The sequence below is a fragment of the Actinoplanes flavus genome (assembly GCF_017592555.1).
GTDB classification, from domain to species: Bacteria; Actinomycetota; Actinomycetes; order Mycobacteriales; family Micromonosporaceae; genus Actinoplanes; species Actinoplanes flavus.
The window spans coordinates 114,484-200,002 of the sequence record NZ_JAGFNS010000019.1 but is presented as its reverse complement, the minus strand read 5'-3'; the positions used below and the strand labels follow the sequence as shown (position 1 = coordinate 200,002).

At 72.7% G+C, this 85,519-nt stretch carries 77 protein-coding genes, 2 pseudogenes and 1 riboswitch; of the genes and pseudogenes, 55 read left to right on the top strand and 24 right to left on the bottom strand.

Going from position 1 to position 85,519, the window contains the following annotated elements; genetic code table 11:
* Positions 1–102 (top strand): annotated as a pseudogene (locus J5X75_RS44685) (IS982 family transposase); the annotation flags it as partial.
* Positions 103–123: 21 nt separating this feature from the next.
* Here J5X75_RS44685 and J5X75_RS27600 read toward each other — a convergent pair.
* Positions 124–822 carry a hypothetical protein gene (locus J5X75_RS27600; RefSeq protein ID WP_208470414.1) on the bottom strand — a complete coding sequence of 233 codons (699 nt, stop codon included), beginning with the start codon at positions 820–822 and terminating at the stop codon, positions 124–126.
* A 53-nt stretch (positions 823–875) separates the two neighbouring features.
* Between J5X75_RS27600 and J5X75_RS27595 the strand changes: the two genes are divergently transcribed.
* The 15 genes and pseudogenes from J5X75_RS27595 to J5X75_RS27520 all read left to right on the top strand — a co-directional run bounded on the left by J5X75_RS27595 (position 876) and on the right by J5X75_RS27520 (position 16,391).
* Positions 876–1,346, top strand: coding sequence for a MaoC family dehydratase (locus J5X75_RS27595; RefSeq protein ID WP_208470413.1), 471 nt, complete (start codon positions 876–878; stop codon positions 1,344–1,346).
* Positions 1,347–2,495 (top strand): LLM class flavin-dependent oxidoreductase, encoded by a 1,149-nt coding sequence (locus J5X75_RS27590; RefSeq protein ID WP_208470412.1) that lies wholly within the window; start codon positions 1,347–1,349, stop codon positions 2,493–2,495. It abuts the gene before it with no gap.
* Positions 2,492–4,120 carry a CaiB/BaiF CoA transferase family protein gene (locus J5X75_RS44680; protein ID WP_238489455.1) on the top strand — a complete coding sequence of 543 codons (1,629 nt, stop codon included), beginning with the start codon at positions 2,492–2,494 and terminating at the stop codon, positions 4,118–4,120. Before J5X75_RS27590 ends, J5X75_RS44680 begins: the two co-directional genes overlap by 4 nt.
* Entirely contained in the window at positions 4,117–5,841 is a 1,725-nt protein-coding gene (locus J5X75_RS27575) for an MmgE/PrpD family protein (RefSeq protein ID WP_307798289.1), read from the top strand. Before J5X75_RS44680 ends, J5X75_RS27575 begins: the two co-directional genes overlap by 4 nt.
* Entirely contained in the window at positions 5,838–6,803 is a 966-nt protein-coding gene (locus tag J5X75_RS46105; RefSeq protein ID WP_208470411.1) for a RidA family protein, read from the top strand. The genes J5X75_RS27575 and J5X75_RS46105 overlap by 4 nt, the downstream gene beginning before the upstream one ends.
* Positions 6,800–7,258, top strand: coding sequence for an FAS1-like dehydratase domain-containing protein (locus J5X75_RS27565; protein ID WP_208470410.1), 459 nt, complete (start codon positions 6,800–6,802; stop codon positions 7,256–7,258). The genes J5X75_RS46105 and J5X75_RS27565 overlap by 4 nt, the downstream gene beginning before the upstream one ends.
* Positions 7,245–7,619, top strand: a complete 375-nt coding sequence (locus J5X75_RS27560; RefSeq protein ID WP_208470409.1) for a MaoC/PaaZ C-terminal domain-containing protein — start codon at positions 7,245–7,247, stop codon at positions 7,617–7,619. The genes J5X75_RS27565 and J5X75_RS27560 overlap by 14 nt, the downstream gene beginning before the upstream one ends.
* A complete protein-coding gene (locus J5X75_RS27555) occupies positions 7,616–8,731 on the top strand; it encodes a thiolase C-terminal domain-containing protein (RefSeq protein WP_208470408.1) in 1,116 nt (371 codons plus the stop codon). The genes J5X75_RS27560 and J5X75_RS27555 overlap by 4 nt, the downstream gene beginning before the upstream one ends.
* Positions 8,728–9,132, top strand: a complete 405-nt coding sequence (locus J5X75_RS27550; protein ID WP_208470428.1) for a Zn-ribbon domain-containing OB-fold protein — start codon at positions 8,728–8,730, stop codon at positions 9,130–9,132. The genes J5X75_RS27555 and J5X75_RS27550 overlap by 4 nt, the downstream gene beginning before the upstream one ends.
* Positions 9,122–10,285 (top strand): acyl-CoA dehydrogenase family protein, encoded by a 1,164-nt coding sequence (locus J5X75_RS27545; protein WP_238489447.1) that lies wholly within the window; start codon positions 9,122–9,124, stop codon positions 10,283–10,285. Before J5X75_RS27550 ends, J5X75_RS27545 begins: the two co-directional genes overlap by 11 nt.
* A pseudogene (locus J5X75_RS45605) lies at positions 10,282–10,473 on the top strand (aldolase/citrate lyase family protein); the annotation flags it as partial. The gene J5X75_RS27545 and the pseudogene J5X75_RS45605, both read left to right, overlap by 4 nt.
* Positions 10,425–11,360 carry an HpcH/HpaI aldolase/citrate lyase family protein gene (locus J5X75_RS46450; protein WP_208470406.1) on the top strand — a complete coding sequence of 312 codons (936 nt, stop codon included), beginning with the start codon at positions 10,425–10,427 and terminating at the stop codon, positions 11,358–11,360. The pseudogene J5X75_RS45605 and the gene J5X75_RS46450, both read left to right, overlap by 49 nt.
* 737 nt (positions 11,361–12,097) lie before the next feature.
* Positions 12,098–14,623, top strand: a complete 2,526-nt coding sequence (locus J5X75_RS27530; RefSeq protein ID WP_208470405.1) for a M14 family zinc carboxypeptidase — start codon at positions 12,098–12,100, stop codon at positions 14,621–14,623.
* A gap of 97 nt (positions 14,624–14,720) precedes the next feature.
* A complete protein-coding gene (locus J5X75_RS27525) occupies positions 14,721–15,611 on the top strand; it encodes a serine hydrolase domain-containing protein (protein WP_208470404.1) in 891 nt (296 codons plus the stop codon).
* Between the two features lie 99 nt (positions 15,612–15,710).
* The gene (locus tag J5X75_RS27520; protein ID WP_208470403.1) at positions 15,711–16,391 is read left to right on the top strand and encodes a cellulose binding domain-containing protein; all 681 of its coding nucleotides are present in this window, start codon (positions 15,711–15,713) and stop codon (positions 16,389–16,391) included.
* 28 nt (positions 16,392–16,419) lie between these two features.
* On the opposite strand, the gene J5X75_RS27515 is transcribed toward J5X75_RS27520, so the two are convergent.
* Both J5X75_RS27515 and J5X75_RS27510 read right to left on the bottom strand, forming a co-directional pair.
* Positions 16,420–18,402 (bottom strand): ABC transporter ATP-binding protein, encoded by a 1,983-nt coding sequence (locus J5X75_RS27515; RefSeq protein ID WP_208470402.1) that lies wholly within the window; start codon positions 18,400–18,402, stop codon positions 16,420–16,422.
* Entirely contained in the window at positions 18,399–20,174 is a 1,776-nt protein-coding gene (locus tag J5X75_RS27510) for an ABC transporter ATP-binding protein (protein WP_208470401.1), read from the bottom strand. The genes J5X75_RS27515 and J5X75_RS27510 overlap by 4 nt, the downstream gene beginning before the upstream one ends.
* A gap of 82 nt (positions 20,175–20,256) precedes the next feature.
* Here J5X75_RS27510 and J5X75_RS27505 point away from each other — a divergent pair, with 82 nt between their 5' ends.
* A complete protein-coding gene (locus J5X75_RS27505; RefSeq protein WP_208470400.1) occupies positions 20,257–21,195 on the top strand; it encodes a lamin tail domain-containing protein in 939 nt (312 codons plus the stop codon).
* A gap of 9 nt (positions 21,196–21,204) precedes the next feature.
* Here J5X75_RS27505 and J5X75_RS27500 read toward each other — a convergent pair whose 3' ends face one another.
* The 5 genes from J5X75_RS27500 to J5X75_RS27480 form a co-directional block, all read right to left on the bottom strand.
* The gene (locus J5X75_RS27500; protein ID WP_208470399.1) at positions 21,205–21,882 is read right to left on the bottom strand and encodes a PASTA domain-containing protein; all 678 of its coding nucleotides are present in this window, start codon (positions 21,880–21,882) and stop codon (positions 21,205–21,207) included.
* Between the two features lie 97 nt (positions 21,883–21,979).
* Complete coding sequence (locus tag J5X75_RS27495) at positions 21,980–22,627, bottom strand: thymidine kinase (RefSeq protein ID WP_307798287.1); 648 nt, start codon at positions 22,625–22,627, stop codon at positions 21,980–21,982.
* A 67-nt stretch (positions 22,628–22,694) separates the two neighbouring features.
* Positions 22,695–24,047, bottom strand: a complete 1,353-nt coding sequence (locus tag J5X75_RS27490; RefSeq protein ID WP_208470398.1) for an NAD(P)/FAD-dependent oxidoreductase — start codon at positions 24,045–24,047, stop codon at positions 22,695–22,697.
* 69 nt (positions 24,048–24,116) lie between these two features.
* Entirely contained in the window at positions 24,117–24,530 is a 414-nt protein-coding gene (locus tag J5X75_RS27485) for a MarR family winged helix-turn-helix transcriptional regulator (RefSeq protein WP_208470397.1), read from the bottom strand.
* A complete protein-coding gene (locus tag J5X75_RS27480) occupies positions 24,530–25,384 on the bottom strand; it encodes an alpha/beta hydrolase family protein (protein WP_208470396.1) in 855 nt (284 codons plus the stop codon). Before J5X75_RS27480 ends, J5X75_RS27485 begins: the two co-directional genes overlap by 1 nt.
* 49 nt (positions 25,385–25,433) lie before the next feature.
* On the opposite strand from J5X75_RS27480, the gene J5X75_RS27475 reads away from it, so the two are divergent.
* Together J5X75_RS27475 and J5X75_RS27470 are read left to right on the top strand one after the other, a co-directional pair.
* A complete protein-coding gene (locus J5X75_RS27475; protein WP_208470395.1) occupies positions 25,434–25,808 on the top strand; it encodes a hypothetical protein in 375 nt (124 codons plus the stop codon).
* A gap of 33 nt (positions 25,809–25,841) precedes the next feature.
* Positions 25,842–26,180 (top strand): L-rhamnose mutarotase, encoded by a 339-nt coding sequence (locus J5X75_RS27470; protein WP_208470394.1) that lies wholly within the window; start codon positions 25,842–25,844, stop codon positions 26,178–26,180.
* Here the strand turns inward: J5X75_RS27470 and J5X75_RS27465 are convergent, their stop codons facing one another.
* Positions 26,181–26,972 (bottom strand): class I SAM-dependent methyltransferase, encoded by a 792-nt coding sequence (locus J5X75_RS27465; RefSeq protein WP_208470393.1) that lies wholly within the window; start codon positions 26,970–26,972, stop codon positions 26,181–26,183. It lies immediately after the preceding gene.
* Between the two features lie 197 nt (positions 26,973–27,169).
* On the opposite strand from J5X75_RS27465, the gene J5X75_RS27460 reads away from it, so the two are divergent.
* From J5X75_RS27460 to J5X75_RS27440, 5 genes are all read left to right on the top strand, one after another.
* Complete coding sequence (locus J5X75_RS27460; RefSeq protein ID WP_208470392.1) at positions 27,170–27,934, top strand: glycosyltransferase; 765 nt, start codon at positions 27,170–27,172, stop codon at positions 27,932–27,934.
* A gap of 98 nt (positions 27,935–28,032) precedes the next feature.
* Positions 28,033–28,269 carry a hypothetical protein gene (locus J5X75_RS27455; protein ID WP_183219840.1) on the top strand — a complete coding sequence of 79 codons (237 nt, stop codon included), beginning with the start codon at positions 28,033–28,035 and terminating at the stop codon, positions 28,267–28,269.
* A gap of 4 nt (positions 28,270–28,273) precedes the next feature.
* Entirely contained in the window at positions 28,274–29,845 is a 1,572-nt protein-coding gene (locus J5X75_RS27450) for an ABC transporter permease (protein WP_208470391.1), read from the top strand.
* Between the two features lie 44 nt (positions 29,846–29,889).
* On the top strand, positions 29,890–31,536 hold the full coding sequence (locus J5X75_RS27445) for a sensor histidine kinase (protein WP_307798286.1): 1,647 nt from the start codon (positions 29,890–29,892) through the stop codon (positions 31,534–31,536).
* A gap of 12 nt (positions 31,537–31,548) precedes the next feature.
* Complete coding sequence (locus tag J5X75_RS27440; protein ID WP_307798285.1) at positions 31,549–33,204, top strand: sensor histidine kinase; 1,656 nt, start codon at positions 31,549–31,551, stop codon at positions 33,202–33,204.
* Here J5X75_RS27440 and J5X75_RS27435 read toward each other — a convergent pair.
* Complete coding sequence (locus J5X75_RS27435; RefSeq protein ID WP_307798284.1) at positions 33,190–34,725, bottom strand: glycoside hydrolase domain-containing protein; 1,536 nt, start codon at positions 34,723–34,725, stop codon at positions 33,190–33,192. The two genes, J5X75_RS27440 and J5X75_RS27435, sit on opposite strands and share 15 nt — an antisense overlap.
* Before the next feature lie 300 nt (positions 34,726–35,025).
* Between J5X75_RS27435 and J5X75_RS27430 the strand changes: the two genes are divergently transcribed.
* Entirely contained in the window at positions 35,026–35,346 is a 321-nt protein-coding gene (locus J5X75_RS27430; protein WP_208470389.1) for an STAS domain-containing protein, read from the top strand.
* A gap of 65 nt (positions 35,347–35,411) precedes the next feature.
* The gene (locus J5X75_RS27425) at positions 35,412–35,966 is read left to right on the top strand and encodes an HD domain-containing protein (protein ID WP_208470388.1); all 555 of its coding nucleotides are present in this window, start codon (positions 35,412–35,414) and stop codon (positions 35,964–35,966) included.
* On the opposite strand, the gene J5X75_RS27420 is transcribed toward J5X75_RS27425, so the two are convergent.
* Positions 35,955–37,019, bottom strand: a complete 1,065-nt coding sequence (locus J5X75_RS27420; RefSeq protein WP_208470387.1) for a M20 family metallopeptidase — start codon at positions 37,017–37,019, stop codon at positions 35,955–35,957. The two genes, J5X75_RS27425 and J5X75_RS27420, sit on opposite strands and share 12 nt — an antisense overlap.
* Before the next feature lie 9 nt (positions 37,020–37,028).
* The gene (locus tag J5X75_RS27415) at positions 37,029–37,808 is read right to left on the bottom strand and encodes a DUF1684 domain-containing protein (protein ID WP_208470386.1); all 780 of its coding nucleotides are present in this window, start codon (positions 37,806–37,808) and stop codon (positions 37,029–37,031) included.
* A gap of 74 nt (positions 37,809–37,882) precedes the next feature.
* A riboswitch (SAM riboswitch) is annotated at positions 37,883–37,997 on the top strand.
* A gap of 16 nt (positions 37,998–38,013) precedes the next feature.
* Here J5X75_RS27415 and J5X75_RS27410 point away from each other — a divergent pair.
* From J5X75_RS27410 to J5X75_RS27395, 4 genes are read left to right on the top strand one after another with little or no spacing between them, the layout of a single operon-like run.
* The gene (locus J5X75_RS27410; protein ID WP_208470385.1) at positions 38,014–39,240 is read left to right on the top strand and encodes an aminotransferase class V-fold PLP-dependent enzyme; all 1,227 of its coding nucleotides are present in this window, start codon (positions 38,014–38,016) and stop codon (positions 39,238–39,240) included.
* Between the two features lie 55 nt (positions 39,241–39,295).
* A complete protein-coding gene (locus tag J5X75_RS27405; RefSeq protein WP_307798283.1) occupies positions 39,296–41,587 on the top strand; it encodes a putative bifunctional diguanylate cyclase/phosphodiesterase in 2,292 nt (763 codons plus the stop codon).
* Between the two features lie 9 nt (positions 41,588–41,596).
* Positions 41,597–43,831 (top strand): glycoside hydrolase domain-containing protein, encoded by a 2,235-nt coding sequence (locus J5X75_RS27400; RefSeq protein ID WP_307798292.1) that lies wholly within the window; start codon positions 41,597–41,599, stop codon positions 43,829–43,831.
* Complete coding sequence (locus J5X75_RS27395; RefSeq protein WP_208470383.1) at positions 43,828–45,087, top strand: glycosyltransferase; 1,260 nt, start codon at positions 43,828–43,830, stop codon at positions 45,085–45,087. Before J5X75_RS27400 ends, J5X75_RS27395 begins: the two co-directional genes overlap by 4 nt.
* Positions 45,088–45,141: 54 nt before the next feature.
* Here the strand turns inward: J5X75_RS27395 and J5X75_RS27390 are convergent, their stop codons facing one another.
* Entirely contained in the window at positions 45,142–45,624 is a 483-nt protein-coding gene (locus tag J5X75_RS27390; protein WP_208470382.1) for an SRPBCC family protein, read from the bottom strand.
* Positions 45,621–45,974 (bottom strand): ArsR/SmtB family transcription factor, encoded by a 354-nt coding sequence (locus tag J5X75_RS27385; RefSeq protein WP_208470381.1) that lies wholly within the window; start codon positions 45,972–45,974, stop codon positions 45,621–45,623. Before J5X75_RS27385 ends, J5X75_RS27390 begins: the two co-directional genes overlap by 4 nt.
* Positions 45,975–46,259: 285 nt before the next feature.
* Between J5X75_RS27385 and J5X75_RS27380 the strand changes: the two genes are divergently transcribed.
* Positions 46,260–46,472: a hypothetical protein gene (locus tag J5X75_RS27380; protein ID WP_208470380.1), complete on the top strand. Its 213-nt coding sequence runs from the start codon at positions 46,260–46,262 to the stop codon at positions 46,470–46,472.
* Between the two features lie 127 nt (positions 46,473–46,599).
* On the opposite strand, the gene J5X75_RS27375 is transcribed toward J5X75_RS27380, so the two are convergent.
* Positions 46,600–47,694: a glutamate-cysteine ligase family protein gene (locus J5X75_RS27375; protein ID WP_238489442.1), complete on the bottom strand. Its 1,095-nt coding sequence runs from the start codon at positions 47,692–47,694 to the stop codon at positions 46,600–46,602.
* A gap of 681 nt (positions 47,695–48,375) precedes the next feature.
* Here J5X75_RS27375 and J5X75_RS27370 point away from each other — a divergent pair.
* Positions 48,376–48,936, top strand: a complete 561-nt coding sequence (locus J5X75_RS27370) for a hypothetical protein (RefSeq protein ID WP_208470378.1) — start codon at positions 48,376–48,378, stop codon at positions 48,934–48,936.
* Positions 48,937–49,423: 487 nt separating this feature from the next.
* Complete coding sequence (locus tag J5X75_RS27365; RefSeq protein ID WP_238489519.1) at positions 49,424–50,257, top strand: ATP-grasp domain-containing protein; 834 nt, start codon at positions 49,424–49,426, stop codon at positions 50,255–50,257.
* A 62-nt stretch (positions 50,258–50,319) separates the two neighbouring features.
* On the opposite strand, the gene J5X75_RS27360 is transcribed toward J5X75_RS27365, so the two are convergent.
* Positions 50,320–50,790, bottom strand: coding sequence for a PH domain-containing protein (locus tag J5X75_RS27360; protein ID WP_208470376.1), 471 nt, complete (start codon positions 50,788–50,790; stop codon positions 50,320–50,322).
* Between the two features lie 56 nt (positions 50,791–50,846).
* Here J5X75_RS27360 and J5X75_RS27355 point away from each other — a divergent pair, with 56 nt between their 5' ends.
* Positions 50,847–51,503: a spermine/spermidine synthase domain-containing protein gene (locus J5X75_RS27355; protein ID WP_208470375.1), complete on the top strand. Its 657-nt coding sequence runs from the start codon at positions 50,847–50,849 to the stop codon at positions 51,501–51,503.
* Positions 51,478–52,422 (top strand): DUF2332 family protein, encoded by a 945-nt coding sequence (locus J5X75_RS27350; protein WP_307798282.1) that lies wholly within the window; start codon positions 51,478–51,480, stop codon positions 52,420–52,422. Before J5X75_RS27355 ends, J5X75_RS27350 begins: the two co-directional genes overlap by 26 nt.
* On the opposite strand, the gene J5X75_RS27345 is transcribed toward J5X75_RS27350, so the two are convergent.
* A complete protein-coding gene (locus J5X75_RS27345; protein WP_208470373.1) occupies positions 52,397–53,653 on the bottom strand; it encodes an MFS transporter in 1,257 nt (418 codons plus the stop codon). The genes J5X75_RS27350 and J5X75_RS27345 overlap by 26 nt on opposite strands.
* A 59-nt stretch (positions 53,654–53,712) precedes the next feature.
* Between J5X75_RS27345 and J5X75_RS27340 the strand changes: the two genes are divergently transcribed.
* On the top strand, positions 53,713–54,768 hold the full coding sequence (locus J5X75_RS27340) for a hypothetical protein (protein WP_208470372.1): 1,056 nt from the start codon (positions 53,713–53,715) through the stop codon (positions 54,766–54,768).
* A 44-nt stretch (positions 54,769–54,812) separates the two neighbouring features.
* Here J5X75_RS27340 and J5X75_RS27335 read toward each other — a convergent pair whose 3' ends face one another.
* Positions 54,813–55,118 carry a hypothetical protein gene (locus tag J5X75_RS27335; RefSeq protein ID WP_208470371.1) on the bottom strand — a complete coding sequence of 102 codons (306 nt, stop codon included), beginning with the start codon at positions 55,116–55,118 and terminating at the stop codon, positions 54,813–54,815.
* Positions 55,119–55,799: 681 nt separating this feature from the next.
* Between J5X75_RS27335 and J5X75_RS27330 the strand changes: the two genes are divergently transcribed.
* From J5X75_RS27330 to J5X75_RS27315, 4 genes are read left to right on the top strand one after another with little or no spacing between them, the layout of a single operon-like run.
* Positions 55,800–56,840, top strand: coding sequence for a LacI family DNA-binding transcriptional regulator (locus J5X75_RS27330; protein ID WP_208470370.1), 1,041 nt, complete (start codon positions 55,800–55,802; stop codon positions 56,838–56,840).
* On the top strand, positions 56,840–57,466 hold the full coding sequence (bluB, locus tag J5X75_RS27325; RefSeq protein WP_372450974.1) for a 5,6-dimethylbenzimidazole synthase: 627 nt from the start codon (positions 56,840–56,842) through the stop codon (positions 57,464–57,466). The genes J5X75_RS27330 and bluB overlap by 1 nt, the downstream gene beginning before the upstream one ends.
* Positions 57,463–58,281 (top strand): DUF72 domain-containing protein, encoded by an 819-nt coding sequence (locus tag J5X75_RS27320; protein WP_208470368.1) that lies wholly within the window; start codon positions 57,463–57,465, stop codon positions 58,279–58,281. Before bluB ends, J5X75_RS27320 begins: the two co-directional genes overlap by 4 nt.
* Positions 58,282–58,304: 23 nt before the next feature.
* Positions 58,305–58,736 carry a hypothetical protein gene (locus J5X75_RS27315; RefSeq protein ID WP_208470367.1) on the top strand — a complete coding sequence of 144 codons (432 nt, stop codon included), beginning with the start codon at positions 58,305–58,307 and terminating at the stop codon, positions 58,734–58,736.
* Between the two features lie 47 nt (positions 58,737–58,783).
* Here J5X75_RS27315 and J5X75_RS27310 read toward each other — a convergent pair whose 3' ends face one another.
* Positions 58,784–59,665, bottom strand: coding sequence for a poly(ethylene terephthalate) hydrolase family protein (locus tag J5X75_RS27310; protein ID WP_208470366.1), 882 nt, complete (start codon positions 59,663–59,665; stop codon positions 58,784–58,786).
* A 252-nt stretch (positions 59,666–59,917) separates the two neighbouring features.
* On the opposite strand from J5X75_RS27310, the gene J5X75_RS27305 reads away from it, so the two are divergent.
* The 4 genes from J5X75_RS27305 to J5X75_RS27290 all read left to right on the top strand — a co-directional run bounded on the left by J5X75_RS27305 (position 59,918) and on the right by J5X75_RS27290 (position 63,242).
* On the top strand, positions 59,918–61,024 hold the full coding sequence (locus J5X75_RS27305) for an RNA ligase RtcB family protein (protein WP_208470365.1): 1,107 nt from the start codon (positions 59,918–59,920) through the stop codon (positions 61,022–61,024).
* Positions 61,021–61,818, top strand: a complete 798-nt coding sequence (locus J5X75_RS27300) for a hypothetical protein (RefSeq protein WP_208470364.1) — start codon at positions 61,021–61,023, stop codon at positions 61,816–61,818. The genes J5X75_RS27305 and J5X75_RS27300 overlap by 4 nt, the downstream gene beginning before the upstream one ends.
* A complete protein-coding gene (prfH, locus tag J5X75_RS27295) occupies positions 61,815–62,504 on the top strand; it encodes a peptide chain release factor H (protein WP_208470363.1) in 690 nt (229 codons plus the stop codon). The genes J5X75_RS27300 and prfH overlap by 4 nt, the downstream gene beginning before the upstream one ends.
* Before the next feature lie 66 nt (positions 62,505–62,570).
* Entirely contained in the window at positions 62,571–63,242 is a 672-nt protein-coding gene (locus tag J5X75_RS27290; protein ID WP_208470362.1) for an SDR family NAD(P)-dependent oxidoreductase, read from the top strand.
* Between the two features lie 436 nt (positions 63,243–63,678).
* Here J5X75_RS27290 and J5X75_RS44655 read toward each other — a convergent pair whose 3' ends face one another.
* Positions 63,679–64,821, bottom strand: a complete 1,143-nt coding sequence (locus J5X75_RS44655) for an Lrp/AsnC family transcriptional regulator (RefSeq protein ID WP_238489440.1) — start codon at positions 64,819–64,821, stop codon at positions 63,679–63,681.
* Between the two features lie 86 nt (positions 64,822–64,907).
* On the opposite strand from J5X75_RS44655, the gene J5X75_RS27280 reads away from it, so the two are divergent.
* The 4 genes from J5X75_RS27280 to J5X75_RS27265 all read left to right on the top strand — a co-directional run bounded on the left by J5X75_RS27280 (position 64,908) and on the right by J5X75_RS27265 (position 70,691).
* Positions 64,908–66,269, top strand: a complete 1,362-nt coding sequence (locus J5X75_RS27280) for an MFS transporter (protein WP_208470361.1) — start codon at positions 64,908–64,910, stop codon at positions 66,267–66,269.
* Between the two features lie 36 nt (positions 66,270–66,305).
* Positions 66,306–67,964, top strand: a complete 1,659-nt coding sequence (locus tag J5X75_RS27275) for an ABC transporter ATP-binding protein (RefSeq protein ID WP_307798291.1) — start codon at positions 66,306–66,308, stop codon at positions 67,962–67,964.
* Positions 67,961–69,682, top strand: a complete 1,722-nt coding sequence (locus J5X75_RS27270) for an ABC transporter ATP-binding protein (protein ID WP_208470360.1) — start codon at positions 67,961–67,963, stop codon at positions 69,680–69,682. The genes J5X75_RS27275 and J5X75_RS27270 overlap by 4 nt, the downstream gene beginning before the upstream one ends.
* Positions 69,683–69,821: 139 nt before the next feature.
* Entirely contained in the window at positions 69,822–70,691 is an 870-nt protein-coding gene (locus tag J5X75_RS27265) for a hypothetical protein (RefSeq protein WP_208470359.1), read from the top strand.
* On the opposite strand, the gene J5X75_RS27260 is transcribed toward J5X75_RS27265, so the two are convergent.
* Entirely contained in the window at positions 70,676–71,191 is a 516-nt protein-coding gene (locus J5X75_RS27260; RefSeq protein ID WP_208470358.1) for a GNAT family N-acetyltransferase, read from the bottom strand. The two genes, J5X75_RS27265 and J5X75_RS27260, sit on opposite strands and share 16 nt — an antisense overlap.
* Positions 71,192–71,298: 107 nt before the next feature.
* Here J5X75_RS27260 and J5X75_RS27255 point away from each other — a divergent pair, with 107 nt between their 5' ends.
* The 6 genes from J5X75_RS27255 to J5X75_RS27230 all read left to right on the top strand — a co-directional run bounded on the left by J5X75_RS27255 (position 71,299) and on the right by J5X75_RS27230 (position 81,221).
* A complete protein-coding gene (locus J5X75_RS27255) occupies positions 71,299–74,934 on the top strand; it encodes a tetratricopeptide repeat protein (RefSeq protein WP_208470357.1) in 3,636 nt (1,211 codons plus the stop codon).
* A 72-nt stretch (positions 74,935–75,006) separates the two neighbouring features.
* Positions 75,007–77,037, top strand: coding sequence for a bifunctional aldolase/short-chain dehydrogenase (locus J5X75_RS27250; RefSeq protein WP_208470356.1), 2,031 nt, complete (start codon positions 75,007–75,009; stop codon positions 77,035–77,037).
* On the top strand, positions 77,034–78,413 hold the full coding sequence (locus J5X75_RS27245; protein ID WP_208470355.1) for a rhamnulokinase: 1,380 nt from the start codon (positions 77,034–77,036) through the stop codon (positions 78,411–78,413). The genes J5X75_RS27250 and J5X75_RS27245 overlap by 4 nt, the downstream gene beginning before the upstream one ends.
* Positions 78,414–78,416: 3 nt before the next feature.
* Positions 78,417–79,151 (top strand): (Fe-S)-binding protein, encoded by a 735-nt coding sequence (locus J5X75_RS27240; protein ID WP_208470354.1) that lies wholly within the window; start codon positions 78,417–78,419, stop codon positions 79,149–79,151.
* Positions 79,148–80,575: a LutB/LldF family L-lactate oxidation iron-sulfur protein gene (locus J5X75_RS27235; RefSeq protein WP_208470353.1), complete on the top strand. Its 1,428-nt coding sequence runs from the start codon at positions 79,148–79,150 to the stop codon at positions 80,573–80,575. Before J5X75_RS27240 ends, J5X75_RS27235 begins: the two co-directional genes overlap by 4 nt.
* A gap of 43 nt (positions 80,576–80,618) precedes the next feature.
* Positions 80,619–81,221 (top strand): LutC/YkgG family protein, encoded by a 603-nt coding sequence (locus J5X75_RS27230; protein WP_208470352.1) that lies wholly within the window; start codon positions 80,619–80,621, stop codon positions 81,219–81,221.
* A gap of 18 nt (positions 81,222–81,239) precedes the next feature.
* On the opposite strand, the gene J5X75_RS27225 is transcribed toward J5X75_RS27230, so the two are convergent.
* Both J5X75_RS27225 and J5X75_RS27220 read right to left on the bottom strand, forming a co-directional pair.
* Entirely contained in the window at positions 81,240–81,923 is a 684-nt protein-coding gene (locus J5X75_RS27225; RefSeq protein WP_208470351.1) for a DUF998 domain-containing protein, read from the bottom strand.
* A gap of 80 nt (positions 81,924–82,003) precedes the next feature.
* Complete coding sequence (locus J5X75_RS27220) at positions 82,004–82,531, bottom strand: response regulator (RefSeq protein ID WP_208470350.1); 528 nt, start codon at positions 82,529–82,531, stop codon at positions 82,004–82,006.
* A 35-nt stretch (positions 82,532–82,566) separates the two neighbouring features.
* Between J5X75_RS27220 and J5X75_RS27215 the strand changes: the two genes are divergently transcribed.
* Complete coding sequence (locus tag J5X75_RS27215; RefSeq protein ID WP_307798281.1) at positions 82,567–84,261, top strand: ATP-binding protein; 1,695 nt, start codon at positions 82,567–82,569, stop codon at positions 84,259–84,261.
* Here J5X75_RS27215 and J5X75_RS27210 read toward each other — a convergent pair.
* Positions 84,251–85,462 carry an MFS transporter gene (locus J5X75_RS27210; protein ID WP_208470349.1) on the bottom strand — a complete coding sequence of 404 codons (1,212 nt, stop codon included), beginning with the start codon at positions 85,460–85,462 and terminating at the stop codon, positions 84,251–84,253. The genes J5X75_RS27215 and J5X75_RS27210 overlap by 11 nt on opposite strands.
* Positions 85,463–85,519 lie beyond the last annotated feature (57 nt).

The window sequence follows — 85,519 nt, the reverse complement described above, 5'->3', positions numbered from 1 at the left end:
GCCCGCATCGCCCAACGCCTGCTCGCCATGACCGCCGCGATCTGGCACAACCGAACCACCGGACAGCCCCTGACCAGGTCCTTAATCGCGTACGACCACTGACCTCAGTTAGGACTTACTCGTCTAGAGGGCCGCCAGCGGCTTGGCCACGCCGAGAAGGCCGGCCAGCAGGACCGAACCCCAGATCACCCAGACGTACGGGAGGCAGCCGTTGACACTCCTCGTGACGGTTGCCTCGTCGTCGTCCCCGGCCGTGCCCGCCATCACCGTGCCGAAGAACGCCGGGCCGAACGGCCTGAGCCGCCGCCGGATGCCCAGCCCCGCCGCGATCGCGAGGGCGTAGAGGATGACCTTGCCGCCCAGCCACTTCGGGTTCGTGGTGACCCCGAACGGCTCGGCGGCGACCAGGGTGAAGACGCCCATGCCGGCCATCCCGGTCACCACGGCGACCCGGATCGCCGCGTCGACCCGCTTCACGGTGGGGTGCTTCCCCGGCTCGTGGTGGTCGGTCCACATCAGCCACACCCAGACGAACGATCCGATCCAGACCGGTACGAGCAGCCACCACGGCAGCAACCGCACGCCCCACAGCTCGCCACCGTGCGCGTCCAGCGAGATCAGGGTCAGGCCGCTGGGCAGGAAGAGGATGAGGCAGATCTTCGGCCCGAGGTCCAGCCCCAGCATGATCTTCAAAGCGGTGAGCCGCGCGGCCGGGGTCAGCGAGGAGTCGATCACGTACCGGCTGGAGTAGAAGACTCCCAGGTCCCCGCCGAGCCAGAAGACCATGAGCACGATGTGCAGGTAGAGAAACGCTTCGAGCATGGCGTCGATGGAAACACCTTTCCACTGTGCGAAACAAGTGCTAGCTTCGCCGCATGCTCGGCCGCTATTACGAAGACTTCACCGTCGGCGACACGTACCGCCACCCGTTCGGCCGCACCATCTCCGAAGCCGACAACACGTGGTTCACCCTCCTGACGCTGAACACCAACCAGAGCCACTTCAACGCCGACTACGCAGCGCGTACGCCGTACCGGAAACTGCTGGTCAACTCCACCCTCACGGTCGCCATCGTGACCGGCCTGTCGGTGCCGGACGTCAGCCAGCACGCCTTCGCCAACCTCGGCTGGGAGCGGATCGACATGCCCCACCCGGTCTTCGTCGGCGACACCATCTACGCCACATCCACGGTCCTCGACCTGCGTGAATCCCGATCGCGGCCGTACGCGGGCATCGTCAAAGTCTTCACCACCGGCTTCAACCAGGACGGCGCCGACGTCATCACCTGGACCCGCACCATGCTCACCTACAAACGCGGCCACGGCCCCACGTCCGAGGCCACGTAGATGCGACTCGACGTGCAGCCCTGGGGCGAGACGATGGCCGAACTGGCCGGCGCCGCCCGGGCCGCCGAGAACGCCGGCGCCGGCGTCGTCTGGGCCCCCGAGCTGCACCGCAGCGCCTTCGTGACAGCCTCCGCACTCGCCGCCGCCACCGGCAGGCACGCGGGTGGTCACTCTCGCATCGGCATCGGTACGGGCATCGCGCTCGCCTTCGCCCGCAGCGCCATGCTGACCGCCCTCGCCGCCGCCGACCTCGACGAACTGTCCGAAGGCCGGTTCCGGCTCGGCCTCGGCACCGGCGTGGCCCGGCTCAACCAGGACTGGCACGGCGTCTCCTTCGACCGCCCGCTGCCCCGGCTGCGTGACACGGTCGCCATCGTCCGCGCGATCCTCGCCGGCGGCGACCCGATCGTCCACCAAGGACTCCGCTCGATCCGGGTGCGCGGCTGGCGGCGGCCCTATCCACCGGTCCGCCCGCACCTACCGATCTACCTCGCCGGGGTCGGGCCGGCCATGGTCGCGCTCGCCGGTGAGGTCGCCGACGGCTGGATCGCCCACGAGCTGTGCCCGCCCGCGGAGCTGCGTTCACACATCTGGCCGGCGCTGCGATCCGGCCTCGCCCGCTCGTCCGTCCCTGGTGTGGGCCCCTCTTCGGCGGGTGATCTCGTGTCGGGCTCTTCTTCCGCGGGTGGTCTGGTGTCGGGCTCCTCTTTCGCGGGTGGTCTTGTGTCGGGCTCTTCTTCCGGGGGTGGTCTTGTGCCGGGCTTCGACGTGGTCGCCGCCGCCTGCTGTTCGGTCGACAGCGACGCGGCCGCCGCCCGCCGCCGCGCCGCCAACGTGGTCGGCTTCTACGCCTCGGTCCGCTCCTACGCCGACATGTTCGGCGCCGCCGGATTCGCCGACGTCTGCGTGACCGCCTCCGGGGCCCTGCGCTCCGGCCGCCCCGCCGACACCCTCGGCGACCTGATCCCCGACGCGATGGTCGACGCCTTCACCATCGCCGGAACCCCCGCACACTGCGCCGCCCGGATCCTCGAATACGACGGCCTGGCCGACGCGATCAAACTCTCCCCGCCGTCCTACGGCCTGCCCGCCGACGAGGTACGGCACGCCCAGAACCGCCTGCTGGAACTCGTCGGGAGCATGTGTTGAGGCCACTCGAGGACATCCGCATCGTCGCCGTCGAACAGTACGGCGCCGGCCCGTTCGGCTCGGTCCACCTCGCCGACCTGGGCGCCGACGTCATCAAGATCGAAGAACCGGGGACCGGCGGCGATGTCGGCCGCTACGTGCCGCCCTACCAGCACGGCGAGGACTCGCTGTTCTTCGAGACGTTCAACCGCGGCAAACGCTCCCTCTCCCTCGACCTGGCGTCCCCCGCCGGCCGCGAGGTCTTCGAAGACCTGGTACGCCACTCCGACGCCGTCTACTCCAACCTCCGCGGCGACGTGCCCGCGAAGATCGGCATCACCTACGACCAGCTCAGACACATCAACCCGAGCATCGTCTGCTGCTCGCTGACCGGCTTCGGCATGACCGGCCCGCGCGCCGCCCAGCCCGGCTACGACTACATCCTCCAGGGCCTGGCCGGCTGGATGGACCTGACCGGCGAACCGGGCGGCCCACCCACCAAGTCCGGCCTGTCCATCGTCGACTACTCCGGCGGTTACGTCGCCGCCATCGCCCTGCTCGCCGGAGTCCACGCGGCCCGCCGCGACGGCCACGGCATGGACTGCGACCTGAGCCTCTTCGATACCGCCGTCGGCATGCTCACCTACCCGGCGACCTGGCACCTGAACGCCGGCTTCGAACCCGCCCGGACCCGCCACTCCGCCCACCCGTCCCTGGTCCCGTTCCAGCTGTTCCCGTCGGCCGACGGCTGGGTCGTGGTGGGTTGCGCCAAAGAGAAGTTCTGGCACCGCTTGGTCGCCGTCCTCGAAACCCTCCCACCCTCAAACGCTCTCGCTTCGAACGCTTTCGCTTCGAACGCCGCCATTCAGGGTGCGCCTGGTTCGAGTGTCGCTGCTCAGGGTGGGGCTGGTTCGAGTGTTGCTGCTCAGGGTGGGGCTGGTCTGAGTGTTGCTGCTCAGGGTGGGGCTGGTTCGAGTGTTGCTGCTCAGGGTGGGGCTGGTCTGAGTGTTGCTGCTCAGGGTGGGGCTGGTCTGAGTGTTGCTGCTCAGGGTGGGGCCGGTCTTAATGCCCCCAGCCAGGGCGCGGCTGGTTCGAGTGTCGCTGCTCAGGGTGGGGCTGGTCTGAGTGCCGCCGCTCAGGGTGGGGCTGGTCTGAACGCCGCCGCTCAGGGCGCGGCTGGTCCGAGTGCCGCCGCTCGGGGCGCGGTCGGTCCGGGCGCCGCCGCTGGCGGCGAGGGTGGGACGGCGCTGAGCGATCCTCGGTTCGCCACTTTCGCGGATCGGCGCATGCACGCTGAGGTGCTGCTCCCGCTGCTGGAGAACATCTTCGCGACCCGGACGACCGCCGAGTGGCTGGCCCTGCTTGAACCGGCCGGCATTCCGTGCGGTCCGGTCAATGATGTGGCAGCTGCGCTGCGTGACCCGCACACGCTCGCGCGCGGGCTCGTCGTGGAGACCGAGCATCCGCATTACGGCACCGTGCGCCAGGTCGCGTCACCGGTCCGGGTGGGCGACGCGCCGCCGGCCTACCGCCGCGCTCCGCGCCGGGGAGAAGACCTGGGGTACGTCGCCGAACTCCTCGGCTACTCCGACACCCGCCTGACCGAACTACGGTCCTCCGGCGCTTTCGGCAAGGACCCCGAGTGACCAGCGCCCGCGATCCCGACCTGTCCACCGTCAACCCGCATCGTGTCGACGCCCCTCCCATCGACGGCGCACGCGTTGATGCCGCCCGCGTTGATGGGTCTCGCATAGACGGCGCGTGTGTTGATGCCGTTCGTGTTGATGAGTCTCGCGTCGATGGCGCACGCGTTGAGGGGTCTCGCATTGACGGCGCGTGTGTTGGTGCCGTTCGTGTTGATGAGTCTCGCGTCGATGGCGCACGCGTTGACGGGTCTCGCGTTGATGGGTCTCGCGTTGATGGCGCGTGTGTTGATGCTGTTCGTGTCGACACCCCACCCATTGACGGCGTGTGTGTTGATGCTGTTCGTGTTGATGGGCCTCGCATTGATGGCGTCGATGTTGAGTTGGTCAATGTGGACGCCGTCGATGTGGAGGTGGCTGATGGTGATTCGGGTGGAGTTGATTGCTGTGGGGGTGAGCCGGCGGCGGTCGTACTGGCTCGATGGGTTGCCGGGCTCGACTTCACCTTGCTGCCGAACACGGTTGTCGAGGCGGCCCGGGAGCATCTGATCGACGCTGTCGGCTGTGCGGTCGCCGGCATCGGACGCGGCGCCGCCGAACCCGCGCTCACCGTCGCGCGCGGGCTCGGCGGCCCGCCCGAGGCACGGCTGTTCAGCGGGGCGCGGGTCGGCGCGGTGGCGGCCGCGTTCGGGAACGCCGTCGCCGTACACGCGCTCGATTTCGACGACACCCACGCCGGCGGATTGGTGCACGCGAGCGCGGTGACCGTACCGGTGGCTCTTGCCGTGGGAGAACAGACCGGGGCGCGCGGCAGTGAGATGATCACCGCGCTGGTCGCGGGCCTCGAAGTCGTCTGCCGTCTCGGCGCGTCGGCGCCGCACGGATTCCACGCGCGCGGGCTGCACGCGACCTCGATGTGCGGGGTCGTCGGCGCGGCCGTCACCGCCGGAAAGCTGATCGGCCTGGACGAGACGCGGCTGGCACACGCGATCGGGATCGCGGCGAGCGGGGCCAGCGGGCTGCTGGAGTTCCTGCACAGCCCGGCCAGCACCAAGCAGCTGCACCCGGGCACCGCCGCCGCGAACGGCATCCTCGCCGCCCGCCTCGCCGCCGCCGGCGCGACCGGTCCGGCCGGGGCGCTCGACGGCGAGTACGGCCTCTTCCGGACCATGACCACCCGCGAGCCCGACCGCGACCTGCTGCTGGGCGAACTCGGTGAACGGTGGGAGACGACCCGGATCGGGATCAAGCCGTACCCGGCCTGCCAGCTCACGCATGCCTCGATCGACGCGGCCGGCGAGTTCACCGGCAGCACACCGTCGGCGCTGATCGTGACATTGCACCCGGACGCCGTACCGATCGTCGGTGGTCTGGAGAAACGGCGGCCGCGCAGCGCCTACCAGGCCAGGTTCAGCGTCTACTGGTGTGTCGCCGCGATGGTCGTCGACGGCCGGGTGGACCTGGACACGTTCGAGGACCTGGACCGGCCGGAGATCCTGGATCTGGCCGCCCGGACCACCGTGCGGGCCGGCGCCGCCGACGTGGTCGCCGCGGACGCACCCGGCATCGTCGAGGGCGACGGCCGGACCGCCCGGGTGGAGCGGCCCACCGGCGGGAGAGCGCGCACCAAGGCCGCCGCGAACCTCGGACCCGGCGCGGAGGCGGTCTTCGCGGCCGTCGACCCGGTGTCTCTGCTGGATGCGATCGAAGGGTGCCTTTCGTGACCGTGTATCGGCCGGCCGTGCCCGGCTACGACCAGCTCGACGTGCCGATCGGAGACGTGGTCCACGTGACCGAATACGTCACGGCCGCCGCCCTGGCCGACCCGGCGGCCCTCGACGCCGGGAGGAAGGCGGTGTTCGGGGAGCATCGCGCGCCGGTGTCGCGGGTGCCGGTCGAGCAGATCGTCGGCTCCGGCGCGCCCTACGCCGTCGCGGTCATCACCCACCCGGGCGGCGGAACGCTGCACATCGACGGCGACGACGTGATCCGGGTGGCGGACGGTGTCACCTACCTGCCGAGCGTGCACACCACCGCGGGCGACTTCCGTGACCAGTACCGCTGGTGCCTGGAACGGATCGCCGCGCTGCTGGCGGTGGCCGGATCGGGCACCGGCGCGCTGGTCCGGACAGTCGACTACACGGCGACCGCGACCCGCGCCGACTATCCCCGGTGTGGACGGCCACGCCGGGAGATCCTCGGCGTCGGGCCGGTGCATCCGGGCGCCGCCGGCATCCTGGTCGACGTCCCGGTGGCGCCGGGCGCCCAGGTGTCGCTGGACGCGCTCGCCGCGTCCGGGCGGCTCGAGGCGCTCAATCCCGGCTGGGCCCGCTACGACACGCTCACCTACAAACCGGCCGTACGGGCGGCGAACCGCGTCTACCTGGCCGGGTTCGGCGCGCTGGACCCGGTCAGCCAGCAGGCGATCCACGCCGGGGATCTGGTCGCCCAGGCCGGGTACGTCTACCAGAGCATCCAGACCGTCCTGGCCGAAACCGGCGCCACCGGCGAGAACGTCGTCCACCTGGTGGAATACCTGACCCCGGACGCGGTCGCCGACTATCCGCGCACGGCCGTCCTGCGGGAGACGCGTTTCCCGAACGCGGTCGTCACCGCGGTGGTCTGCTCGGCCCTGCTGCGCCCGGAGTTCCTCCTGGAGACGGTGCCGACGGCGGTGCTGTCGTGACGCTGCTGACCGCGGAGCTGGCCGCGCGGATCGGAGAGGAACGGGTCTACACCGCGCCGGAACCGCTGGGCCGGGCCGCGATCCGCTACTTCGCGCTGGCCACCGGCGACACCGACCCGGCGCACCTGGCCGGCGACGTGGCCCCGCCGACGCTGATCTGCGAGACCAACCAGTACGCCAACCTGCCCCGGGACGCCGACGGCTACGCCGGGCACGGGTGGCATCTGGACGTACCGGGCACCCGGCTGATCCGTGGTGGAAACGCCTATCGTTTCGAACGCCCGGTCGGCCCGGACGACGTGATCACCGCCCGCTGGAAGCTGGCCGACATGACCGAGCGGGTCACCGGGAGTGGCAAGACGATGCTGGTCGTCACCTCGATCGCCACCTACACCGACCAGGCCGGCCGCCTCCTGGCCGTCAACGAGGAGACGCTGATCTATGTCGCTCGTTAGGGAACAGCGGATTGAACTGCCCGACATGATCGCGTACGCCGGCGCGACCTGGGACTGGCACAAACTCCACTACGACGCCGACTACCTGCGCGAACGCGGCCTCGGCAAGCCGGTCGTCGACGGCCAGGTGTTCGGCGCGTACCTCGCCGTCGCCCTGCGCGAGTGGTTCGGCCCGGACGCGGTCGTCACCGCCCTGTCGTTCCGCTTCAAGAGCCTGGTCTTCGCCGGCGAGACGATCCGCTGCGTCGGCACGGCCGTCCGCCAGGAGGCCGGCACGGTCGAGGTCGACCTGCGCGTCGAAGTCGTCGAGGATGGCCGGATCGCGGTGGCCCCCGCCGCGGCGACACTGACCCTGCCATGACCGGCGTCGCCATCGCCGGCGCCGCCGAATGCGACCTCGGCGCCACCGGGAAGACGATCCTGGAGTTGCAGACCCAGGCGGTCACCCGGGCGCTCGACGACGCCGGGCTGACGCTGTCCCAGGTGGACGGCATCGCCACCAACGGCATCTCCCGCTTCTCGGCCACCCAGCTCGCCGACTGGCTGGGCGTGCGGCCGGCGTGGTGCGACTCGACGTTCGCCGGGGGCGCGGTCTTCGAGATGTACGTGGCCCGCGCCGCCCAGGCCATCGCCGCCGGCCAGTGTTCGACGGTCGTCATCTCTTTCGCCAGCAACCAGCGCTCCGCCCGCAGCCGTTCACTGACCGCGGTCCACGAGGACGGCACGCCGGAGGCCGCATGGGAGGCGCCCTACCGTCCGCTCTACCCGATCTCCTACTACGCCATGGTCGCCCAGCGCTACCTGCACGTTCACGGCCTGACCCGCGCGGACCTCGCGTCGGTCGCCGTCGCCGCGCGGGCGCGGGCTCAGATCAACCCCCAGGCATGGACGTACGGGAGAGGCCCGCTCACCGTCGACGACGTCCTGGCCGCGCCGCAGATCTCCAGCCCGCTCGGCACGCTGGACTGCTGCCTGGTCACCGACGGCGGTGGCGCGATCGTCCTGACCTCCCTGGAACGCGCCAGGGACCTGCCGAGACGGCCGGTCGAGGTGCTCGGCTACGGGGAGGCGCTGACCCACACCGGCATGGCGAGCGAACCGGACCTGCTGCGGACCGGGGCCATCGACTCCGGCCGGCGCGCCTTCGCCCGGGCCGGGCTGACCCCGGCCGACATCGACGTGGTGCAGCTCTACGACGCGTTCACCGTCTCGGTGCCGCTCGGCCTGGAAGCGCTCGGTTTCGCCGCGCCCGGCGAAGGGCTCGCCGTCACCACACCGCACAACACCACCGGTGGTGGGCTGGCCTACTGCCATCCCGGCCAGTTCGGGGTGCTGCTGCTGGTCGAGGCGGTGCGGCAGCTGCGCGGCGAATGCGGCGACCGGCAGGTGGCGGGCGCGTCGACGGCCCTCGCGCACGGCACCGGCGGCATCTTCTCCAGCCACGCCACCGTGATCCTGGGGGTGGACCGGTGAGGATCCAGCACTGTACGAGCTGCAGGTCCTACCAGCACTATCCGCGCCCGATCTGTGTCACGTGCGGCGACGGCCGGCCGGACGAGGTGGAGGCGGCCGGCACCGGGACCGTGGACAGCTTCACCGTCGTCCACCGCGCCGGGGAGCCCTTCGTGCTCGCGCGGGTCCGTCTCACCGAGGGCCCGATCGTGCTCACCCACCTCACCGGTGTCGCCGACCCCCGCTGCGACCAGCCCGTCCGCCTCGTCGAGGGCTCCGACCCCCCGGTCTTCACCGGGAGCGACGTCATCGGGAGCGACGTCACCGGGGATGACGTCATCGGGAGTGACGTCATCGGGAGTGCTTTCACCGAGAGTGACTTCACCGGGAGTGCTTTCACAGGGAGTGACGATGGACTTTGACCTGAACGACGAGCAGCGGATGTTCCGCGACGTGCTCCGGAACTTCGTGGACCGCGAGATCCGGCCGGTCGCGCAGGAGTGGGAGGCGTCCGGCCGATACCCCACCGAGATCGTCGAAACCATGCGTGAACTGGGCCTTTTCGGTCTCACGGTGCCCGAGGAGTACGGCGGGCTGGGCGTCGACATGGTCAGTTTCGCGCTCACCTTCGAGGAGATCGCCAAGGGCTGGATGGGCATCGCCGGCATCCTCGGCAGCCACTCGCTGTCCTGCTGGCTGATCGCCCGGCACGGTACCGATGACCAGAAGTCGAGATATCTGCCTGATCTGGCCAGCGGCAAGCGGCGTACCGGAATCGCTCTGACCGAACCGGACGCCGGAACCGACCTGCAGGGCATCGCCACCGTGGCCGTCCGCGACGGCGACCACTACGTGATCAACGGCCGCAAGACCTGGATCACCAACGCCCGGTACGCCGACCCGCTGCCCGTCCTCTGCAAGACCGACCCGGCCGCGACCCCCGCGCACAAGGGCATGTCGGTGATCCTCGTCGAGGCCGGCACCCCCGGCTTCACCGTCGAACGTGACCTGCCGAAACTCGGCTACAAGGGCACCGAGTCGTGCGAGGTCCTGCTGGAGGACGTCCGCGTCCCGGCGGCCCAGCTGCTCGGCGGCGTCGAGGGCCGCGGCATGCAGCAGGTGCTCTCCGGCCTGGAGACCGGCCGGATCAACGTGGCCGCCCGCGCCCTCGGCATCGCCCAGGCCGCCTACGACGAGGCCCTCGCATACGCCGGACAGCGCAAGGCGTTCGGAAAACCGATCGGCGATTTCCAGGCGGTCCAGCTGAAAATCGCCGAGATGGCCGCCCAGGTGCAGGCCGCCCGGCTGCTCGTCTACTGGGCCGCGTCCCGTTCCGACGGGGGCCACCGCGTCGACATGGAGGCCGGCATGGCCAAGGCCTTCGCGTCCGAGGCCGCCGTGTTCTGTGCACTCAACTCGATGCAGGTGCACGGCGGTTACGGATACTCCAAGGAGTTCGTGGTGGAGCGCCTCTACCGGGACGCCCCGCTCATGATGATCGGCGAGGGCACCAACGACATCCAGCGCGTGGTCATCGCCCGCGCGCTGCTGTCCGGGGCGGCGACGATCGGATGAGATCCTTCCTGTACGTCCCCGGCAACCAGCCGACGATGCTGGCCTCCGCCCTGACCCGGGGCGCCGACGCGCTCATCGCCGACCTGGAGGACGCGGTCCCGCCTGGCGAGAAGCAGGCGGCCCGCCGCACGGTCGCCACATGGCTGCGGTCGCTGCCGGCCGACGCGCCGGTCTGGGTGCGAATCAACTCCGGCCCAGACGGCCTCGACGACGCCCGTGCCGTCATCGCGCCGAACAACTTCGGGCCGGACGGGCTCGACGATGCGCGTGCGGTCATCGGGCCGAGCAACTTTGGTCCGGACGGGCTCGACGATGCGCGTGCGGTCATCGGGCCGAGCAACTTTGGTCCGGCGGGCTCGACGATGCGCGTGCGGTCATCGGGCCGAGCAACTTTGGTCCGGACGGGCTCGACGACGCGCGTGCGGTCCTCGCGCCGAACAACTTTGGTCCGGACGGTCTCGACGACGCGCGTGCGGTCATCGCGCCCGCACTGCGCGGCCTGGTCGTGGCGAAGGCTTCCCTGGACCGGCTCACCGACCTGGCTCGGTTGCTGGACGAGCACGATCCGGCGGGTGTGGTCGGCCTCGTACCCCTTTTGGAGACCCCGCAGGCGATCCTCGCGGCAGCGGCCATCGCGTCGGCGCCTCGCGTCACCCGGTTGCAGATCGGCGAGGCCGATCTCAGCGCCGAGCTGGGCATAACCCCCGGAGACCAAGATCAAGAGCTCCTTTTCGTACGATCAAGCGTCGTCCTCGCCTCTGCGGCCGCCGGAATCGAGCCACCCGCAGCCGCGGTCACCACCGACTTCCGTGACCTGGAGGCGCTGCGCCGTTCGACGCAGGCCCTGAAACGTCTCGGCTTCCGCGGCCGCGCCTGCATCCACCCGGCCCAGATCCCGGTGGTCCACGACGCGTTCACCCCGAGCAGCGAGGAGATCGCCACCGCCCGCGACCTGATCACCCGCTTCGAGGCCGCCGGCGGCGGAGTCTGTCTGGACGCCCGCGGCCGCATGGTCGACCTGGCCGTAATCCGGGACGCCCGCCGAACTCTCGCCCTGGCGCCCCACAGCCAGTAACGCCCCTGCCACCCAGCCCTCTCCACCGCGTTCCCGTTCCCGCTCGTCCCCGTCCCCGTTCCGGTGCGGGTGCCCGCGCCGTTCCCGTTTCCTCCGGTTCCCGTTTCCTCCGGTTCCTGGTTCGGTTCCTGGTTCGGTTCCTGGTTCCGGTTCCGTTTCCCGTGCCGGTCCCCGCGGTCCGGTAGCACACTGAGCGTCCCGCACCCACCAGGCCACGCGATCTTGGCCGCTTTCTCACCGTCCGCGGTGGTCTGTCGTCCAAGATCTGTGAGGCCGCGAGGCCGCGAGGCCGCGAGGCCGCGAGGCCGCAAGACTGCGAGGCCGCAAGACTGCGAGGCCGCGAGGCTGCGAGGCCGCGAGGCTGCGAGGCCGCAAGGTGACGGGGCTGTGGGCGGCGGGGAGGCGGGGAGGTGGGTGGCGCGCTTGGCGCGGTGCGGGCCGGCGTGTCGAGGGCTTGGCGATCTTGGGCGTCCTGCCACCGAGAGCGGTGGCGAAACGTCCAAGATCGATGTGCTGGCGCGCCGTCGTGAGCCTGACCGGGGGAGCGGAACAGCGGGGGTGAGCGTCGACCTCCGAGGGCGCGAACCGGACGATGACATGAACGCCTGTCGATGGGGATGGGCGTCGAATAGCAGGTGCGGGGGATGACCCTAACGGTATGGTGAATCTGCCTGATAGATCATTGCGCATGCCTCAGCGCTCCGGAGAGGGTCGGGGAATCCCAACGGAGGTGCTTTGTGGACTTGTCACGAACCCTGACCGGATTCGGTGCCGCGTTGCTCGCCACCGCCCTGCTCGCCAACCCGGCGACGGGCGCACCAGGCGACACCCCGTCGACCCGCGACTTCGGCAACGGGCCGGAACGCAACGAGATCGCCGCCGTCGACGCGGCCGCCGCACTCTCGGCTCGGACGCTGCTCGCGGAGGAGCCCGCGTCCGCGTGGAGCCTGAAGAGCCGCAACGGCTACCCACGGCAGAACACGCTGCCGGTGTGGCCGGACAATCCCGAGGACCGGTCGATCAAGCTGGGCCTCATCCCGTACCACGACATAGCCCCGAAGCTGAACGCCCTGCAGCGGGCCTCGGACCGGGTGTCCGCGGAGATCGTCGGGAAGTCGGCCGGAGGCCGCGACCTCTATCTGGTGACGGTGACCGCCCCGGAGCGGGCGGGCGAGACGGCCCGGCAGGACCGCTGGCGTGAGCTGATCGAGGAGAATCCGGCCGCCGCAAAGCGGGATCGCGCTCTCCGGGCCGGTTACAAGACGCCGGTCTGGATCAACGCGAACATCCACGGCAACGAGTGGGAGGGCACCGACGGCGCGCTGCGCGTCATCGAGCGCCTGGCCACCGCCACCGACGCCGCGACGAAGGGCTTCCTCGAGCGCAGCCGGGTGTACGTGACCGTCACCAACAACCCGGACGGCCGCATCGCCGGGACCAGGGCGAACAGCGCCGGCTTCGACATCAACCGGGACCACGCGACCGGTTCGCAGCCGGAGTCCCGGGCGGTACGCGACGTGGTCATCGGCACGCAGCCGTTCGTCATGCTGGACGAGCACGGCTACACCGGCACCACGCTGATCGAGCCGGCCACCCCGCCGCACGGGCAGAACTACGAGTACGACCTCTACATCAAGCACGCGCTGCCCAACGCGCTCGGCATGGAAAGCGCGATCCAGCGGCTCGGCTACCCGGAAACGGCCGCCGCCGACATCCCGTTCCGGGACTACGTTCCCGGTGACTGGGACGACTGGCCGCCGATCTTCACCCCGATGTACGCGATCTACCACGGCGCGATCGGCCACACCGTCGAGATCCCGCTGCGGGTCAACAACGCCGACTACACCAACCTGCCGGTCGAGGAGCTGCGGCGCCGCGCCCGGATCAACACCGACGTGGCGGCCGCGACCATCGAGGCGGCGCTCAGCTACGCCGACACCAACCGGGTCACCCTGCTCGCCGACCAGATCGAGCAGTTCCGCCGCGGCTGGGCGGGAGAGGCGTCACCGCGGATCCCGGACGGTTTCGTGCCCGGCTTCGGCCCCGAGGACCGGTACTCGACGACGTTCCCGCGCGCCTATCTCATCCCGGCGGGCACGCCCGCGGCCGCCCGGCTCGTCGACCATCTGATCGCCAACGACGTCCGGGTCGTCCGCGCCCGCCACGACTTCACCGTGAACGGGAATCGTTACCGGGACGGCACCTACATCGTCGACATGCACCAGCCGAAGCGCGGCCTCGCGAACGTGCTCCTCGAAGCCGGCCGCGACATCTCCGACCTGGTGCCGCAGATGTACGACATCTCCGGCTGGAGCCACGGCCTGCTCTGGGGCGCAGGCGTCGACGCCAGCCTCCGCACCCTGCCGCGCGTCCACACGTCACCGGTCACCAGAGCCGCGCCCACCGGCTCGGTCGACGCGCCGCGCGGGCGTGACCTCAGCCTGTCGCTGCGCGACGGCAACGATGTGCGCGCGGTCAACGAGCTGCTCACGCGGGGGATCAAACTGCGGCGTACGGACGCGGGCGCCGTCGTGGTCCCGGCCGACGCGCGATCCGAGGCCACCGCGCTCGCCAAGACCTTGGGCGTACGATTCAGCGCCGCCCCTCGCGGCGTCAAGGGTGAGGTGTTCGACCAGCCGGTGATCGCCGCCGCCGTCTCCGCGGACGAACTGTTCGCCCTCAAGGAGATGGGCTTCCCGGTCCAGACCGTGTCGACGGCGGTGTTGAACGCCGGTTTCGACCTGTCCACTGTTGACACGTTGATCGTCTCGTCCGGTCTGTCGTACACCGCCTTGAACGCCACGGCCCGCGCCGCCGTCGACGCCTTCCTGGCCCGTGGCGGCGGCGTGCTCACCCGGGGCGCCACCGGAGCCGCCTTCAACGCCGCCGCGAAGGTGCTGCCGGCGACCGCGGTGGCCGGCCGCGGCGACGCCAACGGCGTGGTCACCGTGACGAACGAGGGCCCGATCGTGGGCGCCGGCTCCCCGCCGCACGCGTTCGTCTACTCGCCGCTCTGGTTCACCGGCACCGGCTTCACCGTGGAGCAGCGCTACGGCGCGGACCCGCTGGTCGCCGGCCACTGGCTGCCCGCCGGCACCGGAACCAACGGCCCGGCCCAGGCCGCCGGTCAGGCCGCCGTCGTCTCCGGCGTCACGCCCGGCGGCGGCAACGCGGTCCTGTTCGGCACCGAGCCGCTGTTCCGGGCCCACCCGAAGGGCCTGTACGCCGGCTACGCCCGGGCCCTGTTCTGGACCGCGGGCTAGGAGCTCCCGCCGAACGGCGCGATCGTTGACGTTTCGCCACCGTCTTCGGTGGTGAAACGTCCACGACCGTCGGCGGGCTCTGCCGTAGCCTGCGGGGATGCTGGAGGACTTCGTCCGGGCGGATCGGGAGCGGGGCCTCGGCGCCTACGGGATCCATGTGCACGTCGACGGGCGGCCGCCGGTGGAGCATCGCTTCCGGCCGGATGAGCGGGTCAATCTGTACTCGGTGGCGAAGACGTTCACGGCCGTCGCGCTCGGGATGGCCGAGGCCGAGGGGCGGCTCGGGCTGGACGACCGGCTGCTGGACCACCTGCCGGAGCTGCGCGGGCTCGCGGCGGACGGGTTCGAGGCGGTCACGCTGCGGCACCTGACGACGATGACCAGCGGGACCGGGCATCAGTGGTTCGCCCACCAGCGGATCGACGCCCACGACCTGCTGACCGAGATCGCCGCCGCGACGATGGAGGCGGCCCCGGGGACGCGGTTCCGGTACACCGGCTCGGGCCCGTACGCGATCGGCCGGGTCATCGCCCGGGTGTCCGGCGCCGACCTGCGGGAGTTCCTGCTGCCGCGCCTGTTCCGGCCGCTCGGCCTGCACGATCCGGTCTGGCGCGCCTGCCCGCTGGGATTCCCGTTCGGCGAGAGCGAGCTCTACCTCACCACCGCGGAGCTGGCCCGGTTCGCCCGGCTGCTGCTCGACGACGGCGAGTGGGCGGGCCGCCGGATCCTGCCCGAGGGCTGGGTGCGGCGGATGACCGGGGAGCGCGTCGACACCGGCGGGATCGGGTTCGGACCCGCCTACGAGCACGGGTACGGGCTGGGCGTCTGGCTGGCGCACGACGGCGCCTACCGGATGGACGGCGCCTACGGCCAGTACGCGATCGTCGACCCGCGGCGGCGGGCGGCGGTCACCGTGACCGCCCATTCCGAACGGGACGGCGATCTGCTGGCCGCGGTGCACGATCTGGTGTTCTCCCGGCTCGGCTGATCAGTTTCGGCCACAGAGATCGCTGTTGATTCGTGATGGGGTGCCGGGCATAGTGTGTGCTCGTTCACACAATCGTGCTGTGATGGGGGCGTTCGGTAGATGAGAAAGACGGCGTTCCGGGAGGGCGGATTCCGGGAAGGCCTGGCGGAGTCGCTGCCCTGGCTGCCGATCGTCATTGCCGTCGGCCTGCTGCTGTTCATGGTCGTGCTGACCGGTTTCCGGTTGCTGTCGCCGGACCGTGAGGACGTCACCGTCGGGGCGGCACCGGGACGCACCCTCCCCGCCCCACTGCGGCCCGCCGCGGTCACCTCGTCGGCGCCGACACCGGCACCGTCGGCGCCGGGCGCCCGGTCGCCCGTGGTGCGGCCGTCCTACACCCGGCTCCCGGTGCGGACGCCGTCGACCCGGCCGTCGACCAGGCCTCCGGCCGTCGCGCGCCCGTCGAGTCCCGCGCCCACGGTCACCGGCGCGTACCGGGTGATGGCCCCCTACGACCGGGAGTTCATCGGCGAGGTCCTGGTGACCAACGCGGGAGCGGCACCCGCCGACTGGGTGGTCGAGCTGGTGTTCCCGGACGAGGTGGGCGAACTGCGCACGTCCTGGGTCGAGTCCGCGCCACAGCCCACGCTGAGCCGGTCGGGCGACCGCTACATCTGGCGCTCCGGCGCACCGGTCGCCGCCGGGTCGAGTGCCCCGCTGCGTTTCCAGTACGCCCACACGGGCACGGACGGCCGCCCCTCCTCCTGCACCGTCAACGGATCCCCCTGCTCCTACAGCTGATGTCGCACCCCGGCCCCGCCGGACGGGGTCAACCGTGGCCGGGGGCGGCGACGTCCGTACCGGAGATGGTGTGTGACTCCCAGGTCGAGTACATGGCCGCGTAGCGGCCCCCGGCCCTGAGCAGCTCGTCGTGCGCGCCCGATTCCACGATGCCGCCGTCGTCGACGACGATCACCCGGTCGGCGCGCCGCGCCGTGGAGAGCCGGTGGGCCACCAGGATCGCGGTCCGGCCGTCGAGGAGCCGCTGGATCGCCGCCTCCACCCGCAGCTCGGACCGCAGGTCGAGGCTGGAGGTGGCCTCGTCGAGCACGACCACCCGGGGTTCGGCCACGAAGACCCGGGCCAGCGCGATCAGCTGACGTTCACCGGACGACACCGACTGGCCGCGCTCGTGCAGAACCGTGTGCAGGCCGCCGGGGGAGCGGTCGACCAGGTCCCGCAGCCCGACCGCGTCGACCGCCGCCCACACCACCTCGTCGGGCACCGACGGGCGGGCGAAGGCGATGTTGTCGCGCAGCGTGCCGGCGAACAGGAACGGCTCCTGCGGGACCACGCCGACCTGCCGGTGCAGCGAGTCGAGGGTGACGTCGCGCAGGTCGTGGCCGTCGATCAGGACGAGGCCTTCGTCCGGATCGTAGAGCCGGGCCACCAGTTTGGCCAGAGTGGACTTGCCGGCCCCGGTCGGGCCGACGCACGCGATCGTCTCGCCGGGGGCGATCCGCAGGCTGACGTCGCGCAGCACCGGGCGTTCCGGGTCGTAGCCGAAGGTGACGCCGCGCAGTTCGATGGCGCCGTCGGCCGGGGGCAACGGGATCGCGCCAGGCGCCTCGCGGACGGCCGGTGCCGTCCCGAGCAGCCCGCGGAGCTTGCCGAGCGCGGCGCGGGCCTGCTGGTAGTTGGTGTAGAGCTGGACGAGCTGCTGGACCGGCTGGAAGAACGCGTTCAGGTAGAGCACGAACGCGGTCAGCTCGCCGATGGTGAGGGTGCCGTCGAGCACCATGTGGCCGCCGATCAGCAGCAGCGCGGCCAGCCCGAGCAGGCCGATCACCGAGGTGCCGGGGCCGTAGACGGCGCTGATCCGTCCGGTGTGGTCGTTCGCGTCACGGTAGTCGCCGACCACCTCGCGGTGCCCGGTGACGCTGCGGTCCTGCTGGTTGTGGGCGGTGATGACGCGTACGCCGTACAGGCTCTCGGAGAGGTGGGTGAAGAGGGCCGCGATGGTGTCGCGCTGCCGCTGGTAGCCGACGTCGGCGGCCCCGCGGAACCAGAGTGTGAGCAGCAGCAGCGGCGGCACCACCAGGACCAGGGTGATCGCCGCCAGCAACGCGTCGTAGTGCACCAGGATCGTGGTGACGACGACCATGGTGAGCCCGTGGATGAGGAACTGGGCGAACCCCTCGGACAGCAGGTGCTGCAACGCCTCGACGTCCGAGGTCATCCGGGTGAGCGTGACCCCGGCCTTCTCGCTGGTGTAGTGGTCGAGGCTCAGCCGCTGCAACTGGGCGAAGACGCGGACCCGCAAGTCACGGGTGGCGTAGGCGGCGAGCCGGCCGCTCTGCCGGATCCGGACGGACGAGGCCAGCGCGGTGAGGGCGACCGAGGCGAGGAACGCCACGGCCGCCAGGATCAGGACCGGTACGTCGCGGGCCACGATGCCGTGGTCGATGCCGACCTGGACCAGGTACGGCCCGGATTGCAGCAGCAGCGCCTCCACCAGCACCGCGACGGCCGCCGCCACGAGCAGTGCCGGCCGGCCGGACAGCAGCGACCAGAGGCTGAGCCGGCCGCCGTCCGGTGCCTGTGTGAACGGCTCGTCCGGCGCCGGGTGCACGGGTTCGCGGGCCTCCAGCGCGGCCACCCCGGCGGCGAGTTCCGGTGGGATCCCGGCGAACGCGCCAGGGCCGCCCTGCCGCCGGTCGCGGCCGCCGGCGCCGGTACCGCTGAGGCCGCCGACCGGTCCGGAGCCGGGCCCGCCACCTGGCCCGCCGAATCCCCCGCCGAACATGCTCATGCCGTCACCTCCGCGACGCTGGTGGCGAGAACGCGGCGGTAGCGGGGCTCGTTCGCCAGCAGTTCCGCGTGGGTGCCGGACGCGACCGCGCGACCGTTCTCGATCAGGACGACCCGGTCTGCCAGCCCGATCGTGGCGAGCCGGTGGGCGACCACGATCGTGGTGCGGTCGTGCATCAGGTCGCGCAGCGCCTCGTGGATCTCGTGCTCGACACGGACGTCGATCGCGCTCGTGGCGTCGTCCAGGATCAGCACCGGCGGATTGACCAGCAGCGCGCGGGCGATCGCGACCCGCTGCCGCTGCCCGCCGGAGAGGGTGTAGCCGCGTTCGCCGACGACCGTGTCGTACCCCTGGGGGAGATTTTCGATGAACGCGTGCGCGCCCGCGGCGACGGCGGCGGTCACCACCTGCTCGCGTGTCGCGCCTGGATGTCCGAAAGCGATGTTGTCGTGCAGCGACACGGAGAACAGGAACGGCTCGTCCGGCACGATCCCGACCCGGTCGCGCAGCGTGTCGAGGGGATAGTCGCGGACGTCGGCGCCGTCGATCAGCACCCGCCCCGCCGTCACGTCGTAGAAACGCGCGGCGAGCCGCGCCACCGTCGACTTGCCGCTGCCGGTCGCGCCGACCAGGGCCACCGTCTCACCCGGCCGGACGTGCAGGTCCAGGCCGTCCAGAGCCACGGTCCCATCGGGGTACGCGAACCGCGCGCCCTCGAACCGAACGTCCCCGCGGGGTTCCGGCACCACCGGGGTCACCGGGTCGACGACCTCGGCGGGGGTGTCCAGGATCTCGTAGATGCGCTGGGCCGACGCGGCCGCCCGCTGCCCCATCATGATGATCATGCCGAGCATCCGGAACGGCGGCTGGAGCATCAGCACGTAGGAGTTGAACGCCACGATCGTGCCGACGGTCGCGTTCCCGTCGAGCACCATCAAACCGCCGATCAGCAGGACCATGGCCAGGCCGAGCCGGGGCAGGTTGTCCATCACCGGGAGCCAGCGGCCGCGGATCCGCGAGTCGGTGGTGTAGGCCCAGCGGACCCGGTCGGCGGCCCGGGCCAGCGTGTCGACCTGCTGCTGCTCGGCCGCGAACGCCTTGACGATCCGCACGCCCTGCACGTTCTCGTCGACCACGGTGGCGACGCCGGCCAGCCGGGACTGGATCAGCCAGGAGACCGGGAAGATCGCCTTGCGCATGCGGACGCCGAGGACCGCGATCACCGGCATGGTCACCATCGCCACCACGGCCAGCGGGGCGTTGATGGACAGCATCAGGGCGAAGGCGACGCCCGCGATCGTGCACTGGACCAGGATCGACGGGCCGAACGCCAGGTACATCTGCACGGCCCGGATGTCGCTGGTGGCCCGGGACAGCAGTTCGCCGGACTGGGCGCGGTCGTAGAAGGCGTACGACATCCGCATCAGGTGGGTGAAGACGATGTTGCGCAGGTCGTACTCCATCTCGTACGCCGTACGCAGCAGATAGAGCCGGGCCAGGAAGTTGATCACGCCTTGGGTGACGGCCAGCGCGGCGATCAGGCCGACATACACGGTCAGGTCGCCGGTGCGGTCCACCAGTGCCTCGTCGATGCCGGCCCGGACCAGGTCGGGGATCCACACCTGGACGACGAGGCCGGCGAACGAGCACGTCAGTGACGTGGCGAGCAGGGCGCGGTGGGCGCGGACGATCGGCCAGGCGCGCCGTAGCCAGCTCTTCGAAGGATCCGGGTGGATACCGCCTTTGGGAGCACGGCGCGGTACGGACGGCATGTTGCTTAGCCTAGCTAACGATCTGGCCGGAGAAGAAGCCCCGAATCCTCAACCACCGTCGACCGGGACCGATAGAGGCGTCATGTTTCGACGCCTGGGCGCCCTGGCCACCGCCGCCACGCTCTCCCTGACCGGTCTCGCCGCCCCGGCCGAAGCCGCGACCACAGCCTGCCGGGCGGTCGCCGGCAGCCCCCGCTGCCAGGTGTGGACCGGCACGGTCGACTGGGCGCCCGACGGCGACACCATCCGGGTCGACCTGGCCGGCGACGGCACCAAGAACCTCGTCTCGGTGCGGATCCTCGGCATCCAGGCGATGGAGCAGACGAAGTATTCCCCCAAGCCGGAACGCCGCAGGGGAGACTGTCACGCGCTGGCCGCCACCACCCGCCTCGAGAAGATCCTGCGGTCCGGTGGCAACAAGGTGCGGCTCACCTCGCTCAAGAGCTCCAGCAAGAGCGGTGACCGGCTACTGCGCTCGGTCGCCGTCAAGGTCGGCGGCAGGTGGCAGGACGTCGGCCAGCAGATGATCCGCAGCGGCCACGCGCTCTGGCTGCCCTTCCCCGGCGAGTGGGCCTGGGACGACGCCTACCGGGTGGCCGGCGTGCAGGCCGCCGCCGAGCACCGCGAGCTCTACGACACCGACAGCTGCGGCGCCGGCCCGGCCCAGAACAGCGGCCTCACCCTGACCGTCAACCCGGACCCGGACGGCGCCGACGAGCAGAACCTCAACGGCGAGTGGTTCCAGGTGCACAACCCCTCCACCACCGCCGTGCCGATCGCCGGCTGGTGGGTGCGCGACTCCGGCCTGCGCCGCTACACCTTCCCGGCCGGCACGGTCGTGCCCGCCGGCGGCGACGTCTGGGTGCACGTCGGCAAGGGCGAGAACACCGCCGACCACAAGTACTGGGGGCTCACCAAGCCGATCCTCTCCAACGCCGACCCGGCCCGGCACAGCGTCGGTGACGGCGGCTACCTGTTCGACCCGCAGGGGGACCTGCGCGGCTGGATGATCTACCCGTGACCCGGACCGTCACGTGTGCGGCGTCGGGCCCGGGCCGCCGCTGACGATCAGCGTGCCGCCGTACCGCTGACGCAGGGCCGCGACGACCGGCGGCGCGATGTCGCCGGTCAGCCGGACCGCGCACGCCGTGGCCTCCAGATCCACCGTGTAGCCGGTGGCGTGCAGCGACGCGGTGGCGCTCACCTCGGCCCGGATCCGTTCCAGGTCGGCGTGTGTCACCGGGCAGACGACGGTACGGAACCGCCGGTTCAGCAGGGTAGGGCCGAGGGCCGCCACGGCCGCGGCCCGGTCGGCGCCGGCCGCCACGGCGATCACCAGCGTGCCGTCCGGGTCGGTGCCGAGGCCGACGAAGTGCTCCCGGTCCGCGGTGATCCGCTCGTCCAGCGAGGCCCCCGGCGCGCCGGCCACCTCGATCGTGATGCTGGTGCCGCGCTCGACGGTGGTGCCCGGCGCCGGGGCCACCGCGATCACCGTGCGCGGGGCGGCCGTCGAGTCCCACCGGTAGCGCAGGATCGGCTTCACCCCGGCCTGGGCGCTCTGCTCGCCGATCGCGTCGGCGTCCGCGCCGATCAGGTCCGGAACGGTGACCCGGGCGGCGCCCACGGCGGCCGGGCCGCTCGCGCAGGAGGCCGGTAACAGGGCGCCCACCAGCATGGTGAGCAGCGGCCCGAGGCCCGCGCGAGGCATGACAACCCTCCACGTTGGATGATCAAAAGCGGGGCACACCCTAGAGGAATGCCCCGCCGTCGACCTCCCGGCGTATCGAGAATGTCGGGACTTGGCGCTAGAAGTTCGTTTCCACGGTCACCGAATCCGGCCCGGCCACCCCGTCGCGCCAATGCCGCCGGCACAGCACCCGGTACGTCACCTCGGCCGCGTCGGACGTGTCACCGACCGCCACCTGCGCGCCCGAGCGGGCCACCCGGCCGTCCTCGATCCGCGCGTTCTGCCGGCCCGGGCGCCCGCACCAGCAGGTCACCTCCACCTGGAGCGACACGATGTTGTCGGCCAGCTCCAGCAGCCGCCGCGCGCCCGGGAACAACCGGGACATGAAGTCGGTGGAGATGGCGTAGGCGTCCACGTCCACACACAGCTCGTCGACCGCCCAGGCCAGCTGCTCCACCTGCTCCGGCCGCAGGAACTGCGCCTCGTCGACGATCACGAAGCCGCCGGCCGGCACCTCGTCGGCGATCAGCGCGGTCAGCTCGGTGCCGTCGGTCACCTCGATGGCGTCCGCCGCCACCCCCAGCCGCGACGACATCACCCCGGCGCCGGCCCGGTCCATGCTGGTGAGCAGGATCCCGGGCCGGCCCGCCTGCCGCCGGTTGTACGCGTTCTGCAGCGCCAGCGTCGACTTGCCGGCGCCCATGCTCCCGTGGAACAGGGTCAGCTCGTGAAAGACCGGCGCCAGGGTCCGGACTCGCGACACCACGGGCGTTGACACTGTGACCGGGACCAATGGTGAGCCTTCCTCATGACTTTCTGCGGGCCGCTACACGCTACCCGACCTCGGCCTCCGCCCCGGAGGCCCGGCGGAACGGATCACCGTAGGCCCGGATCGCCTGGCGCGCGAACGCCTGCTGCTGAGTGGCCACCCGCTCCGACCGGCCCCGGCCCAGGAAACTGACGAACCAGTGCAGCACCGCGGTCACCCGGTTCTTGAAGCCGACCAGGTAGAACAGGTGCACCGCCACCCACACCACCCAGGCCGGGAAGCCGGACAACCGCAACTTCCAGATGCTCGCCACCGCCGAGAAGCGGGAGATCGTCGCCAGGCTGCCCTTGTCGAAATAGCGGAACGGCTGACCGCTCTCCTTGCCGGCGAGCCGCCGTTTGATCTGGTCGGCCGCGTGCCGGCCGCTCTGGATGGCCACCTGCGCCACCCCGGGCAGCGGCCGCCCGTCCTCGCCGGCCAGGCTCATCATGTCGCCGAGCACGAAGATCTCCGGGTGCGCGGGCAGGGTGGTGTCCGGCTCGACCAGGATCCGGCCGGCCCGGTCGGTCTTCGCCCCGGTCTCCGCGGCCAGCCGGGCGGCCAGCGGCGGGGCCGCCACCCCGGCCGCCCACACCTTCGTCATCGCCGGGATCCGCTCGCGGCGCCCGCCGGACTCCACCTCGATGCCGGTCGCGTCGACCGCCACCACCCGGGTGTCCGTCCGCACCTCCACGCCCAGCTTCGCCAGCTGCCGCTCGGCCTTGCCGGCGAGCTGGTCGCCGAACGTGCTGAGCACCGAGCCGACCGCGTCGACCAGCAGGATCCGCGCCTTGCGCGAGTCGATGTGCCGGAACTGGCCGCGCAGGTTGCGGTGCGCCAGTTCGGCGATCTGGCCGGCCATCTCGGTGCCGGTCGGGCCCGCCCCGACCACCACGAACGTCAGCCACCGCTCGATCGTCTCCGGGTCGGTGTGCAGGTCGGCCACCTCGAACGCGCCGAAGATCCGGGCCCGCAGCTCCAGGGCGTCGTCGACGCTCTTCATGCCCGGCGCGTGGTCGGCGAACTCGTCGTTGCCGAAATACGACTGGGAGGCGCCGGCCGCCACGATCAGCGTGTCGTACTCCACCGTGTAGTCGATGCCCGGCCCGGCCACCGAGACCACCTTGGCCTCGACGTCCACGTCCCGCACCCAGCCGAGGCGGACGTCCACGTTCTTCTGCCGGCGCAGCACCTCCCGGATCGGCGGCGCCACCTCGCCCTCGGACAGGATGCCGGTGGCCACCTGGTAGAGCAGCGGCTGGAAGAGGTGGTACGCCGTACCGTTGACCAGGGTGATGTCGACGTCCGCGTGGCGGAGCGCCTTGATCGCGAAGAGGCCGCCGAAGCCGGCCCCCACGACTACCACTCGATGACGCATCAGCACTCCCTCAGCTCAGGGCACCCACTCATCACCTTGGTATGCCCCGGGCGTCAGCGGAAGTACCGCTCAACTCAGGCGCTGTGTCGTTCGTCCCAGCCAGCGGGCGACCACGTCGAGTTCGGCGGCCGTGAATCCGTCGGTCAGCTCCGCGTTCAGCTCGGCCACCACCTCGCGGGCCGCCCCCACCGCCTGCCGGCCCAGCGGGGTCAGGGTCAGCCGCACCGCGCGGGCGTCGCCGGCGTCCGGCGCCTTGGCCACGAAGCCGCCCTTCTCCAGCCGGCTGACCAGACCGCTCACCCCGGACGGCGACGCGCCCAGGGCGGCGCCCACGTCGCCGATCAGCGCGTCACCGTGGGCGGCCAGATGGAACAGCACCCCGGCCCCGGCCGCCCCGATGCCGCTGTCGCCGGACCGGGCGTCGATCCAGCGACGGACCGAGCGCTCGGCCGTCAACAGGTCGAACACCAGCCGGTGTGCCATCAGGCCACGTCCGCCATCCGCTTCTGGAACCACGTCAGCAGGTCGGGCCAGAGAGTGTCACGAACGGTGCGCCGCATGAACCCATGGTGACCGACGTGCGGGACGCCCGCGTCGGCCGGGGTCCAGGTGCGGCGCTCCACCCGGGCGCCGGTCAGCCGGGCGGCGAGCGCGTCGACCTGCTCCGGCGTCGCCCACGGGTCGTCGCTGAGCCCGATCATCAGCACCGGCTGCGTCACCGCGGCGGCCCGCTCCGCCGCCCGCATCGCCGGATCGTCGAACAGATAGCCCGGCAGGCGGCCCCAGCCGCCCCACTGCCGGACCGCGGCCACCGGGATGTCCTCGCCCAGACCCATCCGGCGGGCCGGGACATAGCCGAGCACGGCGCCGAGCGCCGGACCGAGAAGATTCAACACCAGGCGTACGCGCATCCGCTCGACCCGGCCCGGAATCGCCCGGATGGTCGCCACATGCGCGGCGACCAGCGCGAACGCGGTCAGCTCCGGTCCGCCGTGCCCGAGCGCCAGGGCGTGCCCGCCGATGCTGTGCCCGACGGCGAGCTGCGGCAGCCCCGGGAACCGCTCCCGCGCCCAGGCGGTCACCGCCGGCACGTCGTGCTCGATCCAGTCGCGCATACCCAGACCCGGGTGCTCGCGCGGCGACCCGGAGCGCCCGGTGCCCCGGTAGTCGTAGGTGACCACGGCGATCCGGTTCTCCACCAGGAACTCCGCGAACGCCCGGTAGAACCCGGCCGGCGTCGCCGTCGCCGGGTGCACCACCAGCACCGCCGTGGGTTCCTCGTCCGGCTCCCACCACGTACCGGTGATCTCCCCGATCCTGACGTCTTTATTTCGCATGCGAAATAAAGTAGCAGGCTATCGTCGGCCGGTGAGTCGAGGAGGAGCGATGGCGGAATCGCCGCGGATCACGTCGGTGTCGTGGGGCGAGATGACGGTCGAGGGCCTGCCGCCCGGCAAGGACTTCAAACTCTGGCCCGGCGGCGGCCGGCCCTGGGACTGGACCGAGACCGGCACCCGGCACAGCCCCGGCATCCAGCCCGCCGACGTCGAGGAGCTGCTGGAGCACGGCGCCACCACGGTGGTGCTGTCCCGTGGCATGGACCTGGTGCTCCAGATCGATCCGGCCACCCTGCGGGCGCTACGGGACCGGGCGTCACCGTGCACGAGGCGGAGACCACCGAGGCGGTCCGGATCTACAACGAGCTGGCCGGGACGCGGCCGGTGGGAGGTCTGTTCCACTCCACCTGCTGAGCGGTCATGATGGCGGGCGAGCCATGATCCGAAGGAGCCCCCGATGACGCACGTCTGCTTCACCCTCCAGGTCGACCCGGCGAGGCTCGACGAGTACCGCGCGGTCCACGCCGCCGTCTGGCCGGAGATGCTGCGGGCGCTGGCCGCCACCGGCTGGCGCGACTACCGCCTCTTCCTGCGCCCCGACGGCCTGCTCGTCGGCACCCTCCAGACCGACGACTTCGCCGCCGCCCAGGAGGCGATGGCCCGCACCGAGGTCAACGCCCGCTGGCAGGCCGCCATGGCCACATTCTTTCCCGCCCTCGGCGACGCCCGCCCGGACGAGGGCATGCTCGTCCTCGACCAGGTCTTCCACCTCGAGGAACAGCTGGACCGCCTCTAGTCACCGGACGACCGACACGGTCAGCAGGTGGGAGCTGATGCCGAACAGGCTGGGTTCCTGTTCGACGGAGCGGAGGGCGTCCAGCAACGCGGCCGTGCGCTCGTCGCCCTCGAGCCAGCCGTCCCGGTCGGCGAACAGCCAGGCTCCGCCCTCCAGCGCGTACCTCGACGCCCGGGTCAGCCCGGCCTCGGCGAACTCGTCCACGATCTCGTCGGGGTGATGGAAATAGGCGAGGGTGAAAAGATCCTGGTCGAAGGGGTGGTGCACGCCGGTGACGACCTCCTCGTCGGTGATCCGGCGGACCTCCGGCTCGATGTAGCGGCCCCGGACCAGGGTGTCGTAGAGCCCGGCATACCGGCTGATCGTCGCCGCGGCGACGATGCCACCGGGCGCCGTGACCCGGGCCGCCTCGCGCAGCGCCGTCACCCGGTCCCGGCGGTCGGGCAGGTGATAGAGCGGCCCGAGCAGCAGCGTGGCCTGGTAGGCGGCGTCCGGCTCGGCGAGGCGGCGGGCGTCGCCGAGGACGGCGTCGACTCCGTCGATCGCGCCGGCGTGCTGGACGTGCAACGGCATCGGATCCACCAGCCGCACCTGATGCCCGTCGGCGGCCAGCCAGCGGGCGTGGGCTCCGGCGCCGCCGCCGACGTCGAGCACGCGTGCCGGGGCGGGCGGCAGCAGCCTCCTCAAAACCTCCTGGGTACGCAGGAACTCCAGCCGGCCGCGGCCGGCCCGCAGCCGGCCCACCTCCCCGCCCCGCTCGTAGTAGTCACTGATCGCCGCGATGGTCTCCATCGGCTGATGGTCGATCACGCCCCCGGCCGCGGCAACCGGATTCGCCGCGGCCCGCAGGGTACGAGCGGAACCGCCGGAACGACAGGCCCCGCCCCGCCGTCCTCGCCGGACCGGCGGAACCGGCGCCACGACTGAGGTACCGTCGGCCGGGCGCGGATACCCGGGCCGTCCGGTGAATCGTGCGGGAAGGGTACCCCATGCCGTTGATCTCCGTCCTCACTCCCGTTCACGCGCAGCGGGCGGAGTTCCTCGCCGAGGCGGGGGAGAGCCTCGCCGGGCAGGACCTGCCGGCCGGGTGGGAGGTGGAGTGGCTGGTCCAGGAGGACGGCGCCACGTCCGCCCCGGCCGAGGTGACACGGCGGTTCCCGTTCTCCCGTTTCCAGGCCAACGGCGAGTCGCTGGGGGTCAACATCACGCGGAACATGGCCCTGTCCCGCGCGAGTGGCTCGCTGGTGCACGTGCTGGACTCCGACGACCTGCTGCTGCCGGACGCGCTGCGCACGGCCATCGAGGCGTTCGGCGCCCATCCGCGCGTCCACTGGGTCACCGGGCAGGCTCACGACCTGCTGCCGGACTCGTCCCGCCAGTCGTTTCCCGCACCGCTGGCACCCGGCGTGATCGAGCCGGGCGTGCTGACCCAGCTGATCATCGACAGCGGCCGGCCGGCCGCGCCGTGCGCCGGGCTCACCGCGCGCATCGCGACCGTCCGCGCGTTCGGTGGCTGGGTGGCCACGGCGCGCGGCGGGGATCTGGCGCTGTTGGTGGCGCTGGCCGAGACGACGCCGGGCTTCCTGCCGCCGGAGGTCACCTGGCTGTACCGGCGGCACGCCGGCCAGATCACCGGCCAGGACGGCTGGTCCCGGTTGCAGGCCGAGTCGACGGCGCTGATCCGGCAGCGCATCGCGGCGCTGCGCGAGCTCGGCGTACGCGTCGCGAGTGAACCGGCCGCCGCCACCACCTGACTGACAGGAAACGCACAGCTCAGCGCTGGAACGGGCCGCCTACCCTGGTGGCACAGGCCCGGCGGAGCGCGGGCCCGGCAGGCAGAGGAGACGGTGCGGTGAGCGGCTTCATCAAGCGGTTCGTGCTCTCGATGGTCGCGTCGAAGCTTCAGCGGATGTCCCACGGCCGGCACAACCCGGCGGTCGACGGGCTGCTGCGCGAGGTCAACCACCGGATCCAGCGCAGCCAGGGATATGGCTACCACCACCCGGGCGCCTACGGACACCACGGCCACTACCGGCATCACGGGCACTACCGCCACCACGGCCACTACCGGCGCCGGCGCTGGTTCTGAGCCGATGTCCGCCGCGCTGCTCGCTCACGGCCTGCGCCGGGAGCGGGCCGCACTGCCCTGGTGGATCGGCGGCACCGGGGCGCTGTTCCTGGTCCAGTCGACCCAGAGCCAGGAGCTGTACGGCGACCCCGCCGCCCTGGCCAGGCTGCGCGAGACGGTCGGCGCCAACACCGCGGTGATCGCCATGAGCGGCCCGCCCGAGCTGCTGACCTCGATCGGCGGCGAGATCGTCTTCGAGATCTTCGGGTTCGCGGCCGTCGTCGTCGCGCTGATGAACATGTTCCTGATCGGCCGGCACACCCGCGGCGACGAGGAGACCGGCCGGGCCGAGCTGCTGCGGTCCACCCCGATCACCCGCCGTACCCCGGTCTTCGCCGCGCTGCGGCTGGCCGTGCTCGCCGACCTGGTCATCGGGGCCGTGGTGTTCGCGGCGCTCGCCGGGACCGGGCTGCCGCCGGGCGGATCACTGCTGGTGGCGGCCGCGACCGCGGCGCTGGGCCTGTTCTTCGCGGCGCTGACCGTGCTGGCCGCGCAGGTCTTCGAGCACACCCGCGCCGTCTACGCGGCGGTCGGTTCGATGATCGGCGCGGCGTGGGCGCTGCGGGCGGTCGGTGACACCGGTGCGGGCGCCGTGGCGTGGTTGTCGCCGATCGGGTGGGGCCAGCGCACCTGGGCGTACGGGGCGGACCGCTGGTGGCCGCTGGCGATCACCCTGGGCGCGGCCGCGGTCCTGGTCCTGGCGGCGCTCGCGGCGCTGGACCGTCGCGACGTCGGGGCCGGCCTGCTGCGGTCGAGGCCGGGCCGGCCGTACGCCTCCCGGGCGCTGGGCACCCCGTCGGGGCTGGCCTGGCGGCTGCAACGGGGCCTGGTCGCCGGCTGGGCGGTGGGGGTGGGGCTGCTCGGGGTGGCGTACGGGTCGATCGCCGACAGCATCGAGCAGTGGGTGGCCGACAACCCGGAGACGGCCGCGTTCCTGTCGGGCGGCGCGGGAGAGATCGTCGACTCGTTCCTGGCGCTCAGCGTGACCCTGTGCGCGCTGCTCGCGGCGGCGGCCGGGGTGGCGGCGGTGCTGCGGGCGCGGGCCGAGGAACTCGCCGGGCGGGCCGAGCCGGTCCTGGCCACCGCCACGAGCCGCGCCGCCTGGCTGGGCGGGCATCTCGGGGTGGCGCTGGCCGGCAGCGCGCTGGTGCTGCTCGCCGGCGGGGCCGGTGAGGGCCTGGCGTACGGGCTGACCGTCGGCGATCCGGGCCAGGCGCTCCGGATGGCCGGGGCCGCGCTGGCCGCCCTGCCCGGGGTGTGGGCGGTGGTGGCCGTGGCGGTGTTCGGGCTGGGCTGGGCGGCGCGGGCCGCGGCGGTGGCCGCCTGGTCGGTGCTCGGCTACTGCGTGGTGGTGCAGCTGTTCGCCGCCTCGTTCGGGCTGCCGTCGTGGGCCGGGCGGCTGTCCCCGTTCGCCCACCTGCCGCGGGCCCCGCTGGAGGCGGTGACGGCCGGTCCGGTGCTGGCGGTCGGCGCCGTCGCGGCCGTGCTGGTGGCGGGCGGTCTGGTCGGATTCCGGCGGCGTGACGTGGGTTACTGAGTCCAGCCGGTCAGGGGTGCCGTCCGGTTGCCGATAGGTAGCACGTGGGGACGGACACCGAACGGCGGCGTGCCGAGGCGCTCGCCGAGTACCACCTCATGGACATGCCGCCGGCCGCCGAGCTGGACGCGGTCGTGCGCGTGGCGGCCGCGGTGGCTGGGGTGCACTGCGCCAGCCTGAACCTGTTCGACGACGCCCGCCAGTTCCAGCACACCACGGTCGGGTTCGCCGGCCGGGACTGCGCTCGCGAGGACGCGATGTGCGCGGTGCGGCTGGACCGGGGTGGGTTCGTGCACGTGCCGGACGCCCGCGAGGAGCCGGACTACCGGGACAACCCGTGGGTCACCGGGAAGCTGGGCCACATCCGCTTCTACGCGTCCGCGCCGCTGATCAGCCCGGACGGGTACGTGATGGGCACGCTCTGCGTCTTCGACGGCGAACCGGGCCGGCTCGGCGACGAGCAGATCGGCCGCCTCACCGACCTGGCCGGGATCGTCGTGGCGTTCTTCGAGCGGAACCGGCACACCCGGCTGTCCGCCGGCCTGCGGTCCGTGATCTCGGCCCGCGAGGAGTGGCTCCGCACCGTGCTGGACAACATCGACGAGCCGGTGCTCGCGGTCACCCCGTCCGGGCGGATGGTCCTCTACAACCGGGCGGCCTGGGAACTGCACGACCGGGAGATCGACGAGGACGTCGAGCCGGAGCGGATCGCCACCCGCTATCAGCTGTACGAACCCGACGGCCGCACCCTGCTCCGGGAGGAGGACGTGCCGGTGCTGCGGGTGCTGCGCACCGGGGAGCCGGTGCGGGGGCAGGAGATGGTGATCAGGCAGCCGGGCCGGGAGACCCGGAGGGTACGGGCGAACGCGCGGGCGCTGCGCGGCCGGGACGGCGTCGTCATCGGGGCGGCGGTCGCGTTGCAGGACATCACCGCGGAGCACACCCGGCTGCGGCTGGTCGGGGAGGCCCACCGGCGGCTGGCCCGCGCGAACGCCGAGCTGCGCCGGTCGAACGCGGACCTGACCGACTTCGCCGGGGCGGTCAGCCACGACCTGGTGGCCCCGCTCGCGGCGGTCGGCGGCTACCTCGACCTGCTGGGCGACCTGCGCGACGAGGACGGTTCGGAACGGGTGGCCCTCTTCGTGGACGAGGCCGCGCAGGCGGTCGGCCGGATGCGGGATCTGATCGACTCGCTGCTCGGCTACGCGCGGGCCGGAAGTGCGCCGGTGCGCGCGGTGCACGTACCGATGAAGGAGGTGCTGGACCACGTCCTGACGGACATGAACGCGGAGATCGTGGCGGCCGGAGCGCGCGTCAGCGTGCCCGGCCCGTTGCCGGCGGTGTACGGCGACCCGGTGCTGATCCGGTTGCTGGTGCAGAACCTGATCGGCAACGCGCTGAAGCACCGGCGGCCGGACCGGCCGTGCCGGATCGAGGTGAGCGCCGACGGGCCGTCCGTGCGGATCGCCGACAACGGGCCCGGCATCCCGCCGCCGCTGCGCGCCACGGTGTTCGACATGCTGTCCCGGGCGGGGCACGGGGTCGGGTTGCCCAGCTGCCGGCGGATCGTGGAACGGCACGGCGGGACGATCACCCTCGACGACACGCCCGGCGGCGGGCTCACCGTCACCGTCACCCTGCCCGTCACCGCCGGGCCAACGGGTCAGGCGGGCGGCGGCGCTGCCGATTAGAACCACGTGGACGTGGCACAACGGTTGCCGGAACGGGAGCGGTCCCGGATCGCCGCGCTGCACGAGTACCGGCTCCTCGACTCCCCGGCGGGCGACGAGCTGGACGCGGTGGTACGGGTGGCGGCGGCCGTCGCCGGGGTGCCGTACGCCACGCTCAACCTGATCGACGACAAGCGCCAGTGCCAGCTCACCTCGGTCGGCTTCGAGGGCGGCGACTCGGACCGCGCCGACTCGATGTGCGCCGTCCATTTCGAGGCCGGCCGGTTCACCCACGTCCGGGACGCGAGCGTCGATCCGGTCTACCGGGACAACCCGTGGGTCAACGGCACCCGGTTCAGTACGCGGTTCTACGCCTCCGCGCCGCTGGTCACCCCGGAGGGGCACGCGCTCGGCTCGCTCTGCGTCTTCGACGTGGTGCCGCGGGACCTGACCGGCGAGCAGATCGCCCGGCTCGAGGATCTGGCCCGGATCGTCCTGGCGCTGTTCGAACGGCGCCGGCAGGCCCGGGTCAACACCGAGCTGGCCACCCTGGCCGAGGAACGGCAGCGGTGGACCGACACCCTGCTGGACACCATCGACGTGGCGGTGGTCGCGGTCGGCCCGGACGGGCGGCTCACCCTCTTCAACCGGGCCGCCCGGGAGTGGCACGGCGTCGACGCCGACCCGGACGTCGAACCGGCCGAGGTGGCGCACCGGTACCGGCTGTTCGAGACCGACGGGCACACGCCGCTGCCGGAGGAACGGGTGCCGTTGCTCCGGGTGCTGCGCGAGGGCGCCGTCAGGAACGCCGAGATGATCATCAAGCCGGACGGGGCGGACCCGGTCCACGTCAGCGTCAGCGGCCGGGCGCTCACCGGCGCGGACGGCGTCGCGCTCGGCGCGGTGGTCGCGATGAACGACGTCACCGGCGCCCGGGCGCAGCAGCGCGCCATCGAGGAGGCCCGCCGCGAGCTGGCCGCGGCCAACACCGAGCTGCGCCGCTCCAACGCCGACCTGGCCAACTTCGCCGGGGCGGTCAGCCACGACCTGGTCGCCCCGCTCGCCGCGGTCGGCGCCTACCTGGAGCTGATCGGCGACGAGGTGGAGGGGCGCCCGCGCAAGTGGGTGGAGGCGGCCACCCGGGCGGTGAACCGGATGCGGGAACTGATCCGGTCGCTGCTCGACTACGCGCAGGCCGGCAGCGCGCCGGTGCGGCTGGGCGCCGCCGACCTGGCCGATCTCTTCGAGCAGGTGCGGGGCGACCTGGCGCCGGCCGCCGAGGCGGCCGGCGCGGTGGTCGAGGCGCCCGGTCCGCTGCCGGTGGCGACCGGCGACCCGGTGCTGATCCGTCAGCTGTTGCAGAACCTGGTCGGCAACTCCATCAAGTACCGGGACCCGCGCCGGCCGTGCCGGGTGACGGTCACCGCCGAGCGGGCCGGGCACGGCTGGACGGTCCGGGTCGCCGACAACGGCCTCGGCATCCCCCCGGAGCAGCGGGAACGCGTCTTCGACATGTTCACCCGGCTCGGCAACAACACGGCCGGCGGCCACGGCATCGGCCTCTCCACGTGCTGGCGCATCGTGGAGAGGCACGGCGGGGTCATCCGGGTGGACGAGACCCCCGGCGGTGGCACGACCGTGTCGTTCACCCTGCCCGGCACGCCGCCGGATCCGTCAGAACAGGGGTGAACGGCCCTGGTACCCGGTGGACAGGCTCAGCCCGGCGGTGAGCGCCTTGCCGGTGCCGCGGTAGAGCATCAGGTTCCCGGTCGACGACCGCACGGCGGCCAGGTCGGTGTAGCCGTCCCGGTCGAAGTCGCCGATGCCGTACAGGTCGCGCAGCCCGGCGGCCGAGCCGATCCGCAGCGCGGTCCGCAGGCCGCCCGCCTTCCCGCGGTACAGGTAGATGCCGTTGTTGCTGTTCAGCTTCACGACCAGGTCCGGATAACCGTCCCGGTCGAAGTCGCCGACGCCGGCGAACTCGCTGCGGTTGTTCCAGTCGCCGTACGCGATCGCCTTGCGCTTGCCGAACTTGGCGCCCTTGGCCCCCGGGTAGAGGTAGACGTTGCCGTTGCTGGTCTGCGCGGCCAGCATGTCGGGGTAGCCGTCCCGGTTGAAGTCGCCGATCGCGGTCAGCTCCCGCAGGTGGCTCATGTTCTTGTAGAGCTGCTTGCGGGCGCCGAACTTCCCGTTGCTCAGGCCCGGGTAGAAGTACATCGCCCCGGCCCGGGTCCGGACGATCAGGTCGACGTAGCCGTCCCGGTTCAGGTCCATCCGCAGCAGCGCGTTCGCCGAGGCGTACGAGCCGACCAGGGAGCGGTAGCCCTCGGAGATGTAGACGCCGTTGCCCGGGTAGGCGAACAGGTTGCCGGTCGACGTGGTCCGGGCCAGCACGTCCGACCAGCCGTTACGGTTCCAGTCGGACAGCTTGGCGCCCGGCAGGCGGGCGAAGTCCAGGTAGTCGTTGTCGATGTTGATGGTGACGCCGCCCCAGGTCTCCTGGTGGCCGCCCCGGTACTGCTTCATCCGGCGCTTCGGCGACCAGTACGACGCCGGGATCACCTTGTCGGAGACGGTGACGACCTGGTCCCAGCGGGCGAAGTCGATGTAGTCGGGACGCACGTACCACGGCTTGTTGTAAACCGCGACCATGTCGGCGACGCCGGACGCGGCGCTGCTGTAGTAGCCGGAGAAGTAGCCGTAGTCGTGCAGCCGGTTGGTCCACGCGCTCATGAACGCGAGCACGCCCTCGCGGCACACGGTGTTCTTGCTGTCGTACGACTCCATGTCGTAGATCAGCACGCTCTCCTTGGCGAGCCCGAGCGCGGTGGCCTGCCGGACCGCGTCCTCGGCGGTGGCCCGGCCCTGGGCGGCGGCCTTGGTGTTGTCGATCAGGTTCTTCTTGGTGACCGACGTGCAGCTGGCCTGCGGCCCGACGTACAGCGGGATCAGCCGCCAGCCGCGGGTGACCTGCTCGCGGACCCACTCGGCGGTGAGGTTCTTCTGCGTGCAGCCGCGGTTGTTGCCGCCGAAGTAGATGCCGGCCGCACGGTACGGCGACGACTTCAGCCAGGCCGCCATCGTCTCGCTGGACGGGGCGGTGCAGGCGTCGAAGCCGTATCCGGTGAAGTCGCCCGGCTGCGGTGCGAGGGCGGCGGCCGCGGTGGCGTTGCCGTTGACGAACGCCAGCGGGGCGACCGACAGTGCCACGACGAGCGCGGTGAGTAATCGCTTCCGGTACCTGACGAGTCGGCGGGGATGCAGCCGGTGACGCCCGCGGCTGGGCGCAGTATTCATCTGGACCTACTTCGTCATGTCGGAAGGCCCATCGAGACAAGCAAACGTCTGGCGTTTCGTGAACGCCCGTTCGGACGGTGATGATCACCTGTTCGGTCACCGCCCGCGCCGCCGAGCTGTTCACCGAATGGTCATGTGCCGTTGGCGGCCCGTCCGCGCCGCGCGACCTAAGGTGGGCGGCCAGATGAACGCTGGGTGGCGAGAGGTAGTCCGATGCGTAGCTCGGTACTCGAAGTGAGCACCAGCCCCGACGGCAGTGTGGTCATCCATCCACACGGATCGGTCGACCTCGATGCGGCGGTGGAGTTGCGGCAGCTCCTGGTGCACACCGTGCGGCGGGTCCGGCCGTTGCGGCTGATCGTCGACCTGGCCGACGTGCCCGACCTCGACCCGATCAACCTGGGTTCGGTGGCCGCGGCGTGCGGGCTCGGCGACGATCTCCAGGTCGCCGTCTTCGTCGACAATCCCAACGGGCGGCTCGCCGAGCAGCTCGCGGCGGCCGGTGTGCCCGCCCAGCGGGTCCGTGGCCGCTGACCTTTTCGGTCACCGGCCATCGATTGTCCATCCGCCGTTAACCCGGCCCGGCATAGCATCCGCCCATGACCGATGTGCTGCTCCGATCGCGCGCCGAGACGGCCCGGCTGGTGGCCGGGTCGCTGATCGGTGACAGCGGCGACCGCTGGAGGCACACCGCCGGGGTGGCCCGGCGCGCCGCCGGGCTGGCCGCCCGGCTCGGCCTCGATCCCGACGTGCTGGTCGCGGCCGCCTGGCTGCACGACATCGGCTATGCCGAGCCGATCGCGCTGACCGGTTTCCACCCGCTGGACGGCGCCGTGCACCTGAGCGACGAGGGCTGGCCGGCCCGGATCGCCGGTCTGGTCGCCTACCACTCGGGCGCCCGGTTCGTCGGCGCCGCCCGCGGTCTGGCCGGGCAGCTGGCCGCCTTCCCGGACGAGCGCAGCCTGATGGCCGACGCCCTCACCTACGCCGACCAGACGGTGGGCCCGACCGGTCTGCGGGTCGACCCGGAGGCCCGCTACACGGAGATGCTGCACCGGCACGGCCCCTGCTCGTGGAACGCGGCCGTCGACGCCGACCGCCGCCCCCATCTGCGGGCCACGGCCGCCCGCGTCGAGCACCTGCTAGCCGCCTAGGCCTCTCAGAAAACCCTCGAGCGCTTTCCGGTACGGCGGGAGCGTTCGCAGATCCACGTACTCCTCCGGACCGTGCTGCCCGTCGCCGCCCGGCCCGAAGATCACCGCGTCCACGCCCACCGCCGAGTAGAACCGGCCGTCGGCCGCCCCGTGCTTGCGCAGCGGCGAGCCGTCGTACCCGGCGTCCTGAGCGGCCCGCCGCAGCAGCCGCACCTCGGCGCTGTCCGGATCGGCGTGGTGCGGGGCGCCCAGCGCCTCGACGTGGACCGCGACTCCGGCCACCGCCGTCAGGTGGGCCGCGATCTCGTCGGCCGACCGCCCGGCCAGATCCGGCTCGGACGGCGGGAACCGGATGTCGACGAGCGCGGACGCGTCCGCCGGAACCACGTTGGCGGCCTCGTTGGAGGTCTCGATCCGGGCCACGTTGACCGTCGTGGTCCACTCCTCGGCGGCCGGGACCGGATGCCGGTCGAGCAGCCGCCGCACCGCCGCGGTCACCGCGAGCAGCGCGTTCGACCCCTGCCACGGGTAGGCGGCGTGGGCGGTGCGGCCGGTGGCGGTGAGCCGGGCCCGGATGATGCCCTTCGACTCGGTGACGATCCGCAGGCCGCTCTGCTCGCCGATGATCACGAACCCGGCCCGGATACCCCGCGCCACCTGGTGCCCGGTGCCGTCGAAACCGCCCACCTCCTCGTCGGTGACCAGTTGCAGCGCCACCGGGTACGGCAGGGTGGGCGCCACCTCCCGGAACACCGTGGCCATCACCAGCGCGGCGGCCTTCATGTCGTGGGCGCCGCGGCCGTACAGCCGGTGGCCGTCGGTGCGGGCGGTGAACTGCCCGGGGGCTCCGGGCACCACGTCCAGGTGGGCGTTGAGGATCACCCGGGGCGGGCCCGGGGTGGACACCAGGGCGCTCGGCTTCCCCCGGGACGCGAAGCGGCGGACCTCGAACCCCGGGCCGACCAGGCCGAGCACCATGTCGAGCGCCCGCCGCAGGTCGGCCGGCCGGTCGGCGGTCGACCGGATCCCGATCAGTTCGGCGAGCCGCTCCATCGAGGAAAACTACCGCGGAAGCCGCTCTCCCGCCTCGATCGCGACCGGCAGCCGGTTCCCGGCCGGCGGCAGCGGGCAGGTCGCGAACGGGGTGTAGGCGCACGGCAGGTTCGTGGCCCGGTTGAAGTCGAGCACCACCGACCCGTCCTCCTCCGGCGCGGCGATGGCCAGGCTCCGGTTCGCGGGGTACGTGGTCAGCCCCGAGGTGGCGTCGGTGAACAGCGCGAACAGCGACCCGGGCGTGCTGCCGTTGAAGACGGTCAGCGACTGCGGCTCCCCGCCCACGCTGAACTCGACCCGGCCGGGCGACTCGTAGACGTGCTCGATGCCCTCGGCCACCGATCCGACGGTGACCGGCTGCGGGAACGCCGTGAACCGGCCGCCGATCACCCACTTCTCCTCGGCCGGGTAGGCGGGCGTGCCGGTGTAGCCGGTCAGCACCGGGTTGTCCGGATGCCGCGGCCGGATCACGTCGAGGCCGCCCCGCCGGGCGATCTCGATCACCGCGCCGCCGTGACCCACGGTGATGTCGGCGCGCTCGGTGAGCGGCGGGAACCGGTGCGTCCCGGTCACCTCCCGCCCGTCGACGGTGAGCGTCTCGCCCGCACCGAGCGCCACGGTCACCCCGTCCGGGCCGCTGCTCCACTCACCGGGGGCGCCGTCGAACCGCCGCGGGGTGGCGTCCAGCCAGTGCAGGCCGGTGATCGCGAGGAAGCCGTGCGGGTCGGCGCGCCGCTTCTCGTGGCCGGCGTGCCACTGGTCCCACTCCTGCTGGAACAAGGTCGTCATGTGATAGGACCTTAATCCCTACTTGTTGCATGGGTTATTGGCCGGGGTCGTGACATCTGCTAACTTCCCCGTCAGGTCATGAGCGCCAGCGCGAAGCCCCGGCTCGCTGGCCGGCAACCCTTCCGTTCGCGACGGGGTGCCCCGGGTGAGGACCGGGCCGGTGTCGCCCGACACCGGCAAACGGCGAACCCGTGGAGGCGCGGTCATGCCATCTCTCGACATCCTCGGCGACGATCTCAAGGTCGCCCTCCCCTCCGGCGAGCTGGTGCGCTTCGCCCACCTCGACTACGCGGCGTCGGCGCCGTGCGTGCGGGCCGCGGCCGACGCGGTCCAGGACCTCCTGCCGCGCTACGGCTCGGTGCACCGGGGCACCGGGGTACGCTCGCGCGGCTCCACGCTGGCGTACGAGCTGGCCCGCGACGTGGTCGCCGAGTTCGTCGGCGCCCGCCCCGGCGACCACGTGATCTTCACCCGGAACACCACCGACGCGCTCAACCTGCTGGCCCGCGCGCTGCCGCCGGGCACCACCACGATCCAGTTCGAGGGCGAGCACCACGCCAACCTGCTGCCCTGGCCGAACCCGCTGCGCCTGCCGCTGCCGGCGTCGGCCGCGGACGCCGTCACCGCGCTGCGGGCGGCGTGCGAGAGCCTGGACGGTCCGGCCGTGCTGACCGTCACCGGCGCGAGCAACGTCACCGGCGAGGTGTGGCCGGTCCGGGAGCTCGCCGAGGTGGCCCGCGCGCACGGCGTACGGGTGATCGTCGACGCCGCCCAGCTGGCCCCGCACGCCCCGGTGAGCCTCGACGGCCTGGGCGCCGACTACCTGGCGTTCTCCGGCCACAAGCTGTACGCCCCGTTCGGCGCCGGGGTGCTGGCCGGCCGCGCGGACTGGCTGGACGCGGCGCCGCCGTACCTCGCCGGTGGTGGCGCGAGCGCCGTGGTGGGCGACCGGCCCGGCGACCTGACCTGGGCCACCGGCCCGGCCCGGCACGAGGGCGGCACCCCGAACCTGCCCGGCGCGGTGGCGCTGGCCGCGGTCTGCGAGGCGCTGGCCGCCGCCGACCGGGCCGCCCTGCACGCCCACGAGCAGGATCTGCTGGCCGGGCTGCGCGACGGTCTGGCCGGCCTGCCGGGGGCCACCGAGGTCAGCGTCTTCGGGCCGGACCACCCCCGGGTCGGGATCGTCTCGCTGGCCCTGGACGCCTCCGATCCGGCGGCCGTGGCCCGGCGGCTGGACGCCGAACACGGCATCGGCGTGCGGGCCGGGCAGTTCTGCGCCCACCCGCTGGTCCGCCGGCTCACCGGCGACGGCCGCGCCGGCAGCTGCGGGGACGGCCCGCCCGGTCTGCTGCGGATCAGCTTCGGCCTGGGCAGCACCGCCGAGGACACCACCCGGCTGGTCGCCGGGCTCCGCGCGGTGCTCGGCACCTGATTCGCTACCGGAAAGGTCCTGGGACGCGGGCCCCTCGGAGCCGATCGTGCCTTCCGTGGCGACGTGGATGACGCGGCTCCGTGACCGGCTCCCGGCCGGCGGCGGCCTTCGCGACGAGGACTGGGCGGATCGGCACCGGCTGCTGACGGTGCTGCTCGCCGTCTGCATGGTGCTGCTGACGGTCTTCGGCGTGTTCCGCGCCGAACACCCCAGGGACCTGCTGCTCATCGACGGGATGCTGTTGCCCTGCCTGGTCGGCGCGGTCCGCCTGGCCAACCGGCGGGCCCGGTCGATCGTGGTGGCGCTCGGCTTCGCGGCCGCGTCGGGCGGGTTCGTGGCCCTCTGTCACGGCCTCACCGAGGCGCACTTCGCGTTCTTCATCGCGGTGCCGGCGCTCGCCCTCTACCGCGACTGGGCGCCGTTCGGCGGCTTCCTGGTCGCCACCGTCGTCCACCACGCCGTGTTCGGCGCGGCGCTGGCCAACCACACGTTCAGCCACCACCAGGCGCAGGCGAACCCGCTGGTGTGGGCACTGCTGCACGGCGCCGCGGTGCTCGCCGCCGCCGGGTTCCAGCTGATCGGCTGGCGGTTGACCGAGACCGAGGAGAAGCGCGCCCAGGAGAACCTGGACGACAGCCAGGCGCAACTCAGCGTCGCCTTCGACGAGACGCCGGTGCCGATGGCCATGTTCGGCCCGGACGGGCGGCTCCTGCGGACCAACCCGGCGTACCGGGACTGGATGCGCCTGCCCGAGCAGCTCCCGGACGAGTTCGGCGTCGGGGACCTGCCGCTCGCCGCGATCGACCGGGACGAGCCGGACATTTTGCGGATGATCGCCGAGTCGCGTGAGCCGCTGACCGTGACCCGGCAGTACCGGCGTACCGACGACGGCTCGCTGATGTGGGTGCAGACCCACGCCTCCGGCCTGTACGACCGGGACGGCCGGCTGCGGCTGATCGTGGCGCACTGCATCGACGTCACCGCGACCCGCGACCACGAGGCGGAGCTGAGCTACCAGGTGCGGCACGACGCGCTCACCGGCCTGCTGTCCCGCAAGGCGTTCGAGCACGACCTGGCGCTGCTGCTGGAGAGCAGCGCCGAGCCGGTCAGCGTCATCTACCTGGACGTCGACCGCTTCAAGTCGATCAACGACGGGGTGGGCCACGGCGCCGGCGACGACGTGCTGCGCGCCCTGGCCGCACGCCTGGCCCAGGTCGTCCCGGACGGCGCCCTGCTCGCCCGGCTCGGCGGCGACGAGTTCATCGCGGCCCTGCCCGGCCCGTCCGGCACCGGCCTGCGGGTCGGCAACGGCATCCTCGCCGCACTCGCCGAGCCGCTCACCGTCGGCGGCTCCGGGCTGCCGGTGTCGGTCAGCGTCGGCGTCACCACGGCCTTCGGCGGGGTGCCCGCCGAGGACGTCGTGGTCGCCGCGGACACCGCCATGTACGCGGCCAAGCGCGCCGGCGGCAACCGGCTCCAGGTGTTCACCGAGCAGCTGCGCGTCCCCGTACAGGAGAAACTCGCCGCGGAGGCCCGGGTGCGCCGCGCTCTCGCCGGCGACCCGCGGGTCACCCTGCCGCTGTGGTTCCAGCCGGTGGTCACCACCGGCACCGGGCGGATCGCCGGCGCCGAGGCCCTGGTCCGGATGCGCACCCCGGAGGGGGAGATCCTCACCCCGTACCACTTCGTCGGCGCCGCCGAGGAGACCGGCCTGATCGTGCCGCTCGGCGAGCACGTGCTGCGCTCCGCCGTCGACCACCTGCGGCACTGGTCGGACCGGCTCGGCTACGTGTCGGTCAACGTCAGCCCGCGGCAGCTCGCCGAGCCGGACTTCGTGCCGATGGTGGCCGGAGTGCTGGCCGGCGCCCCCGGACTGGACCCGTCCCGGATCGTCCTGGAGATCACCGAGACCGCGCTGCTGGCCTCGACGGTCGACGTCAGCGAGCGGCTCGCCTCGCTCAAGCGGCTCGGCGTACGCATCGCCCTGGACGACTTCGGCACCGGCTACAGCTCGCTGACCTGGCTCAAGTCGCTGCCCGCCGACATCGTCAAGCTGGACCGGTCGTTCGTGGCCGGTCTCGCCGAGGACCAGCGCAAGGCGTCGATCATCTCGGCCGTGCTGTGGCTGGCCCGCTCGCTGGGCATGTCCACGATCGCCGAGGGCGTCGAGGAGTTGTCCGACTGGGAGGCGCTCAAGGCCGCCGGCTGCCCGGCCGTGCAGGGCTATCTGTTCAGCAAGCCGCTGCCCGGCCCGGAGTTCGACCGGATGCTGCGGGAGTCCCACGAAAGTGCCACCACGGACGGAGTTCACTTGAACGAAACCACCGGGACGGTGCTGGCCGGTTAGAGTCCGGCCATCCTGGACAACGTTGATCCCTTCATCGGCACAGCGGCCACCGACCTGCCCCGGGCACACGGTCTCGCCGCTACCTGGTGGTGGCCGAAGCCGCAGGTGGGCAACACCCACCCGGGCGCCACCTCCCCCTTCGGCATGGTCTCCGCCTGTGCCTACTCGGGGGCCTACCCGACCGGCTACGGCCGCTACGCCAAGAACACCGAGGGCGTGCCGGAGGACATGTTCGGCCGGATGCAGGCGTCCGGCTTCACCCACTTCCAGCAGTCCGGCACCGGCGCCATCCGCAAGTACTACAACTACGTGCGGGTCACCCCGATGGTGCAGCCGCTCGACGACCTGGGCCAGTCCTGGGCGCTGGAGGACGAGCGGGCCGAGGCCGGCTACTACGCCGCCAACCTCGAGACCGGCGTGCGCTCCGAGATCACCGTGGGCGAGAAGGTGGCGGTGCACCGCTACACCTTCCCCGACCACCACAGCGCCCGGCTCGTCATCGACCTGTCCTGCGGTGGCCTCGCCATCGACCTGGGCCGGACCGTGCCGCTGCGCGCCCAGATCGAGAGCATGGGACACGGCCGCGGGCAGGGCACCGTGGTCATGGAGGGCGTGCCGCTGTCGGTGTACGTCGAGGTGGACAGTCCCGGCTGGCGGCAGATGCTCTGGTACGACCGGCGGCTCATCCCCGGCGGCACCCGGCTCGACTTCGACAGCATCCGGCACACCACGCTGCGGCCGTTCGGCATGCTCTTCATGGGCGCCGCCCGGGCCGGGCAGACCATCGAGGTCCGGCTGGGCTTCTCGCTGCGCGGCTGCGACCAGGCCCGGCGCAACCTGGAACGCGAGTGCGGCGCCGGCCAGAGCGCCTTCGAGGCGGTCCGCGCCCGGACCCGCGCCCGCTGGCGCGACCACCTGGGCCGGGTGCAGGTCGAGGGCGGCACGGACGCGCGCCGCACGGTGATGGCGACCGCCGTCTACCACTCGCTGATCAAGCCGTGCATCGCCGAGGACGAGAGCCCGAACTGGCCCGACCCCGGCCCGTACGCGTTCGACGTCTGCACCATGTGGGACATCTACAAGACGCAGATCCCGCTGCTGTCGGCGATCGTCCCGGACCGGGCCGGTGACGTGCTGGAGTCGCTGATCCGGGTGTGCGAGGAGGAGGGCAACTTCCCGATCGGCTACCGGATGGCCCGCGGCGCCGACCGGTTCTTCCGGCAGGCCAGCGCGCTCGCGCACACCGCCCTGGCCGACGTGCACGCGCTGCGGCGGCCGGGCATCGACTGGAGCTGGGCGCTGGTGCACATGGTCGACGACCTGCGCCGGCTCTACGGCGAGGACTTCTGGGAGCACGGCGTGGTGCACCCGATCACGCACACCCTCGATCTCGCGTACGCCCATCACTGCACCGCGCAGGTGGCCCGCGCCCTGAACGACCACCGCCTGGCCGATGATCTGGAGCGGCGCGGCCGCGACTGGATCAACGCCTTCGACCCGGCCACCGGCCTGCTGCGCGACTCGGAGTTCTACGAGGGCGGCAAGTGGAACTACTCGTTCCGGCTGCTGCACGACATGGCCGGGCGGATCCGGATGGCCGGCGGCGACACCGCGTTCACCGCGATGCTGGACCGGTTCTTCGGCTACGGCGCCGAGCCGGTCAAGCAGCCCGGCCGCTGCCCGGATCCGATCGAGATGACGGCCGGGTACGCGCTCAACCGTTTCGAGGGCCTGAACAACGAGCCGGACATGGAAGTGCCCTGGGCCTACCACTACGCCGGCCGCCCGGACCGCACCGCCGAGATCGTCAACTCAGCCCTGACGTGGCAGTTCGGCACCGGACCGGGCGGGCTTCCGGGCAACGACGACTCGGGCGGCCTGAGCTCCTGGTACGTCTGGGCGTCACTGGGCCTGTTCCCGGTGGCCGGCCAGAACCTGTTCCTGGTCAACGCGCCCGCCTTCGCCCGCGCCGCGCTCCAGGTCGAGGGCGGCGAGTTCGTCATCGAGACCAGCGGGCATCGAGAATCACCGATCGGAGTCGACGGTGTCGACCGCGACCCGCCACCCCAGTACGTTCAATCCGCGACCCTCAACGGGAGGCCCCTGCACGCCACCCACCTGAACGCGGCCGACGTCCATCACGGCGGACGGCTGCATCTGCGGCTCGGGCCCGAGCCCTCCACCTGGGGGCAACGGAGCCGGCCGCCTTCCCTCTCCGATCCGCACCCTAAGGAACGCCGATGAGCCGACCGACCCGCCGCCTCGTGATCGCGGTCCGAGCCGATCCGGTCATCTGTGGGCACTCCGGTGAGGCCCGCAACCTCGCCGAGGTGGCCCTCACCCGTGGCTTCGACGACGTCCGGCTGCTCACCTGGCCGATCCCGGCCCTGCAGTCGGCCGGCCTGCCACTCAAGCCGCTCGACCGCCTGCTGCCGTACAGCCCCGGCATCACCGTGGAACGGCCCGAGGCGGTGGGCGACTACCGGGTCCCGGACGGCCGCCACCTGGCCGGGCTCACCGGCCGCCTGGTCGAGCTGCTCGCCGAGCCGGTGCCCACCGTCTGCCTGTCGATGTACCTGGTGCCGCACACCCAGGTGATCAACGACGCGGTCATCGCGGCCCGGGCCGCCGGGTTCGCCCCCGACGTGCACACCATCGCCAAGGCGGTCGGCTCCGACGTCACCAACGTCATCCGCTCCTGTCTGCGTGAGGGCCGGTTCGGGGCGGCCACCGTGCTGCTCACCACCTTCCTGGCCAGCGACGAGGTGGTGGCCGTCTCCGAGTACACCCGCGACGAGATCATCGCCGCGGCCGAGGAGGTGGACGCCCACTGCGGCACCACCTTCGCCGAGCAGTGCCGGGACCGGGTCGCCGTCAGCTACCCGCCGATCGACGCGGCCGCCTTCGTGGACCCCGATCCGGACGCCGTCGACGCCGCCCTGGCCCGCCGCGGCCTGCGGCGCGGGAGGTACGTCCTGTTCCTCTCCCGGGTGGCCCGGGCCAAGGGGATCTACGACCTGGTCATCGCCTACGGCCAGATGCGCTGCCGGGACGATGTGACACTCGTGGTGGCCGGCACCGGGCCGGCCCTCGAACATGTGCGGGCGATGGCCAAGGAGGACGACCGGATCATCTTCCTCACCGATGTGGACGACGACGAGAAGCCGCTGCTCATGGCGGGCTGCGCGGCGTACGCGCTGCCCACCAAACCGGAGCCGGACTTCGTCGAGACCTTCGGCATCGCGCTCGCCGAGAAGGCTCTCGCCGGCGGCGGGCCGATCATCACGACCACGACCGGGGGAGTGGGCGAGGCGGTCGGCGACGCCGCGGTCATCGTCGAGGCGGGCGACATCGGCGGGCTCGCCGACGCGGTCGACCGGGTGGTGCTCGACATGTCCGCGGAGGAGCGCCGGGACCTGGAGGTGCGCGCGCGGGCACACGCCATGACCTTCGACCGCGGCGCCGTCTTCGACCAGCTCTTCCAGATCAAAACCGATTGACCACGGTACGGGGGACGAGCGCGCGCTCGTCCCCCGTACCCCTCGGATCCTGATCTAGATCTTGTGCTCCGCGGCCAGTCGCTCGAGTTTGGCGTAACCCTCGTTCACGCCGACCTCCATGCCGCTCCGCAACCAGGCGTCCCGGCCCTCGAAGCTGTCCACCAGGGACTGCGCGTGCAGCCGGGTCCGCCCGTCGCCGAGGTCCTCGAACCACAGCGCCTCCAGCGCCACGCCGTCCGGCTGGCCCTCGAAGGTGAAGGTCTGCACGATCCGCTCCGGTCCCACCTCGTGGAAGGTGCCGCGGAACGCGTACTCCTCGTCGCCGCGCCGGGACACGTACCGCCAGCTGCCGCCGGTCCGCGCGTCCCAGTAGTCGATGGTGTTGGTCAACGAGTCCGGGCCGTTCCACAGCACGAAGATCTCCGGGTCGGTGTGCGCCCTGAGCAGCTGCGCCGGGGTGGCCGCGAAGTCCCGGGTGAGCCGGATGATCGGCAGCTTCGGGTCGGCCTCGATGGTGGTCTCCACGATCTTGTTCATCGTCGTCCCTCTTCCTCTCGCTCCTCGTCCGCGCGCATCGTCTCCAGGACCGCGTCGAGCCGGCTGAACCGCCGCTCGGCGCGCCCGCGGTAGCGCTCGATCCACTCGTTCATCCGGTCGAACACCTCCGTCTCCAGGTGCACCGCCCGGGGTTGCGGTCCCGGCGGCCGGGTGACCAGCCCCGCCTCCTCCAGCACGCGCAGGTGTTTGTAGACCGCCTGCAACGACATCCGGTACGGCTCGGCGAGCTGATTGACCGTCGCGTCCCCGTCGGCCAGCCGGGCCACCATGTCCCGCCTGGTGGGATCGGCGAGTGCCGCGAACACCCGGGACAGTGAATCCGCCGACATGGTCCCCTCGTTTCAACTTGCTGGTTGAAACTTAAGGTAGACCGCTGTCCCGGGCTTGTCAACCAGAAGGTTTAAAGAGCAGGTCGGGCGGGTTCAGTGGAAAAGCGCTAAACCGGGTTGTCGTCCCCCGGAAAACATCCTGTAAACACAATCTCGACGATCGGTTACCGATCCGTGCCCACTCGCGGGCTTTCGGGGCCTAGGATCGATCTCACTCACCCCCCATGCCGTTCACCGGCTCTGGCCGAGCACGCCCGGGGACCATCCGACGGGGAGGAGCGTTCCGTGCACGACGAGATGATGACGCTGATCGACGACTGCATCGCCCGGATGACACTGCTGCGCGACCAGCTTGCCGCCTCCCGGCGCGTCCAGCCCGGCGAACGCCACACCGCGGCGCTGGACGCCATCGCCGTGGCGGAACACTTCGCCACCGAGGCCACCCGGGCGGTGTCCCCACCGGCCGCCGCCCCGGTCAGCTACTCCACCGCCGCCTGACCACCGTCCCACCGCCCACCCGGAGCCACGGCACCCGTGCGACCGCCCCCGGCCGGGGCGGTCCGTCACCCGGCCGCCGGGACGACCTGATGTCGTCGTGCGGTGCCGCGGCTGCCCGGCGGTGGGGTCAGGGGCGGGCGGTCGCCTGGTCCAGGATGTCGTCGGCGGGACAGCGGCCGCGGTAGACGTACCTCTCGGTGAAATCGGCGACCGCGTCGCGCAGCTCTCGCGAGACGCCCTGCCGGGCCAGACCCGCGTAAGCGGCCAGGAAGCAGTCCCGTGCGGCGGCCGCCAGCACCGGATCGGTGAGCGCGTCCCGGGCCGCGCGTTCCCACAGCGCGGACTCGCCGGCCAGATGCGCGGTCGCCTCGGCGGCCTCGGTGGCGGCCCGCGGATCGTCCAGCAGGATCGACGTCACCGCAGCTACGACCCGCCAGCCGTCGCCCGGCTGACTGTCGGCCACGTCGAGTTCGAGATGGCCCCGCGCGGCCACCGGCGGCCGCAGCCCGGCCAGATGCCGCTCCAGGTCGGCGATGGCGATGCGGCCTACGTCGTGGAGCGTCTGCCGCGGCGAGCTGCCTCCGCTTCCGGTCGCCCCCATCGCGTACGCCGTCCAAGCACCCCGCGGATCCCCGCCTCCGGGGTGGACGGGCAGGGTGCGGCGCGCCGCCTGGCGTACGCTCCGCCAGCCGGTCGGCCGATCGTGCCGCAACGGCGAGTTCGCGAAGGCGGCCGCCAGTACCGGAGCGAGCGTGTGCGCCAGCGCCCAGCGTCGCGGCAGCCCGAGCGGCCCGCCCCCGTCCAGCCCCGCCTCGAGCCCTACCCGGATCCCAGCGGTCACCGACCACGGTGCCTGCTCCTGACCGTCCGGCCGCGCACCGCTCGGGTTCTGCCCGGCCGCGTCGAGCCGGTGGTCCGTGCTGGTCGGGATTTGCCGGAGCACGTTGAGCCCATGCTGCTCCGCGATCCGTGCCGAGGCGGCCAGGTCGTCACTCATTCGCCGGAGCGCCATCTCGATCCCGGGCGACGGTGGTCCGCTGACGGTCATCACTCGCGGCGACCGGATGTCCAGGAACCCGTGCCGCAGCGACCGCCGCCCGAGGTGGGCGAACCCCGGCTCCACCAGCAGATCAACGGTGATCCCCACGAACCCGGGCAGCCCCGGTGCGAACGCCCGCGCAGCCACGAACTCCTCGGCCGCCCGCTCACTCAGGCTCCCCATACCGGCCCCGCCTCCACCCCGTCCCAGGAGCGGCGAGCATAGCATTCCTATCTGGCTACTAGGAATGGCGTCATCGCGGGGTTGCTGGCCCCCATCACGGTTAACCCGTCGTGACGCCGGTAATGTCCCTGCTCCGCTTGCTGCATTGAACACCTGGCATTCAGTGCCCGGTGTTGACTGCATGCCACGTTGAGCGTTGGTGCTGAGCCTCTGATCGCCGCATTGAAGCCTTGTGTTGATTGTTTGGTGTTGAGCACTTGCCATGTTGAGCGCTGGTGTTGAGTCTCTGACCTGTTGAGCGCTGGTGTTGAGTCGCTGACCTGTTGAGCGCTGGTGTTGAGTCTCTGACCTGTTGAGCGCCTGCAATGTTGCGCGTTTCGTGTTGAACGTCTGGTGTTGAGCGCGCTTCATATTGACGATCCACTTGTCGTTCACCGTCGTCTTCGGGGTCACGCCACTGTGAGTGACGATGTCGTGAACGCCTCAACGCGGATGGTGGGTGGAACGGTCCTGACGTGATCGACCACGGTGGCGCTTGGAAAGCACCGACCGGCCATCTCTTTGGGATGGGTTCCTAGGATGCCTTAGGGGGTGTGGCGGGGAGCCCTTAGCGGGGAATCGGGGGCGGGGCAGGGAAAGCACCGGTGCCGGGCTGATGCGGCACGGTCATACGGTCAGGCCATGCCATCGAACAGCGTCACCGTTCGCTTCGCCGCCCTGGATGCGCCGGCTCTCATGCTGGTCTACGGGTTGCTCCGCCTGATCGACGGCCTGGACGGCGCCCGCGATCCGGGTGACCTCGCCTGGGCCGCCGGGCACCTGGCGTTCTTCGCCGCCATGGTGCTGTTCGGTGTGCTCGCCGTCGGCCTGCGGAGAATTGCCCCGCCGGGCGCCGGACCGGTCGCCACGGTGGCCACCGCCATGACCCTGTCCGGTGTGGCCAGCTTTCTCTGGGTGATCGCCGGGGATCTGTCACCCGTTCTCCGCGCCGTCCCGCTGCCCGAACCGTTCCCAGTCGCCGGCCCTCTGCTGTTCGCTCTCGGCATGCTCACCCTGCTCGGCCTGATGGTCGCCGCCCGGCGGGCCCCGGCGTGGAGCCCACTGATGTTCGGCGCGGGCATCGTGGCGCTCACTCTGGACGTCGACAACCTGCCACTGGCCGCCCTGATTCTGCTCGCAGCGCTGGCGCCCCTGGCCCGCCCGGATCGCCGCCGTGCGGGCCTGACCCGCCGCTACGTCTGAGATCCCGCACCGTTCGGAGCCGTCACCCGTGACCACGTCCGGGTTTCCTGGTTCCCGGGGAAGAGCCCGGAAACCATAGAGGTCCCGTCACCTCGTGCCGTCTGGTCAGCGCCGCGCTGCCCGGCTGGGCCCGCGCTGCCCGGCTGGGCCGCGCTGCCCGGCTGGGCCCGCGCTGCCCGGCTGGGCCCGCGCTGCCCGGCTGGGCCCGCGCTGCCCGGCTGCGCTCGCGTTGCCTGGCCGGGGCCGCGTTGCCTGGCTGCGCTCGCGTTGCCTGGCTGCGCTCGCGTCGCTTGGCTGGGCCCGCGTTGCCTGGCTGGGCCCGCGTTGCCTGGCTGGGCCCGCACTGCCGGGCAGGGCCCGCGCTGCCCGGCTGGGCCCGCGCTGCCCGGCTGCGCTCGCGTTGCCTGGCTGGGCGCCTGTCGCTCGGCTGGCCTGTGCCGTTCGGGTCGACCCGGCTGGTGGGGCTGTGAGCGATCATCGTGGCGTGATGCTGTTGCTGCCTGCTGATGTTCTGCGCCCGCGCCGCCCTGATGAGCACTTCGCCGGGGAGGCGCGGGCCGCCCGGGAGGCCGGGATCGTGGTCGCCCTGATCGACCATGACGCGCGGAGCGGTTGGGACGCCGCGGTGGCGCGGGTTCCGGCGAGCGCCGCGGCCGTCTATCGGGGATGGATGCTCGACAGTGGGCGGTATGAGGCGATGGCCGGGGCGCTGTCCGCCCGTGGGGTGACGTTGCGGACGGGGGCCGCCTCGTACCGGCGGGCGCATGAGCTGCCCGGCTGGTATGCGGCGGCCGAGGGTGACACCCCCGAGTCGGCGTGGACCGACGGTGACGGGCGGGAGGACTTCCGGCGGGCGTGTGTCGCGCTGGGGGAGGGGCCCGCGGTGTTGCGGGACTACGCCAAGTCGATGAAGCACCACTGGGACGAGGCGGCGTTCCTGCCGGACGTCGCGGACGAACCCGCGGCGTGGCGGGTCGCGAGCCGGTTCCGGGAGTTGCGCGGCGACGATTTCGCCGGTGGGTTCGTGGTACGCCGGTTCGAGTCGTTCACCGGTGCGGAGGTGCGCACGTGGTGGGTGGACGGCACGTGCCGGCTGGTCACGGCGCACCCGGATACCCCGGAGGCGCCGCCGCCCGCGGATGTCGAGATCGGTGTGGCGGAGTCCGCCGTACGATCGCTGGGTTTGCCGTTTGTGACCGCCGATCTGGTCCGGCGTGCCGATGGGCGGTGGCGGATCGTCGAGATCGGCGACGGCCAGGTGAGCGATCGTCCGTCCGGGACCGCGCCGGAGGAGTTGATCGGGGCGCTGTTCGGGGCCTGAGTTTCTGTCGTACCCCCTCGCTAGGTTCGTGCCGTGGTGGATGGCGGTGCGAGTGGGCGTAGCTATGAAGGGGGGTTGAGGAGGTTGTCGCGTTTGGTGGTGTATTCGTCGTCGGTGAGCAGGCCGGCGGCGTGGAGTTCGGTGAGGTGGTGGAGCAGGGCCGTGTTGTCGGGGGAGGCGGCGGGGATGCCGGTGCGGCACTGCTGGATGAGGTCGGCCAGGTAGGGCGCGGTCGGGCGGTCGGTGCCGAACGAGACGGTGTGGCCCCCGGTTTCGATGTCGATCCGGGAGCGGAGGAGGCCGCGGTGGGCGGTGACCGAGGTGACGGCGGTGAGGGGGATGCGTTCGCGGCCGGCGCCGGCGCGCATCAGGGTGCCGGTGCTGGCGAGTTCCAGCCGGTCGGGGTAGACGATCAGGTAGAGGTCGGCGCCGCCGTCGCGGGTGTGTGCGACGGCGAGGGCGCCGCTGGTGTCGACGCTGTTGCGCTGCGCCTTGGCCAGGGCCCGGGTGCAGTGATCCGGGACGGGGTTCACGACAGGCCACCGTAGCTCATCGACGGGCATCCATTGGTTGCGTAGGCTTGCCGCCCATGGACGAACGGGTCTTCACCGAGCGCGGTGAGCTGGTCCTGCGGCGCCGGGCCGGGCATTTCGAGCTGATCAGCAACGGTGTCTTCCTGATGGACACCCGGTCGGGTGAGTCGGAGCGGGTGCTGGTGCGGGCCGCCCTGGCCGCCGCGCCGCCCGGACCGCGGCTGCTGATCGGCGGCCTCGGGGTGGGATTCTCGCTGGCGGAGGCGGTCCACACGGACGCCGCGGAGATCGTCGTCGTGGAGATAGAACCGGCCGTGGTGCGGTGGCATCACGGCGTGCTCCGGCCGTTCAGCGAGGGCGCGCTCGACGATCCCCGGGTACGGGTGGTGACCGCCGATCTGGCGGCCTGGTTCACCGGCACCAGCGACCGGTTCGACGTGATCTGCCTGGACGTCGACAACGGCCCCGGCTGGACCGTCTTCGATCACAACACGGGGCTGTACCGTGCGGCCGGGCTGGCGATGCTGCGCGACCATCTGCGGCCGGGCGGGGTGCTCGCGGTGTGGAGCGCGTCGGCCGAGCCGGGTTTCGAGGCGACCCTGACCCGGACGATCGGGCCGGTCCGCACGGTTCGGGTGCCGGTCGGGAGCGGCGAGCCGGATGTCGTCTACGTGGCATCATGCGCCGGTGACGACTGCGCTGATCTACGGTGAGTTCGCCGCGCGTGAGGCCGCCGGCGAGTCCCCGGCGTACGAGAACCTCGCCGTCGCCGTCTCCCGCGACGCCCGCCTGATCGGCCTGCTGGACACGTTGCCGCCGGCGAAGCGGCAGCCGAACCTGCTGTTCGCGGCCGGCCGGTTCCTGGGCGCGCCGGTCACCGACCCGCCGGCGTTCCTGGAGTTCGCGGCGGCGAACTGGGAGCGGATCGCGCACGAGATCCGTCACCGGGCGACGCAGACCAACGAGCCGGCCCGGTGCGCGCTGCTGCTGCCGCTGCTCGCGGCGCTGCCGCAACCCCTGGCGTTGCTCGAGGTGGGCGCGTCGGCCGGCCTCAATCTCTTTCCTGACCGGTACGGGTACCGCTACGGCGATCACGTCCTCGGCTCGGGTGATCCGGTCCTCGACTGCGCGTTGACCGGAATCGATCCGCCGCGGGAGCTGCCCGAGGTGGTCTGGCGCGCGGGTCTCGACCTGAACCCGCTCGATGTCACCGATCCGGCCGACGCCGCCTGGTTGCAGGCCCTGATCTGGCCGGAACAGGACGACCGCCGGGAACGGCAGCGCGCCGCCGCCCGTACCGTCGCTTCCGACCCGCCGTTGCTGGTCCGCGGCGACCTGGTGGACGATCTGCCGGCGCTGGCCGCCGGGGCGCCGGCCGGCGCCACCCTGGTCGTCTTCCACACGTCGGTCCTCTATCAGGTTCCGGACGATCGGCGCCGGGCTTTCACCGATCTGGTACGCACGATGCGCGCCCACTGGATCGCGGTGGAGAACCCGACCGTTCTCGATCACGCCGGGTTGCCGCATCCGCCGGACGAGCGCCTGCACAACGTGCTCGCGCTCGACGGGCGGCCGCTGGCCTGGGCGCGCCCGCACGGCGAGGCCCTCACCTGGTTCGGCGATCGCCCATAGACCCGGGCTCGGGCGTGTACGGGAGCCGGTGACCCGGGCCGCCGTGCCGCCAGGGGAGCAGGACGACGCTGCCCGCGACGGCGAGGCCGCAGATCGCCAGGGCGGTTCGTACGTCGGTGAGCGCGGCCAGCAACCCGCCCAGCGCGATGCCCACCGGCTGGCAGATCCGCGACGAGATGGACCACGCCGAGATCACCCGGGTCATGTAGTGGTCCTCGGTCTGCTCCATCCGGTACACCGCGAAGGCCGGATTGAACACCCCCGTCGCGAACAGGGCGAACGTCTCCACCACGATCATCAGCAGCAGCCCGGGGAGCCCGGCCGGCAGGAACGCCAGCAGGCACAGCCACACCGCCCGCCAGACACCCGACCACAACAGGACCCGGTGCCGGCCGAACCGGCGGGTCAGCGGCGCCAGCGCCAGGGCGCCCAGGACGCCGCCCAGGCAGGGGATGCCCCAGCCGATGCCGTACTGCCAGGCCGGGAAGTCCAGTTCGTCGAGCATCAGGACGGCCAGCAGCGGTGACGCGGCCATCATGCCGGACCCGAACAGTTGCGCGTTGAGGAACAGGGCCCGCAGGTCACGGTGGGCGAACACGTACCGCCAGCCGGCCCCGATCTCCGCCCACCGGCCGGTGCCCGGCTCACGCCGCGGCGGCTCCGGCTCCGGGCCGCGCAGGCTGCGGACACCGGCCGCGGACAGCAGGAAACTCACCGCGTCGACGGTCACCGTCCAGCCGACGCCCACCCACGAGGTCAGCGCCCCGCCGATCGGCGGGCCGGCGCTGTAGGCGGTCCAGAACGTGGCCTCCATCCGGCCCGTCGCGGTGGCCCGGTCACCCGGCGCCACCAGCGCTTTCAGGTGGGCGCCGCTGGCTGCCGCGAAGAGGATCGCGGCGGCCGCCTGGATCGCCGCCACCAGGCCGAGCTGCCCGTAGCCGAGCACGTCGAACCAGAGCGCCACCGGCACGCTGAACAGGGCGAGCGCGCGGGCCAGGTCGGCGCCGACCATGACCGGGCGTTTCCGGCGGAACTCCACCCACGGGCCGGCCGGCACCGCCACCGCGGCGGCCGCCAGCCCGGACATCGTGGCCAGCAGCGACACCTGCCAGGCGGGAACCTCCAGCACCAGGATCGCGACCAGCGGAAGCGCGCCGAAGCCGATGCCGGTGCCGATCTCACTGGCCGCGTACGCTGCCCACAGGCGCCGAAAGTCCGAGCCGAGTGCCACCGGCGCACCCTACCGGCGGCCCGCCGGTTTCTGTCAGACCCCGCCGGTAGGTTGCCCCCATGCCGATCACACAGGGCGAGATCGTCCCCGGTTCCGCGGTCCTGGCCCTGCCCGGCCCGGGCGCGGTGGTGTGCGGCGACGACCTGGTCACGTTCGCGATCGGTCCCACCCTGGCCGTGATCGTGGTGGCGGCCGGTGACCGTCCGGACGGCAGCCGGATCACCACCGCCGCCGACATCGAGCTGCGGGCGCCGTTTCCACCGGCGGCCGCGGCCTGCCTCAGCGGCGACCCGCCGCCGCTTGTCGCCCTCGCCCGGATGGCCGACGGCGCCCTGGTCGCGCTCGGCCCGGTCCGGCTGACCCGCCGCGGCGGCCACCACGGCCGGCTGGAGGACGCCGGCCTGTATGTCGAGAATCCGCTGCCCGACGACCTGCTGGACCGGGTGCGGCCCACCGGCGAGGCGCCCGAACAGCCCTCCCTCGACTGGCTCGACCTGGTCCCGGCCGACCCGCTGGCGGCGCTCGACCGGTTCGTCACCGGCTGGTTCGCCGACGAGCCACCCGGCGTTCCCGTCTCCTGGGGCCCGCCGCCGTTGCGTGAGTTCCACCGGATCGCCGCCGGACGGGACGCCGTCCACGGCCACTCCGCCAGGATCGCGCGGGAGCCGTTCGGCGGCCCCTGGCCGGACGGGCTGATCCCGTTCGGTCACGAGTCCGACGGCGTGTTCCGGCTGCTGCTCGACCCGTCGGAGCCCGACCCACGGGTCTTCTACGACTACGACGGCGATCTCGTCGCCGAGCGTGACCGGCTCAGCGCCTTCCTCCTGCACTTCGCGCTGGCCCGGGCCGCGCTGGACGGTCCGGTCGGCGGCTTCGCGCTGTGCACCGCGGAGGAGGCGGCCCGGATGACCGCGGGCCTGACGAGGGTTCCGCTGCGCCCGCTGTCCTGGCCCGGTGTCGCGATGCACACCTATGCGGGTCCCGGTCTGGTGATCCACACCGGTCCACAGGACGACACCGGTGACCACCACGAGATGTACGTCGGCGCCCGCCACCGCGCCCTGCTGCGCCCGCTACGCACCCACCACCCGGTCTGGGAGGTCTTCCATGATTGACCGGAACTCCGCACCGTCGAGCCGGGCCGCGCGACGCCTGCGGACTACGGCCGTCGCCCTGGCCCGTTGCCGGGATCGCCCGGTTCGGTGTGGAGCATCCCGCCGATGAGGGCGATCCCCTCCGGAACGGAGCGCAGCACCATGGCGGTGTTCTCCTCCGGGCGCGCGACTTCGGGATCCCGCCGGCCGCACAGCCGCAGGAAACGCACCACCGTGACCGGGACCGACCCGCCGTCCGCGGTGAGCCGCAGCGTGTCGCCGCGCCGGATCGGCCCACCCCGCACCCGCCCGGTCACGGCCACCCCGCCGCGCGGGTCCGGCCAGGCGTCCTCGATCCGCATCTCACCCATCGACCGAATGTAGCCACACCACCCGAGACCACCGGTCGGTCCGGGGCGAGAATCGCGGATCTCAGGACGAACTTGCCGCCACTCCGGGTGTGGCCGTTTGCGGTCGGGTCGTGGCTGGTCGGGCTGGGTGGTTGTCGCTCAAACGGTGTCGTCGCTGTAGTCGGCGACGTTTGTGGTGGGATCGTGGCCGGTCGGGTCGGCTGGGGTGACCACCGATCTCCGCCCGGCGGGCGCGGCACAGGCGGGAGCGGGCAGGAGATCGCGCGGAGCCGGCGGAGCGGCCGCTGTCGCCGGGGGCGCTCCACCGCGTACCGGGAAAGGGGTTGATCGGGGAGAGGGCGGGCGCCGGGCGTGGGATGCGGCAAGTCGCCGGTCCGGATGTGATCGCGTGCCACCCAGCCTTTACGCTGGATGACGAGGCCTTTCCGGATCAGCCGGAGAAGGCGGTGTGCGGCTGACGTCGATACCGGCCGGTGGTGGGGCCGCGGCCCGGCGGGGGAGGCTGGTCTCGCGCCGTCGCTCGTGGACGGCTCCGGGGCAGGCCCACGGTGTGCAAGATCGCACGTGGCCGTCCACCGGGACGCCGAGCGGTGAACCATCGTGGTTCCGGACGGACTTGAAATGTTTCAATCGGCGTGTTTGACTTCTGGTCATCTCACCCACCGTCAGGAAGGGCCCACGTTGACTCCGCACCCGCGCAACGGTCGAGCCCCGTCGGTCAAGGACGTCGCCGCCGCCGCCGGCGTCTCCCTGGGCACCGTCTCCAACGTCCTCAACCGGCCGTCCGTGGTCAGCGCGGCCACCCGGGAGCGGGTCGAGCGCGCCATGGCCGAGCTCGGGTTCGTGCGCAACGAGTCGGCCCGCCAGCTGCGCGCCGGGACCAGCCGGGCGCTGGCGTACGTGATGCTCGACGGCGGCAACCCGTTCTTCCACGACGTCGCCGAGGGCATCGAGACCGCCGCCGAGGCCGCCGACCTGTCACTGTTCGTGTGCAACTCCAACGGCCGCTCCGACCGCGAGGCCAAGCACATCGACCGGCTCGTCCAGCAGCGGGTGCAGGGCATACTGATCACCCCGGTCGACCCGGACGCCGGCCACCTGACCGAGATCGCCCAGCGCGGCATCCCGTTCGTGCTGGTCGACCGGTTCAGCCGGTCCGGCGGGCACTGCTCGGTCGCCGTCGACGACGTGCTCGGCGGCCGGATCGCCGTCGAGCACCTGATCGACCGCGGGCACCGGCGGGTCGCGTTCGTCGGCGGGCCGTCCAGCATCGGGCAGGTCCGCGAGCGACTCCAGGGGGCGCGCGCCGTGTGGGCCGAGTTCGGCATGCCCGAGGAGGACCTGATCCACCTGCCGACCGAGGCGATGACGGTCAACGAGGGCCGCTCCGCGGGCGAGCGGCTCGCCGGGCTGCCCAGCCGCCGCCGGCCGACCGCCGCGTTCTGCGCCAACGACCTGCTCGCTCTCGGCCTGCTCCAGCACGCCGTCACGGCCGGGCTGCGGGTACCCGACGACCTGGCCATCGTCGGGTTCGACGACATCGACTTCGCGGCCGCCGCGGCCGTCCCGCTCACCTCGGTGCGCCAGCCGCGGCAGGAGCTCGGGCGCACCGCGGCGCGGCTGGTGCTGGACGAGGCCACCAACCCGGATCACGTGCACGAGCAGGCCACCTTCGTGCCGGCGCTGGTGGCCCGGGCCTCCACCGGTACCGTACGGCGGTGATCCACGACCTGTACGAGGTCATCCACCGCCGCCGCGACGTCCGCGGCGAGTTCACCGGAGAGCCCGTCCCCGACGACGTCCTCGATCGTGTGCTGAGCGCCGCGCACGCCGCCCCGAGTGTCGGCCTGTCCCAGCCGTGGGACTTCGTGATCGTGCGCTCCGATGCCGTGCGCAAGGCCTTCCACCAGCACGTCCACACGGAACGGGAGACGTTCGCGGCGAGTCTGACGGCCGAGGCCGCGCGCCGCTTCGCCCGGATCAAGATCGACGGAGTGCTGGAGTCCAGCCTGTCGATCGTGGTCACCTACGACGCCTCGCGCGGTGGGCCGGCGGTCCTCGGGCGGCACGCCATCGCCGACGCCGGCCTCTACTCGTCCTGCCTGGCCATCCAGAACCTGTGGCTGGCCGCCACCGCCGAAGGACTCGGCGTCGGGTGGGTGTCGTTCTACCGGGAGGAGTTCCTGCGCGAGCTGCTCGGCATCCCGGACGGCGTGCGGCCGGTGGCGTGGCTCTGCGTCGGGCCGGTCACCCACCTGGAACGCGTCCCCGACCTGGAACGGCACGGGTGGCGGCAACGGCGGCCGCTCCACGAGGCGGTCCACACGGACCGGTGGGGTGGATCGTGAGACTGCACGTCGGGTGCGCGATGTGGAACCTGAAAGCGTGGCAGTTCCCGCAGCCCGCCCTGAGCACCTATGCGAGCTGGTGCACCGCGGTGGAGGGGAACACCACGTTCTACGCGACGCCGTCACCGGCGACGGTCGCCACGTGGGCCGCCGCGACTCCCGCCGACTTCCGGTTCGTGCTCAAGCTGCCGCGGTCGGTGACGCACGGCGGCGCCCTCTCCCACAGTGCCGAGTTGTCGGAGTTCCTTCGGGTGATCGAGCCGCTCGGCGCCCGTACCCATGCTCTGTGGGTGCAGTTGCCCGGGTCCTTCGGACCGGGCGATCTCGCGGCTCTCTCGCGCTTTCTGCGGGGTCTTCCCGATCGTTTCCGGTACGCCGTGGAGGTTCGCGATCCTGCCTTCTTCCACGCGCCCGGCCCGCTCGAGCAGACGCTGGCCGAGATCGGGGCGGAGTGGGTCCCGTTCGACACCACCGAGTTCTTCCGCACGCCGCCGACCAGCGAGGCCGAACGCGACGCGTGGATGAAGAAGCCCCGCATGCCGCTGCGCACCACCGCCCTGACCGACCGTCCGATCGTCCGCTACCTGGGCCGTGACTCGGTCGAGCGGACCGTCGCGGGCTGGCGGCGATGGGTGCCGATCGTCGCCGGGTGGCTGCGTGAGGGGCGGTCGCCGACGTTCTTCGTCCACACGCCGGACAACGCGGACGCTCCGGCGCTGTGCCGGCGTTTCCACGACGAGGTGCGGGCGCTGGTGCCGGAACTCGCGCCGCTGCCGGACATCGTGGAGCCGGAAGCCCCGCTCACCCTGTTCTGAGGTCTCCCGATAGATTGCCGTCCATGATCAAGACTCGGCGGTCCGTGGGTGGCCGCCTCTCGGACGCGGCGCAGTGGGCGCTGATCGGGATGTACCTGCTCGGCTCCTTCGGCATCCTGCTGCTGGCCGTCGTGCGCACCGGTGACGGGGGCGCCCTGCTGGACCCGGGTCTGGATCGTCTCGACGACCCGAAGGTCGCGGTTCCGCTGGGCTGGGACTCGGCCGCCAACCCACTCGTCTGGATCTTCGGCGTGGCCCGGCTGATCGCCCTGCTGATCGTCCCGGTGGCGGCGTTCGGGGTGATCCTCGGCGGCCTGTCGGCGGCGGCCGCCCGCCGGGACGGCGACCGGCGGCGGCTGAACCGGTCGCTGCTGCGGATCGTGACGTGGGTGGTGCTGTTCGCGGTGGCGTTCAGCCCCTACGGCGAGCAGCTGCACAACTGGCTGGCGGACTGACGTGCCGGGGCCCGGCGCGGGTGCGCCGGGCCCCGGGCGGGGACGGGTCAGGCGTGCGGGCAGGTGGCGCGGTACTCCTGGATGGCCGAGCCGGACGGGGCCGGGCACAGGAACTGGTCGTAGCGGGTGTCGTCGTCGATCCACCGCTTGAGCCAGGACAGGCTGTACTTGGCGGCCGTCACGCTCTGCCCCGACGTCGGGGCGGAGTGGGACGCGTTGTTCAGCTCCAGATAGGCCTTCTCCGGGGCGGCCGTCATGCTCGTGTAGAAGGGCTCGGAGTGCGACGACACCGGGGCCACCGTGTCGCTCTCGGCGCCGACGATCAGGGTCGGTACGCGTACCGTCGACCAGCTCTTCGTGCCGTGCCACGGGGTGAGCGGCACCGCGGCCTGCAACGCGGGACGGGTCCGGGCCGCCGACAGGCTGCCCCCGCCACCCATCGAGTGGCCCATCACGCCGAGCCGGCTCGCGTCGATGCGGGTGCGTACCGAACTGCTCCCGGTCAGGTAGTCGAGCGCCGCCAGCAGCTGGGTGCCGCGGCTGTCCGGCTGGTCCAGCGTGCTCAGCGTGTCGATGGTGATCACCACGAAGCCCTGTGAGGCCAGGCGCGGACCGAGCCAGGCGACGCTGGACTGGCTCGCCGTGAAGCCGGGGGAGATGGCCACCGCGCCGAACGTGCCGGCGCTGGTGTCGGTCGGGTAGTAGATCGTGCCGCCGCCGAAGCCGGAGACGCTGGACCGCGCCACGGTGACCTGGGCGATGGCGAACGAGCCGCGGGCGGCCTCGATGCTGGCGTTGGTGGGGGCGGGGCCGCGTTCATACGGGTTGGCCGCGAGAGCCGGTGCCGCGGGGATCGTCAGTGCTGCCGCGGTCGCCGCGAAGGCCGCTGTGAACAGGGAAAATGTCCGGCGAAGGGTGGGGACGGGCATGGGAACTCCCTGGGGTAGTGGGGCTCCTGCATCGATGGATATGAATAGCGTTAACTCGCCGGTAACAAGTCGGTAATCCCATCCGGTACCTGCCGCGGTGGTATGCCGGCGATAAATCGCTTGCCGGGCCCGCGGTGATCCGCGAGGGTGGGCGGCATGACGTACTGAGGCACTTCACCAGCGCATCCCTAGCGGCCCCGGGGCACATCTGACGCCCGGCCGCGCCTCCGTCATGCCGAAAGAAGATCTCTTTTGTCTCCATCGCAGTCCGCCACGTCCGCGTCCGTCACCGTGTTCGCCGCCCCCGGCAGCTGGATCGAATCCGACGCCGTCGCCCAGTGCCACCAGGTCGCCGCCCTCGACGGCATGATCCACGTCGCCGGGATGCCCGACCTGCACCCCGGCAAGGGTGCCCCGATCGGCGCGGCCATGGCTTCCACCGTGCTCTATCCGTTCCTCGTTGGCTCCGACATCGGCTGCGGGATCGCCGTCTACCCGGTCCGGCTCAAGAAGGCCGTCCCGGAACGCGTCGCGGCCCGCTTCCCCGACCTCGACCAGCCCGTCGACCCGGCCCCCGGCGACGACATCCCGGCCGGCTGGACCGACCAGCTGGGCACCGTCGGGCGCGGCAACCACTTCGTCGAACTCGCCAAAGTCGACGCCGTCCTCGACACCGGGCACGCCGCGCGGCTCGGCCTGACCACCGGGGACCTGGTGCTCATCGTGCACAGCGGCTCCCGCGGGCTCGGCGAGCGCATCCTGCGGGCACACACCGAGGTGCACGGCGCCGGACCGGCCCCCGACCCCGCCGCCTACCTGGCCGCCCACGACGACGCGGTCCGGTGGGGACACCTCAACCGGCGGATCATGGCCGAACGCGTCGCCGACGCCATCGGCGCCGAACTCGGCGAACCCGTCACCGACGTCTGCCACAACGCGGTGCAGATCCGCGACGGCGTCTACCTGCACCGCAAGGGCGCCGCACCGGGCGACGGCCGCGACGTGCTCGTCGCCGGCACCCGCGGCACCCACTCCTACCTGGTCGCCGGACACGCCGGTCCGGACGCCGGGCACTCCGTCGCACACGGCGCCGGGCGCAAGATGTCCCGGGCCGACGCACTCCGGCGCGGCAAGGCCAAACACACCGTCGAGGAACTCCGGCGTACGGCGGTGGGCTCCCTCGTCGTCTGCGGTGACCGGCAACTGCTGTTCGAGGAGGCGCCCACCGCGTACAAACGGATCGAGCAGGTGATCGGCGACCTCGTCACGTACGGCCTGGCCACGCCGATCGTCAGCACGCTGCCGGTGGTCACCTACAAGACCGCCGAGCTCACCCCGCGCCGGGGAGGCCGGCGATGAGCGCGCCCCGGCGGGCCGTCCGCCCGCGCCCGCGCCGCCGCCTGACGTTCGGCGCCCGGATCGCCCGGCGGGCCGGCTGGCTCGACCCGCGCCGGCGGCCCGGCCGCCGCTTCCGCGGCTATCCGTTCGGGCTCACCCCGATCCGCCGCCCCACCCTGCGCCGCCTGCCGGCGGGCCGGTTCCGGGTCACCGTCGACGTGGGCGCTCACCCCGACCGGCCCGGTTTCCCCTTCCAGCGTTCCCATCGGGTACGGTCGATGCCTCCCGCCCGTGTCGGACGAGCCGGGCCGGGTGCTGTCGCCCCGACCGGTGCGAGCCGCGACCCGGCAGGCCCGGCCCCGGCCGCCCCCGGTGGGCCTCCTGCCCGAAGTGGACACACCCGTCCGGTCGGCGTGACGCAGGCCGGGCCCGGCACGGTGACGGGTGATCCGGGTCGGCCGTCCCATCCGGTCCGCGCCGCGTCCGCCCTGCTCGGTGAGCCCACCGAGCTGGTCGGTCACGCCGGTGCGGTGCCTGCCTCGCGGCGGTTCCCCGGCGGGCCGGGCCATCCGGCCGGGTCCCGTGACGCCGCGCCCGCCCTCTTCGGGGTACGAGCGGACCTGGGTGCCCATTTCGATGCGGTACGCCGTGCGCCCACCTTCGGCCTGCCGGCCGGTCCCGTCCAGCCGGGCGGCGCCGGAGTGGACGGCCGGGCGAACCCGCAGCGTCCCGACGGCGACGGGCGGCGGGTACGACCGGCGGCGCCGGTGGAGAGCCGGGCCGGGTTCGGGCGGGTCATGAGGTGGTTGCGGTGACCGTACATCTGCTGGTGTCCGCCGGGCGCGGACCGCAGGAGTGCGCCTGGGCCGTGGCGCGGCTGGCCCGTCGGCTGGAAGCCGACGCCGGAGGACGGGAGAAGGTCTCCATCCGGCGGGTGGAGACCGTGGCCGGGGAGCGACCCGGAACCTTCCGGTCGGTGCTGCTGGAGATCACCGGGGACGCGGCGGCGCGGTTCGCGGACTCGTGGACCGGGACACTGTGCTGGCAGGCGCCGAGCCCCTACCGGACCGGCCCCGGCCGCAAGAACTGGTATGTGACCGCCCAACAGGTGCAGGTCGGGGTGACACCGACCGTCTTCGACGAGGCGGATGTCGACTTCGTGCCGTGCCGTACCGGAGGGCCGGGCGGGCAGCATCGCAACAAGGCCAGCACGGCGGTTCGGGCCACGCACCGTCCGTCCGGGACGGTCGTGGTGGTCGACACCGAGCGGCAGCTCAGCCTCAACCGGGCCATCGCGTCGCGGCTGCTCCGGGAACGCCTCGAAGCGGGCGACGCGGCGGCCGGCCGGGCCGTCGACACCGCCCGCCGGCGGGTCCACGACGAGCTGGTACGCGGCAACCCGGTACGCGTCGAACGGCCGGACCCCGGATCCGGCGGCTCGCGCCGGGCCGCGGCGACCGGCGCCCACCGTCGTGAGCCGGACGGTGCCCGCCGCGGATGAGAAGGTCCATCCCCCGGCCGTGGGGACGACTCCCTGTCGAGGGCGGGCGTGACAGGATCTGCGGTCATGCGCGCCTTGATCGTGGGTAACAGCGACGGCATCGGACTCGCCCTGACACACCGGCTGCTGGCCGAGGGGTGGCGGGTCACCGGGCTGTCGCGGCGGGCCGCGCCGGTCGGGGAACCGGTCGTCGTGGACGTCACCTCGGCCGGCTTCCCGGAAGCGCTGGCCGAGGTGGGAGCCGTCGACCTGTGCGTCTACGCGGCCGGGGCCGGCGAGCTGCTCAATGGGGACGACTTCGCGGCACAGACCCGGGCCATCGAGGTGAACCTGCTCGGCGCGGCCCGCACCGTGGAGGCGGTCCTGCCCGGCATGCTGGCCGCCGGGCGGGGCCACGTCATCGGGCTGTCCAGCCTCGCCGACGCGATGATCTCGGCGGATGCTCCCGGCTATGCGGCGTCCAAGGCGGGGCTGACGTCGTACCTGCTCGGGCTCGACGCGGCGCTGCGGCCGCGCGGGGTGGCGGTGACCGCGGTGCGGTTCGGTTTCGTCGACACCAAGATGGCCAAATCGCCGGTCACCCCGTTCAAGATCTCACCGGAGCGGGCGGTCGACGTCCTCATGCGGTGCGTTCGCACCCGGCCGGCGGTCGTGTCCTACCCCCGTCGGATGGCTGCGGTGACCGGCACGCTCGGACCGTTGCTGCGAACCGCGGCCCGGCTGCGCCGCTCCCGCTGACTGCCTCGTGTTGATGGCGCACGGTGCCTCGTGTTGACGGTGCCTCGTGTTGACGGTGCCTCGTGTTGACGGTGCCTCGTGTTGACGGTGCCTCGTGTTAACGGGGCCTTGTGTTGACGGGGGCTTGGTGTTGACGGGAGCTTCGTGTTGACGGGGGCCTTGTGTTGACGGGGATTCGTGTTGACGATGCCGCCCGCGTTGATGGTGCACTGCGCCGAAGCAGGGTCGGTGTGGGGAAGCGGGTCGGCGAGGGCCGCGCCGGGATGGGCGGCGGCCCGAACCGGTGCCGTCGCCCACCCCGTGCGGGGCCGTATCGGGCACGGTCGGGAGGCGCCCGCGAACCGCGGTCCCGTGCCGTGCCGATCTTCGACCCTCGTAGAGCATGACGTCTGTCGAGGCGGAACAGTTGCCTCTCACGCCAGGTGTAACCGGGAATTCACATCGATGGGACGGCCGGTCCGAGTTGTTTCACGTGCCGTAACAACGGGGTGGATTCCACCCGGTCGACGCCGTCGAGGCCGCTGACCCGCTCGGTGAGGTAGCGGTAGAAGGCCGCCATGTCGCGGCAGATCACGGTTGCCATCAGGTTCGTGGCGCCGGTGGTGGCGGCCGCGAAGACCACCTCCTCGTGACCGGCCAGGGCGGCGCCGACCGCCGCCAGCCGGGCCGGCGCCACGGTGACCCACAGCATCACCGCGGCGCTGAAGCCGAAGACCAGTGGGCGGACCTCGACGTCGTAGTAGAGGGCACCGGACCGGCGCAGCTCACGCATCCGGCGGCGGACCGTCGACTCGGGCCAGCCGGTCGCGGCGGCCAGGTCCGTGTAGCCGGCCCGGCCGTCCCGGCCGAGCGCCTCCAGCAGCGCCTCGTCGGCGGTGGACAGGACGAGCGGGGGCGGCGGGGTGTCTTGCGGTTGCGGGCGGTCGGTGGGGGTGAGGGCGTGCGGGGGCGGCGGGGTGTCCTGCGGTTGCGGGCGGTCGGCGGGGGTGAGGGCGTGCGGGGGCGGCGGGGCGTCTTGCGGTTGCGGGCGGTCGGCGGGGGTGAGGGCGTGCGGGGACGGCGGGGTGTCCTGCGGTTGCGGGCCGTCGACGGGGATGAGGGCGGCGATCTCGGCGGGGGTGAGGGCGTCGTCGCGGCGGTCCGGGCCGACCGCGCCGCCGACGTACTGGTGGATGAGGCAGTGGGCGCTCACCGAGATCAGGCCGGGGGTGCGGGGCAGGCGCTGTAGGAGCAGGGCCTCCCGGTCGGCGTGTGCCGGGATGCGGACCTGGCAGGTGATCTCGGTGCCGCCGGAGAAGAGGCTCACCCAGCCGGTGTCGCCACGCCGGGCCAGCGCCTCGGCCAGGGGGACGGCGCGGTCGGGGGCGGTGTGCAGGCGCAGGGTCCACATCTCGTAGCCCAGCCGGATCGGGTTGGGGATGCCGACCACCCGGACCCCGGCGTTCTCGCGCAGGCGGCGGTAGCGGCGGGCCACGGTCTGGTCGGAGACGCCGAGCACCGCGCCGATCTCGCGCCATCCGGCGCGGCCGTCGATCCGCAGCGCGTGCACGATGCGCCGATCCAGCGTGTCGATTTCCATCATCTGATCCTAGCCAGATGTCGAGAAGCGCCAAGAAGAGCTCGATACATGGTACGAACGAGCGGACACCCCGGATTCTGTGGCGCATGCGTAAATGGTTTCCGCTGGTCGCCGTCTGTCTCGGCACCTTTCTGCTGCTCGTGGACGTCACCATCGTGGTGGTCGCGCTGCCGAGCATCGCCACCCGACTGAACGCCGACCCGCACGACCTGGCCTGGGTTCTCGACGGCTATGCCCTGGCGCTGGCCGCCCTCCTGCTGGGCGCCGGTTCGCTGGCCGATCGCCACGGGCGCCGCGCGACGTACCTCATCGGGCTGTTGATCTTCGCGGTCTCGTCGTTGTTGTGCGCGCTCGCGCCGAACGTGCCCGCCCTGGTCGCGGCCCGGGTCCTGCAGGGCGCCGGAGGCGCCGCCATGTACGCCACCACCGTGGCCATCCTCAACGTCACCTACCGTGGCCGGGACCGCGGTGTGGCGTTCGGTGTCTGGGGCGCGGTCAACGGCGTGGCCACCGCGGCCGGACCGCTGGCCGGCGGACTGCTCACCGAGCACCTCGGCTGGCGCTGGATCTTCCTGGTCAACCTGCCGGTCTGTGTGGCCGCCGTGGTGCTCACGCTGCGGCACGTCGCCGAGTCGCGGGCCGGGCGGGCGAGCCGGTTCGACCTGCCGGGCACGGTGACCTTCACCCTGGCCGTGACGGCCGCCACCTACGGGCTGATCCGGGCCGCCGACGACGGCTGGACCGCACCGTCGGTGCTGCTGCCGATCGCGCTGGGCCTAGCCGGGATGGGCCTGTTCGTGCTGGTGGAGCACCGGTCCGACGACCCGATGCTGGACCTGCGGCTGTTCCGCGACAGCGGGTTCACCGGGCTGATCGTGGCGGCGTTCCTGTGCCAGGCGGCCGCGTTCGCCTACCTGCCCTACACCACCACCTGGCTGCAACGCGTCCTCGGGCACGGGCCGGTCGACGCCGGGCTGCTCGGCGCGCTGCCGACGAGCGGCGCCGCGCTGCTGGTCGGCGCCCTCGGCGGGCACGCGCTGCAACGGGCCCGGCCGGGACTGGTGATCGGCGCCGGGCTGCTGGTGATCGCGGCCGGTGACCTGGCCCAGTCGATGGTCGGCGACGGCTCCGGGGCGGCGGTGCTGATCCCCGGGCTGATGCTGGTCGGGCTGGGCGTCGGCGCGGTGCTGCCGGTGCTGTCGTCGGCGGTGCTGGCCGCCGTACCGCCGGAGCGCAGCGGCATGGCCGGCGGCGCGCTGAACACGTTCCGGCAACTGGGCTTCGCGTTCGGCGTGGCGGTCTACGGCTCGTTCTTCCATCAGCGGAATTCCTATGCCGACGGGCTCAGCGCCGCGGTCACCCTGGCGGCCGGGTTCGCCGTGGTCGCGGCCCTGACGGTGTTCGCGACGCTGCGGGAGCGCACGCGCCGGCCGGTGGAAATCGGGTGACATCTCTCCCCGGTTTTACGGCAGCATGTCGGCGTGGTGGATGCGCGTGGTCCGGTTCGGTACCTGTGGTGGCTGGCTCGGCAGGTGAAGGGGCGGGTCGCGCTCGGCGCGCTGTTCGGGACACTGTGGTTCGTCAGCCTGGCCGTCACGCCGTACCTCATCTCGCAGGCGATCGACCGCGGCCTCGCGCCGCGCCGCCCCGGCGTGCTGCTCGCCTGGGCCGCGGTGGTGCTGATCGTCGGGGTGGCCAGCGCCGGCCTGGGGATCATGCGGCACCGGAGCATGACGAAGCTGCGGCTGGCCGCCGCACTGCGCACCGTCGACCTGGTGATGACCCACGCCACCCGGCTCGGCGCGGCCCTGCCCCGCCGGGTCACCGCCGGTGAGGTCGTCACCATCGGCATCTCCGACGTGTGGACGGTCGGCCGGGCGATGAACGCGGGCGGCGTCGGGGTGGCCTCGGTCGTCGCGGTCGGCGTGATCGCGTTCCTGCTCCAGCGGATCTCCGGGCTGCTCGCGCTGGTCGTGGTCGCCGGCGTGCCGGCGCTGGCGCTGGTCATCGGGCCGCTGCTGCGCCGAGCCCAGCGGGCCGGCGGCCACTACCGCGAGCATCAGGGCCGGCTCAACGGGCGGCTCGTCGACGTGGTCGGCGGCCTGCGCGTGCTCAACGGCCTGGGCGGCAAGGAGGCCCACCAGGCGCGGTACGAACGGGAGTCGGCCGGGCTGCGCGACGTCGGCTACCGGGTCGGCGGCCCGTCCGCCTGGATCGGCGCGCTCGGCGAGGGCCTCCCGGTGGTGTACCTCGCGGTGGTGATCTGGCTGGCCGCCCGGCTGGCGGTCACCGGCGGGCTGACCGTCGGCCAGCTGGTGGCGGTGTACGGCTACACCGCCATGCTGGTCATCCCGGTGAGCGTGTTCATCTTCGTCGGCTTCGACGTCACCCGCGGCGTGATCGCGGCCCGCCGGGTCACCGACTTCCTGCGCCTGCCCGCCGACGATCCGTCCGGCGACCCCGCCCCGCCGGGCCCGGCCGTCCTGCACGACCCGGAGTCCGGGGTGTGCGCCGAACCCGGCCGGCTGACCGCCCTCGCCTCGGACCGCCCGGCCGACTCGGCGGCCGTCCTGGAACGCCTCGGCCGCTACCGGGCCGGCGACGCCACCTGGGGCGGCCGGCCGCTCGCCGGCATCGCCCAGCCGGAGATCCGGGCCCGGATCCTGGTCGCCGAGCACGACGCCCACCTGTTCGCCGGCCCACTGCGCGAGGTGGTCGCCGGCGCGGGCGAGCCGGACGACGACCGGGTCCGCCGGGCGCTGGACATCGCGGTCGCCCACGACGTCGGCGCCGACCTGGACCGGCCGGTCGACTGGGGCGGGCGCAACCTGTCCGGCGGACAGCGGCAGCGGGTCCGGCTGGCCCGCGCCGTCTACGCCGACCCGGAGATGCTGCTCGCCGCCGAACCCACCTCGGCCGTCGACGCGCACACCGAGGCCGCGATCGCCGACCGGCTCAGCACCGCCCGCGCCGGCCGCGGCACCGTCCTGGCCACCACCTCGCCGGTGCTGCTGGACCGGGCCGACACCGTGCACTACCTGGTCGGCGGCCGGGTCGCCGCCACCGGCACCCACGCCGAGCTGCTGCGGTCCGAACCCGGCTACCGGGCACTGGTCACCCGCGCCTTCGGAAGTGACGAATGAGCACCCTGCTGCCGGTCGCCTCGCGCCGCGACGTGTCCCGCGCCGCCCGGCGGCTGATCAGCGCGGACGCGCGGGCCGTCGCCGGGTTCCTGGTCATCGCCTCGCTGGCCGCGGTGGCCGGGCTCGGCGGGCCGGCGCTGCTGGGCCGGGTCATCGACACGGTGTCCGCCGGCGGCGGGGCCGGTGAGGTGGACCGGCTGGCCGGCGCGGTGCTCCTGTGCGCCCTCGCCCAGACCCTGCTGGCCCGGTACGCGCTGGCCGCCGCCTACCGGTTCGGCGAACGCACCGCCGCCCGGATCCGGGAGACGTTCCTGCGGCGGGTGCTCGGCCTGCCCGCCGCCGTGGTCGAACGGGTGCCCGCCGGTGACCTCGCCGCCCGCGGCAGCACCGACGTCGACAGTGTGGCCAACGCGCTGCGCGACCTGCTGCCGCCGATCTTCGTGGGCGTCGTGCAGATCGCCTTCCTGATCGTGGCCGTGGTGGTGCTCGACCCGCTGCTCGGCGTGGTCGGCGTGATCGGGTTCTCCGGAATCTGGTTCGTGACGCGGTGGTTCCTGCGGCGGGCCCGCGACGCGTACCTCGCCGAGGGCGAGGCCGCCTCCCGGCTCGCCGACGAACTCGCCAACACCACCGGCGGCGCCCGCACGATCGAGGCGTTCGGCCTGCACGCGCGGCGGATCGCGGCCGGTGATGCGGCGATCGCCGAGACCCGGCGCACGAGACTGTTCACGCTCGGGTTGCGCAGCGTGTTCTTCCCGCTGGCCGAGTCGTCGTACGCGATCCCGGCGGTCCTCGTGCTCACCCTCGGCGGGCTGATGCACATCGACGGCCGGGTCAGCATCGGCACCGTGGCCGCGGCCGTGCTCTACCTGCGGCAGCTGGTCGGCCCGCTGGACGGCATCCTGATCTTCCTCGACCAGTTGCAGGCCGGCGCCGCGTCCTTCGCCCGCATCGAGGGCCTCGGCTCGGTGCCGGCGCCGCCCCCGCCGGACGAACGGGCGCCCGCCGACGAGCGGATCGAGGTCACCGACGTCCGGTACGCGTACGACCGGGGCCGTGACGTCCTGCACGACGTCGCCCTGACCGTCCGCCCCGGCGAGCGTCTCGCCGTCGTCGGCCTCTCCGGCGCCGGCAAGTCCACCCTGGGCCGCCTCATCGCCGGCGTCGACCGGCCCACCTCCGGCACCGTCACGGTCGGCGGCGTGCCGATCGCCGACCTGCCACCGGACGAGCTGCGCCGCCACGTCGTCCTGGTCACCCAGGAGCACCATGTCTTCCAGGACACGCTGCGCGCCAACCTGATGGTCGCCGCCCCCGACGAACGGCTGCGCGAGGCATTGCGCACGGTCGGCGCCGACTGGGCCGACGACCTCGACCGCGACCTCGGCGAACACCCCCTCGACGGGGCACAGGCCCAGCAGCTGGCGCTGGCCCGGGTGGTCCTCGCCGACCCGCACACGGTCATCCTCGACGAGGCGACCGCGCTGCTCGACCCGACCGCCGCCCGGACCGCCGAGCGCGCCCTCGCCGCCGTCCTGCACGAACGGACCGTCATCGCGATCGCCCACCGCCTCCAGACCGCCCACGACGCCGACCGGGTCGCCGTCATGGACGACGGCCGCATCATCGAACTCGGCCGCCACGACGACCTGGTCGCCGCCGACGGCCCCTACGCGGCCCTGTGGCGCTCCTGGCACGGCGGCCGGGTGCCCCGATGACCGACTGGGCATCCCTCGGCCACGCCTACGGCCCAGCGGCCGGCATGGGCCGGACCAGACGGCCGGGATCCTGGCGCGGATCCACCACCAGGGCACCGTCCATCCGGCGACCGCGGCGGCCGTGCCCGCCCTGTTCGCGATGAACCGCATACCGGACGGCGCCGCCGCCGCGACCAACCCGGAGCGCGAGACCGTCGAAACTCTCCAGTGGCGGGGCGATCCACGGTGGGTCCACCTCGGACCGCACCTCGCCTCCCCGCGCCGCGCCACCTTCACCCCGGAGGTGCTGGCGGCGGTCCGTGCCCGTCTGGCCCAGCACGTCCGTCTGATCGACGTCGTCGCGTCCTGGGGGCCACGGGCGGCGGACGCCGTACCGGATCTGATCGCTCTTCTTCCGGAGACCGGGTCGATCGCGGCGGGAGCGCTCGCCCGGATCGGCCACGCCGGACCGGAGATGATGCCGTACCTCTGGGGGATCGCTGACGACGGTGACATCGACGCCGCCGCCGCGATCCGGCGGCTGACCGGAAACCCGGGCCTGCTGCTGGCCGCGCTGGACGGGGCGTTCGGCTCCGTGGGGCAGCAGGGGCTGCGCGGGCTGATCCCGCCGAGGCCGCCGTATCCGGTGCGGCCGCCGCTGCTGGACGCCGGCGCCGATCTGATGCCCGCCGTGCCGGCCGCCCGCGCCTGCCTGACGGGCGAGCCGATGCACGGCCCCGACCGGCGCGCGCAGATCCTGGCCGCGGTCGTGACCGTGGCCGCCACCGGTGACAGCACGACGGCCCTGCCCACCCTGCGCGCGCTGCTGTCGGCCGTGAGCCCTGACGACGTCGTCGACGTCGCCGAGTTGCTGGCGGACCTGCTCGGCCCGGACGCGGAGCTGATCGCCCGGCTCGACGAGCTGATCAACGGCGGCCGCCTGCTCAGCACGGGCACCGCCGCCGACATCGCCGGGGCGGACGACGCGATCCGGCGGCGGCTGCGCGACATCCGTCAGGGGCTCACGTAGACCCAGAGGTCCAGCATCGGGCCCTCGTCCAGCGGGATGTGCAGCTCCCCGGCCCGCGACCAGCCCTCCGACTCGTAGAGGGCGACCGCCTTCGGCAGCGACATCCCCACGTCCAGGACCGCGCGGCGGCCCAGCAGCGGGGCGTGGCCGGTGGCGTGCCGCAGCAGGGCACGGCCGAGACCCGCACGGCGTACCTCCGGGGCGGTGAACAGGCGCGCCAGCAGGGCCAGCCGGTCCGGCGGCAGGCCGGTCGCCGTGGACGCCGCGGACAGGGTCGGATCCTCCGGCGGGCAGTGCAGGGCGACGTGGCCGACGATCCCGCCGTCGTGCTCGGCCACCCAGGCGATCCGCTCGGATTCCGGCCGGAGGAAGCCGGCCACGTCCTCCGGCGGCAGGAACAGCGGGTAGCCGTCGCGGGCGTGCACCCGCCGCAGCAGGGCGGCACAGGCCGCGTCGTCGGCGGCCGTCTTCTCCCGGATCACCGTCGTCTCGGAGCGCATCGCGTGATCGTAGGCGCCACCCGGCCCCGGCGGCTCCTACGAACGTCACGCCTCGTTCGGCGCTTCGATGGGCCCCGTCGATGGACGGGTGATCGCAGAATGTATCGATGGGTATCAGGCGCCGTTGGTGGCCGGCGAGGCACGGCATCCAGTCGATCTCCGGCAGTGTCGTGTTCGGCGACGTGGTGATGGTGCAGGGTGTCCGGGGTGACGTGACGATCAGCCTCGACCGGCCGCCCTACCGAGTGGCCCAGGAGATGGTTCGGGCCGTGCCGCTGTCCGCCGCCGACGCCCGGGCGCAACCCAGCCGGATGCTGCTGGCCCGGCATCGGATCGTTCCGTTCACCGGCCGCGACGGGATGTTGTCCGATCTGGCCGGATGGCTCGCCGGGGAGGCGCCGCTCGCGGTCCGGCTGATCCACGCCCCGGGCGGGCAGGGCAAGACCCGGCTGGCCGGGGAGGTCGCCGACCGCTGCGCGGCGGACGGCTGGACGGTCTGGCGGGTGCTGCACACACCCACGCCGCTGCCCGGGTCCCGGGTGGATCTGCCCGGCGGACCGGTGCTCGCGGTGGTCGACTACGCCGACCGGTGGCCGCCGTCCGCGCTGCTCACCCTGATCACCCAGCTCCAGCAGTTGAGCGCGGCGACGTCGTCGGTGGTGCGGGTGCTGTTGCTGGCCCGCTCCTCCGGCTACTGGTGGCCGGCTCTGGCCGACCGGGTGGAGAGCGACCTGACCGTGCCGACCGGTGACGTCGCGCTGCCGTCGCTGTCCGCCGACCGGGCCAGCCTGTACGCCGCCGCGGCCGGGCGGTTCGCCGCCGTCCTCGGCCCCGGCGACACCGTCCGGCCGCCGGGGCCGGGCGATGATCGGCTCGCGGCCGTCGTCGACACCGATTGGCCGCTGCCCTCGGGGCTGGGTGACGACCGGTTCGGGCAGGTGCTGGCCGTGCACATGGCGGCCCTCGCGGCGGTCGACGCGCGGTGGCACGGCGACGACACCCCGGCCGGACCGGAGGCGGTCTCCGCCTACCTGTTGCGCCGGGAGGCCGCGCACTGGCACCACATGCACGCCCGCGCCGAGAACCCGCTGGTCACGCCGCCGGAGGTGATGCACCGGACGGTGTGGACGGCCACGCTGACCGGGGCGCTGGCCCGCCCGGACGCCCGGGAGGCGCTGCGGCAGGCCGGGCTCGACGGTGGGGACCGGCTGATCGACGACCACCGGGCCTGCTATCCGTCGGCCGATTCACGGACCGTGCTGGAGCCGCTGCACCCGGACCGGCTCGGCGAGGACCTGATCGCCCTCTCCGTCCCGGGCCACGACCGTGGCGGTGGGCTCACCGACGACTGGACGTTGACCGCGGCGTCGCTGCTGACGGGCGCGCCGGGAAGGGGAAAGCCGGGGAGCGGGGAGCTGGAGAGCGGGGAGCTGAGGAAGGGGGAGTCGCGGGAGAGGGATCCGGGGGAGGGTGCGCCCTGGTCCGGGGCGGCACTGACCGTGCTGGTGGAGACAGCGCGCCGCTGGCCGCACGTTGCCACCGAGCTGCTCTACCCGCTGATCCGGCAGCGCCCCGAGCTGGCGATCGCGGCGGGCGGAGCCATGCTGACCCGCTTGGCCGAGATTCCCGGCATCGACCCGGAGGTCCTGGAACCGATCCAGAAGCTGCTCCCACCGCACCGGCACATCGACCTGGACGTGGCGGCCGCGGCGATCAGCACGGTCCTGACCGGGCACCGGCTGGCCGGGACCGCCGATCCCGCCGCTCGGGCACGCGGTCTGCTGGCCCACGCGGTCAAGCTGCTCAACGCCGGCCGTAACGAGGACGCGTGGCGTTCCGCGGACCGGGCCGCCGTCCTGTTTCGTGAGTCGGGCCGGGAAGCCTGGAGACCGGAGTTCGTCGACGCGCTGATCGTGGCCGTGCATGCCCTGCGGGCTCTGAGCCGTCACGCCGAGGCGCTGCCGCTGGCGGAGGAGGCGGTTGCTCTGCAGCGTCAGGCGGATTCCGCCGATGTGCAGCAGCGGATCCGGCTCGCTCGCGTGCTGGACAGTCTGGGCCTGGTGCTGGCGCATCTGGGGCGCGACGGCCGGGCCCCGGCTGAGGAGGCCGTCGCCGTCTACCGGGAGCTGGTCGAGAGTGGCGGCGCACAGCTGTGGCCGGTGCTCGCGGGTTCGCTGAGCAATCTCGGTTTCGGTCTGCAACGGCTCGGGCGCCGGGCGGCCGCTCTGTCGGCGGTGGAGGAGGCTGTCGGCCTGCATCGGCGGCTCGCCGCGGCGGATCCGGCGGTCTTCCTGCCCGACCTGGCGATTTCGTTGATCAATCTGGGTCTTCTGCTCATGGAGATCGGCCGGCGGGAGGATGCCCTGCTGGCGACGGAGGAGGCGGTTTCGCTGTACCAGGGGCTGGTGGAGGCCAATCCGGACGCTTTCGAACCCGCTCTGTCGCAGGCGCTTCTCAACGCATCCTTGATCACCCTGGAGCTGGGCCGGAGAGACGACGCGATCGCCTTCGGAGGGGAGGCGGTGCGACTGCTGCGGCGGCTGGCGGTCACCGACCCGGCCGCGCACCGGCAGAGGCTCGCGGCGGCCCTCGTGAACGTCGGCCTGTCGCTTCTGTGGAGCGGCAGTGCCGGGGCGGCGCTGTCGGACCTGAGCGAGGCGGTCGACCTGTGCCGGCAACTGGCCGATGCCGATCCGTTGGCGTACTCGCCGGACCTGGCCAAGGCGCTGGGCATGTTCGGGCTCGCGCTGAGCGCGACCGGCCGTTTCGCCGAGTCGCTGGCGGCGGCGGAGGAGGGGATCGCCATCTATCGGCGGCTCGCCGCCGCGAATCCGGAGGCCTACGAGGACCTGCTCGCCCGGGCGCTGATCAACCTCGGCGCCGCACGGTACGAGTCGGCGGCGACGAGCGACGCGCTGGAGCCGGCCGAGGAGGCGGTCGTGCTGATGCGCCGGCTGGCCGCCGGGAATCCGGCCGCACACCTGCCCGGTCTGGCGCAGGCGCTGAACAACCTGGGGCTGTATCTCTGGACTGCCGGGCGGGCCGGGGAGGCGTTGCCGCCGGGTACGGAGTCGGTGCGGCTGCTGCGGCGGCTGGATGCCGCCAACCCGGCCGCCTACCGGGCCAGTCTGGCCGAGGCGTTGTGCAACCTCGGCAACCGTCTGGGCACCCTGGGCCGTTACGGCGAGGCGCTGGCGGCCACCGACGAGTGCCTGCACCTCTACCGTGAGCTGACCGCCCGCGACCCGGCCGCGTACCAGCACCACTTCGCGACGATGCTGAACAATCGCGGCGGTCTGCTGGCGACGGTGGGGCGGATACCCGAGGCGCTGGCCATGACCGGGGAGGCGATCGGCATCCGGCGCCGGCTGGCCGCGGCGAACCCGGCCGTCCATCAGGCCGACCTCGCGGGCTCGTTGCTGCAGCTCGCTCTCTGGCACGAGCTGGCCGGCGACGGGCGGGAGGCGCTGCGGGCCGCCGAGGAGGCGGTCGGCGTCGTCCGGGAGGTCGCGGCCGTGAACCCGATGGCGCATCGGCTCTCCCTGGCCCGGGCTCTGGGCGCGCACGCGCGAGCCGGCCTGCGTGCCGACGCCTCCCGGTCGGCGGTGCTGGCCTCGGCCGAGGAGTCGGTCCGCATCTACCTGGATCTGAAACGGGACGACCCGGCGGCGTACGAGGACGAGCTGGAGCTCAGCCGTCAGGTCCTCGCCGCGGTGCGGGACGGGAGTCAGCCGGGCTCTTGACCGGGGGTGAGTGGCGGCCGTAATCTACCGGTGTCTCTGAAACGTTTCACATCGAACGAAGAGCGGACGCCCATGACCAACCCCGCAGTCTCCGAGCTCATCGCCCGCTCGAACCGCCTCGGCGCGGATCCGCGGACCACCAACTACGCCGGCGGCAACACGTCCGCCAAGGGCGCCGGCACCGACCCGGTCACCGGTGAATCGGTCGACCTGGTGTGGGTGAAGGGCTCCGGCGGCGACCTCGGCACGCTGACCGAGAAGGGCCTGGCCGTCCTGCGCCTCGACCGGCTGCGCGCGCTCACCGGTGTCTACCCGGGCATCGACCGCGAGGACGAGATGGTCGCCGCCTTCGACTACTGCCTGCACGGCAAGGGCGGGGCCGCGCCCAGCATCGACACCGCCATGCACGGCCTGGTCGACGCCCCGCACGTGGACCACCTGCACCCGGACGCCGGCATCGCGATCGCCACCGCCGCCGACGGGCCGGCGCTGACCAAGGAGATCTTCGGCGACCGTGTGCTCTGGGTGGACTGGCGCCGGCCCGGCTTCCAGCTCGGCCTGGACATCGCCGCCGCCCACCGGGCCAACCCGCAGGCCATCGGCGTCATCCTGGGCGGCCACGGGATCACCGCGTGGGGCGCGACAAGCGACGAGTGCGAGGCCCACTCGCGGGAGATCATCGACACCGCCGCGGCCTACATCGCGGAGCACGGCCGCAACGCGCCCTTCGGCGCGACGATCCATCGACCCCTTCCCACGGGCGTACGCCGTGAGCGCGCCGCCGCGTTGTTCCCGGTGATCCGGGGCCTCGCCTCCACCGACCGTCCCCAGGTCGGGCACTTCACCGACAGCGACGTGGTGCTGGACTTCGTGGGCTCGCAGCGCCTGGCCGAACTGGCCGCCCTCGGCACCTCCTGCCCCGACCACTTCCTGCGCACCAAGGTCAAACCGCTGGTCGTGGACACCGCCCCGGACGCGGCCCTGGACGAGGTGGTCGCCCGCCTCAGGGAGCTGCACGAGGCGTACCGGGCGGACTACCGCGGCTACTACGAGCGGCACGCCACCGCGAACAGCCCGGCGATCCGCGGCGCCGACCCGGCGATCGTGCTGGTCCCGGGCGTGGGCATGTTCTCCTTCGGGGCGAACAAGCAGACCGCCCGGGTGGCCGGCGAGTTCTACGTCAACGCGATCAACGTGATGCGCGGCGCCGAGGCGGTGTCCCGGTACGCGCCGATCGACGAGGCCGAGAAGTTCCGGATCGAGTACTGGGCCCTCGAGGAGGCCAAGCTCCAGCGGATGCCGAAACCGAAGCCGCTGGCGACCCGGATCGCGCTGGTCACCGGCGCGGGTTCGGGCATCGGCCGGGCCATCGCGCTGCGCCTCGCGGCCGAGGGCGCCTGCGTGGTGGTCAGCGACCGGGACACCGGGGCCGCCGCCACGGTGGCCGCCGAGATCGGTGGGCCGGACGTGGCGGTGGCGGTGAGCCTCGACGTCACCGATGAGGTCGGCGTCGCGAACGCCGTACAGGAGGCGGTTCTGGCCTTCGGTGGGGTTGATCTCGTCGTCAACAACGCCGGCCTGTCGCTGTCGAAGTCGCTGCTGGACACCACGGCCCGCGACTGGGACCGGCAACACGACGTGATGGCGAAGGGCTCGTTCCTGGTGTCGCGGGAGACCGCGCGGGTGCTGATCGCGCAGGGCATGGGCGGCGACATCGTCTACATCGCCAGCAAGAACTCGATCTTCGCGGGGCCCGACAACGTGGCGTACGGCGCGGCCAAGGCCGATCAGGCGCACCAGGTCCGGCTGCTGGCGGCCGAGCTGGGCCCGCACGGCATCCGGGTCAACGGCATCAACCCGGACGGGGTGGTCCGCGGCTCCGGCATCTTCGCCGGTGGCTGGGGCGCCGACCGGGCCGCCGTCTACGGGGTGCCGGAGGAGAAACTCGGCGAGTTCTACGCCCAGCGGACCCTGCTCAAGCGCGAGGTGCTCCCCGAGCACATCGCCAACGCCGTCTTCGCGCTCACCGGCGGCGACCTCACCCACACCACCGGCCTGCACATCCCCGTCGACGCGGGCGTCGCCGCGGCCTTCCTGCGATGAGCTCCTCCTTCGCCGCCGTCGACCTCGGCGCGTCGTCCGGGCGCGTCGTCGTCGGCCGCTTCCGCGACGGCGGGCTCGGCCTCGACGTGGTGCACCGGTTCCCGAACGAGCCGGTGCGCGTCGGCGGCACCCTGCACTGGGACATCCTGTCGCTGTACCGGGGGGTGCTCGACGGCCTGAAAGCCGCCGGGCCGGTGCGCGGCATCGGCATCGACTCGTGGGCCGTCGACTACGGGCTGCTCGACGCCGACGGGGCCCTGCTCGGCAACCCGGTCCACTACCGGGACGGCCGCACCGACGGCGTCGCCGAGCGGATCAAGGACCGGTACGACGTGTGCGGGCTCCAGAAGCTGCCGTTCAACACGGTCTACCAGCTGCTCGCCGCCGAACCGACCGCGCAGTACGGGCTGGCGCGCCGGCTCCTGCTGATCCCCGACCTGCTGGCCTACTGGCTGACCGGGGAGATCGGCGCGGAGTACACCAACGCCTCCACCACCGGGCTGCTCGATGTGCGTACCCGGGATTGGGCTCTTGATCTGATCGGTGAGCTGGGATTGCGCGCCGAGCTGTTGCCGCCGGTGCGGCATCCCGGGTCGACCATCGGCTACCACGAGGGCACGCCCGTGGTGGCGGTCGGATCGCACGACACGGCCAGCGCGGTGGTGGCCGTGCCCGCCTCGGGGGCCGATTTCGCCTACATCTCCTGCGGCACCTGGTCACTGGTCGGCCTGGAGCTGGACCGGCCGGTGCTGACTCCGCAGTCGCGGCAGGCGAACTTCACCAACGAGGGCGGCGTCGACGGCACCATCCGCTACCTGCGCAACGTCATGGGACTGTGGCCGCTGCAGGAGTGCCTGCGCGAATGGAACTCACCCGCCCTGCCCGAGCTGCTGCGAGCGGCGGCCGCCGAGCCGGGCCTCGCCCACGTGGTCGACCTCGACGACCCGCTGTTCCTGCCGCCCGGCGACATGGAGGGCCGGCTGCGCAAGGCGGCCGGGCTCCCCGCCGACGCGAGACGGGCGACGATCGTGCGCTGCGTCCTGGACAGCCTGGCGCTCGCGCAACGGCGCGCGCTGCGCCAGGCCCAGGAACTCGCCGGCCGGTCCGTCTCGGTGGTGCACCTGGTCGGCGGCGGCGCGCTCAACGAACTGCTCTGCCAGCTGACCGCGGACGCCTGCGGGCTGCCGGTGCTGGCCGGGCCGGTCGAGGCCACCGCCATCGGCAACCTGCTGGTGCAGGCCCGCGCCGCCGGCGTGGTCGACGGCGGACTGGATGCGATGCGGGGTCTGGTGCGCGAGACTCAACGCATCGTGCGCTACACGCCGGGCGGCTCCACGACGGACTGGGACGCCGCGGCCGCACGAGTGGGGAGGTGAGAGGTGCGGATCGCGTTCTTCGCCACCTGCCTGGCCGACACGCTCTTCCCGGAGGCGGCCAAGGCCACGGTGCGGCTGCTCGAACGGCTCGGGCACGAGGTGGTGTTCCCGTTCGACCAGACCTGCTGCGGGCAGATGCACGTCAACACCGGCTATCAGACGGAAGCGTTACCGCTGATCAGGCGATATGCGCAAACCTTCGACCGGTACGAGGTGATCGTCGCGCCGTCGGGATCCTGCGCCGGCTCGATCCGTCACCAGCACGCCATGGTCGCGTCGTCCCACGGCGACGCCGGACTCGCCGCCCGCAGCGCATCCGTGGCCGCCCGCACCTACGAACTGTCCGAACTGCTCGTCGACGTGCTGAAGATCGAGGACGTGGGGGCCTACTACCCGCACCGGGTCACCTACCACCCGACCTGCCACTCGCTGCGGATGATCCGGGTCGGTGACAAGCCGCTGCGGCTGCTGCGCCAGGTGCGCGGCCTCGACCTGGTGGAGCTGCCCGCGGCGGAACAGTGCTGCGGGTTCGGCGGCACCTTCGCGCTCAAGAACGCGGAGACGTCCACCGCCATGCTGGCCGACAAGATGACGAACATCGTGTCCACCGGGGCGGACGTGTGCACGGCCGGCGACAGCTCCTGCCTCATGCACATCGGCGGCGGGCTGTCCCGCCTGCGTACCGGGGTGCGGACCGTCCACCTCGCCGAGATCCTGGCCTCGACGGAGTCCACATGACCACCTTCCTCGGGATGCCGGCCACCGCGCCGCGCGGCGTCGGGCACCTGCGCGGTGACCAGCCGTTCCCCCGCGCCGCCCACGACGCCCTCGGTGACTCGCAGCTGCGGCGCAACCTGCGGCACGCCACCACCACGATCCGCGGCAAGTCCGGCCGGGTGATCGCCGAACTGCCGGACTGGCAGCGGCTGCGCGACGCCGGATCGGCGATCAAGGCCGACGTGATGTCCCGGCTCCCCGACCTCCTTGCCGAGTTGGAATCGCGGGTCACCGAGGCCGGCGGCGTCGTGCACTGGGCCGCCGACGCCAACGAGGCCAACCGGATCGTCACCGACCTGGTCCGGCGGGCCGGCTCCGAACGGGTCATCAAGGTCAAGTCGATGGCCACCCAGGAGATCGGGCTCAACGAGGCCCTGGAGGACGCCGGGATCACCCCCGTCGAGACCGACCTCGCCGAACTGATCGTGCAGCTCGGCGACGACAAACCCAGCCACATCCTGGTCCCGGCCATCCACCGGAACCGGTCCGAGATCCGGGAGATCTTCCTGCGGGCCATGCCCGGGGTCGACCCGGAGCTGACCGACGACCCGCCGGTGCTGGCCGCGGCCGCCCGGCGCTACCTGCGGGAGACGTTCCTGTCCACCTCCGTGGCGGTCAGCGGGGCCAACTTCGCCATCGCCGAGACCGGCACCCTCGGTGTCGTCGAATCCGAGGGCAACGGGCGGATGTGCCTCACCCTGCCGGACACGCTGATCACCGTGATGGGCATCGAGAAGGTGCTGCCCACCTGGCGTGACCTGGAAGTCTTCCTGCAACTGCTGCCGCGGGCGTCGACCGGTGAGCGGATGAACCCGTACACCACCATGTGGACCGGCGTCACCCCCGGCGACGGGCCGCAGAACGTCCACCTGGTGCTGCTCGACAACGGGCGCAGCGCGGTCCTCGCCGACACCGTGGGCCGGCAGGCGCTGCACTGCATCCGCTGCTCGGCCTGCCTCAACGTGTGCCCGGTCTACGAGCGGACCGGCGGCCACGCGTACGGGTCGGTCTACCCGGGGCCGATCGGGGCGGTGCTGTCACCCCAGCTCACCGGCATCGAGGACAACGCCTCCCTGCCGTACGCGTCGTCGCTCTGCGGGGCCTGCTTCGACGCCTGCCCAGTCAAGATCGATATCCCGTCGATGCTGGTGCACCTGCGCGACAAGGCGCCGCACCCACCCGCCGAGAGGGCGGCCATGGCGGCCGCCGCCTACACCATGAGCCGGCCCCGCCTCTACGCGTACGCCCAGCGGGCGGCCAAGATGGCGCGGATCGCGGGACGGCGCGGGCGGGGGCTGCCGCCGCCGCTGTCCGGCTGGACGGCCGGTCGCGACCTTCCCGAATTCCCGGAACAGACCTTCCGCGATTGGTGGGCCCAGCGATGAGCATCGGTTCGCGCCCCGTCCGGGCCTTCCCTGGGGACCCGTCATGAGCACCTCGCGGGAGTTGATCCTGGACCGGATCCGGGCCGCGCTGCGGGACGCGCCCGTCGCTGCCGAGGTGCCGCGTGACTACCGGCCGGCCGGGACGAACACCGCCGACCTCGACGTGCTGATCGATCGGCTGGCCGACTACAAGGCCGAGGTCCATCGGGTCGGCGCCGGTGAGGTGGCGGCCACCGCGGCGCGGCTCGCCGGGGAGGGCGGCGCGGTGCTCGTGCCGCCCGGGCTGCCCGCGGAATGGCGTCCGGAAGGCTCCTTCGCCGACGACGGACTCACCCCCGAGCGCATCGCCGCGGCCGGCGCCGTCCTCACCGCGGCGGCCGTCGCCGTCGCCGAGACCGGAACCATCGTCCTCGACGGCTCACCCGACCAGGGGCGGCGCGTCATCACCCTGCTGCCGGACGTGCACGTCTGCGTGCTGCGCCCGGACCAGGTGGTCGCCTCGGTGCCGGACGCGATCGCCCGCCTCGACCCGCGCCGCCCCCTGACCTGGATCAGTGGCCCGTCGGCGACCAGTGACATCGAACTGAACCGGGTCGAAGGCGTCCACGGCCCCCGCCACCTGCACGTCCTCGTCCTCGACTCGTGATCCCGCTCGCCCGCGGGGTCAGCGGCGGGTGGCATGGGCCGCGACGGCCAGCCATGCCACGTAGCTCCACAGGGTCAGGCGCTCGATCAGGCCGACGAGGCTCTCCCACGGGCCGAACGTCAGCGCCCGGCTGCCCTGGACGTCCATGAACGCGACGACCAGGACCAGGTAGGCGATCACGGTGAGGACGGCGGTGACGGTGAGCCGCCGGGCGGCGGGCCGCCGACGTGGGTCACGGCGCCAGACGCGGGTGAACAGGACGGCGGCGGCCGGAAGGCTGGTGAAGGCGAGCAGGGCGGCCAGGCCGTGGATCATGCCGGACGTGCTCGGCGGGCGGTCCCACTGGCCGTAGGGATCGGTGGGGAACAGAGCGCCCAGGACGAGGGCCGCGATCCACACCGCGAACAGGACCGTCGCCGCCTTCCCGCCCGCCGTCCGTCGCGGTCCGGGTGTGGGTCCCGGTTCGTGGCCGGACGTGAGCCGGTGCAGCAGGGCGGCGGAGGCGACGGCCAGGCTCAGCAGCGCCAGCGGGATCAGCCGGCCCGCGTCGGCGTGCGCGTAGTGGCTCACCATCGCCTCGACCGGGCTCCAGTCCGGATTGATCAGGTCGGCGGCGCCGGTGGCGATCACGTAGCCGGCCAGCCCGGCGTAGACGGTGAGCCGCCAGCGGGTGGTGCGGGGGCGGGTCAGGGTGGTGCTCATCGAGCCTCCTCGTTCGGGGTCGGCTCGACGGTAGGGAACAGGAGGAGCCCGGCACGTCGTCCGCTGGGCGTCACCCTCGCCTACTGCGATTGATGTACGTGATCGGCGGCGAGCGGGCCGGAGGCGCGGATGAGCCCGGCGGTCGCGCCGGTGGCCTGCGTTGCAGGTGGTCGCGGGGAGCCGCGGGACGGTGGCGATGCGGTTGCGGGCGGCGTAGCCCGTACCGGGAAGGGTTTTCCGGAGAGGGTGAGGGTTTCGATGCGGGACAGGAGGTCCTGGGCGGTGAAGGGCCTGGCCAGGCAGTCGTCGGCGCCCGCGTCGAAGGCGGCCGCCGCGTCCAGCCCGCGGCCCTGTTCGGTGAGCAGCAGGATGGGGATGTCGGCGGTGCACCGGTCGGCGCGGATGGCACGGCACAGCCGGGCGGCGGCCAGTGCGCCGGAGTGGTCGAGGCCCGTGCCGAGGACGGCGCAGTCGGGCAGGGCGTGGGCCGCGCGCAGGGCGGCCTCGCCGGTGTCGCGGGACGCCACCTCCAGGCCCGCCGAGTGGAGCACCGTCTCGATGAGGCGCAGCAGGGTCGGATCGTCGTCGACCACGAGGACGGAAGTCACCACAGCCTCCTTGATCACTACCTAGAGTAAATGCCGTGTCGGCGTCCGGTGACCGGATCGGGGTGCCCAGCTGGACGGTGGGCCGCCTGCTCAGGTTGGGGATCGTGGTCGCGCTGGCGGCGGTCGCGCTGGTGGGGGTCACCGGGTTCCTGCGCAACGACGAGATCCTCCAGGCGCAGACGACGGTCCGGCGTTCCCAGGCGGTGCTCAGCCGGATCGGGGAGCTGCGGGCGGTCGTTCAGGTGGAGCCGGTCGACCGGGACACGGTACGGCTGCGGGTCGCCGAACTCGGTGAGATGGCCGGCGCCGATCCGGTGTACCAGCGTCTGTTGCCGCTGGTGGGTGCACCGGCGGCGGACGTGGCGGGGATGCGGGCCGCCGTCGAGGAGATGCGGCGGCACGAGGAGACACGGCTCGACCGTGGCCTGCGGGAACTCGGCGCCGTCGCGCGGACCAACCGGTGGCTGATCGTCTGGGTGTCGGTGGCGGCGGCGCTCGTGGTGCTGATCGGCGGGCGCCTGCTGGAGTGGCGCTGCGGCCGGACCGCCCGGGAGATCGCCGCCGCCGCGCGCGGTGCCCGGCCCGCCCCGGTGGACGGTCCCCGTGAGCTGGCCGAGCTGGCCACCGCCTGGAACGAGTCGCTGGCCGCCGGTGCGGCGGCGCGCGCGACGGCCCGGGCGGAGGCGACCGCGGCGCACGCGGCGGGTTCGGCGTTCGTGGACGTGATGCGGCAGGAGATCCGTACGCCGATGACCGCCCTCACCGGCATGACCGGGCTGCTGCTGGAGACCTCCCTGGACGGCCGGCAGCGGGCGCTGGCCGAAACCGCGCACGCCAGTGGGTCGGCGCTGCTCACCGCGGTCGGCGACCGGCTCGACCTGGCCGCGGCCGAGGCCGGTGACCTGGTCCTGGAGCGGCGGCCGTTCGTGCTGCGCGACTGTGTCCGGCGGGCGCTGGAGCCGGTCACCGCCGAGGCCGGGGCGAAGGGCCTGCTGCTGACCGGCCGTCTCGCGCCGGGCTGCCCGGAGCGGGCCGGCGGCGACGAGCGGTGGGTACGCCGGATCCTGACGGCCCTGGTGCGGCAGGCCGTCGCCGGGACCGGGCACGGCGGCGTCACGGTCACCGTGTCGAAGGCCAGGGGCGCGATCCGGTTCGCGGTGGCCGACACCGGGCTGGGTGTTCCGGCCGAGCGGCACACCGGCGCCGGGGTGCTGCTGGCGCGGCGGCTGGCCGAGGCGATGGGCGGCGGGATCACCACGGAGAACCGCCCGGGAGAGGGCACCACGGTCACCGTCACGGTGCGCCTGGGCGAGGTGCCGCAGCCGGTCCGGTCCGCGGACGCGTACACCGACGGGGCTTTCGCCGGACCGGGACCGTCCGGCAGCGAGCCGGACATGATCCGGGCCCGCGCCGAGGCGATCGCCGGGCCGGACCGCCGCCGCCTCGCCGAGATCATGCACCGTTTCGCCGACCGTCTGCCCGGCGTGCTCGACCGGATGGACCGTGCGGCGGCCGACGGCGACACCCGCAACCTGGCCCGGCTGGCGCACGGCCTCAAGGAGTCGGCGGCGACGCTGGGCGCCAACCGGTTCGCGGCGCTCTGTGCGGACCTGGAGGATCGCGCCCACCACGAGCACGGCGATCCGGCGCCGGTGCTGCGGGACCTGCACGAGCGGGCGCGCGAGGTGGGCGACGGCATGGAGTCGGTCTCCCGGCGGCTCACCCGCTGACGGACGATGTGGTGGGTTGGGCCGGGGCGTCGCGGGGGGTGCCGGCGGCGACCACCAGCAGGAGCACGAACGGGACGCCGGCCAGCGCCAACCCGGCGAGCACCGGGGCGGGGCCGAGGGCGTCGGTGAGGGCGCCGACCGCGACCACGCCGACCATGCGGACCAGCGCGGTGACCGCGCCGCCGGCGGCCAGGACCCGGCCCCGGAGGTGGTCGAGCGTGATCCGCTGGCGGGTGGCGGCGACGATGATGAACGCCAGCGCGGAGGCCCCGTCCAGGACCAGCACGGTGGCGGCCAGCCAGACGGCGCTGCCGGCGACGGCGAGCAGGCCGGTGGCCGCGCCGTTCACGGCGAGCACGGCGGCCAGCAGCGGCGCCCAGTGCCGGGTCTCGCACCAGCGGGCGACGACAAGGCCGCTGATCAGGCCGCCGACCCCGGCCGCGGCGATCACCAGGCCGATGACCTGGGGGCCGAGGCCCAGCTCGTCGCGCATCCGGACGAGCAACGGGAGGTACGCGACGGCGGCCAGCAGGTGCATGTAGCCGGCCGCGGTGAGCAGGAGCCGCTGCCGGCGGTCGCGCCCGATCAGCCGCAGCCCGGCCAGCACCGACTCGTCGGCCGGCTCGCCCTCGCCCGGGGTGGCCCGGTGGCCCGGCAGGAAGGCGATCATCACGGCCGAGACCAGGAAGCTGGCGGCGTTGGTGAGGAACGCCGTGAAGGTGCCGAACGCCTGCATGAGCCAGCCACCGATCGCCGGGCCGGCCAGGGTGGCCGCGGCGTCCGAACCCTCGACCAGGCCGTTGGCGCGCATCAGCTGCTTCTCGTCGGCCAGGTACGGGAGATGGCTGCCGGAGGCCGTGGTGAACACCGTGTCGGCGACCCCGGCGGCCAGCGCGAGCGCGATCAGCACGGGCAGCCGCCCGTCGGCGAGCAGGAGTTCGGCGCCGATGCCGACATACGCCACCGCGTTCACCACGTCGGAGCAGATCATCAGGGTACGGCGGTCGAAACGGTCGACGAGCGCACCGAGATGCACCGCGCCGATCACCGACGGCAGCTGGAGGGCGGCGGCGACGAGACCGGCGGAAACGGCGGAACCGGTGCCCGCGAGCACGGCGAGCGGTAGGACGACACCGGCGACCCGGTCACCGAGGACGCTGACCGCACGTGCCGTCAGGAACAGCGCGAATCCCGTTCTCATGTGGCCGAACCCTATGGGTTCGCTTCGATCCGCGACCTCCCGCATGGGCACTGCGAT

Excerpts from the sequence above, each read along its gene's own strand:
- J5X75_RS27600 (WP_208470414.1), bottom strand. The coding sequence starts at position 822 with ATGCTCGAAGCGTTTCTCTACCTGCACATCGTGCTCATGGTCTTCTGG.
- J5X75_RS27595 (WP_208470413.1), top strand. The coding sequence starts at position 876 with ATGCTCGGCCGCTATTACGAAGACTTCACCGTCGGCGACACGTACCGC.
- J5X75_RS27590 (WP_208470412.1), top strand. The coding sequence starts at position 1,347 with ATGCGACTCGACGTGCAGCCCTGGGGCGAGACGATGGCCGAACTGGCC.
- J5X75_RS27560 (WP_208470409.1), top strand. The coding sequence starts at position 7,245 with ATGTCGCTCGTTAGGGAACAGCGGATTGAACTGCCCGACATGATCGCG.
- J5X75_RS27555 (WP_208470408.1), top strand. The coding sequence starts at position 7,616 with ATGACCGGCGTCGCCATCGCCGGCGCCGCCGAATGCGACCTCGGCGCC.
- J5X75_RS27545 (WP_238489447.1), top strand. The coding sequence starts at position 9,122 with ATGGACTTTGACCTGAACGACGAGCAGCGGATGTTCCGCGACGTGCTC.
- J5X75_RS46450 (WP_208470406.1), top strand. The coding sequence starts at position 10,425 with ATGGCTGCGGTCGCTGCCGGCCGACGCGCCGGTCTGGGTGCGAATCAA.
- J5X75_RS27525 (WP_208470404.1), top strand. The coding sequence starts at position 14,721 with ATGCTGGAGGACTTCGTCCGGGCGGATCGGGAGCGGGGCCTCGGCGCC.
- J5X75_RS27520 (WP_208470403.1), top strand. The coding sequence starts at position 15,711 with ATGAGAAAGACGGCGTTCCGGGAGGGCGGATTCCGGGAAGGCCTGGCG.
- J5X75_RS27515 (WP_208470402.1), bottom strand. The coding sequence starts at position 18,402 with ATGAGCATGTTCGGCGGGGGATTCGGCGGGCCAGGTGGCGGGCCCGGC.
- J5X75_RS27510 (WP_208470401.1), bottom strand. The coding sequence starts at position 20,174 with ATGCCGTCCGTACCGCGCCGTGCTCCCAAAGGCGGTATCCACCCGGAT.
- J5X75_RS27505 (WP_208470400.1), top strand. The coding sequence starts at position 20,257 with ATGTTTCGACGCCTGGGCGCCCTGGCCACCGCCGCCACGCTCTCCCTG.
- J5X75_RS27500 (WP_208470399.1), bottom strand. The coding sequence starts at position 21,882 with ATGCCTCGCGCGGGCCTCGGGCCGCTGCTCACCATGCTGGTGGGCGCC.
- J5X75_RS27490 (WP_208470398.1), bottom strand. The coding sequence starts at position 24,047 with ATGCGTCATCGAGTGGTAGTCGTGGGGGCCGGCTTCGGCGGCCTCTTC.
- J5X75_RS27485 (WP_208470397.1), bottom strand. The coding sequence starts at position 24,530 with ATGGCACACCGGCTGGTGTTCGACCTGTTGACGGCCGAGCGCTCGGTC.
- J5X75_RS27480 (WP_208470396.1), bottom strand. The coding sequence starts at position 25,384 with ATGCGAAATAAAGACGTCAGGATCGGGGAGATCACCGGTACGTGGTGG.
- J5X75_RS27475 (WP_208470395.1), top strand. The coding sequence starts at position 25,434 with ATGGCGGAATCGCCGCGGATCACGTCGGTGTCGTGGGGCGAGATGACG.
- J5X75_RS27470 (WP_208470394.1), top strand. The coding sequence starts at position 25,842 with ATGACGCACGTCTGCTTCACCCTCCAGGTCGACCCGGCGAGGCTCGAC.
- J5X75_RS27465 (WP_208470393.1), bottom strand. The coding sequence starts at position 26,972 with ATGGAGACCATCGCGGCGATCAGTGACTACTACGAGCGGGGCGGGGAG.
- J5X75_RS27460 (WP_208470392.1), top strand. The coding sequence starts at position 27,170 with ATGCCGTTGATCTCCGTCCTCACTCCCGTTCACGCGCAGCGGGCGGAG.
- J5X75_RS27450 (WP_208470391.1), top strand. The coding sequence starts at position 28,274 with ATGTCCGCCGCGCTGCTCGCTCACGGCCTGCGCCGGGAGCGGGCCGCA.
- J5X75_RS27430 (WP_208470389.1), top strand. The coding sequence starts at position 35,026 with ATGCGTAGCTCGGTACTCGAAGTGAGCACCAGCCCCGACGGCAGTGTG.
- J5X75_RS27425 (WP_208470388.1), top strand. The coding sequence starts at position 35,412 with ATGACCGATGTGCTGCTCCGATCGCGCGCCGAGACGGCCCGGCTGGTG.
- J5X75_RS27420 (WP_208470387.1), bottom strand. The coding sequence starts at position 37,019 with ATGGAGCGGCTCGCCGAACTGATCGGGATCCGGTCGACCGCCGACCGG.
- J5X75_RS27415 (WP_208470386.1), bottom strand. The coding sequence starts at position 37,808 with ATGACGACCTTGTTCCAGCAGGAGTGGGACCAGTGGCACGCCGGCCAC.
- J5X75_RS27410 (WP_208470385.1), top strand. The coding sequence starts at position 38,014 with ATGCCATCTCTCGACATCCTCGGCGACGATCTCAAGGTCGCCCTCCCC.
- J5X75_RS27395 (WP_208470383.1), top strand. The coding sequence starts at position 43,828 with ATGAGCCGACCGACCCGCCGCCTCGTGATCGCGGTCCGAGCCGATCCG.
- J5X75_RS27390 (WP_208470382.1), bottom strand. The coding sequence starts at position 45,624 with ATGAACAAGATCGTGGAGACCACCATCGAGGCCGACCCGAAGCTGCCG.
- J5X75_RS27385 (WP_208470381.1), bottom strand. The coding sequence starts at position 45,974 with ATGTCGGCGGATTCACTGTCCCGGGTGTTCGCGGCACTCGCCGATCCC.
- J5X75_RS27375 (WP_238489442.1), bottom strand. The coding sequence starts at position 47,694 with ATGGGGAGCCTGAGTGAGCGGGCGGCCGAGGAGTTCGTGGCTGCGCGG.
- J5X75_RS27370 (WP_208470378.1), top strand. The coding sequence starts at position 48,376 with ATGCCATCGAACAGCGTCACCGTTCGCTTCGCCGCCCTGGATGCGCCG.
- J5X75_RS27365 (WP_238489519.1), top strand. The coding sequence starts at position 49,424 with ATGCTGTTGCTGCCTGCTGATGTTCTGCGCCCGCGCCGCCCTGATGAG.
- J5X75_RS27355 (WP_208470375.1), top strand. The coding sequence starts at position 50,847 with ATGGACGAACGGGTCTTCACCGAGCGCGGTGAGCTGGTCCTGCGGCGC.
- J5X75_RS27340 (WP_208470372.1), top strand. The coding sequence starts at position 53,713 with ATGCCGATCACACAGGGCGAGATCGTCCCCGGTTCCGCGGTCCTGGCC.
- J5X75_RS27335 (WP_208470371.1), bottom strand. The coding sequence starts at position 55,118 with ATGGGTGAGATGCGGATCGAGGACGCCTGGCCGGACCCGCGCGGCGGG.
- J5X75_RS27315 (WP_208470367.1), top strand. The coding sequence starts at position 58,305 with ATGATCAAGACTCGGCGGTCCGTGGGTGGCCGCCTCTCGGACGCGGCG.
- J5X75_RS27310 (WP_208470366.1), bottom strand. The coding sequence starts at position 59,665 with ATGCCCGTCCCCACCCTTCGCCGGACATTTTCCCTGTTCACAGCGGCC.
- J5X75_RS27300 (WP_208470364.1), top strand. The coding sequence starts at position 61,021 with ATGAGCGCGCCCCGGCGGGCCGTCCGCCCGCGCCCGCGCCGCCGCCTG.
- J5X75_RS27290 (WP_208470362.1), top strand. The coding sequence starts at position 62,571 with ATGCGCGCCTTGATCGTGGGTAACAGCGACGGCATCGGACTCGCCCTG.
- J5X75_RS44655 (WP_238489440.1), bottom strand. The coding sequence starts at position 64,821 with ATGGAAATCGACACGCTGGATCGGCGCATCGTGCACGCGCTGCGGATC.
- J5X75_RS27280 (WP_208470361.1), top strand. The coding sequence starts at position 64,908 with ATGCGTAAATGGTTTCCGCTGGTCGCCGTCTGTCTCGGCACCTTTCTG.
- J5X75_RS27270 (WP_208470360.1), top strand. The coding sequence starts at position 67,961 with ATGAGCACCCTGCTGCCGGTCGCCTCGCGCCGCGACGTGTCCCGCGCC.
- J5X75_RS27265 (WP_208470359.1), top strand. The coding sequence starts at position 69,822 with ATGAACCGCATACCGGACGGCGCCGCCGCCGCGACCAACCCGGAGCGC.
- J5X75_RS27260 (WP_208470358.1), bottom strand. The coding sequence starts at position 71,191 with ATGCGCTCCGAGACGACGGTGATCCGGGAGAAGACGGCCGCCGACGAC.
- J5X75_RS27255 (WP_208470357.1), top strand. The coding sequence starts at position 71,299 with ATGGGTATCAGGCGCCGTTGGTGGCCGGCGAGGCACGGCATCCAGTCG.
- J5X75_RS27250 (WP_208470356.1), top strand. The coding sequence starts at position 75,007 with ATGACCAACCCCGCAGTCTCCGAGCTCATCGCCCGCTCGAACCGCCTC.
- J5X75_RS27245 (WP_208470355.1), top strand. The coding sequence starts at position 77,034 with ATGAGCTCCTCCTTCGCCGCCGTCGACCTCGGCGCGTCGTCCGGGCGC.
- J5X75_RS27235 (WP_208470353.1), top strand. The coding sequence starts at position 79,148 with ATGACCACCTTCCTCGGGATGCCGGCCACCGCGCCGCGCGGCGTCGGG.
- J5X75_RS27230 (WP_208470352.1), top strand. The coding sequence starts at position 80,619 with ATGAGCACCTCGCGGGAGTTGATCCTGGACCGGATCCGGGCCGCGCTG.
- J5X75_RS27225 (WP_208470351.1), bottom strand. The coding sequence starts at position 81,923 with ATGAGCACCACCCTGACCCGCCCCCGCACCACCCGCTGGCGGCTCACC.
- J5X75_RS27210 (WP_208470349.1), bottom strand. The coding sequence starts at position 85,462 with ATGAGAACGGGATTCGCGCTGTTCCTGACGGCACGTGCGGTCAGCGTC.